This is a genomic window from Kangiella spongicola (assembly GCF_003194565.2).
GTDB classification, from domain to species: domain Bacteria; phylum Pseudomonadota; class Gammaproteobacteria; order Enterobacterales; family Kangiellaceae; genus Kangiella; species Kangiella spongicola.
The window spans coordinates 691,176-806,518 of record NZ_QICH01000001.1; the positions used below are offsets into that span (position 1 = coordinate 691,176).

Below are 115,343 nucleotides of genomic sequence, written 5' to 3' on the forward strand. Positions count from 1 at the left end.
ATCTCTTTCGACTCGCACTCTATAAAGCAGGTTGAGAACACGAGACTAATTAAAGTTAACTATAGCACCAAACAGTCTATCGGCTATTGCGGCTGTAAATCAGCACTTGCTCAATATCGAGTATTTATCTCCAACCAAGAGTTATCGGCTGGCCTCATTGATTTCAGAGACAATGATAGTCTTAGCCTCACTTTATCTAATACTGACATCTTATTAACTGAAGCTCCTGTTACCGTTAGCTTTGCTTGCGCGCAGCCCCTATAGGTTCGTCATGAAGTTACTTTTATTTATACTGTTAAACTCTGCACTACTGCTTAACGCTGCTTGTGCATCAAACTGTAATTTCGATAACAATTATTTCACTGAGTCCACTTACTCTAAGCAGAGCTTTAAAAGCTCTAGTTGGCTTGAAGAGTCCAAAGAGCTAAAAGCCATCACACAGTCGAATGACTTACTTTCGGTAAAGCATTGGTCCTGCAACCACTTCGGGCTAACGGCTACATTACTGAGCACTTCGGTCAAACCTAGTACTGATTTAGTTGCAAGTAAAGTTTTGGAACTTGGTGGGATTGTGCTCGAAACTAATGATATTACCGCTTTAGATCAGATCATCAGAAGCTCCAAGCTTGTTTTATCAGAACAATCTCATGAGCTTCAGATTCCTAATACTCAACATCAACAGCTCAAGGTTAGCTACCAGTTTATTAACTAAAACCTCCTTATTGAGCTCACAGTTCTCGATAATTAACTCTGACTATATTTCCCCGCGCGCACTTAGCGTGCGGCTATCCATCAAAACTATTTCCCTCGCTTAACTTTGCTATTGTACTCGTTAACAGATAGTTACTTTTATCTAATTGCTCAGGCAGTTTCAATAAAGCTATACTGCATAAAATTATTAGCAAGGGATGCAGATGTCTGAAACTACAACGATTAAACCTATAAAGATCAATCCGACAACGAGCAGTGAGCGCTACCACGCTCTCGATCTGATTCGTGGCATAGCGGTGGCGGGTATTCTCATTATGAATATCTATGCTTTCGCTAATATCTATGCCTATTACGTTAACCCGATGGCCTTAGGCACACCCTCCGATATCGACCTTTATACTTGGGTTATGACGCATATTTTCGCGGATCAAAAATTTTATACGCTTTTCTCAATGCTTTTTGGTGCTGGAATAATGCTAATGGCGCAACGCGCTCAAGCTAATGGCTTGCCTAGCGCCGGCTTGCACTACAGGCGGATGCTGTGGTTACTCGCTATCGGCATCATACATGCCATATTTATTTGGTACGGCGATATTCTGGTCACTTATGCCATTACTGGGCTCTGGGTTTACCTTTTCGCACGAAGCACTGGTGCTTCGACTAAACTTATCGTTGGCGGTATTTTTATCGCTATTATGATTGGCCTTATGAGCTTGCTTGCCCTTTTTGTGGGGGATATGCCTGCAGAAGATTTGTCCGACATGATGGATATGTTTGCTCCCTCAGATGAATTCATTACGCAAGAAACCGCGGTATACACCAGTGATTATGCCTCACAACTTGACCACCGCACCGAGTTCTTTCTGGCTAACCTTCCGATGATGGCGCTATTCTTCGGACTCTTTCGAATCGGCGGCTCGATGTTACTCGGTATGGGGCTTTATCAGCTAGGTATTTTAACAGCTGAACGCAGTCGTTCTTTTTATATCAAATTGATGCTGTTCGGCTTTATCATCGGCTTTGGTATTACCGCCTACGATACTTACGCACTGCTAGAGTCTAATTTCAGCCTTAATACTTCAATGCTGTCGTTTATGTCGCTGAACAGCATGGGCGCTGTTTTCGTCGCTTTGGGTTATATTGCGTTGTTTTGTTTGTGGGTAAAGTCCAACAGATTCATTGCCTTTAGGAAACGCCTCGAAGCGGTTGGTCGCATGGCTTTCACCAACTACATTTCGCAAAGCATTATTTGTACCCTTATTTTTTACAGCCACGGCTTTGGTCTTTTTGGTCAGCTCGATCGCTACCAGTTAATGATCATTGTTGCCATTATTTTTATGGCACAACTACTATGGTCCCCTTGGTGGTTAGCGCGTTTCCAGTTCGGTCCCCTCGAATGGTTGTGGCGTAGCCTCAGTTACGGCCGTAAACAACCTTTTAGGAAAGTTTAATGCAGGATATTGATAGCCCTCTGATTCTCGACGTTCGTCCGCATAATCATTATTTAAGCGGACATCTTCCGGGGGCCGTGCATTTTAATCTTTTAGACGGGCCGGACTTATGGCACGAACTTCCGCCTAAGAACATTCCGCTGCACCTGTGTGTGTTAAAAGAGCAAGCTGAGACTGCGATTCAACTGCTAAACCAACACCGATATGACGTCGTTAAAGTAACGACTCATGAGGAATTGGCTAAGTTGGAACTCAACACGGGCGCTGGTAGCAATCGTTCTTGGCGCGGCAACCCTCTCTTGGAGCATCATGCAGATTTACTCAAGTGCACAATTGATTCTGAGCTAGAGAAACCTCTTGTTCTCGATATCGGCTGTGGCTCTGGTCGCGATAGTGTTTTGTTAGCCCAGCTTGGTTTCCGCGTTATTGCCATTGATAACCAAGCTAAAGCATTAGAGCGGCTCCAAATCTCTGCACAAAACTGGAATGTGGCGGTCACTCCTAAGTTGATGGACTGTAAAAACCAAATGGACGACACCATAGAGTTAATTATTCAGCAACAGCCTGCCCTTATCATGCAAAGTCGTTTTCTGCACAGGCCATTGCTTGATGTCTATAAAGAGTATTTACCCGTTAACAGTAAAGTGGCCATCCATACCTTTCTCGAAGGAGCTGCTGATTTCGGCAGCCCAAAAAATCCGGACTTTTTACTCAAAAACAATGAATTAGCGGAACGCTTCGCAGATTGGTCAGTCCTACTCGATCAAGTACACACACTTGATGACGGACGTCCTCTGTCTTTGTTCGTGGCACAAAAAGTAACGCTTTAAAGCGGTTGACTTGTCGCGCTTAGACCACGATCATAATAGACAGAGGCTATCAATTATGACACTAACAGAGTTTAAATATATTGTTGCAGTAGCGCGCGAACGTCATTTTGGACGTGCGGCTGAAGCATGTTTTGTCAGCCAACCGACACTCAGTGTTGGCGTAAAAAAATTAGAGCAACAGCTTGGTATTGCGATCTTTGAGCGTAGTAAATCTGACGTTCGCACTACGCCACAAGGTGAATTAGTGGTCGAGCAGGCACAGCGTATTCTTGAACAGGTCAGCCAGCTCAAGCAAATCGCTAAGGTTAATTCCGATCAGCTAGATGGCCCACTTAAAATTGGCGCCATTTTTACTATTGGTCCCTATTTATTTCCTTCACTGATTCCACAGTTGCGCGAATTAGCGCCGAAAATGCCACTGCATATTGATGAAGATTATACTCATAACTTGAGAACCAAACTGCGTAATGGCGAAGTAGATGCCATCATCGTAGCCTTACCATTCGTTGAGCCAGAAGTTGAAGTAGTCCCGCTTTATCAAGAAGAGTTCATTGCGCTACTTCCTGAAAAACATCCTTGGGTAAAACGCGAAACTTTAGCTATTTCGGATATTGCCGACGAAGTCATGATTATGCTTGGCGCGGGGCACTGCTTCCGCGATCAAGTGCTAGAAGCTTGTCCGCAATGCCGTGATAACAGCCTTAATCCGCAAAAAGATTGGATCACGGGTAGCTCAATCGAAACCATCAGACAGATGGTGGCGAGTGGTCTAGGTATTAGCGTCATTCCCAAATCGGCCGCCGATTTTCATAACGAAAAACTGGGCTTAGTGACGCGTGAATTTGATCAGCCTAAACCCAGCCGCCAAGTAGCGCTAGCTTACCGCCGAAGCTTCCCGCGTAAAAAGGCGCTAGAGCTTATTAAGCAGGGGCTAAATAATATTGAGGTTCCAGGAACTCGGCTGATTGAATAATGGCTATCTCTAAACTTGCTTCCGACATTAATCTCGCCAAACTGGACTGCACCAGCTTAAAAGGTGTTGGTCCAAAGCTTGCCGAGAAACTTGAACGTATTCATGTTCATAATGTTCTCGACTTATTGCTCCACCTGCCTAATCGCTACGAAGATAGGACGCAAATTAAAACTATCGCCAGTTTACAGGATGGTGATCGAGCCTTAATTAAAGTTCAGGTTGAGATGAGCCAGGTCAAATTTGGCAAGCGCCGTTCATTAGTTTGTCGTGCTAGCGATCAAACCGCCAGTATCGACTTTCGCTTTTTCTACTTTAACAAAAGCCAGCAACAACGCTTAGAAAAAGGTGCTGAGTTTTATGCCTTCGGCGAAGTTCGTCGCTTTGGTTATCAATACTCTATGGTTCACCCTGAATTAACGCCTGTAGATTCTACCAACGCTGCGCCTCTATTAGATAGCTTAACGCCGGTTTATCCGACAACTGATGGTCTACATCAAAACAGCCTGCGCCAGTTAACGCGACAAGCGGTTGAGCTACTGAAAAAGCACCCGATTGATAATCTATTACCACAAGCAGTCCAACAGCAATTTAAGTTGCCTGATATCAATAGCGCGTTATCCTGGATTCATAAGCCACCTAAAGACGCCAAGCCTGAGGCACTTCATAAGTTTAACTCCCCTTCGGCTAAGCAACTGATTTGTGAAGAATTAATCGCCCACCAGCTCAGCATGATTTTGCAACGCAATAAACAGCAGCAACAACTGGCTTTTGCCATGCAGGGCTCAGGTAAATTACAGCGCAAATTATTAGCACAACTCCCCTTTACTCCTACGGCAGCACAAACGCGAGTCAGCGCTGAAATCATTAAAGACTTAAGTTCCGACAAGCCGATGCTTCGATTATTACAGGGCGACGTAGGCGCCGGTAAAACCTTGGTTGCTGCTATGGCGGCGTTACAAGCTATTGAGGCAGGCTACCAAGTCGCGATTATGGCTCCTACTGAAATTCTAGCCGAGCAACATTACCTATCTTTTTCAGCTTGGATGCAAGAACTCGGAATTCACACCACATTTTTGGTGAGTAAGCTTCCTGCGAAAGAAAAGAAAGACGCTTTAGCCCAAATCGCTGAGGGGAAAAGCCAGCTTATTATTGGTACTCATGCCTTGTTCCAAAAAGAGGTTCGGTATCACAATTTAGGTTTCGCCATCATCGATGAACAGCACCGTTTTGGTGTAAACCAGCGATTAGCGCTGAAACAAAAGGCACCGGACGGCTATCAACTTCACCAACTGATGATGACAGCCACGCCAATTCCGCGAACGCTTTCGATGACGGTTTATGCCGATATGGATGTCTCAATTATCGATGAGTTGCCACCTGGACGAACGCCGGTACAAACTGTGGCGCTATCCGATCAAAGGCGCGAGCAAGTTATCCAACGAATTGCCACCGCTTGTCAGCAAGAAAATCGCCAGGTCTATTGGGTCTGTACGCTGATTGATGAGTCGGAAGAGGTGCAATGCCAGGCCGCCGAAACTACCGCTAACCAGCTTTCCGAACAACTACCTAACTTAAAAGTTGGTTTAGTCCACGGGCGCCTAAAAAGCGAGCAAAAACAAATGGTGATGGACAAGTTCAAGCAAAACGAGCTCGATATTTTGGTCGCTACTACCGTGATAGAAGTTGGCGTGGACGTTCCTAATGCTAGCTTAATGATTATCGAAAACCCGGAGCGCTTAGGTTTATCACAACTTCACCAACTGCGTGGGCGTGTCGGTCGTGGCTCCGTAGAAAGTCACTGTGTATTACTGTATCAACAACCTTTATCTAATAATGCCAAAGCTCGGATTCAGGTCATGCGCGATACTAATGATGGCTTTGTGATTGCAGAAGAAGATCTTAAATTGCGTGGCCCGGGGGAATTACTGGGTACGCGTCAAACTGGTGACGTCGGATTACGTTTTGCAGATTTAGTGCGCGACGCCGAGCTTGTTGAAGAGCTTCAACAAATCGCCAAGCAGCTAGCGCATGAGTCACCACAAGTAGCCGAAAAGATTAGTCAACGCTGGCTTGGCTCACGCCAAGAGTTTGCTGACGTTTAGTAACTATCACCTTTAACCATCCTAACTGTTTGCCCCTCTCAATGCCGTAATTGCGAGGGAGTTGCGTGAGCGTGGTAATCTCCGCTAAAAGACTGTGTCATCAAATACTAACTCCAGTCTTGCTTTGCAGACTTCTGGACCTTTGAAATACCGCATCAGGCTGTGCTTTTACAACATACCACTGACTTCTAAAGCACGCTAGTTATGGGATTTACAGCACTTTTATGTTAAAGTTGCGCCTTAATTAAGACATCCATTAACGATGAGGATTCAGGAATGAAAGAGCCTGTTCGCGTTACGGTAACCGGAGCAGCCGGTCAAATTTGTTATTCTTTACTTTTCCGCATTGCCAGCGGTGAAATGCTAGGCAAAGATCAACCAGTTATTTTAAACCTATTAGAAATCACTCCAGCACTAAAAGTCTGCGAAGCGGTAGCTATGGAGCTAAACGACTGCGCATTCCCACTAGTGAAAGACGTGGTTGTAACTGACGATCCGGCAGTTGCTTTCAAAGATTCTAAGATCGGCTTGATGGTTGGCGCTAAGCCTCGCGGCCCAGGCATGGAGCGTAAAGACCTTATCGCTGATAACGGCAAAATTTTCAGTTCACTTGGCAAAGTGATCGATGAAGTTGCTGATAAGAACATCCGCATCTGTGTTGTTGGTAACCCAGCAAACACTAACGCTTATATCTTGGCTGCGAACGCACCAAGCATTAACCAGCGTAACATCACGGCTCTAACACGTCTTGACCATAACCGCGCAATCTATCAGCTAGCTGAAAAGTCTGGTACTGATATTGCAGCTGTTAAGAAAATGACAATCTGGGGTAACCACTCAGTAACTCAGGTTCCAGACATCACTTTCACGCAAATCAACGGCTCAAATGCTGCCGACATGGTTGACGCGACTTGGGCTAAAGAAGAGTTTATCCCAACAGTTGCTAAGCGTGGCGCAGCAGTAATCGCAGCTCGTGGTGCATCTTCAGCAGCATCAGCAGCTAACGCGATTCTTGATCACATGCGTGATTGGGTCCTAGGTTCTGAGTCTGACGATTGGGTTTCTATGGCAGTTCCTTCAGACGGCAGCTATGGCGTCGAAAAAGGTCTTATCTACTCTTACCCAGTAGTTTGCAAAGACGGCGATTATGAAATCGTTCAAGAACTAGAAGTATCTGATTTCATCAAAGGTAAAATGGTTGAATCAGAAACTGAACTTAAAGAAGAACGCGATACAGTAGCAGACTTACTGTAAGTACTTTCTTTTTATTAAAAGCCAGCGTATCGTAAGGTATGCTGGTTTTTTTGTTTAGTACTTTCCCATGATTATTACCCAAACCGAGCGTTTAACCATTCGTTATATAGAAGACAAAGATGCCTCTTTCTTGTTAGATCTTTATAACCAACCAGCTTTTCTAGAGAATATTGGCGATCGTGGCGTTCACGACCTAGGTAGCGCACAAGAATTTATCAAGAGCATTCGACAGCGCTATGAAAAGTTCGGATTCTGGTTGTATCTACTCGAAGAAACCTCTACCGGCCAACCTGTTGGCGTTAATGGTTTACTACAGCGCGACTTCCTCGATTCACCAGATATCGGCTTTGGTATCGACCAAAAGCATTGGCGCAAAGGCTATGCTTATGAATCAAGCCAAGCAATAATCAAGCATGCTCGTGAGTTGAGCCATGAAAAGTTACTCGCCATCACCAGCCCGAAAAACGCAAACTCGATAAATCTGCTCTTAAAACTCGGCTTCGACTTTTCAAAGTGTGACGATTTAGAAGGTCGTGGAGAGCTAGTTAACCTGTATGAAATCAAGCTGTTACAATAATTTCCATTGATTTTATACGGACACACTTACTAACATTTACGCACCGTTTGTTGCGACTTGTTACTACTCTTACACACGTTTCTGGTATTAAATAAAAGTATGACTCTTTTAGAACCAATCCATTAAGGAAAACTTGATGTCACTATTACTAAATATTCTTTGGCTTATCTTTGGCGGCTTTTTCGTTTCGATGGGCTATATCGCAGGTGGTATCGCTTTGTGTTTCACCATTATCGGGATTCCATGGGGTGTACAATGCTTTAAGCTTGCTATCTTTGCCCTATTCCCTTTCGGACAAGATACGCGTATGGCCGAGCGTCCTGCCACTCAGGACTTAATCAACGTCATCTTAAATATTATATGGCTAATCTTTGGCGGGATCTGGATTATGATTAACCACCTGTTTTGGGGTGTGGTGCTGTGTATTACCATTATCGGTATACCTTTCGGCATACAGCACTTTAAAATGGTTAAGATTGCCATTTGGCCATTCGGTAGAGAAATCTACGGCCTCAGAAATGGTGAGCGTTTGTTTTAAAACATACACCTGCTAGCTAGGCAGCTTATTAAGCTGCCTAGCCAATTAATTGTCTTTTCTTTACTACAGCCAATGTTAAGCGCGAAATACAGCTAAGTTTATTATTCGAATCGTACAGCTTAATTTCCCAAACCTGTGACTTACTGCCTGCATGAACCTGCTCGGCACGGCCTCGAACGACACCTGAGCGAACACCTCGCAGATGATTACCGTTTACTTCTTGGCCAACACAAATGTACTTTTCGGGATCAATGGTTAGCATACCACCAATCGAGCCTAGTGTTTCCGCTAGTACAATATTCGCACCGCCGTGGACTAAGCCATAGGGCTGGAACGTTCGGTGATCTGCAGGCATGGTGCCTTCTAAATAATCATCACCAACTTCTGTTACTTCGATCCCTATGTGTTCTAAAAGCGTTCCCTTGCTCCAACTATTTATTTCTTCTAAATCAGGCTCGTTAAACCAAATACTCAAAACTTTCTCCACGTTCGATTAATTTTTTATGTGCCCTTAAAAAAAGTTCTAGCCGCCAACTCGCTGTAACTCCACAAACTGATAGTAATATTTATTCTTTTCATCAGGTTGATGTTTTTCGCGTGAGACTTCTCGCCACTCATGATGCGTCCAGTCAGGGAATCGTGCGTCGCCGTCCACGTCGAGATCAATAAAGGTGAGGTAGAGCTTATCGGCTTGGTCGATCATTTGTCCGTAAATATTAGCGCCGCCGATAATCATTATTTCGTCTTCACTCTTCTCTAATTCAAGAGCTATTTCAAGAGCAGCATCGAGACTGGTCACGACCTCGCAGTGCTCGTTATGGAAGTCTGATCGATAATCAGGATTTCGGCTGATAATAATATTTTTACGGCCAGGCAATACCATGCCAATCGACTCATGGGTTTTGCGCCCCATGATGACTGGCTTGCCTAGAGTAACGGCTTTAAAGTGCTTTAAATCAGCGGGCAGATGCCACGGCATTTGGTTGTCTTTGCCAATGACTCGATCGTTCGCCATGGCGACGATTAAGCTGATAATTGGCTTCTTCTTTTCATCAAGAAACTTCGCCATATTACACCGCCACAGGTGCTTTAATGTGTGGATGGCTTTCGTAACCAACGATTTCAAAGTCTTCGAAGTCGTAATCAAACAATGAGTCAGGCTTACGTTTTATGTTGAGCTTTGGTAAAGGTAAAGGCTCACGCGATAACTGTTCTTTGGCTTGCTCAAAATGATTGCTATATAAATGTGTATCGCCGCCAGTCCAAATAAATTCACCGACGTCTAGGCCAGCTTGCTCCGCCATCATGTGCGTTAATAGCGCATAAGAAGCAATGTTAAACGGCACGCCTAGGAAGATATCTGCACTGCGCTGATAGAGCTGGCACGATAATTTGCCGTTAGCAACGTAAAACTGGAATAACGAATGGCATGGCGGTAGCGCCATTTCGTCGGCAACGCCTGGATTGTAAGCGACCACCATAAGGCGTCGGCTGTTTGGGTTGCTCTTAATTTGTTCAAGAACATTACTGATTTGGTCGATAGTCGTGCCGTCTGGCTTTTTCCAAGAACGCCATTGTTCACCATAGACAGGGCCAAGATCACCATTCTCATCAGCCCATTCGTCCCAAATCTTAACACCGTTGTCTTTTAGATATTTGATATTGGTATCGCCGTTTAGGAACCATAGCAATTCATATATGATCGAGCGTAGATGTAGCTTCTTGGTTGTGACAAGCGGAAAGCCTTGTTGGAGGTCAAATCGCATCTGGTAGCCAAACACGCTACGAGTACCTGTTCCTGTTCTGTCGCCTTTATCTTCGCCATTTTCAAGTACATGGCGCATCATGTCTAAGTATTGTTTCATAAGATCCGCTTCATCATTAATTGTTCACAATGCCAGTCTACAACTCATAAGATCCTGAATCCAGTTCAGGGTGGCAGCCCTTAAATGTTCCCAGCCCTGTCTGCACTAAGCTGTTTGAGGTTTCTTGTAGGCTTTAACCAACAGATACACACCAATCGCAATCATCGGGATGCAAAGAACCTGCCCCATGGTTAGCCAGGATATCACTTTGCCCAAGTGGGCATCTGGTTCACGGAAGAACTCAACGCCGAAACGGAACACTCCGTAACCAATTAAAAATACTGAGAAAACTGCTTTTCTTGGTCTTGGTTTTGCCGAGTAGAACCAGACAATTAAAAATAGAATTAAACCTTCAAAGATCGCCTGGTAAAGCTGAGATGGATGACGCAACAATCCAGCTGGATCTTGCGGAAAGCGTATCGCTAAGAAGTAGTCTGCAGATGCTTCACGCCCCCATAGCTCACCGTTGATAAAATTACCAATTCGACCAAACATCAAGCCTAACGGAACTAGTGGCACCATAAAGTCTGCCACATCGAAAAAGGCCTTTTTGTTTTTACGCGAGAAATACCATCCGGCAGCGAGAACACCGAGTAAGCCGCCATGGAACGACATGCCGCCTTCCCAAATTTTAAAGATATAGAGTGCATCTTTAGCCCAGAATTCGAGTCCATAGAAGAACACATAACCCAATCGACCACCAACAATGACGCCGATAAAACCATAAAACAAAAAGTCGGACACTTGCTCAGGTGTCCAGCCGGAATTTGGCTGTTTCGCTCGATAAGTTCCCAGGCCCCAGGCCGCTAAAAAGCCCAGCAAGTACATAAAGCCATACCAATGCAATGCAACAGGGCCGATTTCAAACATTACTGGGTCAATTCTTGGAAAATCCATAAAAATCTCTTTAACTATTATTTGTCTTTATTGTTAATGGGTTATAGGTGTTCAATGATAATTTTTATTGCAACTATGATCAGCAACACACCAAAAATACGCTTAATCACTTTGGTCGGTAATTTGTGCGCTAAATATGCGCCTACGGGAGCTGTGAGCATCGAGCCAATGGCTATCGCAACCATCGCCGGCCAATAGACAAAACCAACATGGTTTGCTGGTAAGGAGGTCGCGCCCCAACCTGTGACAATATACCCGACTGTAGCGGTCAGTGCCAATGGAAGTCCGCAGGCAGCCGCCGTACCAATGGCCACCACCAGCTTCTCTTTGTGATACAACAAATAGGGAACTACGAGGCTTCCACCGCCGACGCCCACCAGCGACGAAATAGCGCCCATGGTAATGCCTGCGGGTAAACGCTGTTGGCCAACTACTTTCTCACCTTTGGCCTGCGGGTTCGCGCCTGATAACAGCTTAATACCAATAAGTATGGCAAAAATACTGAATACCCACGCGAGCCATTCGGTTGCCATGTATTTGGCGATAATAGTGCCGAGAAAAGCACCTATGGCTATGCCTGGGATTAATACTTTCAGCAATGATGTGCTGACCGAACCACGACGGTAGTGCGAACGCGCAGAAGATATGGCTATAAAGCAAATCGTCGCCATCGAGGTACCCAGCGCGACATGCATAATGTGCTCTTGAGGTACGCCGAGTTGAGGCGCTAGCCAAATCATGGCAGGCACTATGACCATGCCCCCGCCAATGCCCAACAAACCAGCGAGCACGCCGTTAAAAAGTCCTAAGGCAACAAAGGCAATAAGCCAATAAATTAATGAATCCAAAACTTAAACTGTATTTTAGGATGTAGGCAGATTATGGCATAAATCATGTAAAATATCGGTCATAATTTTTATCTCTGCGCTAAAATTGGCTGTTCTTCATAGCCTACGAGTTTGAGCTCTTTATGATTTTTTCTTGCTGGGCTATGATGGTTTCTAATACTCAGCAATTCAGATTATTATGCGCCGATTTAGCGAAGCCTGTGAACGTAATCAGGGTCCCATCTTAGATGTTATTAAACCTTACTTGACACACGCGGAAGAAGTGCTTGAAGTCGGTTCTGGTACAGGGCAGCATGCTGTTTGGTTTGCTGGAGCCATGCCACACCTTACATGGCATACTTCTGACTTGCGTGAAAATCATGGTTCCATAATCGCTTGGCTTGAAGCTAGCGAACTGCCTAATATTCGCAAGCCTCGCACCTTAAACGTTGGCCAACGTATCTGGCCAGTGAGTCAGGTCGATGCGATTTTCACCGCCAACACCTGCCACATCATGTCATGGGATCGTGTTAAAGACTTATTTTCTGGCGCAAACCGAGTCGTTAAGCCTGGTGGCTATCTGTTGATTTATGGCCCGTTTAACGTAAACGGTAACTTTACCTCTGATTCCAATGAGGAGTTCGATAAGTTCCTTAAAGAGCAGGATCCAGAAAGCGGTATTCGTGATTATGAGGATATGAACAGCGCTGCTAGATACAATGGATTTCAGCTCGTCGAGCGTCACGAGATGCCTGCCAACAACATGCTGCTAGCTTATCAGAAGAGTTCAAGCTTTTAACTTCGTGACTACTATCACAAACACCCTACTCTGGTTCGCAAAAAAAGCATAATAATTCTATAATTTATCTAAAATAACTGATAAGGAAGCGTTATGCTGTGTATTTTCGAAGGAATTATTAATAACCCCAAAGTCAAAACTAATCTCATCCCCAACATTGAACATGGAGCGCTAGCGAAAGTAAATGCCTTGGTGCTTCACCGAACATCTGCTGGAACAGCTGATTCAACATTGCACGCATGGAAATCCAAGAAGTCAGGGGCTCATTTCCTGATTGACAAAACAGGGGCTATCCACCAAACCGCATCACTTAAAAAGCAGTGCTGGCATATTGGACTACTTCAATCTAGATGCAGATTAGAAAGTTCATGCTCTACCGAGGATGCAGAATTCATTAAGAAAACACTTCATGGCTCTGGTAGCTGGGGAAGCAAATTTAAAAAAGTTTACCACAACGAAAAAAGAAAAATTATCCTGACCGATACCCTTTAAATAGCGACTCTATCGGTATCGAGCTTGTTGGCGCTTACTTAGGAGGTTCAAGTGACAAAGGCCCTTTTGAAGCATTAAAAGAGCCACAAGGAAAAAGTCTGCTTTGGCTTATCACAGAGCTACTTTCTCACTACAATCTATCGTTTGAAAAAGACATCTACGCCCATGGCAGTATTGCGAGAAAGAAAGTTAATGAAGGTGTCGGCGCTTTTGAATGGTTAAAGGAAAGCTACAATGAAAATTAATCTAATTTTAGGCCTTAGTGTCATATTTATAACAACAAGTTGCTCTAATCAAAAGCAGAGCATCACGGAAGAATACTCTAATATTAAAATTTTGGAGCAAGGACAAAGTCTTGATGACGATGAAGTTATCACGAGCGCATGCAAGGAGTTCACCATGAGCAAAGATTCTGTTAGTAAATTTTTTAGTCAGTCTAAGACTATATCCCAAATCGAGCTTCATAATCAGTACGATATTCTTCCTTGCTACTCCACTGGCACATTAAACTTTAACTCTAAGCTCTATAATTGGCGAATTCGAGTGGGTGGAACAGGCGTATTAAGTACTGATAAAGAAACTATCAATAAAGCCTGCTCTAAAGTAGCATGCTCTAATATCCCCAACCTGCATTAAAAAAAGAGCAGCTGATTAGCTGCTCTCTGACTCTTTATTTGCATTATTAGAACGGTAAGGATGGCGCGGCCTGCGACGACGATTGCCCTGGCGTTGTTGATTACCATTTGAATCGTTACTCGAGTGCTGCTCCGCTTTGCTCTGCTTTGCATGGCGTGTAGGGTTATGTTTCTTCTGTTTCTTTTCAGGCCGATGGCTGGATTTACCCTGCATCTGAAAGCGAAACATTGGTCCCATGAGTTCCGACAATGCCGAACGGTACACGTCTCGTTTAAAATTAACGACGTTCCTTACTGGGTACCAATAGTTAACCCAAATAAACCCATCAAACTCAGGATGGTCAGTCGCTGCAAAATCAATCTTACTTTCGTCACTCACCAGCTGTAACAAGAACCACTTTTGCTTTTGGCCAACACACAGTGGTTGGGAGTTCTGGCGAATCAAACGTTGCGGCAATCGGTACTTGTACCAGTGCTGCGTACTCCCTAGAATACGGACATCATCTTTTTCAAGGCCGACTTCTTCGTATAGTTCTCGGTACATTGTCTGCTCTGCACTTTCGCCCGGGTGCACGCCCCCTTGCGGGAACTGCCACGATGTCTGTCCATAACGGCGTGTCCAGAGTAACTGGCCTTGTTTGTTACAAATGATGATGCCGACGTTGGCCCTAAAGCCGTCTGCGTCGATCATCTATTCATCCAATATCATAAAACTTTGGTATCATTGTTCCACATACGGTAGCTTTCGACAATAACAAATTATGCAGTACGAATCCCCACAAGCCTTACTAGACTATGCTCAGAGCTTCGCCGGCTTCACCTTGGGCGAGCTTTGTGAACGTTATAAGGAGCAAGTTCCGCAACAATTACTGCACAAAAAAGGCTGGGTAGGACAATTTTTAGAGATGATTTTAGGGGCGACTTCTGGCTCTTTGGCCCAACCAGACTTTCCCGAGCTTGGTGTGGAGCTAAAAACACTGCCGATTGATGAACAGGGACGCCCCTTAGAGTCAACCTATGTCAGCGTTGTCCCCTTAATGAATATCCATGGCTTACGCTGGGAAAACTCTGTAGTGCGCCATAAATTATTGCAGGTGCTGTGGATTCCGATCGTAGCCAGTCGCGAGATTCCGATTGAAGATAGACAAATAGCTATGCCCTTCCTGTGGCAACCCACCCCTGAAGAAGAGCAAACTTTTAAGCAGGATTTTGAAGATGTTTTGGATCAGGTTGCTATGGGTAGAATTGAACAATTAGATGCGAGGCTTGGTGACATATTACAAGTTCGCCCCAAAGCCGCAAACTCAAAAGCTCTTACCGACGCTATAGGGCCTGATGGAGCCACTATCAAGACTCTGCCCAGAGGATTTTATCTACGACCGCAGTTTACCAAGCGATGCTTACAGCAGCAGTTTGATTTATTATAACTTTTGACGCGCAACATCGTAAGCTAACTTTCTTTGTAGCCAGACTTTGTATTACTTTTTTACCTTTGTCTAAAAAAAATAACTTAGTTTGAGCCAGCTTGCTAAACTCATATTTCTAGCGACGCTCCTGTCGTGCAATATCAAATGCTAACTTCCTTTGCCTTACTCTTACTCTATTCTGAACATTTAACTCCATATACTCCTTATAATATTCCACAGCTTTATCATTATCCTTCAGCTCAGTATAGACTTCTGCCAACAATGCAGCGGCTTGTTCTAGCCTTTTTTTATCTTCCACATTTTTTGCAATTTGATAGCCGGCTTCAGCAAAGTTTTTAGCTTCTTTCAATTTACCTTTGTTAAGCAGTAACCGTCCATACAGTATTTTAGTTCCAGCTCTTAAAACATCCCAGCCATACTCTTCCACTTTCGGGTGCAACTCTCTAACTATTGCTTCAGCGCTTTCAATCTTGCCAGTTTCAATGCTTAGCTGCATAAGGCTGTAATCGATTGCGTAAGAAGCAAGTAAAATTTCTGCTTTGTCACAATAGCCTTTAGCGGTTAAGAGTCGATTTTCCGCCATCTTATAATTCTTAGTCAACAACTCAATAGCGCCCATCTCATACGACGCAAGACACATGGTTTCAGCATCTTTACTTTCATTGGCAAGGTTTATCGCCCTCCGTCCATACTCTAATGCAAACTCAAACAAGTCGGCATCTTTATATATACCTACCGCACTTATTAATACCTTTGATTTATAGCGGCTATGATTTAACTTCTCAATCAGATTTATTGATCGGTCAACAGCCAAAAAAGCCTTCACGCTTTCGCCTTTATGGTGATAAATTGATGATAACAACATTTGCTTTCTTGCATCATAATCTGGGCTTAACTTATTACTCTCAAGCTGCTCTAAAAGTGCCTGAGCTTTATCCACATCATTCATCATCAAAGTCAGGTGGGCATTCAGTAATCTATGATGCTGCTTTTCTACCTCCGTAAAATTATTTTTGTGCTGCCCGATTAACTCTAATCGCTCACGTGATACCGACAAGTCATTCAGAAGATTTTTTTCTATCTCTATTAATTCTGCTGTGTAATTTTTACTTTCCACTGCGTTCACCCCAGTTACACAGAGCAACATCATCAGTATTATCGCTAGTTTAAACATTGTGAATCCCTGGCTTTCTAACATTGTTTAATTATCCTTCTAAAACAGTACTTTTACAAACCCGTGCCTCTTCGTAGTTTTAAGGCTCTCTGTCTACTCTTATGGCTTCCACTAACTCTTTGTTAATATTCATTTTTCTAGCGGGAGGGACAACCAGTGTAGTATGTAAATTCAGATCTGAGTTTGGCAAGTCCACAAGCTTTACTTTATCCTTTCTGACCGAGTCTAGTGGCAAAAAAGCCGCTTCATATAGTATAAGTTCATGTTCTGGTGGGTACCAATGTAGCAGATATTCCACCAACACTTTTATATTTTTCTTGTGAGTTTTAAATGTTTTTGCCGTTAACTCTCCTGCTAGTGCAACCTGCCATAACAATAGGTAACTCACTACATTTGGTTGATGGCTGTAAAACAGAAACTGAGAAGCCTCGTAACTTTGAACCCCATAGCTTCCTGGATCGATACCTAAGTCTGAATAGAGACAGGCCTCTGCAGAAATTCCCGGCTCCATATAGGCAGAAAAACCTTCTTCTTGAGCCAATCTTATTGAGTTGTGCGGGACACAAGCAAAAACTCCAGCATGCCCATAAAATGCTCCGCAGACAACCTTACCTTTGCGAACCTCTTCCAGTATTCGTTCGCACATTTCGTTGTAAGATTCCATTCTATTCTTACCTTCCGAATAGTAGGGTTGCAAACTAATATGTTCTCGGCTGATACTATCTAACCATCTTTCAGCTATAGGGTGAGGCATTAGCGATAGCACGACATCAGCCTCTTCAACAATTCCTTTAGCTCGAACCGAGATGTGGCCTGCAAGCAACATCCCAGTACTTACGGCAATAAATGACCCTTTTTTTTTATTTGTCATCTTTCATTAGCATAATGATGTTGATACAAACTGCTTTAGCTCCTGTGAGCTTTTCTATTTCTTTTGTTTCTCCGGTCATCACAGCTTTTATTTCATTATCCTCCAAACCAAAGTCCTTCATAACGGCTTCTGGATTTTCGACATAGGATTGGTTCAGTTTTGGATCTTCCGATAGCTTAATGACAAATTCTTCAAACTTCTTTTTAGACATATTTATTCCTTAGTTTCCCTAAATAACGCCTTGTTTCAGGCCAAACTTCATAGTTATACCGTTGCGTAAAATAAAAAGCCAGCTAAAGCTGGCTTTTTATGATTAACTCTCTAACACTCTGAGAGCCTTATTCTGCATAGGTTTCCGTCGCCGGACAGCTACACATAAGGTTACGATCACCAAACACGTCATCAATACGGTTTGTGGTCGGCCAGAACTTGCTTAGTTTTGTTGCTTCAGACGGGAATACCGCTTCTGCAATCGAGTAAGGCTTATCCCAGTCACGTAAATCTGCTTGAGTGTGCGGTGCGTTTGTTAATGGGTTATTGTCTTTATCCCACTCGCCACTCGCGACCTTCTCAACTTCTTTACGGATTCGAATCATGGCATCAATAAAACGATCCAGCTCGTATTTCGATTCACTTTCCGTTGGCTCAATCATGAAAGTACCCGCAACTGGGAAGCTCATGGTTGGTGCATGGAAACCGTAATCCATAAGACGCTTAGCAAAGTCTACTTCGCTAATACCTGTTTCGTTTTTGATCTCACGCAAATCGATAATACATTCGTGAGCCACTTTATCGTTACGCCCAACGTATAACACTGGATAATGCTCAGAAAGCTTATTTTTCAAATAGTTAGCGTTTAATAACGCAACTTCTGTCGAACGACGCAACCCTACTTGACCTAACATTTTAATGTAAGCCCAAGAGATTGGTAGAATCAGACCACTGCCGTAAGGTGCCGCTGAAACAGCGTTATCACGCGCTTCAACACTATGGATCTTGCGGACTGAGTGGCCCGAGACAAACGGCGCCAAGTGTGACTTCACACCGATTGGCCCCATACCAGGACCACCACCACCGTGCGGAATGGCGAAGGTTTTGTGCAAGTTCAAGTGCGACACGTCTGAGCCGATATCCCCTGGACGCGAAATGCCAACCTGTGCGTTCATGTTAGCGCCGTCCATATAAACCTGACCGCCGTTTTCATGAATAATGTCACAGATATCTTTAATTTCTTCCTCATACACGCCGTGCGTAGAAGGATAAGTAACCATTAGTGCGGCTAAGTTGTCTTTCATCTCAACAGCTTTAGCTCGTAAATCCTCGACATCAACGTTACCGTTATCATCACATTTAACGATCACAACTTTCATGCCAGCCATCTGCGCAGACGCTGGGTTAGTACCGTGCGCTGAGCTTGGGATTAGACAGATATTACGGTGACCTTCGCCTTGGCTTTCGTGGTACTTCTTAATAGCAATCAAGCCCGCGTACTCGCCTTGAGCGCCAGAGTTTGGTTGCATTGATACAAAGTCGTAGCCGGTGATTTCTGCTAAATCAGCTTCTAGCTCTTTGATCATTTTAAGGTAACCGTAAGTTTGGTCTTCTGGTGCAAACGGGTGGATGTTTGCAAACTTTGGCCAAGTAATCGGTAACATTTCTGATGTCGCGTTTAGTTTCATGGTGCAAGAGCCGAGTGGAATCATGCCATGAACTAGCGAGAAGTCTTTGCTTTCTAAACGCTTGATATAACGCAACATATCCGTTTCAGAATAATAGTCGTTAAAAGTCGGGTGCGTTAAGAAGTCTGACTCACGGACTAGCTGCTGAGGAATTGAACTTTTCGCTTCGTCATCCAGCGCGAAAATATCTGCTTCCGTACCAGTAATCACTTCAATCAACTGCTCAATATCGGCTTGGTTCTTCGCTTCATCAATGGTGAAGCTGATCAAATCGCCATCGTAACGCAAGTTCACTAGCGCTTCTTTTGCGCGGTCTTGAATCGCTTCGATGTCTGAGGCACGGAAAGTGACGGTATCGAACCAATGGTCATTAACCACTTCTAAGCCTGCATTTACTACCGCAGAAGCCACGATCGACGCATAGCGGTTAATACGGTTAGCAATTGTGGTTAAACCTTTTTTGCCATGGTAAACCGCATAGAAGCTAGCAATGTTTGCTAAAAGAACCTGCGCCGTACAAATATTCGATGTCGCTTTTTCACGGCGGATATGCTGTTCACGAGTCTGCATCGCCATACGCAACGCATTGTTATCTCTAGTATCTTTAGAGACACCGATAATACGGCCAGGTAGCGAACGCTTAAACGATTCGCGCGTACCAAAGAAAGCTGCGTGTGGACCACCGAAGCCCATCGGAACACCGAAACGCTGAGCTGAGCCGAATACTACGTCCGCATCCATTTCGCCTGGTGATTTCAACATCACTAAGCTCATAATGTCAGAGGCAACGCAAGCGATTGCCTTTTTGTCGTGCAATTGTTTGATGATTGGCTCTAGGTCAATCACATCACCATGGACATCGGTGTAAGATAATAAAGCACCGAAAACATCGTGCTCAGCAGCTTCTGAGACAGGACCAATAATTAAGTCCCAACCGTAGTGCTCGGCACGAGTTTTAACCACGTCAATGGTTTGTGGGAAGGTCTTCTCATCAACAAAGAATGTATTCGACTTTTTGTTTTTTGAGGAACGCTTGGCAAGGCCCATAGCTTCTGCCGCTGCGGTCGCTTCGTCTAGTAGCGATGCACTAGCGAGCTCCATACCGGTTAAGTCCATGGTCATTTGTTGGAAATTCAATATAGCTTCCAAGCGACCTTGTGCAATTTCCGGTTGATAAGGCGTATAAGCCGTATACCAAGCAGGGTTTTCAAGCACGTTACGTAAGATAACGGTTGGCGTAACCGTATCGTAATAGCCCATGCCTATGTATGACTTAGCGATAATGTTTTCATCTGCAAGCGACTGTAAATAGTCTAGCGTGTCTTTCTCTGAACGAGACGCTTCTACATTAATCGGCTCTTTAACCTGAATTTTATGAGGTACCGCCTTCTCGACTAATTCGTCCAGCGATGACAACCCCAACTCTCCAAGCATTTCTTGGATCTCATTTTCACGAGGGCCTAAGTGGCGGCGGATAAAATCATCCGACTGCTGTAAATCTTGTAGCTTTATGTTTTGAAAACCTGTTTTATCAGTCATACTGGGCGCGACCTATAAATTTCAATTATGCCGTTTTGCATAAACTGTTTAATCGAAAAAGCCTCGAACATCTCGAGGCCCTTAAAATATCCCGCCAGTTACGACGGGGGATGAGCAGTTTTATCAGCTAACCCATCCTGTAATGAAGCATTAAACTTTATTAAAACTCGTTTCAATTGAGCTTAGGTTCAAGACTTCTTTACTAAACTTTATTGAGTTCAAAGCGAGGTAAATGCGTTGATAACGAGGCGACGTTTACTTAAAACTAAACGAGCTTGGTTATTGGTGCCTTTTACGGCGCTAAGAGGCAATAAGTTATTCGTCAGCAATTTCTTCCGCGTAATCGTCCGCTGACAATAATGAGTCAAGCTCTGATACGTCGGCTAATTGCATTTTGAACATCCAACCATCACCGTAAGGGTCGCTGTTTAGCAACTCAGGCGAGTCTTCAAGTTCTTCGTTAATCTCTGTGATAGTACCTGCTAGCGGTGCATAGATATCTGAAGCGGCTTTCACAGACTCAACAACTGCGATCTCGTCTTCAGCTTCTACTTCAGAGTCCACTTCTGGAACTTCTACAAATACTACGTCGCCAAGCAACTCTTGTGCGTGCTCAGTAATACCCACTGTTACTACACCGTCACCCTCATGGCGGATCCACTCGTGACTCGAAACATATTTTAATTCTGCTGGAATTTGGCTCATTGTCTCTTCCTCTTTAACCCCCGTCGCTTTGCGGGGCACCAAAAATTAGTCGTATTGTATATGAAACTTTGTCCCTGCCCAAGCCTTTCATGGCAACTGTCAGCTTGGTCAGGAATGGTAGGTGTCAGCGTACTCTTTGCTTGAGCACAACTGATACCTAACCTGCAAGGACTGGTTACTATTTAACCGCCTTTAAATCAATGACTTACCTTTTCTTACGAAGCCAGGCTTTACGACTTTCGCCGGAATTTGCTTCTTGCGAACTTGTACTAAAACTTCCTCAGCATCGAGGCTTCGCTGAACACGAGCGATGGCGATGCTCTTACTTGTTGTTGGCGACATAGTGCCAGAGGTCACAACACCAACAACTTCGTCATTCACTAGAACTTCTTGGCCTTCACGCATGATACCTTTGCCGTCTAACACTAAACCGATTAGCTTGTGCGGAATACCCGCTTCTTTTTGTGCTTCCAAAGCTTTGCGGCCAACAAAGTCACGATCTTCAGGTTCCCAAGCAACCGTCCAACCCATGTTAGACTCTAATGGCGTTACACTTTCATCCATGTCGTTGCCATAAAGGTTCATACCTGCTTCTAAACGCAAAGTATCACGTGCGGCTAGACCACAAGGCTTCACGCCTGCTGCAAGTAATTGATTCCATAGTTCAATCGCTTGGTTATCTGGGATCAGAATTTCAAAGCCATCTTCACCTGTATAGCCAGTGCGCGCCACGAATAGATCGCCTGCATAGGCCGCTGTGAATGGCTTAAGGTTTGACACTAACTCTTGATGCTCGTCACTAATTACTGACAATGTCTTTTCAACCGCTTGTGGCCCTTGAACGGCGATAATGGCAAGATCGATACGCTCTTCAACAGATACATTAAACTGCTGTGCAACATTTTCTAACCAAGCAAGATCTTTTTCACGCGTCGATGCGTTAACGATTAAGCGATAGTGTGCATCAGTTAGGTAATATGCGATAAGATCGTCAATAACGCCGCCATCTTCGTTTAACATAGCAGTATATAGCGCTTTACCAGACTCGGTTAGCTTCGCCACATCGTTCGCTAGAACGTACTGTAAGTACGGCTTGGCATCGCTACCTTTAATCTCCACAATGGTCATGTGAGACACATCGAACATCCCCGATGCTTCACGCACCGCAGTGTGCTCATCAATCTGCGAACCATAATTCAGCGGCATATCCCAGCCACCAAAATCAACAATGCGAGCTTCAGCATCAACGTGTGCTTGGTATAAAGGTGTTTTACTGCCCATAACGATAGCGTTCCTTAAACAATTCAACAAAAATAATGTTGCCCGATTATACAGGGTTCTAGAGACAAAAGAAGCCAGTTTGGGCGAGTCTGACCAGTGAAATTTTTAGGTGGTTAATTAACCTATTTAAAAGCTGTTACATTTCTAGGATTGAATCAGGAGGTTACGTTTCTTATACTCAACACATCACGGATATGGCGCAAATAGTTTGCCCATTAATAAGACACTGTTTTGACACTTTAAAGGATCTATTCCATGCCTAATTTTGTAAAACCCATTGGCAAAGAGCTGCTTTTTATTCTAGCCGTCATTATTTCCGCAGCACTCGCTAATTTGGTAGGTATTCCGGTACTGAGCTTGGGCTTCTTATCTTTGCTTATTTTTATTGGCGTATACAGCGCTAAGAAATATGAAAGAGCCAAGTCTACAACTATATCTCACTCTTCTTAATCAGCAGGAATACCGGAATAATACCGACTGCGACAAGCATAATGGCTGGTAAGGCGGTGGTTTCCCATTGCCCTTCGGAGCTGAGTTCATAGATTCTAATCGCCAAGGTGTCCCAGCCGTAAGTTCTTAAGATCAAGGTCGCAGGTAATTCTTTCATCACTTCGACGAAGACTAAAAGTAAGGCCGTTAAGACGCCGGGACGAAGTAGCGGAATATACACGCGGAAGAGTCGCTCGCGCTTTCCTGCTCCTAAGATTCCGGCGGTTTCAACAATACTCGACTTGATCTGTCCCATCGAGCTAGATAATGGGCCAAATCCTATTCTCAAGAAGCGAATAACATAAGCGAGCATTAAGGCGAATAGCCCCGTCGCTAACCATTGGCTTTGCTCGTTCACAATATCGGCAATCCAACTATCGATCACATTCAACACCATCATAATACCGACCGCCAGTACAGTCCCTGGAATGGCGTAACCTAATTGTGAGAACTCAGACATAACACCGCGTGTTTTTGTCTGCTTTTGTCTTTGTGACCAGACCATTACGCCAGCAACCACTAGCGTCAACACGGCCGCCATTATAGCCAAGGTAACGGTATTTAAGAGTAATTCGATAGTGCCTTCGGTGTGTTGCTCGAAACTGCTAATCGCCCATACCAACAGCTGTATCACTGGCAGAACAAAGCCTAGCGCAAAGACTGACCAAGCCCCAATTTGTGCAAGAAGCCCCCAAAGCCCACTTAGTTCTTGTCGATATTGCTTCAAAGCCGCGCCCGATTGCTCGTAGCGGCCTTTGCCTCGCCCCCACTTCTCTGCCATTACCGCTAGACTGACAAACAATAACAGTAAGCAAGCTAACTGTGCCGCAGTGTTGTGGCTATAGAAACCATACCAAGACTTATAGACTGCGGTGGTAAAGGTATTATAGTTAAAAATACTGACCGCACCGAAATCGGCTAGAGTTTCCATCAAAACAAGCGCTAAGCCTGCAACCCACGCAGGTCGCGTCAAAGGCAGCACTAGGCGCCAAAAGGCTGCAATCTTGCCGTAACCCAAGGTTCTCGCGCTTTCATAACTAGAGCGCCCTTTGCGCTGGAGTGCACTACGCATCAATAAATAGACATAAGGGTATAGCGTTAGCGTAAACACTAGTGCCACGCCAAACGGATTGCGCATATCGGGTAGCCAACCTATCCCCAAGCCCATCGAGAACAACAGTTTTTGCAAAGGCCCGCCGAAGTCTGTAAAACCGAGCAATACAAAGGCGAGAATATAGGGCGGTATCGCCAGCGGCAGCATCAAGCCCCACTGCAAAATGTTTCGCCCTCTAAAATCGTACATAACGATCAGCCAAGCTAAGCCAACACCTAGCAAAAAGCTGCCACTTCCGACTAATAGAATTAAGACAATGGTATTGCTGAAGAGCTCAGGAAGTTCGGTCTGCCATAAATGCGACCATAAGTCTGCTTCAACATTTGCCCAAGAGGCGACTAATGGAATCAGCGGTAAAACGCATATAACAAAAACAAGAAAGAGCAGTATGGCAGGTAGCCAACCGCTGAAACGCTGACGCCAGCGATTGCCGCTGGCGTCTTGATTACGAGATGATGCTAAGTTATTGGATTGCAATATTGCTATCTTTTACTTATAGCCCGCTCGGTCCATGACCTTAACCGCTTGTGGTTGCAGCTCGCCAGCTTTCGATAAATTCATTTCATCAGCTTTAAAACTACCCCAAGCTTCTACTTCTGGGACAGGCTTAATGGTTGGGTTTGCTGGATATTCCATATTGTGTCCAGCATACATTTGTTGCGCTTCAGCGCTTGAGAGCCATTCTATCAGCTTTGTCGCATTTTCGACATTAGAAGAATGCTTAGTGATACCCGCGCCTGAGATGTTGACGTGTACGCCACTTGTTTCTTGGTTTGGCCAAAATAGCGCTAATGGGATCTCAGGGTTTTCTTTCTCTAAGCGTCCAAAGTAGTAAGTATTTACAATACCCACATCACAGGCGCCAGCTTCGATCGCATTCATCACTTTTGTATCATTCGAGAAAGGATCTGTCGCTAAATTACCAACCCAGCCTTCGACAACTTGCTGTGCTTTTTCTTCGCCATAGCGCGCTACCAACATTGCCACTAGCGATTGGTTATAGACTTTTTTAGAGGTTCTTAAGCATAAGCGCCCTTTCCATTGCTCATCACCTAACGCTTCATAAGTGCTCAGTTCTTCTGGCTTCACGCGATCTTTGCTGTAGACAATAGTGCGCGCTCGTACGGTTAGACCAAACCACTCATTATTTGGATCTTGTAAGCTATCAGGGATGTTTTGCTCTAAAACGTCAGAGTTAATTGGCTGTAAAACACCTTGTTCAGTCGCTTGCCACAAGTTACCAGCGTCAACCGTCATCAAAATATCTGCAGGCGTGCGCTCGCCTTCTGCCTTGAGTCGACTAATTAACGGCGCAGCTCCATCGGTAATGTAGGCTACCGGAATACCGGTTTCTTTGGTGAATTGCTCGAAGAACGGCTTAATTAAATGCTCTTTGCGCGAAGAGTAAACAACGATTTCTTGTTGTGTCGCTTCTTTTTTTGCCACTGTTGACGCTTGTTGCTCTGGTTGTTTCGCCTGCTCTTTTTCCACAGTTTGCTCAGAATCGCCACAGGCGCTTAAGGCTAAGGCCACCGCAGACGCGACTAACCATGTATTGATCGTTTTCATTATTTAAATCCTAGGATTGACCTATAGATGTGCAATACATGAATGATAATTATTACCATTTGTAATTTCAAGTAGAGTTTTATGACAATAAGGATTATTTTCAGAAGTCGCTAAAGCCCCATCGCTTTTTGGATCAGCTTTTGCTTTAGTAACGGGTGTTTATCGGTCAAAGCAAGGCCATAACTTCGCGCCATTTGGATTAGCGGAACCTCTTGCTCGAATAAGCGCTTAAAGCCCTGCATCGCCAACTGCATCGCTTTTATTTCTGACTTTCTGGCCCGTTCGAAAGGTCGTAAACAGCGCTGCAAACCAATATCCGCACCTTTTTGCAAAGAATTTTTGATCGCTGTTGCGAGCTCGACAGCATCACTAAATCCTAGATTTACGCCCTGTCCCGCTAGCGGATGAATAGTGTGTGCGGCATCGCCAATCAACGCCAAGCGATGCGCAACCATGGTTTCTGCGCTACGTTCAATCAGTGGAAAAGCCACGGGTTTAGTGGCTAAGCTGACTTCACCAAGGGTCGACTCAAATGCTTGGCTAAGACGCGCTGCAAATGCTTCATGCCCTAAGGCTAAAAGCTCATCAGCATAGTCCTCATCCACCGACCAAACGATGGAACAATAATGCGCATCGGCTAAAGGCAAAAAGGCTAAAGGGCCATGGTGGTCAAAGCGCTGCCAAGCCGTTTGCTGGTGTGGTTTTTCTGTTTTAACCGCGCAAACAATAGCTTTATGCCCATACGGCTTTTGCTCTTGTCCGACACCACTCGCTTTGCGTAGCCATGAAAAAGCACCATCGGCGGCGACTAATAAGCGTGCTGTAACTTGTCGGCCTGATTCGAGTTCGAGTTTGGCATAATCCTGCTGATAATCCACGCTTACACACCGCTCTGGGCACAACCAACCCAGCTGACGCTCGCGCTCAATGGCCTGGAAAAGGCTACGGCGCAAAACACGGTTCTCGACAATGTGGCCAAGATTCTGCTGCGCAATTAAACTTGCATCAAACTCAATCTTGCCTCGACTCGACTCTCCATCCCACACGAACATCCGTTGATAAGGTGCTTTTTCATGTTGGCCGATAAAATCCCAAGCATTAATTTGCTTAAAGAGTCTTTCGCTGGCTCGCGTAATAGCACTCACTCTTTGCCCGATGGAATCTTCTGGCCAATCGCTTTCGACCGCTTTCGGATCAATCACGGCAACCTTGATATTCTGCTCTAAGAGTAAGCCTGCCAAAGACAAGCCAACCATACCACCACCGACAATGATGACCTCATAGTCCACGTTTACTGTGCTGTTATTCGAAGCAGGCATTGATCTCTTCCTGGATTTTTTCTGGATTCTTTAAAAGATACGCCAGAAGCTTAGGCATCGGCAGCTGTTGAATGCCTTCAATTCCTAAGTGTTTACGATAGCTCTGGATATTGTCCACCAACTCAGTGGTTTTCTGCTGCACACTCGCCGAGTCGAACTCAAACTCCTGCTCCGGCATAATGCTCACCGCCAATTCCGCGCCCAATTCGTCACCTAAGCGCTCGGCAACACCCTGCCATGCCAGAAACTCAAGCTCGAGTCGCTCTTTATTTTTACGGTTTAACTCAGTCTTCTCTTGCTGATCCAAGTCGCTAATCTCGTGCATTAAATTTGCGGTTTTACACATAATTAAGGCTGTATATCCGTCTGCAATAGCACGATTACAGTAGGGCTGGGCTTTCTGTAAACTTTCTTTATCGCCTTTTAAATACAAACGGTAGGCTAAGCGTACATTCGCCATCGAGTCGCCCGCTTCTGCCATATCTTCTAAATCTTCTAGCGCGTAATAATCGTAATCCGAGCGTTTCTTTACGTCCAAACTACCGCGTGAATACTCAGTTTCAAAATAACCACGTGTATTGGCCCAAGCCTTAACCTCAGCTATAAAAGCAGTGGATTCATAACTATTACCTGAGGGATACCAATCATTATATTGATTGGCAAGCTGACACACTTTTTTGTCATCAGCGTCGTCTTTTTTGGCGACTTTTTCTTTTGGCTCCGTCTCTTTATCTTTAACAGGCTGAGTCACTGATAGTTCGCTAGTAGCGGGTTCTTTATCCTTTTTGGTTAAACTCACCTTCTGCTCGCTGGTGATCTCAGGCGTAAGCTCTGCCGGCGTATCGTTCTCGGACCACAAGCTAACTGCTAGGTAGAATAGTCCCACAACACAAAGCGCCAAGCCGATAATGATTTTATTCGTCATTAGCCGCTAACTCACTGTTTTTAAAGCCAAAGCCCATCGCTTGTTGGGCAAAAATAGATTTCGCGCTTGGCACAATATCCATAGCTTTTAATAATAGATTTCTGGTTAATGATAATGGTGCCCAATCGTTGCTAAAGAGACGCGCCAGGCTTTCCGTGACCCACAGGGTTTGCTCACGATCTGACTGTCGCAAGCTTTGATACTGGTTAAGCACATGGAAATCGCCGTAATCCTCAGCGCCTGACAACAGTTCAGACAATACCGATATATCGCGCAGACCTAAGTTAAAGCCTTGTCCCGCTATCGGATGTAAAGACTGTGCAGCATTGCCAACCAATACACAGCGCCCGCGGACTAAGGTTTCCGCCTTGCTTTGCACTAGTGGAAAGCTTTGTCTTTTACCCACTTTGGTTATTCGTCCAAGACGCGCGCCAAAGGCATGCTCCAATTCCTTAGCGAACTCGTTCTCCGGCATCGACACATAATGCTCAGCCTGATGCTGTGGCTTCGACCAAACCAGAGCCATTCGCTGGCGACTGAGCGGCAATAAAGCCAAGGGGCCGTCGGCTGTAAATCGCTCAAACGCTTGATTGCGGTGAGGTAGCTGGGTGCTAAGATTGCACACCACAGCGGCAGTCTCAAAATCACGTTGCTCACTGTCTATGTGCAATTTTTGACGCAACGGCGAGCGCGCACCATCGGCTAGCACCACCAGTTGCGTTTCAACGGTCTCAGCCTGACCATCAATCTCAACAGTCAGTTCGGCACCATCATGACTCTGCGAGAGCTCTAATACTTTGGCCGGCGCTACATAATCAATATATTCGGCTTGTTTGGAAAAAGCCTGATGTAACACTTTGCCCAGTTGCCAATTCTCAATTACCGCACCTAATTGCTCGACATCACACTCTTCGGCAGCGAGTCGGGCAAAGCCAATATGCCCTTGCTCAGAGACATGGATTGTCTTGATTGCTTCGCTGACACGCGCGATTTCTTCTGCGATGCCTAGATTGGCTAAAATATTAAGCGATGCTTTAGAAAGCGCCACGGTTCTGTCGTCAAAGCTTGGTTGCGACTGCTCGCTTAGGGCAAAAGCTTCAAACACGACACAAGCTATGCCTCGCTTAGCAAGCGCCAGAGCTAAGCTGGCGCCAGCCATACCACCGCCGACAATCGCTACTGGGTAAGAATCCTTCATGCTTGTCATCTTATGCTTTCGCCATCAGCGCCTCTATGTCTTGGCGTGTTTTAGGCACATCCTTCGACAAAATATCGTAGCCCTTACTGGTTACCAACACATCGTCTTCGATACGAATACCAATGCCGCGCCACTTTTTGGCAATGTTATGACCATTAACGCGCGTCATGTCTTCAGGGATATAAAGCGCAGGCTCCACCGTCAACACCATACCCGGCTCCAACACGCGCGGTGCACCGTGTAGGTGGTAATCGCCGACATCATGCACATCGAGCCCAAGCCAATGTCCTGTCTTATGCATATAAAACTCACGGTAAACACCGCGTTTTATTAAATCTTTTGGCTCACCTTTTAGGATCTTTAAATCGACCAACCCTTGGGTTAGAACTTCTACCGCTTTATTGTGGATATGATCCCAGTGATTACCCGGTTTGACCATTTCTATCGTCGCCAACTGCGCCGCAAGCACCACATCATACAGCGCCGCTTGTGCTTCGCTATATTTGCCATTAACCGGAATGGTGCGACTGATATCGGCCGCATAGTGTTCAAACTCACCACCGGCATCGATCAGCAGTAACTCGCCATCCTTCATCTCGTCGGCATTTTCAATGTAGTGCAGTATATTCGCATTATCGCCAGAAGCGATGATCGATGGGTATGCCGGATAGCGGCAGCCACCCTTAGCGAAGTGATAGTGCAACACCGCTTCCATCTCGCGCTCTGTCTTGCCAGGCGCACAGGCTAACATTAATTCTTTATGCGCTTTTGCCGAGGTTTTAGCAGCATGGCGCAAACGCTGAATTTCTGCAGATGACTTAACCAACCTCATGTCATGCAAGTGATGACCAATATCAATCAGCTCACCCGGCGAGGCGGTTCGTTTGGCCGGCGAGGTCATTAACTCGCTACGCCACTCCATAACCTTATGATCAAACTCCGAATTAGCGCCAAGCGCAAAGTAAATTCGTTCACGCCCTTCCATAAGTCCTGGCAAAATGTCATCAATATCATCGATCGGAAACGCATCATCAGCACCTAGCTCATTAATAGCGCCTTCTTGCCCTAACCGACGGCCATGCCAGCGTTCTTGAGTTTTGTCTTTTTCCCGATTAAAGAGGATAAACTCTGCTTGCTTGCGACCTGGAATCAGCACCATCACTGCGTCCGGTTCATTAAAGCCGGTTAAGTACCAGAAGTTATTGTCCTGACGGAACGGATAGTTGACGTCGTGGCTGCGCACCTTTTCTTCGGCGGCCGGCAATATAGCGATGGAGTTTGGCCCCATCCACTGCATTAATTTTTTACGTCGAGCGGCAAAGTTAATGGCTTTCATAGAGACTTGTTTTCAATGCTCCAGTTTTAATGAACCTGTTTTTGTTCTGATTTTACGGTGGCTTCGGGCTGATTCGCTTGAAACAATATCAGTCCTGACATTTTGATGTGCTCGCATACGGTCATAAATGCCTTTTCCATTTCGTTATCCTCGGAGTCCACGCCCTCGAAGTCGATTCTCGCGATTTCACTGATGTCCTGTAGCGCTTCTTTAGCTTCGCCTTCAAGCTCCTTAGCGTTAGTGTTTTTCACTAAACCATAGCCAGTTAAATAGCCCTGGCACCAATCACCAATGGCTGAAGCGCGTTGTTCTAATGGATAGTCGTCTTCCGGGCGAATCAGGTCGATGGAGAAAGAGTCGGCCTGATAGTCTTTCTGACTGAAGGCGATTAGTTGTTCTAATCCTTCAAGAGCTGGCTCCGGCAGTGGCTCTCCTGAGGCTAAAAACTCGCTCATGTGCTGCTTCCAACGCTCAGTTTCCACCACAAATCCACGACCTAACAAACCGTGTATCATTCCTGCTAATTGGGACGGCGTTAAGTCTGGGAAAAAATCCTGGCACAACTCGCTTACTTGGGTGTAATTCATAATAGCTATTTACGGTAAATTCGTTCAATTTTGGCATTAGTGTAACGTTTGTTCGCCCTAAAACCCAGTTTCTGTGCGAAAGTTAGCGCAGAAGTCGCCAACCGGTTATCGTTGCCATTGATTATTGATTGACCAGCCCCATACAGAACCTTATAGTATACTTTAACAAAATTAGGTAACTTGCTATGAAAGATAGTCAATTTGAACAATTAGAACAGAAAATTGACGCCTTATTGGCGCGTTTTCATACGATTGATAATGAAAATAAGCAATTACGCCAGCAGATCAGTGAACTAAGAATCGAAAAAGATCGATTACACAGTCGTAATGAATCGGCTCGTAAGCAAATCGACGTTATGATCTCACGTTTGAAATCAATCTAAACGCACCAGGCATAATAATTATATTAACAGCAAGTTAAATAAACTTTGACGGTGGAATCCTGTGATACTTCTATCATAGGAGAATTGATAGTAGAGAATGGCTAACAAGATGGCTAAATCAAATGCAACTCCAGTGAATATCACGATATTGGGGAAAGAATTTCAAGTTGCGAGTCCCGAAGACGAGCATCAAACACTGTTGCAGGCAGCGAACTTCCTTGATAAAAGAATGCGTGAAATTCGCTCCGCAGGTAAAGTTCTTGGCTTAGAGCGTATTGCCGTTATGGCCGCTTTAAACCTCAGCTATGAGCTTTTGAACAAACCGAGCACAGATACTGATTCCAACGCTGAATTTGAGCAACGCATAGAACTACTGAACGAAAAAATTGACGATGCGCTCAAACAAAGCGAGCAAATAGGGCTGACGGACAACCCTTGATTTTGTTATACTGGCTTTGCCTGGGCTGTTCGTCAGTAGTGACCGTCCTCGAGCCGATAATTGTTATTTAGGGATTCCTCAATGTAGGTGTTGTGCAAGTCCGCTTAGACCGGAAAGCCTGATCTTACACATGGTTTCCCCCCTTGAAACTCCGGGTTTCAGGGCTATTACCTACAACGGCAGTCTGGGTTTTTATGAATAACCTCATACTACAAAAAACGTACATTAGAACTAGAATAAAGCATGAGCGTCAAAATCTAACCTCTCCTTTTATGCAGCGTGCTGCGATTGCGATCCTAGGCCATATTTCACAAGCTAAACTCATCGAAAATCACCAACATATTGCTTTTTACCTGCCTATCGGTGGGGAAGTTAGTTGTATGCCTATTATTGAGTACGCCCTGTCGCAAGGAAAAAACTGTTACATTCCAAAGATTAACACCACAAAAGCTCGCACTATGGACTTTTTGCCTTATACAGGTCAGGATTCGGTTAAAAAAGGTGCTTATGGTATTTATGAGCCGGTTGGTGATGCTACTGAAGCGGTAGCTCCGTCGAAGCTTTCGCTAGTATTTATGCCTTTAGTCGCCTTCGACAGCAAAGGCAATCGTCTCGGCATGGGTGGCGGTTATTACGATACTTTCTTTGCTAATCTCAGCAAAAAGAAACGCCCCGAGCTAGTTGGGTTAGCCTATAACTTCCAAAAAGTCCCTGAAATTCCTACAGAAAAGTGGGATTTAGCGATGGATGCTGTGGTCACACCCAATCATTTCCTTCGTTTTAGCGACTAATTGTTCGCTTGATGGGATCGCTTTGGCCGAGCCCTACACTTTGTTTTGTCATAAGTATATACTTGCATCATCGACAACCCAACACAGTTAAATTATGGCCTATTGGTTAATGAAGTCTGAGCCAGATGTATTTGGCATCGAGCATTTAAAAGCGCTACCGAATAAAACCGATCACTGGGATGGCGTGCGTAATTATCAGGCGCGCAATATGATGCGCGATGAAATGAAAGTCGGTGATCAAGTCTTCTTCTATCACTCTAACTGCAAACCACCAGCCATCGTCGGCATCATGGAGGTGACAAGAGAAGGTTATGTTGACCATACCGCTTTTGATCCCGATGAGAAATATTATGATCCTAAAAGTAACCCCGATAAACCACGTTGGTACATGGTGGATGTTAAGCACGTCCGTGATTTAAAACGTGAAATCCCACTCGACGAACTCAAGACCTACCCAGAATTGTCTGATATGCGCTTAGTGCAGAAAGGTAATCGCTTGTCGATTATGCCAGTAGCAAAAGATGAGTGGGACTTTATTTTAAGCATTGAGGACGATAAGGCATGACACAAGACGAACTAAAAGCATTAGTCGGTAAAGCGGCTGTCGAATATGTCGAAGAAGGCAGTATTGTTGGCGTTGGAACTGGCTCAACGGTCAATTACTTCATTGACGAGCTGGCAACCATAAAACATAAAATCCAAGGCGCGGTTTCAAGCTCTGAAGCATCGACTGAGCGTCTAAAGTCACATGGGATCGAAGTTTTCGAGCTTAATGACGTCGATAGAATCCCTGTGTACGTTGATGGTGCTGACGAGTCGAATCACCTATTACAGCTAGTCAAAGGTGGTGGCGGCGCTTTAACCCGCGAAAAAATTATTGCAGCGGTCGCAGATAAGTTCATTTGTATTGCTGACGAATCGAAATTGGTTCCTCGTCTTGGCGAATTTCCGATCCCAATTGAAGTGATCCCAATGGCGCGTAGCTATGTCGCACGAGAAGTTGTAAAACTTGGCGGTGATCCTGTCTACCGTACTGGCTTCACTACCGACAATGGCAATGTTATTCTTGACGTGCATGGCTTTGAAATTAATGAGCCGATAAAACTGGAAAGACTGCTAAATAATATCGTCGGTGTGGTCACGAACGGACTTTTTGCTGAGCGCGCTGCGGATGTATTATTACTCGGTAAACAAGACTCTGTTGAGACACTAACTCGCTAGAACTTATACCGTCATACACGTTAGCTTGACACAGGCGTATGCACCAAGAGATAAAGCCCCGTAGGAAACTAGAGTTCTGCGGGACTTATTTTTAGACTAACTATGAATACTGTACTTATCCATCAGGCTATATAAAGTTGGACGAGTCAGCCCCAGCAATTTAGCGGCCTGTGAAATATTTCCGTCTGCCAACACTATTGCTCGTTGTATCGCGCGAGTTTCAGCGGCTTCTCTGACTTGTCGTAAATTCAGAGGCATTTCACGCAACTGCGCCTCTTCGAGCTGCAAGTCCTCTGCGGTAATTTGCGTGCCTTCCGACATAACCACCGCACTTTTAATTTTATTTTCTAGCTCTCGAACATTGCCTGGCCAAGAATAGGCTTCCATCGCTTGTACAGCGTCTTTAGTGAAACTACGGATATTTCGACCAAACTGCTTATTAAATTTACTCAGCATGGTACGAGCTATCAGCACCACGTCTCCATCTCGCTCTGCCAAAGGTGGTATTTGGATATTGATCTCGTTAAGTTTATAAAACAAATCTTCTCGAAATTTTCCTTCGCTGACATATTGCTCCAAATCACCATTAGCCGAACAGATAAGCCTTAAATTAATTGGTAACGCTTCACGACTACCAACACGCTCAACCCTCCCATCATTCAAAGCACGCATTAGCTTAGTCTGTAGGGACATTGTCATCATTTCGACTTCATCAAGATAAAGCGTGCCATCATTAGCTTCTTCAATCTTCCCTTTGCTACTGGCGCCTTCCTCTGAAAACCCTGAGGCTTCGTAGCCGAATAGCTCTGTTTCTAACAAATTTTCCGGAATAGCAGCGCAATTTAAATAAACAAAAGAGCCTTCGCTTCGTTTACTTAGACTGTGCACGGCGCGCCCTAACACTTCCTTACCAGTACCACTGTCGCCTTCAAGCATAACGTTAAGATCCGTTGGTGCGACTTTCTCAATTTTCTGGCAAGCGGCTAACATCTTGGGCGACGTCGCTACAATGCCATGAAAACGCATATTTTCGTTGCGCCTATAGATTCGGCTTTCTTCTTCTAAGTTCGCAAGTTCAAAGGCACGATTAATAATCAGTTTTAGTTCATCAGGCAAGATCGGCTTGTGATAATAATCATAAGCACCCAACTCGATCGCTTTCATCGCAACTTCACGCTCATCGTTACCCGTGACAACAATGACCTTAGAAGAAGGTGATAGATTGAGTATTTCACTAAGTAACTCTAGGCCTGCACTGGCGTTTGCAGGATCCGGCGGTAGGCCCAAATCAAGAGTGACCACTTTAGGTTGGAAACGGCGAAGCTCAGCGAGCGCAGAATCTTTTCCTTCAGCAAGTACTACATGATATTCATCGAGCGACCACTTTAGTTGCTTCTGCAAGCCTTTATCATCTTCTATGACTAATAATTCTGGTTTACTCTGTGCCATTATGTCCTTCCTTCTCTCCATTAGGAGAATCTAAAATCGCGATACAATGCGTGCCCTGATTCAATTCGCTATGGATTATTAAATCACCACCGAAGCTTTGTAGCAAATACCGGCACTGATAGACTCCGATGCCAATCCCTGCATTGCCCTTAGTCGTGGCGAATGGCTTGAATAACTGTTTACGCATGAAGTCACTATCCATACCGGTGCCCTTATCATAGATATGCCAGTGAACTTGATTGTTTTTAAGCTCGACATGGTGCGTCACCAAACTATCTTTATCGCTAGCTTCAAGGCCATTTTGGTGCAGGTGTTGGATCACATTGAGCAACGCATCTTTTTCGGCGATGACTTTTACCTTTGGAATGCTTCCAGTCCAATTCAACCTATCTGCAGTTTTTCTAAAATTAGCAACAACATCCTCTAAATCACAAACCTTTTTGAGGTCCGATGTAGAGCGACCACGCTTTAACTGGTTAAGCATTTTGTTCAAGCGTTGTGTCGCACTGGTAACCGTTTCAAAAGTATCATCAATAAACTCTGGATTGTCTCGATAGCGCTCAGCATTATGCGTAATCAGCTCTAATTGTGCAGTGACGTTTTTAATGTCGTGCACCACGAAGGCCGATAGTCGATTAAAAGCATCAAAATGCTGTTGTTCGTAAATTTGGGTCGTTGCTTCGAACATCGCCAGATAACTCGCCATTTGTAGACCAGCAGCTTTTAACAAGTCATGGTCTTCCCAGTTCAAAATAGGCTTACTAAAACTCGCTGCAAGGCCGACGATTCCGATCAGTTCATCGTTGCGTCGTAAAGGGATAAATATACGGTGGTTATCAAACAAAGGATCGCTCAAGTCGAGCTCTAAGCCGCGATACATATCTGGGTTTTTCTGGTATTCATGGACATCTATCACCCAGTTGGTCTCGTCAATAAAGCGACTCAAACTTTCAGGTAATTGATAACTCATGTCCTTCGAAAGGGGCAGCTCCCAGTGGTCGACATAGCCAAAACTACCATTACGTAGGCTCCATAATTTACCCGCTGGGCTATCAATAATGTTGGCAATGGCTTTTATCGATAATTGGTAGTAATTGCCTGTGACATTGGCTTCATCAAGCGCCCGGTTAAACCGTATCCAACTTTCTCGATAGTCATATTTATAAGCGGAGAACAATTTGCGATAGAGTATCTTGAGCTGTCCAAAAAAACGTTTTTTATATGCCAGTAATACAAAGCCAACACCCGCCGTTAATAAAAATGCTAATGCCAGCTCCGCATTTTTAGTGACCATGCCAATTAAGATATAACCGACTACAGCTATCCAGCAGTAAATGGCAAATATATTCAGGCCACTTTCTGGGCGGTATCGCGGTAATGACTCATTTAACTGAAAGCGGCTATGCTCTATCCCTTGTAGGTGCACTATGGCAAAACTAATGGCAAGCGAAGTGACTATCGATCGGGCAATATCAAGCACCTCGGGACTTCGCGTCTCATCCAACATGAAAAGCAACATGCAAAAGAGATCCCAGACCAATATAAAGCCTATCGAGCCGGCCAAGGTTGCGATTTCTTTACGGTAAGTTTCCGAGAACTGATTGCCTGCAAGCTCCACTAAATGCAACAATAGAAGTAAAACTAGCCCTGCAAAGCCTGGGTTAATCAAACTTCCTAGCTCTTCTGGTCCGTACATTTGATAGGCGAGCCACAACCCCAGTACGGCACACACACCGACATTAAGCCACAGATGCAGCCGGGCAAACTTCCACATAAAAAGTGCTAAGGTAGTAAAGAAACCAAACAGTCGAACCCACTCAAGCATCCAAAAAGGAAGCTGTAACTGCTCTTCAAATAGTTTGGCAGCACTCCAGAAGGCTAGCGAGAAAGCGATGACCAATAAAGGCCAGAATAAGGCAATACGTCGCCAGCGAACTAGCGTAAGAATTAAAAGATAGACGGCCAGAATAATACTGGCAATAAAACCTGCCATGGCAAATTGCTTGTTAGAATGAGTCTTTGTTATAAAAGAAATAGGCCTAAAGATCCACTCTTAGGCCTTAAAAATCAAGTAATTAGTTAGCTTTGAGGTGTTCTAGACTAGATGGCGGTTGCTGCTTGGTGAATCTCAACAAACTCTGTTAGCGACTCAACGGATTCAAATACTTCACCGGATAACTCATCATCCGGAATTTCAATCCCAAAATCTTCTTCAATTTGCATTAAGATCGACACAATCGCCATTGAATCGAATTCTGGTAGGTTACCAATAAGCTGAGTATCGGCCGAGAGCTCTCCCTCCGATAGCGATAGCGTATCGCTTAATAACTCGATCATTTTATTGATATTTACTTCGTATGCCATCAGGCATTCTCCTCAAGTAAAGGCATTTAGCACCACAAACATAGCCTTTACGGCCTCAATGGCGGCAAATTGTAGCAAAAACAACCCACGCACACACCTTTTTTGTCGCTCTATCTGAATAAAATAAATAAACACTTTCTATCGTTTTTGTCTTTTGATTAAATGAACTCATCAGACCTATCAATACTTAACTAGAGACACCTCAGAGACCTGTTATGTCAGCCCATACGTCATTTAACAAACAAGATTTGAAAGTATTATTGCTAGAAGGGGTTCATCCCGTGGCCGAAGATATCTTCCGCCAGGATGGATATGAGAATGTGACTTACCATAAAACGGCTTTATCCGAATCCGAACTCCTTGAAGCCATTAATGATTACCACTTTATCGGGATTCGCTCACGAACTCAACTGAGCGACAAGGTGCTTTCATCAGCGAAGAAATTGGTCGGCGTCGGTTGTTTCTGTATCGGTACCAACCAAGTCGATCTGGTGGCTGCGCAAAACCGTGGTATCCCTGTTTTCAATGCCCCTTACTCTAATACTCGCAGCGTCGCCGAACTTGTTTTAGGCGAAATGATTATGCTGTTACGCGGTATTCCAGCGAAAAATGCTGCTGCGCATCGCGGTGAGTGGCTAAAAACAGCCGCCTTATCTAATGAAGCTCGTGGCAAGACCCTTGGTATTATTGGTTATGGACATATCGGCACCCAGCTGGGTATTCTTGCCGAAGGCATTGGCATGAAAGTGCGTTTTTTTGATATCGAGAATAAGTTGACTCTGGGTAATGCAGAGCAAGTCACTGAGCTTAATGAATTGCTCGCTCATTCCGATGTGGTTAGTTTACACGTTCCTGAAACTGAACAAACTAAAGGCATGATGGGGCAAAGCCAGATCGCACAAATGAAACCTAATAGCATTCTTATCAATGCTTCGCGTGGTACTGTGGTGGATATCGATGCCCTCGCCAATGCTTTAGAAAACAAACATTTAGCAGGTGCTGCAATTGATGTTTTCCCCACCGAACCCAAATCTAACAGCGAAGAGTTTCAATCGCCACTGCGTGCCTTTGATAATGTCATCTTAACGCCGCATATCGGCGGTAGCACACAGGAAGCCCAAGAAAACATTGCCATTGAAGTTGCCGACAAACTGATAAAATACAGTAACAATGGCTCAACGATGTCGGCGGTAAATTTCCCACAGGTTTCATTACCCGAACATGATAAACGCCATCGTATTTTGCATATTCATAAGAATAGACCAGGCGTTTTGATGCAAATTAACCAAATATTGTCTGATAACGACGTCAATATTTCAGGCCAGTACCTACAAACTCAAGGCGAGCTTGGGTATGTAGTCACCGATATTGAACAGGGCTCTAGCCAAACTGCGCTAGAGAAAATGCGGGATATCGAGGGGACTATTCGAGCACGTGTTCTTTATTAGATAAGCATTAGACTTTTAGCCGCTACCAGATTCGGTGGCGGTTAATCCCCTAGTTTAATTGGTAATACACTGTGTCCGTGACACCTGTAATACGCTCATCATTAGCCAACAACTGTCTCAGCACCACTTCTTCATTTTCGCTGTATTCATGGCATTGCTGATTAGCATCCAACCAACTGACAGGCCGCTGTACCAAGGCGTAACCCTGTAACTCCGTGTAAGCCAAGGTATTATCCTCGAGTTTTAGCACTAATCCTGCGAGCGCATTTGCATATGTAGCTCCATTACAGCCAGGCTCTATGTAATAACGTTTAAGGTGACTCTGTGCCAATCTTCCTTGGGGGGTGACCGTAAAAAGATAACCATAAGCACTTTTAGCGGTTAATCGACTGCCTTCACTTTCTATGCCGACTAATTTACCGACCATTCCCTGCTCGCTGTAGATCCCTTCGTTTTCACTAGCTGCAGTACTGACATTATTACCTACATGCTCTGTCAGAAGCTTTGCTACGCTTTCCGATTGCTTTTCAATCTTATCGCTTAAACGCCTTTCGCCTTCACCGCTTTCAGCGGTTAGCTGAGCGATTTTCTGATACAAACCTTGTTGCTCAGCAGTCAGCTCTGAGGTTTTATAAAGTAACCAGACAATTCCGGAGGTCAGCACCATTAATAGCACGATAAAAATAGAACTGATTAAGCGGTATTGTTTAAATGAGGTTTTGAATAGCTGCTTGAGATAATCCGTCTGGCCTTTCACTTCCTGCAAGACTTGCTGTTGCTTATCACTTTTTGCGATTTCATCCAGCATCCGCTTGCCATAGTGAATCGTATCGCGGCGCAAGTCGTCGGTAGCTTTACGGACTTTGTTCGATAGCTGCGGAGAGAATTCGTTTTCGAGGAATGATTCCAACCATACTCTGAGCTTTTCATCGGATGTTGGCTGTAAAATGTCCTCACGCACTTCTTCAGCAGAAGCTTGCCCTGAGATTGCTCCCCATAGATTCAGCTTAATCAGTGCTTCTTCTACTTCTTCAGCGGATAATTCTTTTGGTAATACGCCCTCGGCACCCAATTCCTTTGCTTCACGGTAATATTCCTCGCCACTTCTAGCAGTAAACATCATTATCGGAATATCTTTTGATCGCGAGTCTTCCTTGATTTCTTTGATGGTTTCAAAGCCGTCCTTGCCGGGCATGGCTTGATCCATAAAGATAACGTCTACGGAATGACGCGCTAAGTATTCTAAAGCCGCATCACCTGACTTGGCATGAATACCTTCAATATTATAATTGGACAGAATTTTAGCCAGGACCATAAAGGCAGTCCTGGAGTCATCCACGATTAACGCTCTTTTAGTCATATCTACCCCCATAGATACTGTTCCTAAGTACTTCTTCTTAGTACTGCTCCTAAAATACGGCTCCTTCTCTAGCGCGAAGTAAGATACCAGTTGTTTGAATTTTGTTCTTAGATATTTCTACAGTATATGGTGTGGGTCACGTAAAAAGTGCGGTTATCGTTATTTTATTTATGTTTTTTTAGGTTTATTAATCAAGTAGCCATAAAAAAAGCCAGCAATAAGCTGGCTTTCATAGTAACAGAAGCGATTATTTCACGCGAGGGTCTAGTTTTCCCGCTTTATAATCCGCCGCCATTTGCTCCATGTTAATTGGAGTAATCTTAGAAGCGTTACCAGCTGTGCCGAATGCTTCGTAACGTGCTTTACAGATAGCCTGCATTGCGTCTTGTGCTACTTTGTTGTATTTACGTGGGTCAAATTCTTTAGGGTTATGCTTTAAGAATTTACGAACCGCACCAGTCGCAGCCAAGCGTAAGTCTGTATCAATGTTCACTTTACGTACACCGTGCTTGATACCTTCTTGAATTTCTTCAACCGGTACACCGTAAGTTTCGCCTAGGTCACCGCCATACTCATTGATAACTTTTAGCCAATCTTGTGGTACTGACGACGAGCCATGCATTACTAGGTGTGTATCTGGAATACGCTCGTGGATTTCCTTAATGCGCTTAATCGATAATACATCGCCTGTTGGTGGACGTGTAAACTTGTAAGCGCCGTGTGAAGTACCAATAGCGATTGCTAACGCGTCAACACCTGTGTCTTTTACAAACTGAGCGGCTTCTTCTGGGTCAGTTAATAATTGATCCATACTTAAAACGCCTTCTGCGCCAGAGCCGTCTTCTTCGCCAGCCATACCTGTTTCAAGTGAGCCTAAGCAACCTAATTCACCTTCAACCGAAACACCACAAGCGTGCGCCATATCAACCGTTAGCTTAGTTACACGAGCGTTGTACTCGTAGCTTGCCGGTGTTTTCATGTCTTCTTCAAGCGAGCCATCCATCATCACTGATGAGAAGCCAAGTTGAATCGACTGCTGACATACTGCTGGTGAAGAACCATGATCTTGGTGCATACAAACAGGAATGTGTGGGAATTCTTCGATGGCCGCTAAAATTAAGTGGCGCAAGAAGTTTGAACCAGCATACTTACGCGCGCCAGCTGACGCTTGAACGATAACAGGGCTGTCTGTTTCATCTGCTGCCTGCATCACTGCACGCATCTGTTCTAGGTTGTTGACGTTAAATGCCGGAATACCGTAGCCATGCTCTGCAGCGTGGTCCAGTAGTTGGCGCATTGTAATTAGTGCCATCTTGTTATCCTCTTAAACTGTTTGTCTGTTTAATATTTAAATGCTGTGTTTTACTGTTAGTCGCTTCTCGTGACAGAGTCTTACTTCGCTCTTTCTTCAAGAATCGCGACAGCAGGTAGCTCTTTACCTTCTAAAAATTCTAGGAAAGCACCGCCACCTGTCGAAATATATGAAACCTTATCTTTAATGCCGTATTTATCAACCGCCGCTAGTGTATCGCCACCACCTGCAATTGAAAAAGCGTCGCTCTCTGCGATTGCTTTTGAGATAGCTTCTGTTCCTGCGCCAAACTGATCGAACTCGAACACTCCAACGGGACCATTCCAAACGATAGTTTTCGCTTCTTTCAATACTTCTGCTAAGTGCTGTGCCGATTTTGGGCCGATGTCAAATATCATATCATCGCTAGCAACTTCATCGACTGACTTGGTTTCAGCAGCAGCATCTTCTGCAAATTCTTTACCCGTCACTACATCGACTGGCACCGGAATTTCACCACCTTTAGCTTTAGCTTGCTCAATCAGTCGCTTAGCCTCAGGAATTAAATCGTTTTCACACAACGATTTGCCTACCGGCTTATCAGTCGCAGCGATAAAGGTATTAGCGATACCACCACCAACTATCAGCTGATCGACTACGGTCGATAGAGATTCTAAAACCGTTAGCTTGGTAGAGACCTTAGAACCGCCAACAATCGCCACCATTGGACGTGCTGGGTTATCTAGCGCTTTGCCTAATGCTTCGAGTTCGCCTGCTAATAATGGACCTGCGCACGCCACCGGTGCAAATTTGGCAACGCCGTGAGTCGAGGCTTGTGCACGGTGCGCCGTACCGAAAGCGTCATTAACGAATACATCGCATAAATCAGCGTACATTTTCGATAAACGCTCATCGTTTGCCTTTTCGCCAACGTTACAACGCACGTTTTCGAAGACCACCACTTCCCCCTGCTCAACCTCAACACCTTCAAGGTATTCGCTGACTAAACGAACCGGAACATCTAACAGCTCGTTTAAGTAATCAGCTATCAACGCCATCGAGTCTTTTTCCGTCAAAACACCTTCGGTTGGACGACCGCGGTGTGACATCACCATGACTTTAGCGCCTTTTTCTAGGGCTAATTTAATGGTCGGTAAAGACGCTTGGATACGCACGTCACTGGTGATCTTGCCATCTTTCACAGGTACGTTTAGATCTTCACGAATAAGAACGCGCTTACCTTCTAGATCTAAATCGGACATTCTCAAAACATTCATGTTTTAGAACCTATATTCTTTAATCTTTATCGTTTATTTAAACGTGTCTTTAAAGTACAAAAAGACTTTCCGAAAAAAGTCTTTTGTTTTAATCCAGCATCGTCTTACATTCTCAGTGTTTAAGAGATAGTTACTTGGAAGACGAGGCTTGGCTGATTTTAGAATGCGTAGCGTACATTAGTACGTGAGCATCGAGAAAATCAGCCGTAACGAAGTATTACGAGTAACTAGCCTTAAACACTCATCATCTTGATAGCGACATCAAGCATACGGTTACTGAAACCCCACTCATTATCATACCAAGTAACCACTTTAACTAAGTTACCGTCCATAACACGAGTTTGACCTGCGTCGAAAGTAGAAGACGCTGGGCTGTGGTTAAAGTCGATAGATACTAGTGGCTCATCGTTGTAGTCAAGCACATGACCGTCTGCTGCTTTCTGTACGATTTCGTTAATTTCTTCAGCCGTTGTATCGCGACCTGCAGTAAACGTTAAGTCTACGCAAGAAACGTTGATCGTTGGTACGCGCATGGCGAAACCGTCCATCTTGCCGTTAAGTTCTGGTAGTACTAAACCAACCGCTTTAGCTGCACCTGTTTTTGTTGGGATAATGCTTTGAGCTGCGGCTCGCGCACGACGTAAGTCTGAGTGCTGGTTATCGATTAGCTTTTGGTCGTTGGTGTAAGCGTGGATAGTGTTTACGAGACCAGACTTAATACCTACTGTGTCGTTTAAGACTTTCGCTAATGGCGCTAAACAGTTTGTGGTGCACGAAGCATTTGATACAACGCGGTGCTCTGGCTTTAAGATGTCGTCGTTTACGCCGAATACTACCGTTGCGTCAACGTCAGCAGCGCCTGGAGCTGAGATCAATACTTTCTTAGCGCCACCTTTGAAGTGTTTAGATGCGCCGGCTTGGTCTTTAAATACGCCTGTACATTCGAATACAACGTCTACGTCTTGGTCGCCCCAAGGAATAAGCTCTGGGTTACGCTCAGCGTATAACTTAATTTTATCGCCATTAACGATTAAGTGATCGCCGTCCGTTGAAACGTCTGCGTTGAAACGACCATGAGTCGTGTCGTACTTAGTTAAGTGTTTAGTGGTTTCAGCTGGGTGCGAAGAGTTGATGGCAACAACTTCGATACGGTCACGGTAGCCGTGCTCATAAATTGCGCGTAACGCTGTGCGACCGATACGGCCATAACCATTAATTGCTACTTTAACTGTCATTTTCTTCTCCAAAATTTCGATTCTTTGGCTTTATTGTTCATCATTCTAAGCAGGTCAGCTCCACAGCAAAAAGCCCGTGGGTGCTTCCCGACTCAAGACGATTAATCCAATAAGCCACCTTCGTCTAACATGTCTTCAGCTACAGCAACAACGTTCTCAACTGTAAAACCGAAATGCTCAAATAAATCTCCTGCCGGCGCTGACTCACCAAAGCTTGTCATGCCAACGATCTGACCTTCTAGGCCTACGTACTTGTACCAGTAGTCTGCAATTGCCGCCTCGATAGCGATACGAGCAGGAACATCTGCTGGTAACACGCTTTCTTTATAAGCCGCGTCTTGCGCGTCGAAAGTATCGGTCGATGGCATTGAAACCACACGAACCTGCTTACCTTTAGCGCTTAACTTGTCAGCCACTTCTACCGCTAAACCAACTTCTGAGCCGGTTGCGATCAAAATTAATTCTGGGCTTTCTTTGCTGTCTTTTAAGACATACGCACCTTTGGCGATGTTCGCTAATTGCTCTGCATCACGCTCTTGGTGCGGCAAACCTTGTCGACTCAAGCTTAGAGCCGTAGGTCCGTCGCGACGTTCGATAGCCGCTTTCCAGGCAACTGCAGTTTCGACCGCATCACACGGACGCCACACAGAGCAGTTTGGCGTAGTACGCATGTTCGCCAACTGTTCGATCGGCTGGTGCGTCGGGCCATCTTCACCAAGACCAATAGAATCGTGAGTGAAGACATAAATGGCTTGTTGCTTCATTAGAGCGGCCATGCGCACGGCGTTGCGCGCATATTCCATGAAGATTAAGAAAGTACCGCCGTATGGCAATAAACCACCGTGTAGCGCCATACCATTCATGATGGCGCACATACCAAACTCACGTACACCGTAATAGAGGTAGTTGCCGCTAGCGTCTTTCGCCGTGATGCCTTTTGACTGCTCATTGATGGTTAGGTTTGATCCGGCCAAGTCCGCTGAACCGCCTAACAACTCTGGCAATAGTGGTGCATAGGCGTTTAACGCCATTTGTGACGCTTTACGGCTAGCTACCGTTGGGCCTTCTTCTTGCAACTGCTTGATATATTTATCAGCTTCTTCCGCAAAGTTATTCGGTAAACGCTTATCCAAGCGACGCTTAAGTTCGTCGGCAAGTTCTGGGTGTGCTTCGCGGTAGGCGATGAACTTTTGATCCCAGTCACTTTCTAGCTTTTGACCTGCTTCACGCTTGTCCCATGCTTTGGCGATATCTTGTGGGATTTCAAAAGGCGCGTGTGGCCAGTTCAATTCTTTGCGTGCTAACTCGATTTCATCGTCACCTAGCGGCGCGCCGTGACAAGACTCTTTACCTTGCTTATTTGGTGAGCCGAAACCGATAACGGTGCGACAACAGATTAAAGTCGGGCGCTCGCTATCAGCTTTTGCTTCTTCGATAGCTTTCTTGACCGCTTCTGGATCATGGCCATCAACGTCTGAAATCACCTGCCAGCCATAAGATTCGAAGCGCTTCGGCGTATCATCAGAGAACCAGCCGTCAACTTCACCATCAATCGAAATACCGTTGTCATCCCAGAAAGCGACTAGCTTCCCAAGACCCAAAGTACCTGCTAGCGAACATACCTCATGAGAAATACCTTCCATCATGCAGCCATCACCCATGAATACATAGGTAAAGTGATCGACAATATCGTGGCCTGGGCGGTTAAATTGTGCCGCTAGCGTTTTTTCTGCGATAGCGAAACCGACCGCGTTAGCGATGCCTTGACCTAATGGGCCTGTCGTAGTTTCAACGCCTGGTGTATAGCCATACTCAGGGTGTCCTGGCGTTTTCGAGTGTAGCTGCCTGAAATTCTTAATATCTTCGATGCTAACATCGTAGCCTGTAAGGTGTAACAAAGAATACACCAGCATTGAGCCATGGCCGTTCGACATCACGAAACGGTCGCGGTTGACCCAGTCAGGGTTGCTTGGATTGTGGTTTAAGAAGTCGCTCCAAAGAACTTGAGCGATATCAGCCATCCCCATTGGGGCGCCAGGGTGACCCGACTTGGCTTTTTGAACAGCATCCATACTAAGGGCGCGGATGGCGTTTGCTAATTGAAAACGACTCGGCGTGTCATTACCAGAAGTGGGCATCGAATCTCCTAAATAGATATGAGTAAGGCCAGCAATTTTTAGGGCGCTTATTGTCTCAAACCGCGCTCAGCCAATCAAATGAATTGGGCGTTTTTTATCCAAATTAACGGTTTTTTGGCTACGTTTACCTCAGAAAGTTGTTTTTTAGCCCATTCTAAGTGGCTTACTCTTCGCCCATATCTTCGATTATCGCGTCTAAAGTATAATTTGGATCGGTCAATATCGCTTCCATTTCCCAGGGTGGTACTGGTTTGCTAAAAATATAGCCTTGGATTTCTTCGCACTTCATATCTCTCAGGGCTTTAACCTGATAAGGCGTTTCAACACCTTCAGCCACCACTTTAATACCCAAGTTGTGCGCTAGGGTCACGATCGAGGCCACCAATTTTTTATCACGCTCCGAATCCTCTAAGTCCCAAATAAAGGCACGATCGATTTTTAAAGTGTCGATAGGAAAATCTTTAAGGTTTCCGAGCGAGGAGTAACCCACTCCAAAATCATCCAGTGCAAGACTACTGCCCATTTCTTTTAGCGTCTGCATTTGCTGTATCGAGTGCGCTAAATCCTGCATCACCATGCCTTCAGTGATCTCAAACTCCAAATCCGTCGCCTCAATTTTGGCGATATGTAATGCCGTTTTAACCGTTTCCCATAAGTTTTCATGATAAAACTGGACGGCCGAAAGATTTACCGCGATCTTGCCATCATAAATACCACGATTTTTCCAATCTCTTAATTGTAGGCAACTCTTTTCAATAACCTTCTGGCTGATGGCAATAATGTAGCCCGCTTCTTCCGCTAGGGGTATAAACTCGCCTGGCATAACTAGGCCTCGGTTTGGATTACGCCAACGTACCAAGGCTTCCATGCTAGTGACCCGCCCCGTTTCTAGGCTAACTTTAGGCTGATAAAAGACCACAAACTCATCCTTTTCAATGGCTTGGCGCAATTCGCTCTCAAGGTTAATTCTTAGTTGTGCCTGTTCATTCATCTGGCGAGTATAGAATTGGTAGGTATTCTTGCCTTTCTTTTTAGCGTAATACATCGCCATATCCGCATTTTTTAGCAACTCTTCCGCACTATCACCGTTTTCTGGATACATCACGATACCAATACTTGGCGAGACTAAGACTTCCGCGCTTGGTAACGATAATGGCTTTGCGAAATAATCCAATATGGCCTGTGCGTATTTAGCAGGCTGACTCCAGGTGTCTACATCGGCAAGTACCACGGTGAACTCATCGCCACCAAGTCGAGCTACAATGCCATGATTTTCTGCGGTTATTTCCAGCAGTGCTTTCGCCACACGGGTTAGCAACTCGTCGCCCACACCATGACCTAGCGAGTCATTAATGCGCTTAAAGTTATCTAAGTCGATAAACAATAAAGCATGCTGATCGGCTTCCCCTGAAAGTGCTAACACTTCCTCAAAACGCTGTTTAAAGCTGTTGCGGTTACGTAAGCCAGTGAGCTGATCGACTGTCGCCAAACGGCGCAATTCCTTCTCTGCTTTTTTGCGGAACGTAATGTCTGAGAAAACACCTACATAGTTGATGATATTGCCATCATTGTCTCTAACCACGTCAATATTGATCTCAATCGGATAGACTTGGCCATCTTTGCGCGTCGCCTCTAATTCACCACTCCAGCGCCCCTCAGAGCCCAATGCTTCTTTTAACTCATCGATGAAATTATCAGCGGTGTTGACAACTGCCGACTCACGAATCTTGCGCCCAATAACTTCTTCCGGCTCAAAGCCAGTGATTTTAGTATAAGCCTTGTTGACCACAATATAGTTGTAATCTTCATCCAAAATCCAAACGGCGTCTGAAATATTATCGAATGACTTTACAACCATACTAAGCTGTTGCTCAGTATCTTTCAGATCGCTAATATTTTTTAAAGTACCCGCCATTCGAAGCGGCTTTTTGTTTTCATCTCGTGCCACAACCTTGCCGCGGTCTAACACCCAAATCCAACCACCGCGTTCATTGCTAATGCGGTAAGTACTTTCAAAGTGTAGTGACTTACCTTCTAGGTGCGCGTTAAGCGCCTGCTTTACATAGGGTAAGTCATTAGGGTGTATGTTTGAGTTAATCTCTGAATAACCACTCCGTATACCATCTCTCGGGAAATCATAAGGCCACTCATTCGACAGGTGTAGAGCACCAGTTTTCACCTGCCAATCCCATAATTCATCGCCACTGCCCCACAGCGATAACTTCAAACGCTCTTCACTCTCAGCTAATTGTTGAGCAGCAGATTGTCGCTCTCTTAAACGAGCCCAAACGAGGTAAGAAAAGGCCAAAATAATTAGGCCTAAAATAAAGCCATAAAACGTATAAGCCAACGGTGATAGTAGAGCCAACGTTTTAACTTCAACTTCAATGCCCGCAGGCTCATCACTCCAAATTCCATCTTTATTGGCTGCGTAAACCTTAAAGTTATAATCGCCTGGCTTTAGGTTGGTATAGGTAACACGGCGACTTTGTGCATCCGTCTCAGTCCAATTTTCGTCGTAGCCGTCCAACTTATAGCGAAAACGGTTACTCCAAGGATCAATATAATTAAAGGCTGAAAAATCAAAACTCACCGCAGTATCTTCGGGATATATCGTGACCTTGTTTGCGATATGGGGCGGCTTTTCTAATCGTTTACGCTTCTCACCCTCAACTTCTATAGATTTATTGTTTACCAGAATATCCGTTATCACCGGCAGTGGTGGCTTTTCGTCTCTGGTGTAATCTTTTGGATCGAAGTGAATCAGTCCATTCATACCACCGAGCAATAAATTACCAAAACGATCTTTACCCGTTGCACCGGTATTAAACTCGATGATGGGTTGATCTTCGGTTTGAATAAACTGGCTCATGCGAAAGTCACTCGGCTCTATGCGGTATAAGCCGTTGCCAGTTCCTGCCCAGATAATTCCCGAGTCATCAAGCATCAATGAGTAAACTGTTTCGTGCAAGTTACTGATCTGGCTATTCAACAAGGTATGCTTCTGGGTAATTAAGTCCACCACCACTAGGCCATGACCAAAGGTGCCGATCCAGATTCTTGAGTTTTGATCTTGATTCAGGCTAAATACAACGTCTTGCGCTTCTTCAGGGAGATCGCTAAATAAGTTTTCCAGCGAGACAAAGGCTTCATTCTTTTTGCTAAAACGATAGACCCCACTATCAGATCCGATCCATAGATAATCTTTATTTTTGCGGTCTTCAAGTAAAGTATTGATTCTGTTATCACGGTGATAATCCACATCAATTAGTCGATACTTTCTCACCGAGTTATCGTTACTCAATCGCCACAAGCCTTTCTTAGTGCCTAACCACAGGTAGCTCCCATCATGGTACGCGGTTAAGAAGTAATCCTGTGGGTCGCTACTCTCGTAGACTAGCTTGAAGCTGTAGGTTAACTCATCAAATATCCAAACGGACTGGCTAGACACCAGATAACTTTGACCAGCACCGATGCTAATTAATTTGTTAATGCTCTTGCCCTTCAATCTTTCGGGCAGAGTAACATCGACAACCTTTGCACCATCATTGGTGCGTTTTAGAACAGTAAAGCCACCGGTCGCGCCACCAACAATCAAATGGTCGTAGCTGGTTGCCAAGACCGAATAAACAATTTCAGAGTTGAGTTTCCCAGCCTCGCTATCTCTACTGTTGTAATAATGAAACTTAATCGCATGAGGATTAATTTTATTAAGGTATGCGGATGAGCCAATCCATAGAATATTACTGCTGTCTTGGAATAGGCTGTTAATACGATTGTTACCAACAGAGCCTGGTTCGCCGTGAATATGGTGATCAATGACTCGACCACCTTTCACAGCATAAAGCCCCTTATTCTCCGTTCCAATCCAGAGTCTATTCTCAGTATCAAAATAGATTTTATTTAATCGATATTCGCCTGCTTCTAAACCAAGGCTTTGCAAATTTACTTTAGTAAAACTACGATCAACATGATCATATTGCATTAAACCGAACTCAGAAGATATAAACCACAATTTGCCACTGGGGCCTTCAACCATTGACTCTGCACTGCCTAAATTGTTGTCTTGTGGATTTTTGATAATTTCGAAGTAGCCCAGAGCTTCGCTGTAGAGCGCTAAGTCTCCACGTGTCGTCATTAGCCAAGCGCGCTGCCTGCTATCGACTAAGATGTCTGAAACCTCATTCAGCGCCGCGGGGATTCTGCGGCTTTGCATTATAGGAATGGTACGAAAACCGTTTATGCTCGGGTCATAATATGAAGGGCCACTATAAGTACCGATCCAGACGCCGCCATTATCGTCAGTGGCTATGCTTGATACATAATTATCAGCAATTGAGAAAGGTTCTTGTGCATTATGATAAAAGTTGATGATGCTACCGGTGTCTTGTTGTAATAGTGCCAGTCCATTCTCGGTGGCTATCCACAAGTCTCCATTTTTATCAATTTCAAGATCTTTGATTCGCGTACTAGGGAGTTCGCTGTTTTGTTTGTTGTATACTTTAACGCTGTAGCCATCAAAGCGATTGAGCCCATCCTGGGTACCAATCCATAGGAAGCCGAACTTATCTTCAACAATAGAGGTCACTGTGCTTTGCGATAATTGGCCTTGCAGCAACCCTGTTTCTGAAACTTGTGCCCGCGACACAGTTCCAACGGTGCATACAGCTAGTAGGCACCAGAGTATTATCGACAAAAAACTCACAGGTTTTATGGACATTTAATTCCTTATAGGTAGTCGACTACCGTTTATTCTAGAGCTTAGTTTCAACTAAATAGCTATAAAAATCAAAACTTGAAGCCTTAATTTGTCATGCTAGATATATTATCATCAAAGCTATCACTTATAACATCGAGTTACTTATGAAAAAAGTTGCAGTGGTTTTATCCGGATCGGGTGTTTTTGATGGCGCTGAAATTCATGAAAGCGTACTGACACTTTTAGCACTCGAGAATCGTGGTCTTGAGTACCAATGTTTCGCACCTAATATCGAACAAATGCACGTCATCAACCACCTAACAGGCGAGGTCGCTGAAGGTGAAACGCGCAATGTTCTGGTCGAGTCCGCGCGCATCGCTCGTGGCAACATTAAAGACTTAGCCGAAGCTAATGCTGATGATTTTGATGCGGCTATCCTGCCAGGCGGCTTTGGCGCGGCTAAAAATCTTTCAGACTTTGCAGTTAAAGGCAGCGATTGCACGGTAAACCCAGAGCTTGTCAGTTTTATCAAAGCTTTTGCTAAAGATAAAAAGCCGGTTGGATTCATGTGTATCGCGCCAGCTATGTTGCCGCATATTTACGGTCAAGGCACTCAACTCACTATCGGCACTGATGAAGATACCGCTAAAGCCATCGAGGCGATGGGCGCCGTTCACCAAGCTTGTCCGGTTGGAGACATAGTGGTTGATGAAGCGAATCAACTGGTGACAACGCCAGCTTATATGCTTGCTTCGAGCGTTTCCGAAGCGGCAAAAGGCATTAATAAGCTGGTCGATAAAATCGCAAGCATGCTTAAATAAGCTGCTTGTTACTTTTCTTGTAAAAAACGTTTCAAGTTTGCAAGGTCGCTAATAGCTGGGAAACATTGGCGTTGGCGACAGCAATAAGCCCGTAAAGTCTGCTCCTCGCCTGGCTTTGCGGGAAATTTTGTTTCAATCTCCGCATCATTAGCGCCATGCTCAATCGCAAAAACCCAGCGGTTTGGATTTAACCCAGTGGTTAAATACTCTTGCCATTGCGGAAGCTCATAGCCTTCCCCGCGAATAACCCACAACTCTATTCCCTGTTGCCATACCTCTAATAAACGTACTGCTGACGCATATTGCACAGGCGCGTTCACCGCTTCTGCTCGAGCCTTGATGAGACTTTTCTCCACAAACTCCAACCACTCCATATTGCCAGTGAGTTCTGCCACAACCCAAAGCGCCTCAAGCGCCTGAATCGAGCTGCTGGGCATAACATCATCACTCCAACTCTTATGGCGGGTGATTACTTTTTGGTGGTGGTTTGCCGTAAAATAGAAGCCACCCTCTTCCTGATCGGCAAACTCTTGCCACAAAGTGTCACAAATTTGCTTGAGCCAACTCCAGTCGACCTGAGTAAATCTGTCCGAAAGCGCCAACAACAAGCCCTTAGCCAAATAACCATAGTCATCAAGAAATGCTTCTTGGTAAGCTTTGCCGTCTTTATAACAGGCGTATAACTGCTTATTCTTCCACACCTGATGGCGCATAAAGCTTTTACAACCGTTAATCAGCTCATCGCTAACCGCTTTACTTCCGGCTCGTTTCGCTTCGAGCAACCCCTGCAATGTTAATGCGTTCCAGCTGGTCAACAGTTTGTCGTCGCGGAACGGCAACGGCCGTTTATCACGCACCAGCTTTAGCTGTTGTCGCGCCGACTCTAATAGTATGGGCGCTTGTTTCTCATGGACTTTTAGCTTTTTTGCGACCTCTCGCCAATCTTCCCGTGCAACCAAGTGCCACTGGCCTTCAAAATTCGCCTTTTTCTTCAGACCATAATAATGTGTGGCAATGACTCGCTCAGGCTCAGCTAAAAATTTAAACTGTTTTGGCTGCCAACTGTAGTAAGCCCCTTCGACACTTTTACCCGACTCATTCTCACTGTCAGCATCTAACGCTGAATAAAAACCGCCTTCTGGCGCTAACATTTGCTCTTTGAGCCAGTTAATAGTCAGGTCGACCGCTTGCATCAGTTGACCCTCGGCAAAATAATGCCCAGTCGCCGCCACCAAGCTCAGTAACTGCCCATTGTCGTACAGCATTTTTTCAAAGTGCGGAATATCCCAGCGCTCATCGACGCAGTAGCGAAAAAACCCGCCTGCTAAATGGTCGAATAAGCCAAAATGACAAAAGCCCTTGGCGGTATTGAGCACTGCCAGCTTTAACTCCTCAGCTTGCTTATCGGTCAGCGCCTGACTGCCTAGGAGCGATAGACTGGCGCCCCAGATAGCTGGCTGTGGAAACTTTGGCGCTCCTTCCATTCCGCCATAACGCTTATCGTGATGTTGCAACACACTGTTTACAAACTCTGGCGCCAAGCTTTCGGTGCTCTCTCCTTGTGAACTTCTAGTTCCAGTGGCAACGGTTTGTAGAGCATGGCTCAAACGGTCGTTTTGCTCTGTAATTTCTTCTCGCTTTTGTTGAAAGATGCGGCTGATGTTTTGCAATAGCTCGGTAAATGCAGGCAGACCGAACTTTGGCTTTTTAGGAAAGTAGGTGCCGCTAAAGAACGGTACTAATGTTTTTGGATCTAAAATAGTGGTGAGAGGCCACCCGCCTGCTTGACGATTAAGAAGCTGATGCGCCAACTGATAAGTCTTGTCCAAGTCAGGACGCTCCTCGCGATCCAATTTAATGTTTATAAAGTGTTCATTCATCACTTTAGCCACATCGTCGTCCTCAAAGGATTCATGCGCCATCACATGGCACCAATGGCATGAGGAATAGCCCACAGACAATAAAATTGGTTTATCGAGCTCCTTAGCTAAAGCCAAGATCTCATCGCTCCATTCTTGCCAATGCACGGGATTATCTTTGTGCTGAAGTAAATATGGGCTGCTCGCCTGTGCCAATTTGTTGTGCATACCATTCTCAATCATGTGACTACCTATCTGTCGCTTATATCTGGGCAAATTAAAATCAAAACGCGCTTGAATCTTGCCAAAGCTGAACCCACAGTATACAGTGATTTCAAGCCATTCGATGCCTGTGTGATCTTAATCATTTAAGCCCTTGGAACGGTTCAAAACCGCCCTATTACAACTTTGATATCACACACGCCTAGATAGCCTGAGCCACTGCACTGCTTGATTAACAAGCATGGCATTTTTTCTAATGATTGCAACCGACACAACTAGAATTTAACACTATGACGCTATCTTTTTTGCCACTGATTCATTGGATTGCCCTTGGCTGGTTTATAACTTGCTGGATTGGCTACACCTATTTTGCACGTTATAAGCAAAGGAACTGCTCAACTATTGCCAATCAGTTAGAAGCGAATCGTATCGAATGGTTACAGCGCATGATTAAGCGCGAAATGCGCATGGCGGACATCAGTAGCATCGGAATCTTGTCACGCAACGTGACTTTTTTTGCTTCCACGACCATTTTCATCATTGCTGGTCTGCTAACCGTCTTGGGCTCGACCGAGCAGGTGATTCCTCTGGTCGAAGCATTACCTTGGATTGAGGTGGATTCGCGAGCATCGTGGGAGCTAAAAATTATTATTTTAGTTATCACTTTCGCCTATGCATTTTTCAAATTCACCTGGTCGATGCGCCAGTATAACTTTGTCACAGTGCTTTTCGGCGCCGCACCTGACTCCAACGACACACAACAAGACCGTGATATTTTTATAAAACATACAAATTGGCTGATGGGGCGCGCATCGCACTCCTTCAACTTTGGCCTTCGAGCTTATAGCTTTGCCTTGGCTACACTGGGCTGGTTCTTTAACCCTATCGTGTTTATGTTAGCTTCGGCTCTAGTCGTTTGGGTGCTTTATCGTCGCGAGTTTCGTTCTGCGACCTTGGCGGCTCTTTATAATGCGAGCCACCACAGCAATGAGAAGAAAATTGATGAATACGGTTTATAACGCTTTGAGGTAATTGATAACTTCAGAGAATTTCTTAACGGTCATGGTGCTACGCGCATCTGTGGCGTATTGGCCCTTGACCACGACTGTTGGCACGTACTGAATACCATAGTGCTTTGCTAGCGCTTCGGCTTGGTCAATGCGCTGATATAACACGCGATCTTCCAATAATTCGATAACGTCTTCTTTATCAAATCCAAGTTCGATGATAGCGGCGAATAAAGCCTTTTGATCGGTAGGATCTAACGTTTTATCTTCTACTTGTTGTTTCAGCTGATTCCAAGCTTGTGCATCACCACCGAGAATCTCGATTGCATAAAACGCCTTAGCCGCTGGGCGCCAGTTTTGGCGCGCAATTAAAGGCACTACTTCAAATCCCTCAAGGTCTGCTTCTAATTCTTTCTCGATCTTTCGACACGAATCGCAGCCGAGCCAAGTAAAATACAGGTTGTCATCAGTTGCCACCGCAACCTCATCAACCTTCTTTATTTTCCAATAGTCCTTACCCTCTTTAAATTCGGCGAGGCCGCTGTGACTCATCGCTAACAAGCCTAGCGTGGCGATAATTGAAGCTAATTTAGACATAGAACCTTATCCTGTGACCTTTTCTAACAGTATATACGTTTATTAAAGGTAATAAAAAAGACGACCTAAAGTCGTCTTTTTACCTTGAACCTAATGTTTGTTGCAAGCGTTTAACGCTAACCGATTAATGCAAACCTAATAGGAAGTGAGCTACCGCTTCGATTTGTTGATCCGACATGCGGATTGCGATATCGCGCATAATACCGTTAGCATCGTTGCTACGCTCGCCATGCGAGAATGCTTTTAATTGCTTAATCGTATACTCTGGGTGTTGGCCAGATAGTGCAGGATAACCCGCTGTGTTTAAACCGCTACCTGTGGCGCCGTGACAAGCACTACATGCTGGGACTTTACGCTCGGCATCACCTTGGAAGTAGATTTTTTTACCTAATTCCAAAAATTCTTTTTTTACCGCACCCATTTGCGTTTCTTGTGACGCAAAGTATGCTGAAAGATCAGCAACATCTTCATCGCTTAAGTTACTAACCATTGGAGCCATTGAGGCGTCATAACGACCTTGGCTTTGATCTTTGGCACCCGCTTGGAAGTCTTTAATTTGCTTCTCTAAGTACTTCTCACTCTGTCCGGCTAGTTTTGGCCACATTGGGTTGCCACTATTACCGTCTTTCCCGTGACATGCTGCACAGGTATTGGCCAGTTCAGCACCCTTTGCCACGTCTCCGGCAAAACTTGGGGTACTCCACGCTACAAAAAATAAAGCAAAAATAGCTAACTTTCTCATTAGGTTACCTACTAAAATATAAAATCTATACGCGATGCCGTCACCGCCAATAAAATAAAATCGAAAAGCTCGGTGAATTATAGGGAACTAACCGTTAAAATGCCAATACCCTAAGGCAAAAAATCCATATTTATGCACTATCAAAAAGCCAAATACCTGCTTGGCGCGGCTAAAATCGACCAGCTCCCGCCTGACGAGGGGATTGAAGTTGCCTTTGCAGGTCGCTCAAATGCTGGTAAATCCAGCGCGTTAAATACCTTAACACAACAAAAAAGCCTAGCTCGCACCAGTAAAACGCCTGGTCGAACTCAGCTGATTAATGTTTTCACCCTAGACGATAACGCGCGGCTGATTGACTTACCCGGTTACGGTTACGCCAAGGTTTCTGAAAGCACCAAACAAATGTGGCAACAGGAGCTCTCGCGTTATCTCCAAGAACGTCAATGTCTGCGCGGTCTGGTACTACTGATGGATATGCGACACTTCCTAAAAGAAACGGATCAGCAGATGCTCAGCTGGGCCTATGATGTGGGCTTACCTGTTCACTGCTTACTCAGTAAGTCAGACAAATTGAAACAAGGCGCTAAGGCCAAAGCATTAGCCCAGTGTAAGAAGCAACTCAAAGAATTGCACCCTGAAGCTACTGTCCAAGCATTCTCTTCACTGAAAAAACAAGGACTTGACCAGCTTTTAGCTAAGATGGATGCGTGGTACTCTGATCCAGTAGAGAGTGATCCAGTAGAGAGTGATCCAATAGAAACGACTCCCTTAGAGTCGGATTCAGAGTCGGATTACGCTGAGTCTCCGGATACTGTTTCACAGAGCAAATCAGGCACAGAGGAGTAGGCACATGGTAAAACATTTATTTAACATACTTCTGTTGGTTGCCATCAGCTTCAGCAGCCTGGCTGCCTTTGCCGCTGAACAAAGCCAACAGAAAAATGAACAAAAGCCTGAAAAGACCAGTAATTACCAGCCTTTGATCGAACGTTATATACTCGATGAATTAAGGGCGGTCAGGCAAGACCAACTCATATTGCGCGCTGACATGGAAGAAAAGGTGGCACACGCTAAACTGGATGCCTCCGACCGTATTATTCGTTATACGTCAGATACTTTAAACAATATGTTTATTATTATTACCACAGCAGCATCAATACTGGTCTTGATGGGCTGGCGTTCGATGCGAGATGTTAAAAGTAAGCTTAACGAGGTGGTCGAAACAAAGATTAATGAATTGACCCAAGAGTACGAAGATAGACTGGCTGAGCTAGAAGGTAAGTTGCGTAAACGTTCGCAAGAAATCATTGATGCCCAAGAAGATATATCGAAATCCAACGAGCTGCACTCGATCTGGATGCGCGCTGGACTTGAAAATAATCTTCACCAGAAGATTAAGCTTTATGATGAAATTCTCGCCATAAACCCAACGGATATCGAAGCCCTGATCTATAAAGCAGATGCGGCTTACGAGCTGGGGGATTACGAATGGGCCTTTAGCCTTGCTAACCGCGCCATCGACCAAGATGAAGATTATGGCCTCGCCTACTGGCAACGAGCCTGCGCTAACGCCGCCAACGGCGCTACTCAGGAAGCCATCAGCGATATCAAAATTGCTATAGAAAAAGCCCCTAAACTAGCCGACGAACTTGAACGCGAAGCAGCTTTTGAAGAACTTCATAAACTCGAAGAATTTGAAGCACTTAAGCCGCAAATATAATAAGCTAAGGGCTGTTAAAGTAGCCCTACTTTCTTCAATCCTTCGACTAGTCTATCCTTGTTTCCTTCTTGCGGCCAACCTGTAAATCGAAATATTAATTCTCTATTCAAATAAAAATAGAAGGCTGGAGTCCCCCAATAATCGATTTCACTCCAGTCATCATTTGAGTATGCATAAACATAAGGTAGTTTTTCCTCGTTTAGATTAGCTTCAGCCACCTTATCTACATACATTCTCCTGCTATTTGGTATTAACCATAAAGATTTATCGTCCATAACGTCATAGATGTTTTTATTTTTCCTAATAAAGCTTCTTGCATTTTGAGAAAAGTGACATAAAGGATGGCTGACTACTACAACATAGCCTCCTTTAGGCAAAACTATAGAATCAATCATAAGTCTATTACTATAATCTGCAATACTTAATGCCCTCTTCTTATTTAGTTTGTTCGTACTGTCTATAAACTGTAGTCCACTAAACTTAATTTGGGGGAACTTTTTAACTAATACCTCTCTATCTTTAAACATACGTGATTGGATTAAGATACCTTCTAAAGTTAACAACTTAGCCTTATTGGTTTCAACTCCCTCTCTCTTAACTTGCTCTAGAACAATATTATTTAACACTTTAGCTAGCTCTTTAGTTCCCTTATAGAAATGAATAGTATCTATATTCAAATAATATTTACTTAACTGTAGATTGCTATACTTGGGTAGTTCTTCATTAGATAAAGAGTCTCTTAAACATTTATTAAAATAATCTTCCAGAGCTTCTGAAACCCTTACTTTCATTTCTTTTTGAGGAAGTACGGCATTCTTTTTTCTTACACTCTCGATAATATTTTCAATATCGCTTTCAACCTTATCCAAGCTGCTCAACGAGCTATCTCTACAATCTATCTCATAAGCTAAGGCTGTATTAAAAAATGATAAGCTAAAGATAAAAGTGATTATTAATTTCATATAATTTATTAGCTATAGCTGCGATGAACTCATCGCAGCTTATACACTATATATTTATTCTAACAATTACTCGTACAGGCTTTATTTTTACTTGATTCACAGGAGCCTCTTTGGAAGCAATAGTAATCCAATAAAAAATCTCCATCTCCTGGTGTATTCGGCCCTTTACCAAACATAATTATTTTATCTGACTCTGACTCAATCCTTGCCTTTTTTAAGGAAGGTGTAACATGTTGTTGTCCAATCAAGCTTAGTATTTTGTATATCTCTGTAGCAGTCAACTCTAATTCTAAATCCCGATAATCAAAACCTCCCACTCCATTTTCTGTAAAAATAACACTCTCTACAAATCTCTTTTTCGCATCAAGGCTTAACGCATCAAGCGGTGAACGTCTCTGCGCTATAGCTTCCAATGCGTCAAAAGTCTTTGCTGGAGCCAGTTCCCATGCCAACTCTTTAGGCCCTTTATTGTTCAAGTTGTCTTTATCAGCAGCCAGAGATAAATTAGCCAATAATCCCAAAAGCACAGCTATCAATGATGATATAACCACCTTTTCATTAAGTATTACTCCTTCTCTTTAGTAAAACAGTATCAATAGCTTAGTTTTATACATCAATAATTAAATCTCCTCAAATAAATATTTCTGGAATATCCGAGATATGCGCAGTCATTAACGTTTAATGCATAACTGCATTTTGACAGGCATAAAAAAAGGGGTGGTCTGAGGGAACATAGAACCACCCCAAATGTGCAATTCGGCTTGGGGAGGCCAAATCGCAAGTCCCGCTGTAAGGAGGGAGTCGCGGGGAGCACTTCATTGTGCTCAGTTAAATAGACTCCCTTTACGGTAGTTTGTTTCAATAGATTTGTAAGGTTATGTAAAGATCGCAAGAAAGTGTGAAGTTAAGCGGTGTTAGCGACAAAAACCTGCGCCATATCACACTTTAGGTGATAAATAGCGCAAGTTTATTGATTATGATTTTCTGAACTAGTGCGCTTCATCCCAGTTATCGCCGACCCCAACTTCTGCGATTAATGGCACAGACAATTCGGCGACACTTTCCATCAGCTCAGGGATTTTCTTTTGAGCCAGCTCTAAATACTGCTCTTCGACCTCAAACACCAGTTCATCATGAACCTGCATGATCATTGTGATGCCCGGCTGGTCTTGTAGCCATTTGTCCACTTCTAACATCGCGAGCTTGATAATATCTGCAGCACTGCCTTGCATTGGCGCATTAATCGCTGTTCTTTCGGCCGCTTTGCGGCGCATACCGTTCTTTGAGTGAATCTCAGGCAAGTACAGACGACGGCCATAAAGTGTTTCAACATAGCCTTTTTCCGCTGCCTTCTCACGGGTATTGTCCATGTAAGCCTCAACCCCCGGATAACGCGCAAAATAGGTGTTGATGTAATCTTGGGCAGTGTTCCTATCGGCTTCAATCTGCTTGGCAAGACCAAACGCTGACATACCGTAGATTAAGCCGAAGTTAATGGCCTTTGCGTTGCGACGCTGGGTATCGGTAACCTCATCAAGCTCAACGCCAAAGACTTCCGAGGCGGTTGCTGAGTGTACATCCAAGCCTTCTTCAAAAGCTTTAAGCAAGCCTTTGTCCTGTGACAAGTGGGCCATAATTCGCAACTCAATTTGTGAGTAATCCGCCGCTAGAATTTTACAACCTTCAGACGCTATAAAAGCGGTTCGAATACTACGGCCTTCCGCGGATTTGATAGGAATATTTTGTAAGTTCGGTTCAGTCGATGATAAACGCCCTGTGGCGGCAATTGCCTGATGATAAGAGGTGTGCAAACGCTTTGTTTCGGGGTTGATCATCTTCGGCAACTTGTCGGTATAAGTTGATTTCAACTTACTCAAGCTGCGGTTTTCTAAAATTAATTTTGGCAATGGATAATCAAGTGCTAATTCCTGTAACACTTCTTCTGCGGTCGATGGTTGTCCTTTCGGGGTTTTCTTAATAATGGGTAACTCTAACTCTTCGAATAGAATTGCTTGTAACTGCTTCGGCGAGCCGAGATTAAATTCTTTGCCTGCTAACTCATAGGCTTTTGCTTCAATCTCTTTAAGACGCTGCTCAAAGACACGGCTTTTTTCTAATAACAGCGCACCATCCACCAACACACCGTTTCGTTCAACTTTTGATAATACCTTCACTAATGGCATTTCAATATGCTGAAAAACTTGTGCCGGCCCTTCTTCTTTTTGCAGTTCGCCCCACAGCTTTTGGTGAAGCTTCATGGTGATATCTGCGTCTTCGGCGGCATACGGCGAGGCTTTTTCTAGTTCGATTTGATCAAAGGTTAGTTGGTTCTTGCCCTTGCCAGCGATCTCTTCAAACTTAATCGTAGGGTGATTGAGATGCTTTAAGGATAAGGTGTCCATATCATGGCGACTGGCTACCGAGTTTAAGCAATAAGACTCCAGCATGGTATCAAACTCGATTCCGCCAAGCGTAATGCCATAACGTGCTAACACGCTCATGTCGTACTTTAGATTTTGTCCGACTTTTTTAATCTCGTCGCTTTCAAGTAACGGCTTCATCTGCTTTAAGACGTCGTCTCGGTCTAGCTGCTTAGGCACGCCCATGTAGCTGTGTGCTACTGGCAAATAAGCCGCTTCACCATTGTCTAGCGCAAACGACATCCCAACCAATTCAGCTTCCATGTAATTCAAGCTGGTGGTTTCAGTGTCAAAGGCAAAAAGCTCTGATTTTTCAAGTTTTTTCAACCACTTATCTAACTCGGATTGTTCTAAAATCGTTTCGTATTTACTGCGATCAATAGGGGTTTCACCGCTATCTTCATCGCCTTCTAGCTCTTCACCACCTTCTTTTAGGACTTCGGTTAACCAGCGTCGAAACTCCATCTTGCCGTATAGTTCTTTTAACTCTGCAAGGTCAGGCTCTTTAAGCGTTAATTCTTTTGGCAAGAAGTCTAAGTCACAATCCAGTTTAATAGTCGCTAGCTCGTAGGATAGCGGCAGTTGATCGAGCGCCTCGCGTAAATTTTCACCAATCTTGCCACCAATCTTATCGGCGTTTTCAATCACGCCCTGCATTGAGCCGTATTCATTGAGCCACTTCACGGCTGTTTTTGGCCCACATTTATTCACGCCAGGGATGTTATCCACTTTGTCGCCAACAAGTGCTAAGAAATCAATGATCTGATCAGGCTTAACGCCAAACTTCTCAATTACCCGATCATAGTCAGTAATTGGGTTGTTCTTATCCATGGTGTTAATCAATGTCACATTGTCGCTGACCAACTGTGCCATGTCTTTATCGCCAGTCGATATCAAAGTTTCGCGACCTTCTGCACATGCCTGTTTAGCCAAAGTGCCAATAACATCATCAGCTTCGACACCATCCACAACTAACAATGGCAAGCCCATGGCTTCTACGATCTTATGGATCGGCTCAATTTGTTGACGCAGGTCTTCCGGCATCGGTGGGCGGTTAGCTTTATACTCTGGGTATAAATCGTTACGGAAAGTTTTACCTTTAGCATCAAACACCACCGCCATATGTGTCGGCTGATACTCATTGATTAAGCTCTTCAGCATATTGATCACGCCAAATACCGCCCCCGTCATCATGCCCTCGGAGTTTGTCATGCGCTGTAACTGCGGTACATGATAAGCACGGAATAGATAGGAAGAGCCGTCAACTAATATGAAAGGTGTTTGTTTTTCAGACATTGGAATATAAGGTTTTGAAGATTGGTTTAAGTGTAACGTAAGTTGCCCAACAATCCTATATACAAACGATTGCTCATGTCTAAAGCTACAAAAAAGCCCAGCGTTAACTGAGCTTCTATGTTTGCGCTCTACTTACTATTTCTTCTATCTATTGCTTCTGTAATATTCTCGGTTGGCCGCGTTGTGTGATTGTCAGATGTCTTTTTTCGACATCAAACTCAATAACAATATCGGCTAGTGTAAATTTAAACTTGTTGTGTGATATTGGCGTTAATGGGAAGGCTGATTGGCCGGTAGCTTGCGCGTATAACTGACCGTTTTTGATCATAATTTCGATATCTAAGGGAAAGTTATCCGCTTGGTAGGTGCCAACGTATTGCTTTAAGGTCTTTTCAGGCACATTAATCGACTTTTCTTTCTCAGCGTTTGTCACTTTAATAAAGACATCGGCTCGGCCGCCCTGTTTAATTTCGAACATGTCACTGTCGCGATCGAAGCGAATCTCAATCCCTGCTTGTACAAACTCAAAATTATTTTCATCCAACGCGGATAAAGGGAAGCCACCTTGGCCTGTCGCCTGCGCATACAACTGCTTATCGACTAAAGTGATGGTAATGTCTAGCGGGTGTGTCTCGCTCTTATAGTGCCCTTGAAGTGGTTCTAATAGCTCAGGCGCTAAATCAACTACCTTGCCAAACTCTGGAACTGGAACTTCTTTTCCGAAATAGGCATCCAACAATGCTTCATAAACTTTGCGAATATCGTAGTTTAGGCCATTCGTCAGCACTACCACGCTAATACCGGCTTCAGGATAATAGGCCAAATGAGAAACAAAGGCTTCGATGCCACCATTATGCCAATATCCCTGAAGTTCTTTCTCGCCATGCTTATATTTTGTGCCGAAAATGCCTTGGCCATAACCACTCTCCAGCTCTAACATTCTGTCTAAGCTGGATTTCTTAAGTAGCTTTCCCTCAAACAAGCCGCGAATAAATATATCTAAGTCACGAGTCGTCGAAACAATCGCTCCAGCCGAATATGCCACCGACATATCCCATTCTGGCACCTGCTGCCACTTTTTATCTTGTATTTGATAAGAATAAACTTCAGCATTGTCCGTGTTGATACTTTCGCCAAGCAAGGTATTTGTCATGCCTAATGGCTGGTAAATACGTTCCGCCAGTAATTCGGCATAAGACTTATCGGTTACGCGCTCTAGGATATAGCCTAGTAGTAAGTAGTTACTATTACTGTAAGCAGCTTTTTCTCCTGGTTCAAAGTCTGCATCAAAGCTTTCGATTTTTTTGACCAAAACCGCTTTTTCTTGATGCGTCTGATAATAAGTCATAAAGTCAGGTTCATCGGTATAGTTATGAATCCCTGAGTGGTGATTCAGCATATGTCCGATGGTGATTTTTTCGGCATTCGCTACATTGGGGTAAAAGGTTGCTAGCTTTGTCTCTAAACTCAGTTTGCCCTCTTCTACTAATTGTAAAACCAAAGTCGCGGTAAAGGTTTTTGTGATTGAGCCGACTTTATACTTGAGCTGATCTCTCGAAATGGCCACAGTGTCGTCGCTCGGTACTAACGCTCGATGATAAATTTCCTTGCCATCTTGATATAGGGCGATGCTTCCCAAAAGCCTGTCGTGCTCCGCTAGCGCTCCAAAGTAAGGATCTAAAGCTGTCGCCATACGTTGCTTAGCTACATCCGCATTCTCCACAATTTCTATGCTTTTTGTACTAGTAGCTTTCGTTGTAGCTCCTGCGATAGCCGCCGCGCCTGTGGTGACCAAAGTACACAGCAGCGCTAATCGTGCGGCACCCATGATTCCTGTTCTATAGTTTTTCATGCCTAACCTCATGCTCAGTGGTTTTATTCAAGAGTCCAATTTTCTATCAAGGATTTATCATATACAGTGCCTGGCAAAAATCCTAATATTCTAATATTGTGATTTGTAACGAGATCTGTCGCGAAGCAAACTGTCTGCGTCATAAAAATGGATCTTCAACCTAAATTCCAGTATCTTTCTAGGTGTCTTAATTTATTGGCATCTGTTTACTTTTTCCACAGGCAGTCAGATTCTGTGGATAACTTTGTGAAGAAGTTTTGGTTAAAATGATATAAGCCCGATGAAATAGACGTTTTTTGCTTTGGGGAGCAAATAATCAGTATAAAATCCTTTTATAACAATAGCTTAAAAGACCAACTAAAAGCTACACTTTAGAATATAGCGCTTAAGCGTTATAACTTTGCTGTGGATAAGTTGAATTAAACGCTTTGTTATGACACAACAAAAGAACGATAAATGCTAAAAGCAACCACGTTAAAACTTCAGACTTTTTTAGACTCAGTTACCGAATGGACTGGTAAGATTATATCTTGGCTGACGCTTTTTATGGTCTTAACCGTTACTTTAGTACTTATTCTTCGTAACTGGTTCGATTTGAGCGCGATAGCTCTTCAAGAATCGGTAAACTATATGCATGCCTGCGTCTTTATGTTGGGGGCCGCTTTCGCCTTAAAACATAATGACCATGTTCGTGTTGACGTTTTCTACCAACACTTTTCACCGAAAAAGAAAGCCATTGTTAATATCCTTGGTTTCTTCTTTTTACTGCTTCCGGTCTGTCTATTTATCTTTATTTACTGCAAAGATTATGTGCTCTTCAGCTGGGCGCTTGTCGAAGGCTCGAACCAACCCGGTGGCATTCCTTTGATGTATCTTCTTAAGTCACTTCTTCTGGCGATGCCCGTTGCACTAATCATCCAAGGGGTTTCCGATACTTTAAAATGCAGTGCATTCTTGCTTGGTTGGCTCGACACGCCAGAATTCTTACGAACCGAAGAATTAGCGGAGACACACCATGCTTGAGTTGATGCCGTTATTTCTTTTCCTTGCCGTCTGTGGCGTTTTGCTATGGGGCTACCCCGTTGCCTTTTCACTCGCCGGAACCTCTTTAATTTTCGTCAGCGTTGGCGCCTTAAGCGGAGTTATCGAGCCTGTTCAGCTTAACTTTATGGCCGGCCGTCTGTTTAAAATTATGGATCGCACGACACTCATTGCTGTGCCACTGTTTATTTTTATGGGCTTAATGCTTGAGCGTACTAAGATTGCGGAAGATCTTCTAGAATCCATGGCGACCCTATTCGGTAAGCTGCGCGGTGGTATGGGCTTCGCCGTTACAATCGTTGGTATGCTTCTAGCCGCTAGCACCGGTATCGTTGGTGCGACCGTCGTCACGATGGGACTTTTATCACTGCCCGCCATGTTAAAGCGTGGTTATAAGCCAGAATTGTCTACCGGCGTCATCTGTGCATCCGGCACTTTAGGGCAGATCATTCCACCATCAATTGTTTTGGTATTATTAGGCGATGTGTTAGCCAACGCCATGACCGAAGCCAAAGGCCAAGGCTTAGAAACTGAGCAAGTGGCTTCCATTGGCGATCTCTTTATGGGCGCTGTCATTCCTGGGATGTTATTGGTAGTCGGTTATATGCTTTATATCGCCTTTGTTGCTTGGCGTCGCCCTAACGATGCACCAGCCATGGAGATTGATGATAAAGATCTAAAACACGCAATTTGGTTGGCGCTTAAAAGCTTATCGCTACCACTGATTCTAATTGTCGCGGTCTTAGGCTCCATTCTTTATGGCATCGCCACACCGACAGAAGCCGCCGCAATCGGTGCCTTTGGTGCCATTATACTCGCTATTTTACGCAAGCAGTTCACACTAGCGCGCCTTATCGACGTAATGCAATCCACGGTTAAAACCACCAGTATGGTTTTCCTGATTCTTATCGGCGCTTCTATATTTTCGTTAGTTTTCCGTATGTACGGTGGCGACGAGATGATTCGTCATTTCTTTACCGATCTACCAGGCGGCCTATTTACCGCCTTGTTGATTGTGATGGTCGTAATGTTCTTGCTAGGTTTCATTCTCGACTTTATCGAAATCACCTTCGTCATAGTGCCTATTATTGGCCCAGTATTGCTGCTGATGGGCGCAGATCCCATCTGGCTTGGCGTGCTAATAGCGATTAACTTACAAACTTCTTTTTTAACACCGCCTTTTGGCTTTGCTCTATTTTATTTACGCGGCGTGGCACCAAAAGAGATACAGACCGCACAAATTTACCGCGGCGTTATTCCATTTATTGGAATACAAGTTATTGTTCTAGCCCTAATCGCATTCTGGCCCCAGCTCTCAACCTGGCTGCCATCGGCAGTAGGCTAACATAGGATTTTTGTATGAGCTCAAACCCAATAGGTATTTTCGATTCTGGCGTAGGTGGTTTATCGGTTTATCAAGCCATTCGCAAACACTTGCCTAATGAAAATATTATTTATTTTGCAGACTCGGCCTACGCTCCCTATGGCAACCTTTCTAAGCAAAAACTACACGAGCGCTGTCAGCATATTGCTAACTTCTTCTTGAAGCACAAGGCAAAAGCGATGGTTATTGCCTGTAACACAGCCACCGCTATGATGGCGGACTGGCTTCGTGCTGAGTATGACCTGCCCATCATAGCGCTTGAACCTGCGATAAAACCTGCAGTCTCCGTTACGCGCACAGGCCACATTGGTGTTTTCGCTACCGAAAATACGTTGAACAGCAGTCGCTATCAAAAACTGGTCGCTCAATTTGCTCGCGATAAATCGATTCACCAAGTCGCTTGCCATGGCTTTGTCGAACAAATTGAAAAAGGGGATCTTGATGGCCCAGAAACCACAAAGTTAGTTAAGCAATATTTAGAGCCACTTCTCGAGTTCAAAGTCGATACATTAGTATTAGGCTGTACGCACTATCCTTTCTTAGAGAAAACCATCAAAAAAATCGCTGGCACAGCCCCGCTAAAGCTGCTCGATACAGCGGATGCGGTATCATTACAGTTAACACGAGTACTCGCTGTCAATGCGTTATTTAATAATCTACCACACGAACAGGACTATTTTTTCTCAAGCGACAACCCCAAGAACGCAACACCTGTGTTCACAAAATTACTCAGTAAAAAAGTGATCGTCAGCTCGGCATAGCACCAAAACATTAAAATCATATCAGATATCTTTAGGATATGTGATACTGTTCTCATTCTAGTAAAGATAATATCTCTTTGATTAACAGCACTACTGAGTCTGGGTAAAATACCTCGGTTAAGTGGTTGAATAATTGAGGGATGTTTTGCAACAACAAACATGGATAAGCCGTTGCCTCGTGGCTCAATTAGATCCCGAAGGCATTATCAAAAATTACACCATTCAAGTTGCCTGTAACGCTAGCGACGAAGTCGACCTTCACCGCCAAATCCGCGCTTATCTGCAGAATAATAATTTCACACTTAAATCCATTGAATACACAAGGTTAATCCAAGAGCATCTTGATCGAATGGACTATTACGATCAGGTCAGTATCAATTTAAGCGCAGAAGCTGCACGACATGGTTATGCATTGGGGCAACTTGAGCCAATAAAAGAGCAATCAAGTTCCATCAATGCCGAAGGGCCTAGTTATCTAAACATCCAGTCACAGCCGATGGAGTTTTCTATCAATCCAGAAAAGCCGTCGTGGCAACAGCCCTGGATCGATCCGAACTTAAAACAAACTCTTTTTAAAAGTGATACTAAGACTTATTTGTTACTCGATGCCACTAGTCGAGGCATTATCAGCAAAACGTTCGATCTCGATGATTACAATGACATCGACAAATGCTCCTTATATTCAGGACAGCTGGCAGAAGATTTAAAACAACAAGCACCTTACCTGCTCGATGTTACGCTCAGCGAAGAACAGCTTATGGACGACAGTTCCGTACCCAAGTTCCACCGCGACTTCTTCTCTAAATACTGGGGGAAAAATACTGGTATTTTTATTCACAGCTCAGAGCCCCTCGACAAACTGAACTTTCATCTTAAAAAATTCACCAAAGTCCAAGATGAAACGGGCAAATGGTTCTTTTTCAGATTTTTTGACCCAAGAATCATGGCGCATTATCTAGAATCCATTCAGCGCTGGCCGCAGCGTATCGCTAAATGGTATGGCGCACAAAAAGACTCACAACTCATACAAAGCTTTATTTGTGAACACATGGCGGGCAACGAATACAAAGTTTTCCAGCTAAAGCCAAACCATAACTTAAATCACTCGGGCAACATATCTTTAACCAGTGTCGAGTTTGAATTTTTCAAAGATTATCAATGGCAACAAAACAAAAAGTTAGTCGAGATAGAGTTACGACAAGACTTTCCAAACGAAACAGCCAACTTCACCAACGACGATATCAATGACTGGTTAGAATCGGCAGCTAAAAAAGGATACACCACTCCTCGCTCCCTTTACGACTACGCTTACTCAACTTTGATGGCTACTACCTATGGTTTTGATTTATCAGAGGTTGAGCAATTTTTATCAGAACAAACGACTAGTCATTTAGAAAAATCAAAATTACTTTATCAAAGCACTAAAGACGCTGTAGAGCGCTATGCTTCAGGAAGCAACACATAAGGATTTAACAATGCCACGCGAAAACTTATCCGCAACACAAAATGCAAACGACCCAGTCGCTCCATGTGACAGAAATATTATTCCAATATTTCCAGTGAGATTTGCCTTCAAGCCTGAAGTCTTGATGGAAATAGCCAATAACTACAGAAATACTAGCGCTGAAGATGATATGCATAATGAAAAAGATTATTGTCTTCGCCGAATTAGACAAGGTTTTGTCTATATTTTTGTACCTAACTGTGTAGAAGATAAAGATTCTTGTAGTGATCATAAAAAAGGGTATTGGTTAGTATTCCGCTATTACACTAGCTCCGAAGATCAAAACTCCAATGAAATTAGAAGCGATACTGAAACGCTAGGTAGCGGACAGTACACATTTCAAATGTATAATTGGGTTGACGGTCACGCTGCTGGCAAGTGGGAACTCGATAGTTCTAGAATTTACCCCTATGCTTTTGTACCAAATACTACGACACAGATCGAAATTGGTTACAGTGAATTTCGTTGGCCGTCCTACTTTTTTGAAGAAGCAGAGCGAAATCCCTCTTTTCGTGAAAATATACTTACACCCGTTGATCTCAGCGCAGAACAAACTAACTTCTCAGCGCCGATGCGTGATTTAGATAAGCATGTCGAAGAATTCAAACCTAACTTACTAGACAAGATTTCTGACTACCTGATATCACAAACTGGCATAGCTCCAGAGGATAAAAAAACGGTAGCCTTCTGTGAACGAAGTAAAACTATTGGTCGAATCATCGCCCTTCACGATCCAATGGGCCGCATTCTTGATATCAGCAATTTAGCAAAGAGCGTCAATAATACTCAGTTAAAGTTTGCTTCTGATTATCAGTACCCATTAACAATTGCCCAATGTGTTGCGAATGTTAAAGACTCCATTGATGAAAGCTGGAACACAATAAAGGGCTGGTTTAGTAACGACCCCATTGAGTCAGATACATGGCAAAATTTCTTAGATGCGAATGACAAAATCACATCAATGAAAGAGAACTTAATAAAAATACATAAAGGTACTTTTTCGCATCAACTTAACTATTCAATGATACATCAACTGCAAGCTTTGGCAGAAAATGGATTTGGTAGAAGCGAAGAAGAGGACATAAAAAACATCACATTCCTCACCAACATCATGACTCAGTTTGCTCTCGATTTGAGCACCTCCAAAGAGGGATCAGATTATATCCTAGATACGCTAAATGGCGAAGCAAACACTCAAGTAACTAGCATTTATAATTTGTTACTTAGTAAATGGAACGCGGTTATCTCAACAGTCCATAAAGGAATAACTTCAGGTATGGATCATGCTTTAAGTGCCATGGAAGCGTTCGATTATCTTCTTCAGGAGAGCGCTACTGCCTTTTCACGCTCAATGGTACAATACAACAATACTTTAATACAAAATACTACACTAGGTGTATATGGTTTTAAAACATTAAACCATCAACCTCTATCCCTTGAAGATGTTGTTAGTACATTTGATGGTGAGACACCCACTATCAATAAGAAAACAGGCTCAGTCTCAACCAATAGAATTGTGGTAATCGCTGGTAGCACTAGATTAGCAAGCCCACAGCTTAATGCCCAGCAAGTCTATACTTTACACGTACAAACCGATGCTGAGATTACTCCAGCCGCTGGTTTTCAAAATAAAGCCTATGCTCAAGAAAAATTTAGAATCGGCGGAGCTGGCCTAGCGCTATTCTTAAACTCTGTGACTATTGCAGACCTTTACCATCAAAAAAATAACCCTTCAAAATCCAAAACACAATTTGGCAGAATTGCTGATAATTTTTGGGCTAATATTACTATAGCTTATACCTCCGCCGTTACTGACACCTACCAAGCAGGTAGGGCCATTTCACAGGGAGGTTACGCTAGCTCATCGGGCAGGGCTTTAGGACAAAAGCTATTTGATAAACTATCCAAAAATGCATTATTCAAAACACAATCCGCTGTTCTCCCTAAGTTTTCTCAAAAAGCGATTGCTGTAGCCGACTTTGGCTCGAAATGGTTGGGTAGATTAGCAGGTGGAGCTGGTGTTTTCCTAAGCTTACTCCAAACCGCAGATGGTATAAAAAGTCGCAATTACTCGAAAGCTTGGGGTAACAGTCTAATAGCTTTAGGATCCGCTTTGTTTTTATATACAGGCCTAACTGGCTGGGGAGCTGTCGTTGCGGTCGTTCTTATTCTCGCAGGCATTGCCATAGAGTATTTCGGTGGGCTAAATGATATCGAAGACTGGGCAAAACACAGTTTCTGGGGCTCGTCCCACGATTATTGGGGCACTCGTAGGCTCAATATAAGAGAGCGATTACTTCTTGGCCAAGCAATTTCACGCCCCGACCATAAAGATTTTAAAACAATAAAATCCTATTTTGATGAAGAGATTAAATCCTATACAAAGCTTTTTGATAAGTTCGCTGTACTTAAACCTGAAAGCACTCAACCAACTTTTTTCCAATTAAAACTACCAAACCTAGACCCCACAAAAGGCAAGGCTATATTAAAGGTTGATATTGAAATTGAATACTGGCTAGAGTCCTCTTACATTTTTGACAACAATATAACACTAAGTAGGTTCAACTATGAACTTAACTATCAGGATAAAACAGCAATGATAGATTTTGGTGATTTTTTACCTCAAGGGCCCGGTTACATTAAAGAGATTATTATAAATGCCACTTACAAACAACCATGGCAATTACTCATGGAAGTAGATGACTACGTACTCTACGAGTATAAAGCACCCACTACAATAATCCGCGACAAGTTTGATATACAAAGAGGCTTACCAAGCACAGTAGTACACATGCCTCAATGGAGAATATAATGTCACCAAATATTAAAAAATTAACTCGCTGCTTAATTCCGCGTAGTAATGCAATAGATCTTAAAGAGTTTAAGATTCTATTTTATAGATCGAATCACATATTGTTAGGTACAACTATTTTAGCTGCTCTTATGTATTTATTAATCTCAGACTCTGAGTTTGTTAAGTTTATTTACGACTCTGTTAATTATAGAGGCCAACTATACGAACAGTATCTTTCTACAAAAGAAAGTATTAATTCCCTCCATGGCAAAGGTACTTTCAATACAAGTTTTGAGAAATTTTTGGATGACATGAAGGGTACTTATATTCATGATCTAGTAACATTGATCATTATGTGTTTTGTGATTCTTATTCCTTGGTTGCTCTATCTTTTCTGGCCCCAGCGTTGTCCAGTCCGTGTCGATAAAGAGCGTCAACTTATTTATACCTGGCGCTGGGGCAAATTATATGCATCTCGTTTCGATGCCTTAAACCCTGAAAAGAAAGAGACTGCCCACTTTCTTGAAATACGAGGTGGTTGGGGACCATTAGTTATATCTCTATATCCAGCAGGCTCAAACAAAGCTAAACGCGTTTCAATTGGTTCTTATATTCCAAAATTTAACTATCAAAATCATCAGTTGTTAGACTTTATAAGAAACTACCTCAGTGGGTTCGCCACTATTCCTAGTGACTTCAAGCCAGAACGAGGTTTCCTCGAAAAAACGTTAGTTAAGAACAGAAGCTTTCCTGAAGACACAAAACTGAACAAAGCCATAGACCATTGGTTAGCCAAAGAGTCTAAATAAGTGAACAATGATAAATAGTGGTAAAGAGCTAAATCGCTGCTTGTTCCCGAGTAGAAACTCAGTAGATATAAAATCTTTTAGAATTTTGTTTTTTCGTTCTAATCATATTTTGCTTGGGTTAGTAGTTCTTGCTGCTCTCTCATATAGCTACTTTGCTGACAGTGAGTTTAACTCATATATACATACAACAGTCAACTACGAAGCATCTATCCGTTCGGCATATAACTTTTATGAAAGCTCTATCAAGGCTAGAGGAGGTACCTACGAGCAGTTTTTTGAGGAGCAATTATATCAGGATATTACACTGATTTTATTGCTATTTCTCTGCTCTTCTTGCTTCTACTCCTTCCTTGGCTCCTCTACTTTTTCTGGCCGCAGAGATGCCCTGTCAGAGTCTGTCCACTTCCCCTAAACTGAGACAGATTTAATTAGAGTTTTCTGCGATAGTAATAGCAGGAGACGACTATGAAAAAATCACGATTCACAGAAACGCAGATCATTGCAATCCTGAAAGAAGCCGATGCCGGCATGAAGGTCGAGGATATCTGCCGAAAACACGGTATTAGTAATGCCACCTATTACAACTGGAAATCCAAGTATGGAGGTATGGAAGCGTCCGATATCAAGCGTATTAAAGAGCTCGAGGAAGAAAACGCGAAGCTGAAAAAGCTGTTCGCCGACGTCAGTCTTGAGAACCATGCGATGAAGGAATTATTCGCAAAAAAGGGTTGGTGACAGCAGATAAAAAAGACTGCGCTAAAACGTTAGTTGACGCAGGCCTGAGCATTGTAAAAGCATGTATTCTAACGGATTTGAGCCATTCTAGCTTTTATCGGGTTGAGCGTGACTGGCGTAAAGCTGATGCTGCTGTCATTGATGCCATTAATGCGGTTTTAGAAAAATCGCCCCAAGCAGGCTTCTGGAAGTGTGCTGGGCGAATTAAATTTAAAGGGTATCCGTTTAATCACAAGCGTATTTATCGCGTGTATTGCCGAATGGGATTGAACTTAAAGCGCCGCGTGAAACGGGTACTGCCAAAACGTCAAGCCCAGCCGCTGAAAGTGGTTGACCAACCTAATCATCAATGGGCGCTAGATTTTATGCACGACACCCTTTATTGCGGTAAGCGTTACCGAACATTGAATGTGTTGGACGAAGGCACACGGGAATGCCTGGCGATTGAAGTGGATACATCGTTGCCAGCAGAGCGTGTTGTTCGTGCGTTAGAACAGTTAAAGACAGAACGAGGGCTACCGATGCAACTTCGTGTTGATAATGGCCCCGAACTCATATCAGCTCGCCTGACAGACTGGTGCGAAGAGCATGGTATTAAACTGGTTTATATCCAACCAGGAAAGCCACAACAAAACGGCTTCGTCGAACGATTTAATGGCTCGTTCCGACGAGAGTTCCTGAACGCTTATTTGTTTGAATCACTGAGCCAAGTTCGTGAAATGGCTTGGTTCTGGCGGTTGGATTATAACGATGAACGAACCCATGAAGTCTTGGCAATTTACCGCCGACGGCTTACCGGGAAAAACTGGAGAACTCTAGTTTAGAACTGTGTCATTAATGGGGAAGTGGACAAAGCCAGAACGAGGTTTCCTCGAAAAAACGTTAGTTAAGGACAGAGGTTTTCCTGAAGACAAAAAACTGAATGTAGCTATCGAGAAATGGCTAGAACAAGAAAAGGCCATCAAGTGATGGCCTTTCAGATCAGATTCTATAAATAAGTGTTTATTTATTCTCAGGAATCTTAGCGACTAAACGAAGCGATGTAGAAAGCTCTTCTAGTTGTAACCAAGGTTTTAACCATGCTTTTGCATGATACGCACCTGGATTACCCGGAACTTCTTCGACTTCTACACGTGCTTCAGCTAATGGATAGCGAGCACGGGATTCTTGCCCTGCGTCTTCATCAGCGTTGACGTAGTTTAAGATCCAACGGTTAAGCCATGCTTCACAATCTTCTGGTTCCATGAAAGAACCAATTTTGTCTCGTGCCATTACTTTAAGGTAATGGGCAAATCGTGATGTCGCCATGATGTATGGTAGGCGTGACGAGATTTCTGCGTTTGCGTTAGCGTCAGGTCGATCATATTTCTTCGGCTTTTGCGTTGTGTTAGAGCCAAAGAATACCGCATAGTCTGTGTTTTTGTAGTGACAAAGTGGTAAGAAGCCAAGCTTGCTTAATTCTGCTTCACGACGGTCGGTGATACCTACCTCTGTTGGACATTGCATATCCAAGTCGCCATCGTCACTTAAGAAGTTATGCATTGGTAATGAGTCAACTTTACCACCACCTTCTGCACCGCGAATCGCTGTACACCAGCCGTATTCAGTAAATGCTTGAGTTAGCTTTGAGCCCAATACATACGATGCGTTCATCCAGCAATAATCATCGTTTTTCGCACTTTGCGCCACTTTAGTTTCTGGATCAACAGTTAGCTCTTCATAAGCAAATTCGTCAATCGGTCGCGTTGCTTCGCCATAAGGCAAGCGAGCTAATACACGCGGCGCTGTTAGAGTTACGAAACGCGAATCTTCCGATTCACGGAATCCTCTCCAACGAGCGTACTCTAGTGAGTCAAAGACTTTCTCAAGATCACGAGGTTTAGAAAGCTCAGTCCAATCATTAAAGCCGAATAACTTTGGCGACGAGGCCGAAATAAATGGTGCAAATGCAGCCGCTGCAGCGTTCGACATCAACTCTAGTGTCTCGATATCTTCTGGGTGATTAGTGAACTCATAGTCACCAATTAAGGCACCATAAGGCTCACCACCCGCCGTACCAAATTCGTTTTCATAAATCTTTTTGAACAATTGACTTTGATCGAACTCAACAGCTTTACTTAAATCTTTAAATAATTCACGTTTGCTGATGTTTAATACTTTTAGCTTCATCGAAACTGAAGTATCAGTATTATCGATTAAATACTGCAAACCACGCCACGAGCCTTCTAACTTCTGGAATTTCTCATGACGCATAATTTCAGACAACTGCGATGATAAGGCTTCATCAATTGCTTTAATTGCTTCACGGAATGTTACTGTTAGGTTTTTATTCCAGGTCACTGTGCCTTTCATTGCTTCATGCGTTAAAGTTCGAAGTAACTCTTCCGCGCGGCTTGATTCAGTCTGCTTTGTTGCTGCAATAGCTTGGCCTAACAAACCTTCTGCTTCAGTAACTGCAACTTCTTGATTCTCTACTTGTTTAGCTTCAGACATCGTTACTCTCCTTTATCATCACCAGCAACTTCTAGAGCTTTTGCTAGTTCATCCAGGTTGTCAGTGTTTTGTAGCACTTTTTCCATGATGCCTTCCAACTCTTCTGAGCGATCAATCTTAGTCATAAGGTCACGCAGCTGATTACGTGTATCCATTAACTTTTTCAATGGTTCAACCTGATCTACAATCGCCGCAGGCTCAAAGTCATCCATAGAATTAAACTCTAGGTTAACAGCCATTTCAGAGCCATCATTCTCCAAAGTGTTTTTAACTTTTAAGTTTAGGCCTGGCGCCATGTTGCGCATAACTTCATTGATATTGTCTTTATCAATTTGCACAAAACGCCTATCTTTTAAGGGTTTTAAAGGCTTTGTTGAATCCCCGGTGAAGTCACCCATGACTCCAACCACGAACGGCAGTTCTTTTTCCAACACAGCTCCATCTGTCTCCACATCATAAGTAATGTGGACTCTTGGTTTACGCACTCTTTTCAGTCTATCGTGTATACTAGCCATTTCTTATCCTCCATAGCCTATTAAAATAAAATTCTAGTCCTCGATTTCCATCGGAATACCGGATAATTTAAAGTAGTTCTCTCTTGCGTCAGTGTCTGGAATTAACTTTTGCAGTAATTCTGGTAAAGGTAACTGACTCCATTGAACCGTTTGATTAATCATGTATGACACTGGCGAGTGGGGCTCTGTTTTTCTAAAAAACATAGCGATTTCTTCCAGCTGTTTTAATGCCTGCTGTCTATCCAGTATCGCCCTATCAGTATGTGTTTTTTCCTTAGGCTCTGCTGCCTCATCACTCTCTTCAGCAACAACATCTTCCACTTCCATCTCAGCAATTTTATCTTTTGCCAAATGATTAATTGCATCACCGCACTCCTCCAATGCATTTTTAATATTTGATGTTGGTTGAGGAAGTTCATCTGTCACACTATCTAGAGCTTCGACAAAAGCTCGATAATTTTCTTTTGCACTCTCTAACTCAATGCTTAATTCTTGGTAATAGTCTGCTTTTGTCGCTTGTACCGAGCGGGTTATGTCGTCCAAGGTTACAGCACCGGAAGCCAATCTTTTTTGGCGTTTCTCTGGGTCATCAATACGCTCTATTTGTAATGCCTGCTCGTATTGCCAAAACACATAGTTATCTTCGTGCGATGTGTGGGTTATCGGAATTGACTTCAAAGGCATAATTAATGACCCATTGCCGTCGTATCCGTTTAGTCCACTAATTGGTGATACTCGAGTTAATAATCCATCTTCATCTTCTTGTGGATATAAACCCTTGTCCCAAAATTGATTTATTAACTCGGTCGCTAAAACATAGCCTTTATTAAAGCCTGAAAAGCCTTCTATTCGTGTTATCGCTTCAATGAGCCAAGCGGTCACTTCTAGATCTTTAGTTTTTGTTTTTAAAGCTTCTATCGCCAGCTCAGCAAGGGTTATCCAGCCTTCTGGAATATCATCAAAGTTATCCGGATCGACCAGTGCTTGTCGCTCTTCTTTTCTTGCTGTGTTGCGACAATCACGCAACTTGTAATAGATAGATTCAACACTTGCGTCGAGTCTTAAATCTTCACCACAGAGGTTGTCTTCTGATATTGGGTTTAGTAACTCATTAACTTCAAACATACGCTTTCCTATAGTGCATCTGTGGCTTTTAATGACTGCGCCGGAATGGTGTAATCATCTGCCTCACATTCATCATCAATCTTCACTGAGATTGCAGTGATGTTATCTTTTGCGCCACGAATTAAAGCCGAATGTATCAATGCCTTATTGATATCAACCACATTTTCAGTGGTGAAGAATTGTTGAATTTCTTTATCCGTTAATTCTTTGTTTAAACCGTCACTACATAATAGGAAAATATCTCCTGCTTTTAACTCCCCATCGAGTCTCTCTAAATTGAGGTCTTGCGACGCGCCGATAGCGCGAGTAATCACGTTCGCCAAAGGGTGACTTTCAGCTTCATCTTCCGGAATAGCCCCTGAATCAATTAACTCATTAACGTGACTGTGATCTCTGGTTACTTGCTTGAGTAAACCATTTTGGTACAAATAAGCTCGACTATCTCCAGCCCATAAAATACTATAGCGCCCTTCGTAACAGACCATGACTACAACGGTTGAACCAACCATCGACTTTTTACCAAATTTAGAAAAAGCCATTTGACGTAGTTTTTGATTGGTAATGCTTAATGCATCAATAATTTCTTGGATAAACTCCTCGTTTGTTCCTCTACGCTCGATCACAGATAGCGCATCCACGACCATGGTAGAGGCAATATCACCCGCACTGTGGCCGCCCATTCCGTCAGCAACTACCCAGAGTCCCAATTCTGGGCGTTCTATATAGTTATCCTCATTAATTTCACGCACCGTTCCGACATGAGTCGTGCCACTAGATATCCATGAAAATTCATTCTGCTGCAAAAGTTTCTTCCTCTTCTTTATTATTTCTTTCTTGCCAGCCCCAATGTTCCCACTTACCGTCTAACATTGCGCTATAGCCGTCTACAGGTGGTAATCCACTACAATAGATTACGGAACGATTCACGGCTTCCGAGCCCTCTGTCCACCACACACCCTCAATGGTCGTTGACGCTTCATCTTCATACCTCAGGCTCATAAAGTTCCCAGGCTGTTGCCACAGATATCGCATAGTAGCGCTATCTAATTCTTCATCTGAATCAGACAGACGCTGTAACAACTCAGAGACTGGTGGCTGCTCTTCTAATAGTGGAAAGCCTGCACGATTTAATCCCTTAAAAAAATCGATACTATGATCGCTTCCGTCTAAGGTGCTCATCGCCATTTCTTCGAGCTCTTCGAAGCTTTTACAATACAAGTCTCCACCACACAGCTTGCCATCCTCAAAAACTTCAAGCATAAACAAAGGATAGTATCTACCGACTTTATCGATGCTGGGCATCATAAAACCTACGATGTCTTTATTCATTTTTCGGTTTCGGATGACAAAACGCCAAATTGGGCTAGTTAAATAAAACTTTAGCCAATCATCCCCGATCTGTTGCTGGCTGATACCAAATGCTGACTGCAACCATGTATCAAGATATTCCTGCACTTGATAATCTAGGTTTCTTGAAACAAAGTCGCCTTTCGCCCTAATCTTGCCAAAACAAGCGATTTTCCCTATTTCATTCTTGTCTATAAGTTGCTCGGACAACGGAAGCCCTCCAACACCGACTTATAAAATGGGTTTTTCACACTGTTTGCCTGTAACTCAAGGATTGAACTAAAGTCACCTCTTTTGAATTCGACAAAGAATTTATCGTACGAGATGGTTTCTCTGACTTCGCCCTTATCAAGTAGCCTAAACAAGCTCCAGAAACCCTTACCTTGAATTACTTCATTTTTAAATCCGCTAGCAGGTGTAAATGTCACTGTTGCTAAACCGCTACTATCGGGACCAGGCCAGCGCATCGGATACTGCCTTGCAGGGCCGTGACGATAAGAAAGCACCTGTCCTTCCATCTCTAAGAAAAATTGTTTTACATTGACGCTTAAGCTTGTCGGTTTTAGAGAAAATTTAATGCTTGGCTCATTGCTACCTTTTGCAAAAAATGTTTCTCGGATCTTTTTAGCATTTTCAAATTGTCTTAATGTACTTCTGCTGATACCAATATCTCTGTGCAACTTCCAGGGACTGCTCGATGTATCCACAAAGACTTTTAAATGTTGGTTAAAGAAAGTATCCATTCTGCCCTGATAGCCAAAGAATGAACTAAAGTCATCTAACGTTATTTCTTTACTGCTCGACTTATCGACAGGGTAGCGTCCTTGGATAGCTCTTCGGCACTCAGGCAGAATTTCACTGCGCCAAGTATCGTTTAAGTAGCTATAAGTACCACTTGTTGTTAAGGTTTTTCCGCTAGATTCTATCTTCGTTAGCCAGCTATTCATTGGTTTTGGAGTCGAACGAGATTCCATACCAATATTGTTTATAACTGTCGCAGCCTCTGGACTACTCGTTGCTTGATAGGTTTTCTCCGCCTTATTGTTCGCATTACTGATCGACTCTAGGAATGCCTGTAGACTCTTCATCGAATCCAGCGTGGTATCCAAACGTGTCGGTTGCCCGTCATCTTGGCCGGCGAAGTCAATAATGTCCTTAAATGCTCTATCAACCACTTTCTCTGGATTCTCTTCCTGTGAATACGCATCCATATTTTTCGGCATCATGCGGTTAATGCGCGATACACGGTTACCTACTCGAGTCTGGCTTAGTCCATCTGGTGCGTTATCCGCCATATTTGCGACGTCTTGTATGCCACTTTTTTCCTGCTTAGAAAGCATCACGTTGTCGCGAACCGCCTCAAAGATTCTTTTAATTGGCGAATTAACACCGGTTAAATCTTCAAGCATAAGCGCACCTTGCGCCGGCGTTGAGAACTCTCTTACCTCAATATCATTAATCAAGTTTCTCCACATATAGATGTAGTCTTGGAAGTACTTATTTTGTACCTCTAATCGCAACTTAGTAATTTGCTGATCATCCATAGTGGTGATTTGTTGATCCGGTAGCACCCAAGACTCTTCGGCTAATAACTTGGTAATTTTTTCACTTTCGGATTTAAATACCCCATGATAGCCAGCATAGGTGAATAGTCCTGGAATACCTTCGTCCAGAGCTTTGCCGCTCTTACGATAAAAATATTGCTGCATATTTAGAGGAATGTTGTTGCTAAGCTGGAAACTCGGCATTGCATCACGGTATTCTTCTTTAAGTCGCGCATAAGCACGATCTACTAAAGAAACACTACTTAGTTTGTCTTGGGCATAATCTACTAACTTCACATCGCGTTTAGGGAATGGGATCCTTAGCTCAAGATAACTAACCAAATGCTCTAACATTTGTGAGCGGAACTGTGCATTTAAGTCTCCGCGATGCTCACGATTTAAGTAGAGTCCGAAGTAGTTTTGTATATCTTCATACTCCATATGTTCTGGCTCATAGAACATTAAATAGAGTCTTAGCATTTCATAAAGGTAGTCTGTATTTTCGGTGGCATTCGCCAACTCTCCTTCAATACTACCTTGCAAGAATGGGCCAAAGAAACCTCTTAGTGCTTTTTGGTATGCTTCTCTAGCTTGACCTCCAAACTTATGACCTTGGTACAATCCAAAACGCATTGCCAATGGTGCTTCATTAATTGGAGCATAACCTTCAGGGAACTTACGTAGTACATTCAATCCATCGTTTAATTCAAGAACGTTCGAGTCCGTTTTAAGGCCACCTTCCGTGACAGTGTCATACTCCTCAACCAGGTGCGCTGTATGCTCGATTAGATCTTGGTTTTTATAATAACTATTTATCCATAAATAGCTCACCACCAAAGAAGCCAACAAACATGCTGCGTAACCAACATAGCGGATCATTTGCTGCTTCTTTTCGTACTTTATATTGGTACCGACTAACTCAGACTCTCTAAAGATAAGCTTGGTAAACACATTCTTAATAAAATAGCCTTTACCAGAGTTATCGCCACCTTTGTTGCTCTTCAATTTAAAGCCGAAATTTTTTGAAAGGCTGCTAGAAATTCTGTCTATTGGTGATCCTTCTTGCGTCGCACTCACTAAATACACGCCACGCAACACGAAAGGTTCTTCATATCGGTTTTGTAGGAACGCTTCCTTCAAAAAGTCATCGATACCTTTTTGCGCCATGCGTAATTGTCTTGGGAAGTTAAATATTAATGCTTTGCGCTCAGGATCGCGCTCTTGCTTTAAACGCTTTAGTACCCTAGCTTCTACTTCTTTGATTAATTCCACAAAACTGCGGTTGAAGTCTGCAATGGCGCCGTTTTCGTTATAGTTATCGTTAATATCGAAGGTGAAACCTAGAACTTGTTCCCTTTCTTCTTTACTAAGATCGTCAAATGTTTCTTCAAAGCCTGCCAGCAAATCAGCTTTTGTGAGCATCACATACACTGGCACATTTACACCCAAGTGGACTTTGAGTTCTTGTATTCTTTGACGGATCGCTTGCGCGTGATCGTTTCGCTCAGTCTGAGTCTGACCCGCGATTTCAGCCAAGCTAATGGCCAAAATTGCACCATTAACTGGACGCATTGGACGGGTGTCTTTTAATAAGTTTAAGAACCCATGCCAAGCACGACTATCCACTTCTTCATAACTGTCTTGGGTGGTATATCTGCCAGCGGTATCCAACAGTACTGCCTCATTAGTAAACCACCAGTCACAGTTTCTCGTACCGCCGACACCTTTGACCGGCTCACCACCCATTGCATCTTTTAGCGGTAAGCGAACTCCAGAATTCATGATAGTAGTCGTTTTACCTGCACCAGGCGGGCCAATCATGACAAACCACGGTAGTTGGTAGATGTTCTTGCCGTTTAACTGGTTTTTCTGAAGTATGCTTAGCGCCTGCTTCATACGATCTTGTAATACCGCAACTTCTTCTTTTGACAGCTTTTCGTGCTCATCTTCTTCAAGTGGCTGCTCAACCATACTTTCAACCAATTTTTGGTTATTTTTATTGGCTTTGGTTTTCTGGAAGAAGTTATATAAGGCCCAAAGTAAGGTGATAGCAAATAGTGTTGCTAAGCGAGCAACCTCACTTTCTAGTGGCTTATATTCCGCAATTGAAATTAGCGGACCACCAAACCAGATCAAAGCAACGATAGCTGTTATCACTAGTACTGCTATTACCCACTTATTAGTAAAAAATGCTTTTAACGCTTTTAGTACTTTTCGCATGCCGCTTCCCTTATATCCCGCTTACTGTCTGAGCAGTATTCGATGGTTGTCCATACTTTGGCTTATTCGCTTGATTTTGAATTGTTCTATTTTGATCTTGTTCGAGCGATAACGTGATTTCTACACGACGATTTTTTGCCCTGTTTTCCTCGCTATCATTTTTAAACATAGGCTCTGCATCACCGCGACCTTCTGATGTCATGCGTGTTGCTAGTCGCTCGTTACCACTTAAATAGCGCACAACAGAGTTCGCTCTGGCTAGTGATAGCTCCCAGTTAGAGTGATATCTTGCCGTAAATATTTTTTGATCATCGCTATGACCAATCACTTGGATTTTGCCAGGTACAGTGGTAAGAACCTGTCCTACTTTCTCCAGCAATGGCATATAGGATTCATTCAAGTTTGCGCTACCTGAGTCAAACATTTGGCCGTTAAGGATGACAATGCTTACTCGGTCTACCTTCTCCACAACCATAAGTTTGTTCATCTCAATCTCGGTCGACAATAACTGTCGCAACTGATTGGCGTAATCCACAAACATCTTGCTATTTTCTGATTCCACCTGTGTTTCAGGGATCAAAGTAGCAAATCGCGTATATACAGGATCCGCCTGCTGACTGAGCTTGTAACTTAAAGTCATATACAGACCTAATAAGCCAGCCGAAAGCACCAGCACCATCATCCACACCGGTATCTTTTTACTGTTATTAATAATTTCGGGAACATTAGAGCGCCAATTTGGTGATAGCTCTCGGCTTAGTTCGCCCTTCAATCTCGATAATTCGCGGTACAGACGATCTTTATATTCATCCAATTGTTTATAGCCATTTGGATCGACTCGGTATTTCCCTTCAAAACCTAGCTCCAAACAAATGTACATAAACTCTAGTAGATGCTTATTCTTGGCAGGGTTAGCCATGCGCGAATCGAGGATGGCGAAAAACTGCTCACCACCCCACGTTTGCTTGTAGAAGATGCTAAGTAAGCTTTTTGTACTCCACATGCTGTTAGTGCCCCAAGGAGTATTCAAAACGGCTTCATCAATTACCGTACACAAGCAGTATCTCGCATCTGAAATATCGTCCATTTCGATGTCTGCTTTTCTCAGCTGATTTTCAAACTCACGCATCTGGTTTAAGCACTGCTTGTGCAACAAATCCACATTATTCACCACTGCGGTATTTCTTAACTCAACAGCCAAAGCAATTAACGTAGTGGCAGCATCAACAATCGGGTTAGTACCGATACCTGATACGGTAAAGGAGCCACCCGTACTCGCTCTATTCAGCTCAGGTACTAAAGTTTCATCTTCGGATGGTGGTTTAGTAACGGCTCTTTGTATTCCACCCGGTCGTGGAATTACGATTGTTTTGTCATCATCAAATGCTTGCGTCATGGTATGTCCTTATTATTTCCTTACCGCCCAAAACTCGAGTTCAAGTTCAGGGAAGTCTCCTGAGACATGGAATGCGAATCCGCCTGATGCTCCCAAGCTTTTCCAGTGCGGGCTGTTTGCATCTAATTGAAAGTATAAAAAGTCACGTTTTATTGGAATTTCTCTTGGCGCCACCGGTAAGCTGGTTATGCTTATTCCCGGTAATTGGTTATTGACCAAGTTACGAATATTCTCGACCGTACCTATTTTAGTCTGTTTAGGGAATTGAGCTCTTAAATCATCCACCTGCAGATCGGCTTTTACTGCAAGTACAAAAATTGCCTGATCAAACAACTTACGATCGTGCACCGTTGCCACTTTAATGCCGTAGCGACGCTCTTCGATAGTTATCGGGCTTGCGGCTTCTTCAATGACTGCACTTAAATAATCCTTTAGCACCGTTTTGATAATCTTAAACGACTGACTCAGATCATCGTGACGATATATTAGATTAGCGCTACCACGCCGGCTTGGTGAATAATATGTGGCTAACTCACCCTCGAATTGAACCAATAAACGGTACAATAATTCAGGATGCAAAAACGGCAAGGATATATAGTGTTTAAACAATCCCTCGTAACGGTTAAACAGTTGTAACAATAAGAAGTTTTGTATACTGTTCGAGCCACCCTGACTCACATTCACAACACGCTCAGACAGTGTTGTGGCGCGCACCGAAAGAGTCGATATCAGTTGCTTCACTGCAGATAAAAGGTGGTTACTTGCCTTAATATCAATAAGTGGTGGTATAAAGGTTTCATCCAATATCAAAGAGCCATTGCTCGTGCTCTCTTTTATTTTAGCAATGGGTAAACGAACATTGCCGTCATCATTGGTATCATCGCCTTCTAATAACAGCTTCACATTTAAGCTTGCGAGTTCCACAGATTCCGATGAACGATCACCTTCATTGTAGTCCATAAGCTCAATATCAAAACGATGATAGCGGTAGTTGTTTTGGCTATCTAATCGTTTGTTCACTAGGGCTTTATTGTTTTGCACACTTGGAACGGCAAGAAATATCCGCTTATCGGCTAAGTTTTTTTGCTCGCTCAAGTCCAAAATTGGTGGCACAGGATCGTTCTGTGGCAAGTTAAAGACTGTGCCATCCGCCAGCACCCCTCTTGCCTCAGCTAGTGAAACCTGCCCCATTAGCAAAGCATCAGGTTCGATTACTAAACGACGAAAACCCCATTGAAAAGGGTTTGTCATCGAAACACGTTGATTCAACGTATTTTCAAAATATCGTTCCTGCTGCTGAAAATGGTGGGGTGATAAGAATATTCCTTCAGCCCATACAACCCTGTTATCCATTGACCACCTACAATTCCTTTTCTGTCACTTCGATTGTCACACCGTCAAGAGTGAAAGTTACACTATGTTCATCGCCTGGATTAACTTTTGCCACGGCGCGCCATTTAGCAATTTCAATATCTCTAAACGCAGCGACGATACCTATATATTGTGTTGCAGGATTAGTCACCAATGATTGGTGAATCTCGTGCCCAGGGTTTAATTGATATTCTTTTTGCTCAACAATCGCTTTTTTCACATCTTTATCTGTTGCGTCATAGATGGAGAAAAAGTCTTTTGTTTCAAACGCAAGCTTATCGTTTAGTTGATAAACTTTTATCACTAATGGAGATGCACGGCCCGATGGGTCAGGGTTTACCTGCTTTCCAACCTCAATATTCAGTTGCACCTCTGCTCCATTTTCACCACCAAAAAATGAACAGCCAACCATCGCTAGCGCCATTCCTGCTACAAATATAGTTTTTAATAGTTGTTTCATTTTTTCCTCGAATTAATAATTTAACTTGCGCCTAACTTTTTAAGCTGTGCCTCGTAAGCAGCAGCAAACTCTTCGGAGAAGGTTTTTTCAGAACCTTGTCCTAATTCTTTTTCTGACTCTTGATGTAATGCTACAAACATATCCCACAGCTTTGCTTTTTTCGTTGCAGGTAATACTTTGTGCAGCGCTGAGTCGCTTTGATTTGCCTTTGAAATTTCCTCAGGGTTTAACGTATCCAATAAGCCCTGGATAGCCCCTTGGGTTCCAGCCATTAACGCTAACTCGTGCGAGCTCATATCTTTAAAACAGCTTTCAATAGCTTGGAACCAAGGCAGGAAGCCTGGAACTTGTCGCAAAAACAGGTTGCGTATCGCTTCATCGACATTGATCGAGAATTTAAGCGGATTATTCTCCTGAGTTCGGATAGTTGTTTGTAATACCCTGAACTCGCTCTTCATGTCTGAGCGCGCTCTTAAAATATCCAGCATCCCTTGTAATGAGAAACGTAGTGCACCGCCCATGGCCTCGAACAAAGCAGGTGAAACATCACGTGGTAAATCTTCTTCACGTAAGCCCGCAGCATTCAAAAATGATGTTAGAAATTGCTTCGCCTGTTCATCGCTAATGCTATCGAAACTAGAATTTGTTGCTGCGATCGGAGCTGGAGCAGCTGGTGCTTGAGGCTGCATAGGAGCCTCTTGTCTATAGTGCTGCTGTGGTGCTGGCGCGGGTGCTGACGTAGGTGTCGATGGTGCTACTGGCGGTGGCGATGGTGGCACTGGCGTGCTCGCTGCTTGTTCGAATCCTTGCGCCTGTTGGCTAACCGGTTGCGCTGGTGCTGCTTGTGCCTGCTCCTGAACCCGCTGCTGCACTGGCTGCTCAGAAGCTGGCGATACTCTTGGTGGCACAGATTGTTCTAGCGTTTCCTTCGGCATGGCTGTTTCAGCTGCTTCACTCTGTTGAGTAGCATCCCAATCCTCAGGAATCTGTGCCATTGGTGGGGCAAAGTTTTCTGCAAACGGATCTTGGCTAACAGCTTCAAAGTGTGACTGCTGTGAGGCAATTTGATCAATACTGTTCGTTGGGATTGGCTCTGAGCTGGCTGCTGGAGCTGGTGTCGCATAAGCCTGAGAGCCTGCAGGCACGGGCTGCGGCGCCACTGACTGCGCTTCAACCGCGACTTCAATTTCGTAATCGCCAAGCTGTAGATAATCACCATCAGCGAGCGATTGGCTATTACCTTTACCTAGTGGCTGCACTGAGCGATTAACGAATAAACCATTAGTTGAATTATCGGTGATATAATACTGACCGGATTGATAGCTTATATAAGCATGCACACTCGATATAACCTTATCAGGATCGGGCAATACCCAATCTGATTTAGCAGAACGTCCAATGCTACCGCCCTGCTCACCGAAGATCTGCTCAACCACTTGCCCAGGAGTTAACCGATGGTAACTGGTAACCTTTAATTTCAAAATGCTCATCCAGGAATCCCTAATATCTGCTTTTTATCTTGTTAGCCAAACTTCCAATAAGAACTATTGTTTTTCTAATTAGTCCACATTTCTAGTATTTATTTAAGAATATCTAAATAATCATGGATATAATGACGGCCAGTCACTTGATGATCACATGATTTTGCTTGGTGTATCTATGATCCAAAGGGCTAGCAAGGGTTAAACACTAGCCAATTTGCTAAAAAAACGACCAATTTCCATTTCCAGGCACAAATAATAATATTTAATGAGCAATAATCAAGCTATCATTTCAAATAATGTGAACATTTATTCAAGATAAACAAATAATTGATGATTTTCTTTACTTAATGTAAATTATTAGGCCGATTTGGAGGCCGCTGATCAAAATTTGAGGAAATAATGAGCGATCAAAATAATAACGAGGAACTAAAAACACCTTCAGGGGAAGCACAGGAACGTGACATTCAACACGATCAGCAAAGTACAACTGAAGATGTAGCCACAACAAACGATGATTCTGCAAGCATGGATTCAACGGTCGCAGCCAAGTATATAAAAGCTCCGACCCCTGAAGTTGAAGATGATGACGATAAAACCGTGGTACAAAATATCAGTAACCGCTCCAATACTGCCCAAACCCAGCACATGAACCTGAAAATTGGTGATACGCTTTCCCAGCGCTATAAGCTGGTGGAAAGTTTGGGCTCTGGCGGCATGAGCGAAGTTTACAAGGCAAAGGACCTGTTCGCAGAGAATGCTGGGGATAAGTCGCCGTATGTTGCGGTTAAGGTATTGAGTAATGAATTTGCCGATCACCCTGATGCCGTGACTATTATGCAGCGCGAGGCTAAAAAAACGCGCGAGCTTTCACACCCTAATATCGTCCAAGTCTATGATTTTGTTTTCGAAAAACACTTATGCTACATCGTTATGGAGCTTTTGGAGGGTGAGTCTTTAGATAAGCTAATTAAGCGTAGCCGTCCCAACGGCCTACCAAAATCAGGCGTCCTAAAAGTTATACAGCAAATGAGTTCGGCGCTAACTTTTGCCCACTCCAAAGGGGTTTTACACAGCGATTTAAAACCTAGCAATATCTTCATCACGCAAAAACAAGACGTTAAGATTTTCGATTTTGGCGTTGCTCGCGCTTTAAAACAACAAATTGATGAGTACGCCGTACAAACCCACAGCGACGAGCCCGAATTTGATGTTGGGGGTTTTACGCCAGCTTATGCCAGCCCTAACATGCTGACCAATCAGCCGATTGATGTTCGTGACGATGTTTATGGATTGGCTTGTATTACCTATGAAATGCTGACCAGTAAACATCCTTACGATAGAACGCCTGCCGATAAAGCTCTGGCTAAACAGATGCAACCTAAGAAATGCAGAAAATTGTCGCTATTTGCATGGAAAGGTTTAAAGCGTGGGTTGGCTTTGAAACACAATGAGCGTTCGGTCAATGTGGACAGCTTTTATCAGGGGTTAATTAAAAATCACACAAGAACGATTGCCATCGCCGCCAGTATTTTGGCCTTAAGCTTTGTTGCTTATAAAGTCTGGAGCAGCGATCAGCAACGTATCTCTCAACTAAAGTCTGAGCTCACCGCTCTGCATAATGAACAGTCAAAGCTTAATGCTGTTTTAGCGACTAAACCTAGCGAGATCGAAACCGCGCTTAATAACCTAAGTACTTTAACTGAAGATCACAGAGCCAGTGCTTTAAATCAGCTTCGTCAGCCTATTTATGAGCATTTTGCTGAGAAAATTGATAAGGCTTTAAAGAGTAGCAAAGGTAAATATCCTAATTATCCAGCGGCTTTAGCCATTTTTGATCAGGCGGAGCCCTACTTAGCGGATTCAGAAAAGCTAAGCAGTTATGAAAACCAAATTCTTTCCAACCGTAACCAGCTATTGAACAGTTTAGAGTTAAAATATAACTCTTTACTCGAGCTTCAGGATTATGCCGAGAAGGATAATGGCAGCGATATTTTCACTTTACAGGCGGAGATGAAGCAAATTGCCCCTAACTACCAGCCACAAATCAGTCCTCAAGCAACGCAACTCTTTATTACGTCTTTAAGCGAAGCTATGAGTTCGAATAATTTTGTTGAATTACAGAAATATCAACAAGTTGGCGATAAAATTTTTGCTCATGACCAGCAATTCCAAGAGCTTAAAGCACAAAGCTTACAGTACCTTTCAGCGGCCGATAAGTTAGGCACTTATCAAAAAGAGCTGGCGAATAACCCTGACACGGCTTTCCCGTATGATGCAGCGAAAATATTCTACAGCAGCACCTTCGATGGTTTTAGCGACAAAATCGCTGCTGCGAACTCGGTGAAATCGCTGGATGCCATTGGCGAAGAAATGAAACCATTAGCCGACTCGTTACCTGCGGACTTTGAGCTACTGACTGAAACACAAGCCCAACTTGGCAATGCCTACATCAAAATGGCAGACACCTTAAATAATCAACGTCGTTATCGACAAGGCGCTAGGAGCTTAAAGAAAGGGCGTGAAATTTTAAATCAACTTGAAGGTGCTAATTCCTAGTTACCCCTTACTTGAGAGTGTTCTTGAGAGTGTTGGCGCTCTTAGATACACCCCGTAGTTTTCCCCTCCAGGAAGAGTTAGGGCTGGTAAAATAGTCCTAACTCTTTTTTATTTAGCGCCGTGATTGGTAATAACTTAACTCAGAAACACGGTGCCACTCTTTGGCCTGCTCCTTGAACTCTACGAACGACTTTAGAATTCGTTGATCGAGCTCAGTTTCGGCTTGCTCTTGAAGCATTTCTTCTGAGATTGACTCCAATTCTTTTAACACTTCTTTTGGTAATTCTCGAAGTTCCACTCCATGCTTATTGATAAGGGTTTGTAAGGCTTCGTTATTTTTCGCCGTAAAGTCAGCTAACAAGTCAGCATTCGCCGTGCGACAGGCTGTCGTCACTATTTGCTGTAAATCCTTTGGCAGTGCTTCATACGCTTTCTTATTAATCAAAGCTTCGAGCGTGGTGCCGGGTTCGTGCCAGCCCGGGTAATAGTAGTACTTTGCGGCTTTAAATAAACCAAAAGCTAGGTCGTTATAAGGGCCCACCCATTCAGCAGCATCGATAGCGCCGGTTTCTAATGAGGTAAAAACTTCACTGCCTGGCATTAAAACGGGGATTCCGCCTGCACGGCGCCAAACCTCACCACCAAGACCTGGAATCCGCATTTTCATACCTTTCAGATCATCCAACGAGTTAATTTCTTTATTAAACCAACCCGCCATCTGCACCCCGGTATTACCACAAGGTTCTGGGATCAGCCCCAATGGCTCGTATAATTCTCGCCACAATTCTAAGCCCCCACCATGCAACAACCAGCCGTTCATTTCCTGTGCATTGAGGCCAAAAGGCACTGCCGCAAAAAATGGCGTCATTGGTAATTTACCCTTCCAATAATAGGAAGCCCCGTGTCCAATCTGGGCTGCACCACTGGCCACAGATTCAAACACTTGCAAGGCAGGAACTAGCTCTCCTGAGCCATAGACTTTGACTTCCATGCGGCCACCGCTAAGCTCATTAATCAGCTTTGCTAAATATTCCGCACCTTCGCCTAAACCGGCAAAATTTTTCGGCCATGTGGTGATCATGGTCCACTTTATAACCTTACCCTCCCACTTTTCGACGGGCGTTACGGCTTCTTTTTTATCTCCCCCCGTGCACGCGGATAACCCCGCTACCGCGGCCCCAGCTCCAAGTGCACCGATAAACTTTCTTCTTTTCATTCAGATAACCCATTGATTAAGCTTGTTTTATTTATGCCATTTTTATTATGGTCGATTACACGCTTGTTGTACTCGGCATAAACCCTGTTAAAAAGACTGGCAACAATTTACCCAGTATAATAGGCTATGGCAACTTTGATTATAAAAAGATCGACTAGGGGGTATTAATGTCGAGTTTTATTAATATTTACGAACAAGCGCTCGATCCTGACTTTTGTAACCGCTGTATAGAAAAGTTCGAGAACAGTCCTCACCAGCGTCTCGGTGAAACCGGCCACGGTGTTGATAAAATAAAAAAGAACAGTATCGACATTACCGTGACTCAGTATCCTGACGAGTGGCAAGAAGAAATGCAGCATATTCAACACGCGGTTTTGCGCGGTATGATCCATTATGTTCGCCAATATCCTTTCTTGCTGGCGGGCGCCGTGTCTTTGATGTTCCAAAACCAAGATGGGGAAATGGAGCAGTTAAGTTACGTTGACGTTGAGAAGATGGATGACCAAAGTTTGGCTCAGTTTATTCAAGCTGTTTACCGTCTTGGCCCAGTCAATATGCAGAAATACAACAAAGGCGAAGGCGGGTATTTCCACTGGCATTCAGAGCACTATCCGCACCCCAAGGATCCGAATCAAGACTCATTACACCGAACTTTATTATGGATGTTTTATTTAAATGACGTCGAAGAAGGCGGTGAAACCGAGTTTTTCTATCAGCAAGTCAAGAGTAAGCCGAAGCAAGGCTCTTTAGTTATTGCGCCTGCTGCGTTCACCCATACGCACCGTGGTTTAAAGCCAGAATCGAATGATAAATACATTTTCACCAGCTGGGTACAATATCAGCGTGCAGATCAACTATATGGACAGCCAGAGCAACCGCAACAATAGTCAACGACATCTAAAAAAGCCCCTGAACAGGGGCTTTTAGTTTAGGTCATGATTTGTGTTTATGGATTACTGACGACATCTTCGGAACAGTTTACCGTCGAACCTGTTTCGCACACTTTATAGATGTAGCTGCTTCTGCGGCTCACACGCTCAGAGTAAGAACCATCATTTGCCGTCGAAGTTCTTAGCTGCCCGTTTCGGTAAATATCCACATTCGAACCATTAGCACCGTCCCAGTTCAGCACAGCATAAAAGCCCCACCAAGCTCTACTGACGCTCAAATTTATCGTCGATGGCTCAGCCTCTGTCACTGTGACCGTCTGAGTGCTGGTATCACTCGCGCCATCGTTATCGGTTACGGTTAAGGTTACCGTGTAGCTACCTGCGCTAGGGAATGTATAGTTCGCATTTGCTCCTGTGGCGCCAAAAGACCAATCATAACTCGTAATAGTGCCGTCGCTATCTGAGCTTGCTGTGGCATCAAACGCACAGTCCAGATTGTTACAGCTGACACTAAAGCTTGCTGTTGGTGGCTGATTCTGCGGAGCTTCGGTCACCGTAATCGACTGCGATACACTGTCACTGGCACCATCATCATCAGTGACCGTTAATGTCACCGTGTAAGTTCCCGCACTAGCATAACTATGACTAGCGGTAACTCCGCTCGCGCCAAACGACCAGTTGTAACTATTAATAGTCCCATCAGGATCGGTGCTCGCAGTAGCATCGAAGCTACAATCTAGGTTACTGCAGCTGTAACTAAAGTCTGCAACTGGTGGCTGATTCACTGGCGGGTTACCGCTATCGACCGCAGCCACTGCCGCCGCCGCATCAAGCATGCCCGCACCACAATTGCTGGTACTGCAACTCGAACTTGCTGGGAACGCCTTTGCAGAGTCCTTAATAGCTTGCTCGACTTCATCGGGCGTAAGATTTGAGTTTACTGCAAACATTAATGCTGCTACACCGGCAACATGTGGCGCCGCCATTGATGTGCCCGCATAGTAAGCATAAATATCATTGGCAGGGATCGTTGTGCCATCATTTAGAGTCGAAGCCACGCCGTCCTGGCCACCTTCACCACCCGGTGCCGCGACGTCAATTAAAGCCCCATAATTCGAGTAGCTTGCACGGTCGGCCTGCTTATTGGTAGCAGCTACCGAAATCACGCCGTTACAGTTACCCGGAGTAAAGCCGGAGACATCTGAGTTTGAGTTACCCGCCGCTACCACGACTACCGAGCCGTTACTGCGAGCCGTGTTAATTGCGTTTTGTGTGGTTGTTTGACACGAACCCGAGCCACCGAGACTGAGGTTTAGAACCTTTGCCGGGTGCGCGTTGGCCGGCACTCCTGACACATTGCCTCCCGAGGCCCAGACCATACCATCAGCTATATCGGACGTATAACCACCACATTTACCAAGCACCCTGACAGGAACAACTTTTGCATCATGAGCAATCCCCGCAACGCCAATACTGTTGTTTGTCACTGCGGCCACAGTTCCTGCGACATGGGTGCCATGCCAACTGGAATCTCTGCTGTCGAAATTAAACCCACAATCAAAGGTTCCATACCAGTCGCCAGGATCGCTAGCATCATTGTCTCGACCGTCACCATCGTTGGCGGTATCCACATCATTAATGAAATCATAGCCCCCAACAATATTTGCGGCTAAATCTTCATGCGGTAAATAACCCGTATCAATCACCGCAACCCTAACTCCAGCGCCCGTCGATAAGTCCCATGCGGCTTCTAAGTTAATACCTGAAACTGGATCGTGATAGTGCCATTGGGAGGAGTAATATTGGTCATTAGCAGTAGCGGCTGGATGTAAAATTCTATCGATTTCTACATATTCAATATCTGGATCCGACTCTAGCCTCTTAATTATAGCGTTGAGTCTTTCTTGGCTATGTTTCTTAGATAATCGAACAATTTGCGAATGGTTAAAGGCAAATCGTTTATGTGTCATTTGCAACGATGTTTTAGCACTGATATTGGCCATAGCCATGACCGACGCTTTATCGGCTCTATCAACATCATCTTTATATTTAATGATCAGCTGATCACTATCAGCGTAAACGCTAGCGGTTATCGCCAAGCTTAATGCCACAGCGATCGTGCTCAATTTTTTGTTCATAAGAATCCCCTGTCTAGTCCATTAACAAATGGCTCGTGACAAAAGTGGCAGCAGATTCTTAAGGTAGGCGCCACTTGTGTGACGAACCTATCTTTTATAGCAATTGTTCAATATTTAAACAAATCAGGCAGTCATTACTGTGAACTAATGATAATTCACCGTTAATAGTGTTAGCTAAACTTTACACTTTTGTGGTGCTACCCAATCAACAACCATGAAAAAGGCCGCCGAAGCGACCTTTAAATTGATACAGCGAATATTTAGCCAAGGCCATTGTATAAACTCTGGCTGAGTCATATCGCTGAATATTAACAACAAATCTTTTTAGTTAGTTGGCTCCAGTTTGGCATAGGCCAACATCAGCTTCTTTAGCCCCTCTTTTTCAAAATTCACCTGAACTGAGGCCTGGGGCCCATCCCCTTCATAATTGATAATAATTCCCTTGCCAAACTTAGGGTGCTGCACCAATTGCCCAAGATAAAATCCTTCGGGGCCTTTGCGCTTGATCGGCGATTGCTTTTGGAAAACGGGACGTTGCACTTGCGTGTTAAGGCGAACTTCAGTCATCAATTCCGCAGGAATTTCATTAATAAATCGTGACACCGAAGGATAGGTTTCGCGGCCCCACATGCGGCGCTTTTCCGCATAAGTCAGATAAAGCTGTTTCATTGCGCGGGTGATTCCGACATAAGCCAAACGGCGTTCTTCTTCGAGGCCACCTGGTTCATCGAGCGACATTTGATGCGGAAATAGCTTTTCTTCCATGCCCGCAATAAACACTAGTGGGAACTCTAAACCCTTGGCAGAGTGCAAGGTCATCATCTGCACCGCTTCTTGATACTCGTCTGCCTGGGTATCGCCCGCCTCCAAAGACGCGTGGGCAATAAACGCTGTAAGCGGCGTCATGTCAGGAGTTTCTTCTGGAATAACCTCATCAGGATCAAACTCACGAGTAGCGTTCACTAGCTCTTGTAAGTTTTCCTTACGCGCCTGTGCTTTCTCGCCTTTTTCCTTATTAATTTTATCCATCAAGCCAGAATGCTCGATTACCACCTCAGTCTGCTCCCACAAATCGAGTTCTTGGGTGCTCGAATCGAGTTCATTGATCAGGTGCAAAAATCCTGCCATGGCAGTTCGCGCACGTGGCGGTAATAATTGCTCAACCACCATTTTACTGGCCGCCTGCCATAATGAGGTTTCATCAGCACGAGCTTGTGCACGAATAAGATCCACCGACTTTTCACCAAGACCACGAGCCGGCGTATTGACCACTCGCTCAAACGAGGCATCATCGTCACGATTGGTCATGAGGCGTAAATAAGCCAGTGTATCCTTAATTTCCGCACGTTCGAAGAAGCGCAAGCCGCCATAAATACGATAAGGGATGTTACGATTAAGCATCGCATCTTCGAGAATCCGCGACTGAGCGTTGCTTCGATAAAGGATGGCAATATCGTTATAACTGTTGCCCTGCTGCACCCAGTCTTCGACTCTCGCCGCAATAAAGCGTGCTTCTTCCTGTTCGTTAAAGGCTGAGTAGACCGTGATCGGCTCGCCTTCGTTACCTTCCGTCCATAGGTTCTTGCCCATTCGTTCGCTATTAAAGGCAATGACGGCGTTAGCCGCTTTCAAGATAGTGCTGGTAGAGCGGTAATTTTGCTCCAAACGCGAAATTTTGCAGTCAGGAAAATCATCCTCAAACTGTTGAATATTCTCGATTTTTGCCCCACGCCAGCCATAAATCGATTGATCGTCATCGCCAACAATCGTGATTCGATTACCGTCATGACACAAAAGACGGATCCAAGCGTACTGTATAGCGTTAGTATCTTGGAACTCGTCGACCAGAATATGCTTAAAGCGATCACGATAATGCTCTAACAAATGCGGATTATTCGCCCACAACTCATAAGCCCGTAGCAGTAATTCGTTAAAATCCACTAACCCTGCGGTTTTACAAGCTTCTTCATAGGCGTAATAGACTTTGACCATGGTGCTGACGAAAAAATCGCCATGATGTTGAATATTACCAGGGCGTAGTCCGTCGTCCTTTTTGCCGTTAATAAACCACTGTGCTTGCTTCGGCGGCCATTCGTTATCATCAAGGTTGAGCTCTTTCATCACTCGCTTGATGACTCGTAACTGATCTTGCGAATCTAAGATCTGGAAGCCTTCGGGCAAGCCAGCATCGCGATAGTGAGCACGTAACAGGCGATGTGCAATGCTGTGGAAAGTACCAATCCACATACCTCGCGCCGGCATCGCTAACATATCCTCGACACGCCCCAGCATTTCTTTAGCGGCCTTATTGGTAAAAGTCACCGCCAAAATCGAGTGCTCAGAGAGCTGTTCGACCTTAACCAGCCAAGCAATGCGGTGAACCAAGACCCGAGTTTTACCCGAGCCAGCGCCGGCCAACACCAGTAGCGCCTTGTTTGGCGCGGTTACTGCTTCAGTTTGTGCATCGTTTAACGATTCGATTATGCTAGAGGCATCCATATAAGCTATGCTTACCCAAAATAAATTGATGGCCTATTGTATGAAAAATACGAACGTTTTATTACCCCTATTCTCGGTTTTCCTGCTTTTATCCGGCTGCATGGGGATGGTGCCCGATGTTGATCAGGAGAAACTGGTCGAAGATGCTTATTCATTACAACGACTTAGCGTTTTACAGCATGCCATCAAGGACCCCATCATTGGTTTTAAAGCGGGCTTAACGAGCGAGGCGGCCCAAGATGCTTTTAATGTTGATGAACCGCTTGTCGGCGCTTTATTCGCCAGTGGTTTTAGTCGTAATCGCAGTGCTTATGTTTTAGGCAACTACCATGACCTGAGAATGGAGGTAGAACTGGGCTTTCTCTTAAACCAAGCCATCACTAAGCCCATCACCAAAGAAGAGCTTCCCCAATACATTCGAGCTGTAGTGCCTATCGTCGAACTGCCGCACTTCCGCTTTACGCGAAATGACCAGATGACCGCATTAACGTTAATCACCAGTAACGTTGCTTCCAATCAGTTTATTATGGGCAATACCATGCCCTACGACTCAGAGCAGATTGATCAGATTAAAGCGACCTTAACTAAAAATGGCGTCACCATAAACCAAGGTAAAGCCACAGATGCCATGGGTAGCCAAAAAGATACTTTAGTGTGGATGATTAATAAATTATTAGAAGTCGGCTATACCATCGACAAGGATCACTTGCTGATTACCGGCGCCCTTGGCACAATGTTGCCTGCGGAAAAAGGCCAGTACGAGGCTTACTTTGGTACTGATCAGATGAAGTCTTACGAACAGTATTTGGTTTCTTTTTCAATCCGCTAAAAGTTTCACTCGCTTTTAAATCAATTATTTATTCGCCATATTAAGCGACTCAATCAATTCAGGAGCAATCATGCGCGCAGTATTTCTCGACGCCGACACACTGGGCAACTGGCAAGGTAAATCAAACCAACCCTTGGCTGATCTTACGCCTTTAGCCAATTGCTTTGAGCAATTTGATGCGTACAGTCTGACCACACCAGAAGAGGTTATTGAACGCAGTAAAGATGCTGACGTTATCATTACCAATAAAGTCGTGCTTAATGCTGACACCTTGAAGCAACTGCCGAACCTTAAAGCAATTCAATTAGCGGCTACCGGCATGAATAATATTGATTTAGATGCTGCAAAAAGGCTTGGCATTCAGTGTTTTAACGTTGCTGACTATTCGACATTCGCGGTAGCACAGTTGACCCTGCAGTTTATGCTGAATTTTGCTACTCGCGCTTGTGAACATTACCAGCTCACGGCGCAAGGCGCGTGGCAGAAAAGCCGTATGTTCACGCTGACTGACTTCCCGATTATGGAGCTTGAAGGTAAAACTTTAGCGTTAATTGGCTATGGCAATATCGGCAAAAAAGTTGAACAATTAGCGACAGCCTTTGGTATGAATGTTGTGGTTGCGAATATTCCTGGTCGTCCTATGCGCGACAACCAAATCACCATGGACGAAGCTCTTCCGCAGGCAGACTTTGTTTCGCTGCATTGCCCGCTAACGGAAGAAACTAAAGACTTGTTGAACAAAGACTTTTTTCACAAAATGAAGTCTACGGCTTATGTTATTAATACTGCTCGCGGTCCTGTGATTAACGAGCAAAACTTAGCCACAGCTTTAAAAGAGAAAGTGATCGCAGGCGCTGGCTTAGATGTTCTTTCCGTTGAGCCACCAAGCCCAAATAACCCATTACTTGCTGCCGATGTGCCAAACCTTGCTATCACTCCCCATATCGCCTGGGCTAGCCATGAAGCCAAACAACGATTGATTCAGGGCATGGCGGATAATATGAAAGGTTTTGTGGCAGATAACTAAACTTAAGCACTCGCTATAGAGCAGTTACATGATTCTTTAACTGCTCTATATCATTGACGTCGATATGCAAGTGCTGGCAATCGGCGTTGATACTGCTTTGTATATCGGTGTCATGATTATCGCCCACATGGAGTAATTCCTGCGGTTCAATATTTTTTAGTGCGCACACTTTGTGTAGCATTTCAGCCGAAGGTTTAGCGCGACCATCAACACCCGCAATAAAGTGTTTTTCGAAATAGTCCATTAGCCCAAGCCAATATAAATTCGAGTTGCCATTACTGACGGCAAATAAGCTGTACTTTTGCTTGAGTGTTTCTAGCAATTGATAGGTCACTTGTGGAATTTGTATTTGATTGCGCCAGTAGTAAAAAACGGCGAAGGCTTGGTTCACTAAATTTAGGTCGCCTGCTGTTTCGAGTAGCATATGTTCAATAACAGCCTTGCGTAATGTTGTCATGTTATCAAAGTGCGGAATATCTTGCGCAATAAATTGCTCAGATACACGGTGCATACTCTCGATCGTATAATGCTCTTTAAATGGCGGGTGCTTACGACCTAGAAACTGGTAAAGCTCATGTTCGCACTTTTCTATAACCCCTGAGTTATCCCACAAGGTATCATCGAGATCAAAACTAATGGCTTTTACCTTATCCCACGTTACCGCAGAGATTTTTTCTTTAATGCTTTGTGACATGATATTTAATTAATCTTTTTTCTTGGGTGATGTATTTTTATCAGTAGGACTCTTGCGTGCTCTAGGATGCGCCGCATCATAGGTTTTTGCAAGGTGCTGAAAATCCAAGTGGGTATAAATTTGTGTCGTTGCAATACTGGCATGACCTAATAATTCTTGTACTGCGCGCAAATCGCTCGAAGACTCTAAAACATGAGTGGCACAAGAATGACGTAGTTTATGCGGATGCAACACATCGGTTAAACCTTGGCGCTTACCCCAGTAATTTAATCGCTGTTGAATCGAACGGTTGCCTAGCCGTTGCCCTCGACTACTTAGGAATAATGCTTGCTCGCTTGTGTCTTTTACAAACGCCACTCTATTTTTGATCCACTTTTTCAGCAGCTTTTCCGCAGCATTACCAAACGGCACTTCGCGAACTTTTCTGCCCTTTCCTAAAACTCGTAAACTTTGATCGTTAAAGCTGATAGAGTTTAAGTCCATCGACGATAATTCGGACAATCGAATTCCTGCGGAATATAAAAGCTCAATCATCGCTTTATCTCGAATCTCGATTGGCTCGTCTTCCGGTAAGCTGTCGATAAAATGATTTAAGCTATCGACATCAATATTTTTCGGTAAGCGTTTTGGCTTTTTAGGGCCTCTAAGACCAATCGCAGGGTTGGTCTTTATAATTTTCTGCGCCACTAAATAATCGAGAAACCCTCTGAGCGACGATAATTTTAAAGAGATAGTGGAAGGCGAAGCACCATTGCGATGATGGTGCGCCATCCATAGCCGAATATCCTGGCTAGTGACTTGTGGCCAACTTGAAATCTTGTCGTGTACGTACTCAAGGAAGTCGACTATCTGACGTTTATAATTACTAACGGTATGCTCTGAGTATTGCTTTTGATGTAGCAATCTGTCGCAATACTGCTCAACCGTTTTTAGCATATTTTTGCCTATATCACTTCACTAAGCAGGCGTGGAAAATATCACCGATAAAGCGCAAAAATAAGGTTCCCATATCTGCTGTAAATAAGCCCACATCTTCGCTACCTAGTGCGATAAGCCCGACTTCTGCACCATCGCCTAGCGGAATTAATGCATAGGATTGTAGGTTATCCTCGACTTTAAATAACTGTGAGATGCTTTCTGTCACGCGCCCACAAATCGGATCGTTTTGAATAAACTGAATATCGGTCAGCTTTCTCAGGGTGTCGACATCCGAGACATTCACACCCTCTAGATTTTCTGGGTTATTGCATAACCACACCTGGCAGTCATTAATGTCAAAATACTTTATTAACTGCTCTTTAAGGTAATCCACTATTTGTTGCTTGGTCTGTAGCTCAACCATTCTTACAGCTATTTCAGAGCACTTTACAAGCAACTCACTATTATCTTGCGCGTTAATCACCATTTCATTCAAGCGTTGTTGCAAGGTCTCTGTTCTATCGCGCAAGTTCAAAATTTGACGCTCAACCAGTGACACCGAACCATACACTTTATGATTGATTTTTAATTCTTCTAATAATTGTGGGTGGCGCTCAAAGAACTCAGGGTTTTTCTCCAAGTATGAAGCAATTTTCCCCTCAACCCTTACTAAATCTTCAGCGGCTCTACTCATTCTCTCTTCTCATCGTTTGATTGATTTAATTAGCAATTTTAAATATCAATTTGCCCTTCAAACACTACCTTCGCCGAACCAGTCATATAAACGTTTCGTCCCTTGCCTGCCCAGCGTATCCATAAATTCCCCCCTGGCAGACCGACCTTAACTTTCTCATCCAATAAATTTTGTAAGCGTCCAGCAACTACAGCCGCACACGCCCCTGTGCCGCAGGCTAACGTTTCTCCAACGCCCCGCTCAAACACTCTTAGCTTTATCTCGCTCGTATCCACCACCTGCATAAACCCAACATTAGCTTGTGCTGGGAAATAACTATGCTGGCTTAATATCGGCCCCACCTTTTGTACTGGCGCAGTCACAATATCATTAACTTGTAGCACACAGTGTGGATTACCCATCGAAACCGCACCGATTTTATAGCGAATACCCTCTGCGTCGATCATGTAGGTATCAGCCTGCTCGGCAAATCTCAGCGGCACTTTCTCTGGTTCAAACCGTGGCTTACCCATATTGATGGTCACTAAGCCGTTGTCTTCAAACACAGTGCTCATAGTCGCGGTATTGGTAGAAAGTCTCAATTCCCGCTTCCAGGTCAACCCTTTCTGCCTTACATACTTCGCAACCGCTCTGGCACCGTTACCGCAATGGCCCGCTTCGCTACCGTCAGCGTTAAAAATTCTGAAGTGAAAGTCGGCCTCTGGGTGCTGTGGCGCCTCAATCATTAAAAGCTGATCGAATCCCACACCGAAATTTCGGTGAGCTAACTGGCTGATTTGCGCCTGATTTAAATATACAGGCTGCGAAATCGCGTCCACCACCATGAAATCATTCCCAATCCCTTGCATCTTAGTAAAAGGGACTATCATTGGCTCACCTCATCACGCGCCTTATCAGCAGTATCTTCTTGTTCCTCTTGCTTTTTTTCAGGCTCATTATCCGGCAAGAACAAAGGTCCTTTTTGACCGCAAGCAGCCAAAAACATCACGGCCATAGCCGTCAGGCTGAGCTGCCGTATACGTTTCATTGTCATCATTAACATTTTCTTGGAAAATAAGTCTTATCTTGCAATAGCTTGGTTTTGACTGCAAGCACGATTGCATTCAACAACACATCTGGCACAATATCCGTCCACTATTGAAGTAAAATGGTACCCGATAATGGCTACGCTAACAGAATCTGAATTTAACGACAAAATGGATCAAACGATTATCGCCATTGAAGAAGCTTTGGACGAGCTCGACGAGCTGGACATTGATTACGAAACTAGCGGTGGCATTTTGACCATAACCCTCGAAAACGGCAGTAAAGTGATTATTAACCGTCAGACCCCACTTAAACAGCTCTGGTTAGCTGCCAAAGACGGCGGTTATCATCTTGATTGGGTTGAAGGACAGTGGCAAACCGATAAAGACCAAGAGGCGCTAGAGCCTTTACTGAATCGCGTACTTTCACAGCAATCCGGTGAAACCGTAGAGCTTTCGCTCAATTTTTAACTTTTTACAGCCCGCATAAATACTTTTAGGAATCTCCATGAGCGAAACTACTTCTCAAACACAATCAGAACTATTACCGTGCGTAACCGTCAACCCTAGCGCAGAGCACAAAGCGACCGTTATTTGGCTACATGGCCTTGGTGCCGATGGGCATGACTTTGAGCCGATTGTGCCTGAATTAAAGCTGCCGGCCGAATTAGGCATAAAATTTATTTTTCCTCATGCACCAGTTATGCCAGTTACTATCAATGGCGGCTATGAGATGCGCGCTTGGTACGATATTCGTGATACGGATTTGGCTAACCGCGAAGACAAAGACGGTGTGCGTCTGTCAGCCTCACTCATTGAAAAGTTTATCGACACTGAAATTGTCGCAGGGATTCCAAGCGACAAAATTATTCTGGCAGGTTTTTCGCAAGGCGGTGCGATCGCATTGCATTTAGCCACCCGTACTCAACATAAATTAGCTGGAATCGTCGCTCTTTCTACTTACCTGACGATGCCAGAAGAGCTTGCTAGCGAAAAGTCATCAGCTAACTTAGACACCCCTATTTTCATGGCTCACGGCTCACAAGACCCTGTAGTACCCATGCAACGCGGTCAATTCAGTGCTAAAACCTTGCAAGACAACGGCTTTAAAGTCAGCTGGCAGGACTATCCAATGGCACATGCCGTGTGTTTAGAAGAAATTCAAGCTTTGGGTAGCTATTTACAGACACAGCTTTAAGCAATACCACTTTGGCAATACTTTTTTTCGCAATACTGTAGTGGATGCTTTTCAGCGTCCACTACACTTAAATCTGACAAGACTCTAAATACTCACTCCTCTCAATATTTACTTATAAACAATTAAGAAAAAGGTTATTGAAAGGTCACTGAAATGCTCTTACAATAAAATAATTCTAAGGAAAATCTCAAATTCAAGGAGTGAGTGCCGTGGACAAAATATCTATTCCAGATGAAGCCCTTTTTTACATTTCTGAACGTACTTTACCTATCAATGCTGTCATCGATTTCATTTATGAAAATCCATCACAGCAAACAATCGATCACTTTAAAAACATCAACTTACATCTAAAAAATGGCCAGGTTAAGCCTGGACAGATGGTCATAATTACCCCTCCTGATGCCTCTTACTGTCATCAATGGGAAAACGTTATGATGGAGGCCGCAGCTTATACTGATCAGCAGCTTTCGCAAATGTCCGCAGCTGAAAAAGTAAACCTCGCAAGACATTACGATTTAATACAGTATTCCACCGAGTACGTAGGCGCTGGTTACGGTTTAACTGCAACCTTTTATGAACAAAAGAAGAAACATGTCGAAAGGGTTCTAAAAGAAATTGAACGTCTGTATAAGAATACTTTACGAACTAACAATGGAAAATTAGCCACAAAGAGCTTTTTCCAACAGCGACAAGCTCTCTTTAGAAAGCTAGACTACGCAATTAATGGCATGTTAGAAAGAAGAATGTTTAGTCGAAATGTACCAATATCGCAACTAAAAAACACCATGGGCATTAGTAGCAAGGCCATCATGCATCAATGGAAACATCAACCAGGAGCAACTAACCTCGACGGTTTTAAGTCTAACTATAAAAAGCTCACCACCGCTAGTAAATCCTTCACTCGCCTAGGTTATTTATCCATTGGTTTGGATATAGGTTACAGTGCAGCTGCTATACATGAAGCTTGTACCGTAGACAATTCCGCTGACTTTTGCCGATTAACTACCTATTCTCAAACGGGTAGAGCCGCGGGTAGCATTGCTGGAGGGGGCTTTGGAGGATGGGCGACCTCTTATGTTACATGTAATCTTGTATTTGGACTGGAATCAGCGGGAACAAGTTTATTATGGTGCACTATTGTTGCAAGTGTCGCAGGCGGATATGCTGGTAGCCAATTAGGCTCTCACATAGGACAATCTTCAGGTGAAGCAATTTATGAGTATTCAAGGTAATGTATCAATTATTAATTAATTTATATCAATCAGCCCCCATAATCTTACTTTCATTATTCGGTATGCTGGTTATTTTCTTGTTGATTATTAATGCTATCTACTTCTACTTTAGGTATCAAAAATCTATGGAGAAAGAGTTGCTAGGGGATGATTATAGTTCAGGAGGATTTTTATATGATTCTACACGGCTAATGATGTATGGGCACTATATCCTATTTCCCAAGCGTGCAAAGAAAGCAGGCGTGTATGAGTTCTTTAAGAATATTCCTTTTAAAGTAAAGACTCACTTACTTATTCATTGGTTTGGCCTGATCATTGGCGGTATATGCTTCTTTGTACCAGCCACCATAACCTACTTTCAATGAGAGCCCGACAACTCTATTATTTATGCTCAATAAACTTATCACCGCGTTTTTGGATGAGCCATTCATGCTTATGGGCTTTTTCGGAGCATTAATTATAATTGTTTGGCTATTACACGCCCTCTATTTCTATCTAAAATACCAGAAAAATATGGAAAAAGAGCTGATGGGGGATGAGTATTATTCTGGCGGCTTTTTATATGACGGTATGAGGGTTATGATGTATGGTCACTATATTCTATTTCCCGCTCGGGCAAAAAAAGTCGGTGTGCATGATTTCTTCTCGACACTTTCCCCGAAACTAAAGAGGCATCTGTTATTTCATTGGTTTGGTCTGATTATTGGCGGTATATGTTTCTTTGTGCCAGCATTTATTTATCGTTAGTGACATTCTCTTGCTAAACAGGCACTGTTATGACTTAGACTTGTAACTAGGCCCTTAGATTAAACGCCCAAGCAAATGATTAACTTGTAATGAATACGTCCTATATGAGCAATTTATCTTCTGCCCTTTTAGAGCAGCCAAAATACCTATTCTTCTTTCTCGGATGCTTGCTAGTTTTTGTTGGAATTTTTCACGCTGTTTACTTTTATGTCAGATACCAGCGAAAGCTAGATAAGCAATTTATGCGAGATAATTATTACTCTGGCGGCTTTCTCTTTGATGTATCACGGTTATCAAACTATGCCATGTTCATCCTTTTCCCAGGTCGTACTAAAGATAAAAAGACTCAATCATTCTTCAAAAACTTAGAGCCTAAAATAAAAACTCACCTGCTATTTCATTACTTTGTAATGTTTATAGGAGTAATTTCTTTATTTACTCCTATCGTTTTAACTTATTTTTAGTATTCTGAAGTGTAGAATAATTAAACTATGCATTTAACCCTGCAACAGTTGTTAATATTTATAGGCTCTATAGGTATTATACTGCTTATTTTTTGGCTACTTCATGCACTCTATTTCTTTCTCAAATATCAAAAAGGAATGGAGAAGGAACTCATGGGAGATGACTATTATTCTGGCGGTTTTTTGTATGACGGCATGAGGGTTATGCTGTATGGGCATTATATCCTATTTCCCAAGCGGGCACGAAGAGCCGGTGTACATGATTTTTTCTCAGATCTTGAGCCCAGAATAAAAAGACACTTGTTAATCCATTGGTTTGGTTTAGTAATAGGTGGGCTCATTGCCTTTATTCCGGCAATACTATTGTACTTTCAATGAGAGCCCGACAAATCAATTATTTATGGTTAATGATGTATAAGTTTGGATATAGCTTATCAAAGCTTACATACGGTCTGTATTGAAGAAACATAGGAGCTAAGGAGTTTTTAACTAATGCCTTTTAATGCAACTGACAGAACACTAGGACAAAAAAGCATCTGGCAAGTTTATCGTAAACTATGCTGGGAAGCTGAGCTATTCAATGAAGTCCCTGACTATATAACAACAAGTATCGAATACCAATCAAGCCTTTATGCACATGACTCCAAAATTTACTGCTCTATTAATTGCGCTTCAACAAGTTTGTCTTTAGTTGACTGGCTTTTCCACACACTATCTGAATGCGAGGAGTCTAAAAATATAGCACTTAAATCATTTACAGATAGTAATCTAAGTAATGATAAGGACTTCCTATTCGACCTCAGAAAAAAGTATCCTGTAATTAACCTTTCCCATCAAATCTGCAATGCAAATAAACATTATTATCTTAGGAAGAACTCTATTGACGAAAATGTTCGAGTAATGGTTGGTGATATCATTGAGTTAAATGAAGATGGTAGTCAAAATATTAGGCCTGCAATCAATGTTTCTCAAACAAGTAACTCAGTTGTTCAATACAACTGTCCAATTAATGAATTTATTCTCGATTTGGTAAACTTTTGGGGCGTAACGTTAGATAGCCTCAAAATACCTGATAAAAACATTTTTTTCTCAGGTTAACAATCAAGCCATAGAGGCGTAAATTCCATTACGGCTTAGATACCAGCGCGTGAACTGCTCTTGGGGGATTGCTGGTGAGATGTAGTGTCCTTGTGCCATGTCGCAGCCTGTGTTTTGTAAATACTCAAATACGGCTGCTGTTTCTACACCTTCAGCAATAGTTTTTATGCCCATCTTTTTAGCCAAGGTTACGGCGGCGTCCACAATATAGGCAGCACCTTTATCATCAGGTAATCGTTTGATAAAAGTTTGGTCTATCTTTATCAAGGATGCAGGCAGACGATGCAAGTATTGCAGGGAGGAGTAGCCTGTCCCAAAGTCGTCAATTGAAATTGAAAAATTTGCGTTAGCTAATTTCGTTAGCTGCTCAATGGTTTCTTCCATATCCATAACTAATGAGCCTTCGGTCAATTCCAGCTCTATCCACTGACCATCAATTGCAAATTTCTCTAGCATCGCTATAACTCGGTCGGTAAACTTTGGGTATAACAAATTTCGCGTAGAAATGTTTACCGCTACCGGAATCAAAATCCCTTGATTTTTCCACTTTAAATGCTGGTTAATCGCTTCTTCTAGGGCAAACTCTGTAATCCCTTGGATTAAAGTACTTTGCTCAGCACGCGGAATAAATGAACCCGGAGCTATCATCCCTTTTTCAGGGTGCTTCCACCTTAAGAGCGCCTCTACGCTACAAATTTGCCCGGTCACCAGATCGATCTTAGGTTGGTAATGTAAACCTACCTGCCCTGTTTCCAAACCTTTTTGCAACTGACCAAGAATTGAGATACTTCTTTCCGTGCGACTCACTACTTCTGGGTTATAGGCTTTGATATCTTGTGCCAACTCTTGGACTAGCGCTAGCGCAGCTTCCGCTTGATGCAGATAAACTTCAGGAGATTGCTTGCCATCGCCAAAACACACATAACCTGCTCTTGTTTCAACATGAACCGATATTTGGTTATAAATTACGGCTTCTTGTAATAATACTCCGAGGTTGTTTAAAAACTTTGTATTTTCTTCTTCGCCTTTATTGAGAATAATGGCGACTTCCGCTGAGTCGGTATGAAAAATATCATCGCCACCGTTTAATGCCAATCGCCTAGCAACTTGTTTAGTTGCATGCTCGATAACATTAAAGCCGAATGCAGATTTTAATTCTAATGTATTATCTATGGCGATAATTGCCAGCGTTGTGGCACTAGTCATTTCATTACGCTCTTTTAAATCTTTTATAGCCTCAAAAAGAGCATTTCGGTTAGGCAGTCCTGTTGACGGATTGTGTTGGGATAACCATTTAAAGTGTGAGAGGTAGCGCGCTACACTACTACTAATATAACCACTGCCACCACCTATTAGGACAAAAAAGCCTGCTCGATATAACCAATTTTCAGCAGGTTGCATTTCATTAGTAACCACATTAATCGGCATGTGTGGCCCTAATGCTAGCCCTGCGATTAAGCCCATAAGTAGGCCACCTTTTAGACCAAAGAAAGTGCCGGCAAGTAGGATGGGGATGTACATGAGTTGCGAGTAGACATATTTAACCCCACCCGTCATATAGACGAGAATACTTACTAGCGCAACCATGACTAGTAATGTAGGGATTAGCGAGCGTTGTATTATTTTTTTATGTCGCTCTACCCAGTCGAAGACTTTTGAGGTCTCCATAAAACCTCCAGTTCCATACGTGCAGTCACCTTCAGCTAGATTAGACTGTCACAATATCCATACTAAAAGCATCAAGGATTCATTACAAGCTATTGTTTTTAAAGTAAACCTTATGCCTTAGAATTTTAATTTAATTTCAAACACTTATTATGTTTATCTAGATTTTTAAATCCTTTTCAGACACTATTAGCAAGATGAAGAATAATTATTCACAAGAAAACAGTAGCCACTCTATTCCAGACTTTTGTCAGGCGTCGACGGTGTACCTTACCGTTATTGCGAGTATTTTACTGGCGTTACTGTTAAGCCTTGTCAGCCCTGAGTGGCACACCAGCTTCTGGTATAACTTAAGTTTGTACTCGTTGTTTGTGCTTTGGGTCTCGCTGACGAGCCTTGGTACTCTCTGCCTATTGCGCCGTTATATGCCTGTTCGATATTCGCTCAAGCTCTCCTTAAAGCGTTTTTCGGCGCTGGCTATCAGTATTATCTTATTCATTACTCTTAGCTTTAGCTTGCTCATTAGTCACTATCTTAGCCAAGAACCCTCACTGTGGTTTTTATTACGAAATCTTGTGATTGCGTTTATTGTGAGTGGTGTTTTGTTTCGATATTTGTATTTGCGTGAAGAAAGTCTGCGTCGCATCCGCTCCGAAGCCGAAGCCCGCGTACAAGCACTTCAGTCCAGAATCCGCCCTCATTTTTTGTTTAACAGTTTGAATACCCTAGCCAATTTGGCGGCAGTCGATCCAGAAAAAACTGAACAGATGATTTTAGACATGGCTGATATTTTTCGAGCCAGCATGAAGCGCTCCGATGTTTTGATCCCTTTTTCTGAAGAGCAGGAGTTATGTAATCAATACTTAGGACTTGAGTCGCAACGTCTGGGCGATAGGTTAAGTATTGAGTGGCAGGTAAGTCATGTGCCGAAAAGTTTATTGGTACCACCGCTTTTGATCCAACCACTGCTTGAAAACGCGGTATATCACGGCATTCAAAAACACCCGCAAGGTGGCACCGTTGTGATCAAGGGTGTTAGTTATCAAAAGTACATCCAGATTGAAATTACTAACCCACTACCGCCTGTCGATGCAGAACATCACAGTGGTAACTCAATGGCGCTCGCTAATATTCGGCAAAGACTTGATGTACTCTATGGAAATAAAGCTCAACTCACGTATCATCAAGCGCAAGATAAGTTTTACTGCATTTTAAAAATTCCAAAGCAGTTCTAAGGGTTTCAGTATTTTCAAATACTAGTATTAAGATTTTCGGGGATATGAAACGGCATTATGAAGACCATTATTGTTGACGACGAACAACCTGCGCGCGAACGTATTCGTCGGTTGTTAAATCATTACAACAGTATCCATATTGCGGCTGAGGCTACCAATGGCCAAGAGGCTCTCAATCTTATTCGTGAGCACAACCCCCATCTGATCTTCCTCGACATATCCATGCCGGTAATGAATGGTGTTGAGTTAGCAAAAATCCTCAGCCAGGAATTTCCCCAACTTAAAATCATCTTCACGACGGCTTATGATCAGTATGCACTGCAAGCTTTTGATGTGAATGCCACCGATTATCTGCTCAAACCTATTCGTAAAGAACGGCTTCATAAAGCGCTTTCTAAGCTGATGCCTACGGAGGTAGAACAAGAACACATCACAATCCGCGAACGTGACGTAGTGAAAAAGGTTTTACTCAAAGATATTCTCTTTTTACACTCCGATCAGAAGTACGTGGAGATTCATTTAGCGCAGCAAACTTTATTAGCGAGCGAAAGCTTAAAAGAGCTCGAGAATCGCTTCCCACACCTGTTTTTACGAATTCATCGCTCGACACTGGTTAACCGCCAACACTTCTACGGCATAGAGCAAGACGATAGCCGCTGTCTAGCGTTACTGCGTGACTGCGAGACAAAACCCATCATCAGTCGTCGCCACCAAGCTGACGCTCGTCAGTTTTTGCAGTCATCCAACGACTAAAGTTGCTTAAATTAGGCTAACCTGCGGTTATTTATGATAAACTTGCAGCAAATTTCAGTAGCTTTTATTGAGTCCTAAGCGACAAACTTCCGTCTATGAGCATTACAACCATTCGTATCGCCACGCGTCAAAGCCCTTTAGCCCTATGGCAAGCAGAATATATTCAGCAGCGTCTCGAGAGCATTCACCCAGATTTAACTGTTGAATTAGTTCCTATGACCACTAAAGGCGACAGAATCTTAGGGACGCCTTTAAGCAAAATTGGTGGCAAAGGCCTTTTTGTCAAAGAGCTTGAGCAAGCCATGTTAGAAGACAGGGCTGATATCGCAGTGCACTCGATGAAGGACGTGCCGTACAAGTTCCCACAAGGCCTTGAGCTTAAAGTTATCTGCGAGCGCGAAGATTCTAGCGATGCTTTTGTATCGAATAACTATCACAACCTAGATGAGCTACCAGTTGGCGCTACTGTAGGGACATCGAGCCTACGTCGCAAAATGCAGATTCTCGCTTTGCGCCCTGACTTACACATTACAGATCTTCGCGGTAACGTTGGCACGCGTCTTTCTAAGCTCGACATGGGGCAATATGACGCCATCATCCTAGCTTCTGCTGGGTTGATACGCCTAAAGCTTGGTGATCGCATTGCCAGTCGTTTTGAGCCAGAGCAAATTCTTCCAGCTCCAGGGCAAGGCGCAGTAGGTATCGAAGCTCGTACTGACAGTCCAGAGCTTGATGCCTTATTGGCACCGCTTCAAGACGAAGAAACCGCTTATCGTGTAAAAGCCGAGCGTATTATTACGCAAACACTACAAGCTAGCTGCTCAGTTCCGATCGCAGCTTACTCCACCATTACAGACGGCACTTTGTCGCTACGCGCATTAGTCGGCGGTATCGACAACCAGATGATTGAAGCATCTGCCGAAGGTCCAGCGGAAACCGCTGAAACCATTGGCACAACTGTCGCCGATTCGTTACTCGCACAGGGCGCGAAAGAAATGATTATGGCTCTTGGTACAGAGTCATAATTGAAAGAGTTGATCTTGTGAATACTGAGCCTAAGGTTATTGTTACTCGTCCTTCGCCTTATGGTGAGCAGTTGTGCGATCTTCTTGCGCAACACAGTATCGACAGCGACCACTGCCCACTTATCCACTTTTTAGCGGATCTGTCCTTTAACACCGATGAGCGGTTGGAGCTTCTTCAGCAAAATCACACCTGGATTTTCGTCAGCCGCCAAGCAGTGAACTTTTGCTTCGAAGGTTTTAGTGCCGAGCAAAAAGCAAGCATCGTTAAACTCGCACAAAGCAAAGCAATTATCACAGTGGGCGACGCCACCGCAGATTCACTGGCGCAGCTTGGCATCAAAGGGTTAATACCACCGACTCCAAATAGCGAGGGTATGATTCATCTGCTTGAGAAATACCAACTCAAAGAAAAGCCGACGTTACTCATACGAGGCGGCCAAGGGCGTAAACTTCTGCAAAATTATTTTAACAACGGCCAGCTTAACATCATGCCCGTTTATCAGCGCCAACCGACCGAGCAACCTTTACCTACACTATCAAGCCAAACTGCTATCGTCATAACCAGCGGTCAGCTACTAGAGCTCGCCGCATCTCAAGTCGCGCCTGAGAAAAGAGGGACTAGCGCTATTATTGCAGGTAGTCAGAGGATCAGCGAGCTAGCCCAACAGATGGGTTTTACAACTTGCTATACTGCCAAGGACGCTTCAAACCAGGAACTGGTAAAAAGTTGCCTGTTATGGCGAAATCACGTTACTTAACAACACATTGTTGAATAATGTATAGTTTATAAAGCATCCGAATTCATAACTAGAGAAAAGAACCGATGAGCAACAAGGATAATACTAGCGAACCAAACGATCCTCGCCAAGAGGATGCAACTGACCAAGGCAATGATAAAGCGATCAGTAGCCAGACTGATTCAGATGTCGACCAAATTGCCGCCGATTCAGCTTTTGATGATATCCCACACTCGGAGCATACCGACTCCAATCAGTCAGGCGATAGTTCGTCAGAGCCCAGCTCATCACAACCCAATAAGGCTTCCAAGAAAGCTGCTACTAAACCGATTAAATGGTTTATCTTAATCATCCTTTTAGCAGCTATTGGCTACGCCATCTTTTTTGGCTGGCAAAAATGGAAAAATTACCAAACTAGTCTTGATAAAGCTGATCGTATCGAAAACATTGAACAAAATGTTTCTCAGCAACAGTCGCGCTTTAAAGCACAGCTGTCTGAGCAGAACCAAAAGCTTGAGCAGCTAACGTCCCGTCTTGAAGACAATCAGCGCTATGTTGAGCAGTTGCAAGATGAACTGCGAACAACACAGCGTAAATTCCAAACCGTCACTTCAGAAAAACAACAAGACTGGCTATTTAATGAAGCAGAGTACCTAATCCGTGAAGCCTCTTATAAGCTCAACTTTACTGATGACGCGGCTTCTATTATCGCATTATTGCAAGCCGCCGATAATCAATTAGCCGGCCTTAATGACGGCTCTTTAACAGAGCTTCGTCAAGCCATAAGCCAGGATATTAACGCCGTGCGCGGTAGTGGTAATCTCGATATCGAAGGTATCGCCATTGCGATTGAAACTTTAAAGGACAATTTAGCCCAGCTTGAATTAGCCAGTGTCCAACTTGAAAACAAAGAGAATTCCGTTGAGGAAGTACAGTCAGAAACCGATCTTTCGAGCTGGCAACATTTTAAAAACTCCATGTCTAAAGCGGCCAGTAAATACTACACGGTTCACCAGTTCGATGAATCGACTCAACCCTTTATCAGCCCGCAAAAAGATCGTTTATTACGCGAAAACATCTTACTTAACCTGCAAACAGCGCAGCTGGCAGCATTGCAAAACAATCAGGCGCTGTTTGAGTCTAACTTAACCAACGTTAAACAATGGGTCGAGCAATACTTCAAGCAAAAGCCTGCTTCGACACAAGCATTTCTCGAACAAGTTTCGGAGTTACTCAACAGTAGTGTCGAGTTAGATTTACCGCAGTCCTTACAGTCTTACACTTTAATTCGTGAGATTTCGCAAAGTAAGGTAGATGCCTGGTTAGAGTCACCGTCTACTACCAAAGAAGTGCAAGAGGACGTGGCGCCTGACACTCAACCAGACAATGAACCAGACAATGAACCAGACAATGAACCAGACGAGACAGCAGAGGAGCCATCAGCATGAAGCTAAAATGGATCATCTTAATCGCTCTCTTCGGCGGCTTGATCTTGGGCCCTTTAATTAGCAATGTCCCAGGCTCCACCTACATATTGCTAGACCAAACTGCTATCGAGTTTAAGAATAATTTCGCCATTGCCTTAGTCCTTTTGTCGCTCGTTGGGGTGTGGCTATTGTGGATTCTCATTCGCTACTTACTAAAAACCAGCAATCTCACAGTAGGCTGGTTTGGCGATAGAAACTTACGTAAAGCGCGCCAGCAGACTATTGATGGCATGATCGCGCTTGCCGAAGGTCATTGGAAAACTGCCGAAAACTTATTAGTGAAAGGCGCAAAGTTCCGTGATACTAAGTTAATTAACTACCTTGCGGCGGCACGAGCGGCACAAGAGCAAGACGATCATAAAAGTCGCGACGAGTATTTACAAGCGGCGGCAAAGGCTCAGCCTGACGCACACATTGCTATTGGCTTAACCCAAGCCCAACTTAAAATTCGTCATCGACAGTACGAGCAGGCTCTTGCTACGCTAAATCATTTGCGTGAGCTTTCGCCACACCACCCTTATGTACTCAAGCTTTTGCATCAACTTTACACCAAGCTCGGTGATTGGGAACGAATTATTGAATTGCTGCCTAAGCTTCATAAAAACCGAGTCTATAGCGCCGAACGAGTCGCTGATATCGAGGTTATTGCTTGGGCCGAATTATTGAGCTTGATTGCTAAGCGTGACGGTTTAACTGCTGTTAATGAACAATGGTTAAAACTCTCGAAGAACGTTCGTAAACGTCCTGAAGCACAATTGGCTTATGCTGAAATTCTTGCCGAGCAGCACCAATACGATCAGCTAGAACTGCACATCAAAGACTCAATGAAACAGCAGTGGCAAGAACGATTGGCGCAGCTGTACGGCATGATCGAAAGCCAAGAGCCTTCGCGCACATTAGCCACCGCCGAAACCTGGTTAAAGCAAAAACCGAATAATGCCGTATTGCTGACAACGCTCGGCAAACTGTCTTTACGCGCTCAGCTATGGGGCAAGGCCAAGAAATACCTTGAGCAAAGTATTGAGCAACAAGCTACAGCCGAGGCCTACTATTACTTAGGGCAAGCTTATAAAGAGCTTGGTCACCCGATCCAGGCGCAGGAAGTTTTTTATACAGGACTGGCGAATGAAGTGAGTCCACAAAAGAAGCATGAAGTTATTGAAGATTTAAGCGAAGAGTAGCGAAAAATAGCAATCAGTCTTACTCTATAATCATTAAGGGCGGTATCAGACCGCCCTTTTTTTATGGTTAGTAATTATATGATTCATTATCTATATAACTTTCTACCCAATTTAAACCACTTTATCGGTAGGGATTTTCGGCTTCGGCTCTAACTTTTGGTATTTAAGGAATAAGCCTAAGCCTATCACAATGACAATGATCCCAATGGTAGACACCAGATTCGGCAACTCAGAGCCCAGCAATAAATAACCACCAATGATTGCAAACAATACCTCTGATGCTTGCGTAGCGTCC

Annotated in this window: 103 protein-coding genes, 1 other RNA gene and 2 pseudogenes (2 of these 106 cut by a window edge); 51 read left to right on the plus strand and 55 right to left on the minus strand. The window is 43.8% G+C overall.

Annotated features, from left to right (window positions below; translation table 11 throughout):
• From DL796_RS03075 to DL796_RS03115, 9 genes are all read left to right on the plus strand, one after another.
• Window positions 1-264 carry the 3' portion of a DUF2195 family protein gene (locus DL796_RS03075; RefSeq protein ID WP_110199868.1) on the plus strand. It extends 135 nt beyond the left edge of the window, so only the last 264 of its 399 coding nucleotides appear in the window; its start codon lies off the left edge, out of view; the stop codon is at window positions 262-264.
• A gap of 7 nt (window positions 265-271) precedes the next feature.
• Window positions 272-712 carry a hypothetical protein gene (locus tag DL796_RS03080; protein ID WP_110199870.1) on the plus strand — a complete coding sequence of 147 codons (441 nt, stop codon included), beginning with the start codon at window positions 272-274 and terminating at the stop codon, window positions 710-712.
• Window positions 713-914: 202 nt separating this feature from the next.
• A complete protein-coding gene (locus tag DL796_RS03085; protein ID WP_110199872.1) occupies window positions 915-2,162 on the plus strand; it encodes a DUF418 domain-containing protein in 1,248 nt (415 codons plus the stop codon).
• A complete protein-coding gene (locus tag DL796_RS03090; protein WP_110200704.1) occupies window positions 2,162-2,992 on the plus strand; it encodes a methyltransferase domain-containing protein in 831 nt (276 codons plus the stop codon). Before DL796_RS03085 ends, DL796_RS03090 begins: the two co-directional genes overlap by 1 nt.
• Before the next feature lie 55 nt (window positions 2,993-3,047).
• On the plus strand, window positions 3,048-3,965 hold the full coding sequence (locus DL796_RS03095; protein WP_110199874.1) for a hydrogen peroxide-inducible genes activator: 918 nt from the start codon (window positions 3,048-3,050) through the stop codon (window positions 3,963-3,965).
• On the plus strand, window positions 3,965-6,067 hold the full coding sequence (recG, locus tag DL796_RS03100) for an ATP-dependent DNA helicase RecG (protein ID WP_110199876.1): 2,103 nt from the start codon (window positions 3,965-3,967) through the stop codon (window positions 6,065-6,067). The genes DL796_RS03095 and recG overlap by 1 nt, the downstream gene beginning before the upstream one ends.
• 276 nt (window positions 6,068-6,343) lie before the next feature.
• Window positions 6,344-7,321, plus strand: a complete 978-nt coding sequence (locus DL796_RS03105) for a malate dehydrogenase (RefSeq protein ID WP_110199878.1) — start codon at window positions 6,344-6,346, stop codon at window positions 7,319-7,321.
• Window positions 7,322-7,388: 67 nt separating this feature from the next.
• The gene (locus DL796_RS03110; RefSeq protein ID WP_110199880.1) at window positions 7,389-7,898 is read left to right on the plus strand and encodes a GNAT family N-acetyltransferase; all 510 of its coding nucleotides are present in this window, start codon (window positions 7,389-7,391) and stop codon (window positions 7,896-7,898) included.
• Window positions 7,899-8,034: 136 nt separating this feature from the next.
• Entirely contained in the window at window positions 8,035-8,436 is a 402-nt protein-coding gene (locus DL796_RS03115; protein ID WP_110199882.1) for a YccF domain-containing protein, read from the plus strand.
• Between the two features lie 37 nt (window positions 8,437-8,473).
• On the opposite strand, the gene DL796_RS03120 is transcribed toward DL796_RS03115, so the two are convergent.
• From DL796_RS03120 to DL796_RS03140, 5 genes are all read right to left on the minus strand, one after another.
• On the minus strand, window positions 8,474-8,911 hold the full coding sequence (locus DL796_RS03120) for a hotdog fold thioesterase (RefSeq protein ID WP_110199883.1): 438 nt from the start codon (window positions 8,909-8,911) through the stop codon (window positions 8,474-8,476).
• A 48-nt stretch (window positions 8,912-8,959) separates the two neighbouring features.
• Window positions 8,960-9,505 (minus strand): type 3 dihydrofolate reductase, encoded by a 546-nt coding sequence (folA, locus tag DL796_RS03125; RefSeq protein WP_110199885.1) that lies wholly within the window; start codon window positions 9,503-9,505, stop codon window positions 8,960-8,962.
• 1 nt (window position 9,506) lies between these two features.
• Window positions 9,507-10,301: a thymidylate synthase gene (locus tag DL796_RS03130; protein WP_110199887.1), complete on the minus strand. Its 795-nt coding sequence runs from the start codon at window positions 10,299-10,301 to the stop codon at window positions 9,507-9,509.
• A gap of 105 nt (window positions 10,302-10,406) precedes the next feature.
• Window positions 10,407-11,198 (minus strand): prolipoprotein diacylglyceryl transferase, encoded by a 792-nt coding sequence (lgt, locus tag DL796_RS03135; protein WP_110199889.1) that lies wholly within the window; start codon window positions 11,196-11,198, stop codon window positions 10,407-10,409.
• Between the two features lie 41 nt (window positions 11,199-11,239).
• Window positions 11,240-12,046, minus strand: a complete 807-nt coding sequence (locus tag DL796_RS03140; RefSeq protein ID WP_110199891.1) for a sulfite exporter TauE/SafE family protein — start codon at window positions 12,044-12,046, stop codon at window positions 11,240-11,242.
• 178 nt (window positions 12,047-12,224) lie between these two features.
• On the opposite strand from DL796_RS03140, the gene DL796_RS03145 reads away from it, so the two are divergent.
• From DL796_RS03145 to DL796_RS03160, 4 genes are all read left to right on the plus strand, one after another.
• Complete coding sequence (locus tag DL796_RS03145; protein WP_110199893.1) at window positions 12,225-12,824, plus strand: DUF938 domain-containing protein; 600 nt, start codon at window positions 12,225-12,227, stop codon at window positions 12,822-12,824.
• Between the two features lie 93 nt (window positions 12,825-12,917).
• Complete coding sequence (locus DL796_RS03150) at window positions 12,918-13,316, plus strand: N-acetylmuramoyl-L-alanine amidase (protein ID WP_196597944.1); 399 nt, start codon at window positions 12,918-12,920, stop codon at window positions 13,314-13,316.
• Window positions 13,317-13,333: 17 nt separating this feature from the next.
• The gene (locus DL796_RS11825; RefSeq protein WP_227592987.1) at window positions 13,334-13,561 is read left to right on the plus strand and encodes a peptidoglycan recognition protein family protein; all 228 of its coding nucleotides are present in this window, start codon (window positions 13,334-13,336) and stop codon (window positions 13,559-13,561) included.
• Window positions 13,551-13,952: a hypothetical protein gene (locus DL796_RS03160; protein ID WP_110199895.1), complete on the plus strand. Its 402-nt coding sequence runs from the start codon at window positions 13,551-13,553 to the stop codon at window positions 13,950-13,952. Before DL796_RS11825 ends, DL796_RS03160 begins: the two co-directional genes overlap by 11 nt.
• Window positions 13,953-14,165: 213 nt before the next feature.
• Here DL796_RS03160 and rppH read toward each other — a convergent pair.
• Window positions 14,166-14,642, minus strand: a pseudogene (gene rppH, locus DL796_RS03165) (RNA pyrophosphohydrolase); the annotation flags it as partial.
• Window positions 14,643-14,712: 70 nt separating this feature from the next.
• Between rppH and mutH the strand changes: the two are divergent.
• The gene (gene mutH, locus DL796_RS03170; protein WP_110199899.1) at window positions 14,713-15,378 is read left to right on the plus strand and encodes a DNA mismatch repair endonuclease MutH; all 666 of its coding nucleotides are present in this window, start codon (window positions 14,713-14,715) and stop codon (window positions 15,376-15,378) included.
• 115 nt (window positions 15,379-15,493) lie between these two features.
• Here mutH and DL796_RS03175 read toward each other — a convergent pair whose 3' ends face one another.
• From DL796_RS03175 to gcvT, 6 genes are all read right to left on the minus strand, one after another.
• The gene (locus DL796_RS03175; RefSeq protein WP_110199901.1) at window positions 15,494-16,576 is read right to left on the minus strand and encodes a tetratricopeptide repeat protein; all 1,083 of its coding nucleotides are present in this window, start codon (window positions 16,574-16,576) and stop codon (window positions 15,494-15,496) included.
• Between the two features lie 55 nt (window positions 16,577-16,631).
• On the minus strand, window positions 16,632-17,423 hold the full coding sequence (locus tag DL796_RS03180) for an SAM-dependent methyltransferase (RefSeq protein ID WP_110199903.1): 792 nt from the start codon (window positions 17,421-17,423) through the stop codon (window positions 16,632-16,634).
• Window positions 17,413-17,634, minus strand: coding sequence for a hypothetical protein (locus DL796_RS03185; RefSeq protein WP_110199905.1), 222 nt, complete (start codon window positions 17,632-17,634; stop codon window positions 17,413-17,415). The genes DL796_RS03180 and DL796_RS03185 overlap by 11 nt, the downstream gene beginning before the upstream one ends.
• A 127-nt stretch (window positions 17,635-17,761) precedes the next feature.
• Complete coding sequence (gcvP, locus tag DL796_RS03190; RefSeq protein ID WP_110199907.1) at window positions 17,762-20,641, minus strand: aminomethyl-transferring glycine dehydrogenase; 2,880 nt, start codon at window positions 20,639-20,641, stop codon at window positions 17,762-17,764.
• A 315-nt stretch (window positions 20,642-20,956) separates the two neighbouring features.
• Complete coding sequence (gene gcvH / locus DL796_RS03195) at window positions 20,957-21,346, minus strand: glycine cleavage system protein GcvH (protein WP_110199909.1); 390 nt, start codon at window positions 21,344-21,346, stop codon at window positions 20,957-20,959.
• A 192-nt stretch (window positions 21,347-21,538) separates the two neighbouring features.
• A complete protein-coding gene (gene gcvT / locus DL796_RS03200; RefSeq protein WP_110199911.1) occupies window positions 21,539-22,627 on the minus strand; it encodes a glycine cleavage system aminomethyltransferase GcvT in 1,089 nt (362 codons plus the stop codon).
• A gap of 255 nt (window positions 22,628-22,882) precedes the next feature.
• On the opposite strand from gcvT, the gene DL796_RS03205 reads away from it, so the two are divergent.
• Entirely contained in the window at window positions 22,883-23,077 is a 195-nt protein-coding gene (locus DL796_RS03205) for a hypothetical protein (RefSeq protein WP_110199913.1), read from the plus strand.
• Here the strand turns inward: DL796_RS03205 and DL796_RS03210 are convergent.
• From DL796_RS03210 to DL796_RS03240, 7 genes are all read right to left on the minus strand, one after another.
• Complete coding sequence (locus DL796_RS03210) at window positions 23,058-24,707, minus strand: ABC transporter permease (protein ID WP_227592947.1); 1,650 nt, start codon at window positions 24,705-24,707, stop codon at window positions 23,058-23,060. The genes DL796_RS03205 and DL796_RS03210 overlap by 20 nt on opposite strands.
• A gap of 12 nt (window positions 24,708-24,719) precedes the next feature.
• A complete protein-coding gene (locus tag DL796_RS03215) occupies window positions 24,720-25,799 on the minus strand; it encodes a Fe(3+) ABC transporter substrate-binding protein (RefSeq protein ID WP_110199915.1) in 1,080 nt (359 codons plus the stop codon).
• Between the two features lie 110 nt (window positions 25,800-25,909).
• Window positions 25,910-27,118 carry a UbiH/UbiF/VisC/COQ6 family ubiquinone biosynthesis hydroxylase gene (locus DL796_RS03220; RefSeq protein ID WP_110199917.1) on the minus strand — a complete coding sequence of 403 codons (1,209 nt, stop codon included), beginning with the start codon at window positions 27,116-27,118 and terminating at the stop codon, window positions 25,910-25,912.
• Window positions 27,102-28,043: a hypothetical protein gene (locus DL796_RS03225; RefSeq protein ID WP_110199919.1), complete on the minus strand. Its 942-nt coding sequence runs from the start codon at window positions 28,041-28,043 to the stop codon at window positions 27,102-27,104. The genes DL796_RS03220 and DL796_RS03225 overlap by 17 nt, the downstream gene beginning before the upstream one ends.
• Entirely contained in the window at window positions 28,033-29,250 is a 1,218-nt protein-coding gene (ubiH, locus tag DL796_RS03230; protein ID WP_227592948.1) for a 2-octaprenyl-6-methoxyphenyl hydroxylase, read from the minus strand. The genes DL796_RS03225 and ubiH overlap by 11 nt, the downstream gene beginning before the upstream one ends.
• 1 nt (window position 29,251) lies before the next feature.
• A complete protein-coding gene (gene pepP / locus DL796_RS03235) occupies window positions 29,252-30,577 on the minus strand; it encodes a Xaa-Pro aminopeptidase (RefSeq protein ID WP_110199920.1) in 1,326 nt (441 codons plus the stop codon).
• A gap of 26 nt (window positions 30,578-30,603) precedes the next feature.
• The gene (locus DL796_RS03240; protein WP_110199922.1) at window positions 30,604-31,164 is read right to left on the minus strand and encodes a UPF0149 family protein; all 561 of its coding nucleotides are present in this window, start codon (window positions 31,162-31,164) and stop codon (window positions 30,604-30,606) included.
• 185 nt (window positions 31,165-31,349) lie between these two features.
• On the opposite strand from DL796_RS03240, the gene zapB reads away from it, so the two are divergent.
• The 6 genes from zapB (at window position 31,350) to rpiA (ending at window position 33,998) form a co-directional block, all read left to right on the plus strand.
• Window positions 31,350-31,547 carry a cell division protein ZapB gene (zapB, locus tag DL796_RS03245; protein ID WP_110199924.1) on the plus strand — a complete coding sequence of 66 codons (198 nt, stop codon included), beginning with the start codon at window positions 31,350-31,352 and terminating at the stop codon, window positions 31,545-31,547.
• A 97-nt stretch (window positions 31,548-31,644) separates the two neighbouring features.
• A complete protein-coding gene (locus DL796_RS03250) occupies window positions 31,645-31,986 on the plus strand; it encodes a cell division protein ZapA (RefSeq protein ID WP_227592950.1) in 342 nt (113 codons plus the stop codon).
• A gap of 14 nt (window positions 31,987-32,000) precedes the next feature.
• Window positions 32,001-32,181: non-coding RNA, 6S RNA (gene ssrS, locus DL796_RS03255), on the plus strand.
• Window positions 32,181-32,777, plus strand: a complete 597-nt coding sequence (locus DL796_RS03260; RefSeq protein WP_110199926.1) for a 5-formyltetrahydrofolate cyclo-ligase — start codon at window positions 32,181-32,183, stop codon at window positions 32,775-32,777. Before ssrS ends, DL796_RS03260 begins: the two co-directional genes overlap by 1 nt.
• Window positions 32,778-32,871: 94 nt before the next feature.
• The gene (locus DL796_RS03265; protein WP_110199928.1) at window positions 32,872-33,342 is read left to right on the plus strand and encodes an EVE domain-containing protein; all 471 of its coding nucleotides are present in this window, start codon (window positions 32,872-32,874) and stop codon (window positions 33,340-33,342) included.
• Window positions 33,339-33,998 carry a ribose-5-phosphate isomerase RpiA gene (rpiA, locus tag DL796_RS03270; RefSeq protein ID WP_110199930.1) on the plus strand — a complete coding sequence of 220 codons (660 nt, stop codon included), beginning with the start codon at window positions 33,339-33,341 and terminating at the stop codon, window positions 33,996-33,998. Before DL796_RS03265 ends, rpiA begins: the two co-directional genes overlap by 4 nt.
• 96 nt (window positions 33,999-34,094) lie before the next feature.
• Here the strand turns inward: rpiA and prsR are convergent, their stop codons facing one another.
• The 3 genes from prsR to DL796_RS03285 all read right to left on the minus strand — a co-directional run bounded on the left by prsR (window position 34,095) and on the right by DL796_RS03285 (window position 37,811).
• Window positions 34,095-35,447, minus strand: coding sequence for a PEP-CTERM-box response regulator transcription factor (prsR, locus tag DL796_RS03275; RefSeq protein ID WP_110199932.1), 1,353 nt, complete (start codon window positions 35,445-35,447; stop codon window positions 34,095-34,097).
• Window positions 35,434-37,440, minus strand: coding sequence for an XrtA/PEP-CTERM system histidine kinase PrsK (prsK, locus tag DL796_RS03280; protein WP_110199934.1), 2,007 nt, complete (start codon window positions 37,438-37,440; stop codon window positions 35,434-35,436). The genes prsR and prsK overlap by 14 nt, the downstream gene beginning before the upstream one ends.
• 107 nt (window positions 37,441-37,547) lie before the next feature.
• Complete coding sequence (locus DL796_RS03285) at window positions 37,548-37,811, minus strand: acyl carrier protein (RefSeq protein ID WP_110199936.1); 264 nt, start codon at window positions 37,809-37,811, stop codon at window positions 37,548-37,550.
• Window positions 37,812-38,026: 215 nt separating this feature from the next.
• Here DL796_RS03285 and serA point away from each other — a divergent pair, with 215 nt between their 5' ends.
• Window positions 38,027-39,259, plus strand: coding sequence for a phosphoglycerate dehydrogenase (gene serA, locus DL796_RS03290; protein ID WP_110199938.1), 1,233 nt, complete (start codon window positions 38,027-38,029; stop codon window positions 39,257-39,259).
• A 49-nt stretch (window positions 39,260-39,308) separates the two neighbouring features.
• On the opposite strand, the gene DL796_RS03295 is transcribed toward serA, so the two are convergent.
• The 6 genes from DL796_RS03295 to DL796_RS03320 form a co-directional block, all read right to left on the minus strand.
• Entirely contained in the window at window positions 39,309-40,619 is a 1,311-nt protein-coding gene (locus tag DL796_RS03295) for a response regulator (RefSeq protein ID WP_170114203.1), read from the minus strand.
• A 247-nt stretch (window positions 40,620-40,866) separates the two neighbouring features.
• On the minus strand, window positions 40,867-41,931 hold the full coding sequence (gene fba, locus DL796_RS03300; RefSeq protein WP_110199942.1) for a class II fructose-bisphosphate aldolase: 1,065 nt from the start codon (window positions 41,929-41,931) through the stop codon (window positions 40,867-40,869).
• Between the two features lie 80 nt (window positions 41,932-42,011).
• Entirely contained in the window at window positions 42,012-43,187 is a 1,176-nt protein-coding gene (locus tag DL796_RS03305; protein ID WP_110199944.1) for a phosphoglycerate kinase, read from the minus strand.
• Between the two features lie 233 nt (window positions 43,188-43,420).
• Window positions 43,421-44,422 (minus strand): type I glyceraldehyde-3-phosphate dehydrogenase, encoded by a 1,002-nt coding sequence (gene gap, locus DL796_RS03310; protein ID WP_110199946.1) that lies wholly within the window; start codon window positions 44,420-44,422, stop codon window positions 43,421-43,423.
• A gap of 101 nt (window positions 44,423-44,523) precedes the next feature.
• The gene (gene tkt, locus DL796_RS03315; RefSeq protein WP_110199948.1) at window positions 44,524-46,560 is read right to left on the minus strand and encodes a transketolase; all 2,037 of its coding nucleotides are present in this window, start codon (window positions 46,558-46,560) and stop codon (window positions 44,524-44,526) included.
• Between the two features lie 163 nt (window positions 46,561-46,723).
• The gene (locus tag DL796_RS03320; protein ID WP_110199950.1) at window positions 46,724-51,280 is read right to left on the minus strand and encodes an EAL domain-containing protein; all 4,557 of its coding nucleotides are present in this window, start codon (window positions 51,278-51,280) and stop codon (window positions 46,724-46,726) included.
• 143 nt (window positions 51,281-51,423) lie between these two features.
• Between DL796_RS03320 and elbB the strand changes: the two genes are divergently transcribed.
• On the plus strand, window positions 51,424-52,080 hold the full coding sequence (elbB, locus tag DL796_RS03325) for an isoprenoid biosynthesis glyoxalase ElbB (protein WP_110199952.1): 657 nt from the start codon (window positions 51,424-51,426) through the stop codon (window positions 52,078-52,080).
• An 8-nt stretch (window positions 52,081-52,088) separates the two neighbouring features.
• Here the strand turns inward: elbB and DL796_RS03330 are convergent, their stop codons facing one another.
• Entirely contained in the window at window positions 52,089-54,182 is a 2,094-nt protein-coding gene (locus DL796_RS03330; protein ID WP_110199954.1) for a thioredoxin domain-containing protein, read from the minus strand.
• A 269-nt stretch (window positions 54,183-54,451) separates the two neighbouring features.
• Here DL796_RS03330 and DL796_RS03335 point away from each other — a divergent pair, with 269 nt between their 5' ends.
• Window positions 54,452-55,180 carry a DUF599 domain-containing protein gene (locus tag DL796_RS03335; protein WP_110199956.1) on the plus strand — a complete coding sequence of 243 codons (729 nt, stop codon included), beginning with the start codon at window positions 54,452-54,454 and terminating at the stop codon, window positions 55,178-55,180.
• Here DL796_RS03335 and DL796_RS03340 read toward each other — a convergent pair.
• Together DL796_RS03340 and DL796_RS03345 are read right to left on the minus strand one after the other, a co-directional pair.
• Window positions 55,175-55,765, minus strand: a complete 591-nt coding sequence (locus DL796_RS03340) for a DsbA family protein (RefSeq protein ID WP_110199958.1) — start codon at window positions 55,763-55,765, stop codon at window positions 55,175-55,177. The two genes, DL796_RS03335 and DL796_RS03340, sit on opposite strands and share 6 nt — an antisense overlap.
• A 124-nt stretch (window positions 55,766-55,889) precedes the next feature.
• Window positions 55,890-56,507, minus strand: coding sequence for a c-type cytochrome (locus DL796_RS03345; RefSeq protein ID WP_110199960.1), 618 nt, complete (start codon window positions 56,505-56,507; stop codon window positions 55,890-55,892).
• Between the two features lie 132 nt (window positions 56,508-56,639).
• On the opposite strand from DL796_RS03345, the gene yihA reads away from it, so the two are divergent.
• Both yihA and DL796_RS03355 read left to right on the plus strand, forming a co-directional pair.
• Entirely contained in the window at window positions 56,640-57,353 is a 714-nt protein-coding gene (gene yihA, locus DL796_RS03350) for a ribosome biogenesis GTP-binding protein YihA/YsxC (RefSeq protein ID WP_110199962.1), read from the plus strand.
• A gap of 4 nt (window positions 57,354-57,357) precedes the next feature.
• A complete protein-coding gene (locus DL796_RS03355; protein ID WP_170114204.1) occupies window positions 57,358-58,227 on the plus strand; it encodes a TPR end-of-group domain-containing protein in 870 nt (289 codons plus the stop codon).
• A 14-nt stretch (window positions 58,228-58,241) separates the two neighbouring features.
• On the opposite strand, the gene DL796_RS03360 is transcribed toward DL796_RS03355, so the two are convergent.
• The 4 genes from DL796_RS03360 to DL796_RS03375 all read right to left on the minus strand — a co-directional run bounded on the left by DL796_RS03360 (window position 58,242) and on the right by DL796_RS03375 (window position 64,757).
• The gene (locus DL796_RS03360; RefSeq protein ID WP_110199964.1) at window positions 58,242-59,189 is read right to left on the minus strand and encodes a hypothetical protein; all 948 of its coding nucleotides are present in this window, start codon (window positions 59,187-59,189) and stop codon (window positions 58,242-58,244) included.
• A gap of 59 nt (window positions 59,190-59,248) precedes the next feature.
• Window positions 59,249-59,740 carry a hypothetical protein gene (locus DL796_RS03365; RefSeq protein ID WP_196597945.1) on the minus strand — a complete coding sequence of 164 codons (492 nt, stop codon included), beginning with the start codon at window positions 59,738-59,740 and terminating at the stop codon, window positions 59,249-59,251.
• 438 nt (window positions 59,741-60,178) lie between these two features.
• Window positions 60,179-62,905 (minus strand): DNA polymerase I, encoded by a 2,727-nt coding sequence (gene polA / locus DL796_RS03370; protein WP_110199968.1) that lies wholly within the window; start codon window positions 62,903-62,905, stop codon window positions 60,179-60,181.
• 148 nt (window positions 62,906-63,053) lie between these two features.
• The gene (locus DL796_RS03375; RefSeq protein WP_170114205.1) at window positions 63,054-64,757 is read right to left on the minus strand and encodes a serine hydrolase domain-containing protein; all 1,704 of its coding nucleotides are present in this window, start codon (window positions 64,755-64,757) and stop codon (window positions 63,054-63,056) included.
• 456 nt (window positions 64,758-65,213) lie between these two features.
• Here DL796_RS03375 and DL796_RS03380 point away from each other — a divergent pair, with 456 nt between their 5' ends.
• The 8 genes and pseudogenes from DL796_RS03380 to DL796_RS11755 all read left to right on the plus strand — a co-directional run bounded on the left by DL796_RS03380 (window position 65,214) and on the right by DL796_RS11755 (window position 74,754).
• Window positions 65,214-65,780 (plus strand): TRAP transporter small permease subunit, encoded by a 567-nt coding sequence (locus tag DL796_RS03380; protein ID WP_110199972.1) that lies wholly within the window; start codon window positions 65,214-65,216, stop codon window positions 65,778-65,780.
• Window positions 65,773-67,143: a TRAP transporter large permease gene (locus DL796_RS03385; RefSeq protein WP_110199974.1), complete on the plus strand. Its 1,371-nt coding sequence runs from the start codon at window positions 65,773-65,775 to the stop codon at window positions 67,141-67,143. Before DL796_RS03380 ends, DL796_RS03385 begins: the two co-directional genes overlap by 8 nt.
• A 14-nt stretch (window positions 67,144-67,157) precedes the next feature.
• Window positions 67,158-67,943 carry a glutamate racemase gene (gene murI, locus DL796_RS03390; protein WP_110199976.1) on the plus strand — a complete coding sequence of 262 codons (786 nt, stop codon included), beginning with the start codon at window positions 67,158-67,160 and terminating at the stop codon, window positions 67,941-67,943.
• A gap of 145 nt (window positions 67,944-68,088) precedes the next feature.
• Complete coding sequence (locus tag DL796_RS03395) at window positions 68,089-69,408, plus strand: DUF4123 domain-containing protein (protein ID WP_146205066.1); 1,320 nt, start codon at window positions 68,089-68,091, stop codon at window positions 69,406-69,408.
• Window positions 69,409-69,418: 10 nt separating this feature from the next.
• Window positions 69,419-72,259 (plus strand): toxin VasX, encoded by a 2,841-nt coding sequence (locus DL796_RS03400; RefSeq protein ID WP_110199980.1) that lies wholly within the window; start codon window positions 69,419-69,421, stop codon window positions 72,257-72,259.
• The gene (locus tag DL796_RS03405) at window positions 72,259-73,050 is read left to right on the plus strand and encodes a hypothetical protein (RefSeq protein ID WP_110199982.1); all 792 of its coding nucleotides are present in this window, start codon (window positions 72,259-72,261) and stop codon (window positions 73,048-73,050) included. Before DL796_RS03400 ends, DL796_RS03405 begins: the two co-directional genes overlap by 1 nt.
• A 465-nt stretch (window positions 73,051-73,515) precedes the next feature.
• Window positions 73,516-74,623: pseudogene (locus tag DL796_RS03410) on the plus strand (IS3 family transposase).
• Window positions 74,623-74,754: a hypothetical protein gene (locus DL796_RS11755; protein WP_265090345.1), complete on the plus strand. Its 132-nt coding sequence runs from the start codon at window positions 74,623-74,625 to the stop codon at window positions 74,752-74,754. The pseudogene DL796_RS03410 and the gene DL796_RS11755 overlap by 1 nt, the downstream one beginning before the upstream one ends.
• A 33-nt stretch (window positions 74,755-74,787) precedes the next feature.
• Here the strand turns inward: DL796_RS11755 and tssC are convergent, their stop codons facing one another.
• From tssC to tagH, 10 genes are read right to left on the minus strand one after another with little or no spacing between them, the layout of a single operon-like run.
• Window positions 74,788-76,278, minus strand: coding sequence for a type VI secretion system contractile sheath large subunit (gene tssC / locus DL796_RS03415; RefSeq protein ID WP_110199984.1), 1,491 nt, complete (start codon window positions 76,276-76,278; stop codon window positions 74,788-74,790).
• A 2-nt stretch (window positions 76,279-76,280) separates the two neighbouring features.
• A complete protein-coding gene (gene tssB, locus DL796_RS03420; RefSeq protein ID WP_110199986.1) occupies window positions 76,281-76,793 on the minus strand; it encodes a type VI secretion system contractile sheath small subunit in 513 nt (170 codons plus the stop codon).
• 33 nt (window positions 76,794-76,826) lie between these two features.
• Window positions 76,827-77,918, minus strand: a complete 1,092-nt coding sequence (gene tssA, locus DL796_RS03425; protein ID WP_110199988.1) for a type VI secretion system protein TssA — start codon at window positions 77,916-77,918, stop codon at window positions 76,827-76,829.
• Window positions 77,919-77,926: 8 nt separating this feature from the next.
• Entirely contained in the window at window positions 77,927-78,721 is a 795-nt protein-coding gene (locus DL796_RS03430) for a PP2C family protein-serine/threonine phosphatase (RefSeq protein WP_110199990.1), read from the minus strand.
• Window positions 78,708-79,475 (minus strand): type VI secretion system-associated protein TagF, encoded by a 768-nt coding sequence (tagF, locus tag DL796_RS03435; RefSeq protein ID WP_110199992.1) that lies wholly within the window; start codon window positions 79,473-79,475, stop codon window positions 78,708-78,710. Before tagF ends, DL796_RS03430 begins: the two co-directional genes overlap by 14 nt.
• Window positions 79,457-83,029 carry a type VI secretion system membrane subunit TssM gene (tssM, locus tag DL796_RS03440; RefSeq protein ID WP_110199994.1) on the minus strand — a complete coding sequence of 1,191 codons (3,573 nt, stop codon included), beginning with the start codon at window positions 83,027-83,029 and terminating at the stop codon, window positions 79,457-79,459. Before tssM ends, tagF begins: the two co-directional genes overlap by 19 nt.
• A gap of 10 nt (window positions 83,030-83,039) precedes the next feature.
• On the minus strand, window positions 83,040-84,425 hold the full coding sequence (gene icmH / locus DL796_RS03445; protein WP_110199996.1) for a type IVB secretion system protein IcmH/DotU: 1,386 nt from the start codon (window positions 84,423-84,425) through the stop codon (window positions 83,040-83,042).
• A gap of 12 nt (window positions 84,426-84,437) precedes the next feature.
• Window positions 84,438-85,778: a type VI secretion system baseplate subunit TssK gene (gene tssK, locus DL796_RS03450; RefSeq protein ID WP_110199998.1), complete on the minus strand. Its 1,341-nt coding sequence runs from the start codon at window positions 85,776-85,778 to the stop codon at window positions 84,438-84,440.
• Between the two features lie 7 nt (window positions 85,779-85,785).
• Window positions 85,786-86,256 (minus strand): type VI secretion system lipoprotein TssJ, encoded by a 471-nt coding sequence (gene tssJ / locus DL796_RS03455; protein WP_110200000.1) that lies wholly within the window; start codon window positions 86,254-86,256, stop codon window positions 85,786-85,788.
• Window positions 86,257-86,276: 20 nt separating this feature from the next.
• Window positions 86,277-87,746 carry a type VI secretion system-associated FHA domain protein TagH gene (gene tagH / locus DL796_RS03460; RefSeq protein WP_110200002.1) on the minus strand — a complete coding sequence of 490 codons (1,470 nt, stop codon included), beginning with the start codon at window positions 87,744-87,746 and terminating at the stop codon, window positions 86,277-86,279.
• A 393-nt stretch (window positions 87,747-88,139) separates the two neighbouring features.
• On the opposite strand from tagH, the gene DL796_RS03465 reads away from it, so the two are divergent.
• Entirely contained in the window at window positions 88,140-90,296 is a 2,157-nt protein-coding gene (locus tag DL796_RS03465; protein ID WP_110200004.1) for a serine/threonine-protein kinase, read from the plus strand.
• Window positions 90,297-90,408: 112 nt separating this feature from the next.
• Here the strand turns inward: DL796_RS03465 and DL796_RS03470 are convergent, their stop codons facing one another.
• Window positions 90,409-91,512, minus strand: coding sequence for a TRAP transporter substrate-binding protein (locus tag DL796_RS03470; protein WP_110200006.1), 1,104 nt, complete (start codon window positions 91,510-91,512; stop codon window positions 90,409-90,411).
• A gap of 167 nt (window positions 91,513-91,679) precedes the next feature.
• On the opposite strand from DL796_RS03470, the gene DL796_RS03475 reads away from it, so the two are divergent.
• Entirely contained in the window at window positions 91,680-92,399 is a 720-nt protein-coding gene (locus tag DL796_RS03475; protein ID WP_110200008.1) for a 2OG-Fe(II) oxygenase, read from the plus strand.
• Between the two features lie 59 nt (window positions 92,400-92,458).
• Here the strand turns inward: DL796_RS03475 and DL796_RS03480 are convergent, their stop codons facing one another.
• The gene (locus DL796_RS03480) at window positions 92,459-94,540 is read right to left on the minus strand and encodes a S8 family serine peptidase (RefSeq protein WP_110200010.1); all 2,082 of its coding nucleotides are present in this window, start codon (window positions 94,538-94,540) and stop codon (window positions 92,459-92,461) included.
• 324 nt (window positions 94,541-94,864) lie between these two features.
• Entirely contained in the window at window positions 94,865-97,039 is a 2,175-nt protein-coding gene (uvrD, locus tag DL796_RS03485) for a DNA helicase II (RefSeq protein WP_110200012.1), read from the minus strand.
• Between the two features lie 40 nt (window positions 97,040-97,079).
• Between uvrD and DL796_RS03490 the strand changes: the two genes are divergently transcribed.
• Together DL796_RS03490 and DL796_RS03495 are read left to right on the plus strand one after the other, a co-directional pair.
• On the plus strand, window positions 97,080-97,868 hold the full coding sequence (locus tag DL796_RS03490) for a 2-keto-4-pentenoate hydratase (protein WP_146205067.1): 789 nt from the start codon (window positions 97,080-97,082) through the stop codon (window positions 97,866-97,868).
• A gap of 70 nt (window positions 97,869-97,938) precedes the next feature.
• Window positions 97,939-98,895: a D-2-hydroxyacid dehydrogenase gene (locus DL796_RS03495; RefSeq protein WP_110200016.1), complete on the plus strand. Its 957-nt coding sequence runs from the start codon at window positions 97,939-97,941 to the stop codon at window positions 98,893-98,895.
• 13 nt (window positions 98,896-98,908) lie between these two features.
• Here the strand turns inward: DL796_RS03495 and DL796_RS03500 are convergent, their stop codons facing one another.
• From DL796_RS03500 to lptM, 5 genes are read right to left on the minus strand one after another with little or no spacing between them, the layout of a single operon-like run.
• Entirely contained in the window at window positions 98,909-99,589 is a 681-nt protein-coding gene (locus DL796_RS03500) for an HAD-IA family hydrolase (protein ID WP_227592951.1), read from the minus strand.
• 9 nt (window positions 99,590-99,598) lie between these two features.
• On the minus strand, window positions 99,599-100,525 hold the full coding sequence (gene xerC / locus DL796_RS03505; RefSeq protein ID WP_110200018.1) for a tyrosine recombinase XerC: 927 nt from the start codon (window positions 100,523-100,525) through the stop codon (window positions 99,599-99,601).
• A 13-nt stretch (window positions 100,526-100,538) separates the two neighbouring features.
• A complete protein-coding gene (locus tag DL796_RS03510; protein WP_110200020.1) occupies window positions 100,539-101,201 on the minus strand; it encodes a DUF484 family protein in 663 nt (220 codons plus the stop codon).
• A gap of 38 nt (window positions 101,202-101,239) precedes the next feature.
• Complete coding sequence (gene dapF / locus DL796_RS03515; protein WP_110200022.1) at window positions 101,240-102,070, minus strand: diaminopimelate epimerase; 831 nt, start codon at window positions 102,068-102,070, stop codon at window positions 101,240-101,242.
• Window positions 102,067-102,228 carry an LPS translocon maturation chaperone LptM gene (gene lptM, locus DL796_RS03520; RefSeq protein ID WP_110200710.1) on the minus strand — a complete coding sequence of 54 codons (162 nt, stop codon included), beginning with the start codon at window positions 102,226-102,228 and terminating at the stop codon, window positions 102,067-102,069. The genes dapF and lptM overlap by 4 nt, the downstream gene beginning before the upstream one ends.
• A 133-nt stretch (window positions 102,229-102,361) precedes the next feature.
• Here lptM and cyaY point away from each other — a divergent pair, with 133 nt between their 5' ends.
• The 7 genes from cyaY (at window position 102,362) to DL796_RS03555 (ending at window position 106,965) form a co-directional block, all read left to right on the plus strand.
• A complete protein-coding gene (gene cyaY / locus DL796_RS03525) occupies window positions 102,362-102,697 on the plus strand; it encodes an iron donor protein CyaY (protein ID WP_110200024.1) in 336 nt (111 codons plus the stop codon).
• 37 nt (window positions 102,698-102,734) lie between these two features.
• Entirely contained in the window at window positions 102,735-103,424 is a 690-nt protein-coding gene (locus DL796_RS03530; RefSeq protein WP_110200026.1) for an alpha/beta hydrolase, read from the plus strand.
• A gap of 209 nt (window positions 103,425-103,633) precedes the next feature.
• On the plus strand, window positions 103,634-104,656 hold the full coding sequence (locus tag DL796_RS03535; RefSeq protein ID WP_110200027.1) for a hypothetical protein: 1,023 nt from the start codon (window positions 103,634-103,636) through the stop codon (window positions 104,654-104,656).
• Complete coding sequence (locus DL796_RS03540) at window positions 104,656-105,021, plus strand: hypothetical protein (protein WP_110200029.1); 366 nt, start codon at window positions 104,656-104,658, stop codon at window positions 105,019-105,021. Before DL796_RS03535 ends, DL796_RS03540 begins: the two co-directional genes overlap by 1 nt.
• A gap of 22 nt (window positions 105,022-105,043) precedes the next feature.
• Complete coding sequence (locus DL796_RS03545) at window positions 105,044-105,403, plus strand: hypothetical protein (RefSeq protein WP_110200031.1); 360 nt, start codon at window positions 105,044-105,046, stop codon at window positions 105,401-105,403.
• Window positions 105,404-105,507: 104 nt separating this feature from the next.
• On the plus strand, window positions 105,508-105,867 hold the full coding sequence (locus DL796_RS03550; protein WP_110200033.1) for a hypothetical protein: 360 nt from the start codon (window positions 105,508-105,510) through the stop codon (window positions 105,865-105,867).
• Window positions 105,868-106,359: 492 nt separating this feature from the next.
• Window positions 106,360-106,965: a hypothetical protein gene (locus tag DL796_RS03555; protein ID WP_110200037.1), complete on the plus strand. Its 606-nt coding sequence runs from the start codon at window positions 106,360-106,362 to the stop codon at window positions 106,963-106,965.
• A gap of 3 nt (window positions 106,966-106,968) precedes the next feature.
• Here the strand turns inward: DL796_RS03555 and DL796_RS03560 are convergent, their stop codons facing one another.
• Complete coding sequence (locus tag DL796_RS03560) at window positions 106,969-108,633, minus strand: putative bifunctional diguanylate cyclase/phosphodiesterase (RefSeq protein WP_110200039.1); 1,665 nt, start codon at window positions 108,631-108,633, stop codon at window positions 106,969-106,971.
• A 194-nt stretch (window positions 108,634-108,827) separates the two neighbouring features.
• On the opposite strand from DL796_RS03560, the gene DL796_RS03565 reads away from it, so the two are divergent.
• The 6 genes from DL796_RS03565 (at window position 108,828) to DL796_RS03590 (ending at window position 115,048) form a co-directional block, all read left to right on the plus strand.
• Complete coding sequence (locus DL796_RS03565) at window positions 108,828-109,865, plus strand: sensor histidine kinase (RefSeq protein WP_110200041.1); 1,038 nt, start codon at window positions 108,828-108,830, stop codon at window positions 109,863-109,865.
• A gap of 57 nt (window positions 109,866-109,922) precedes the next feature.
• Window positions 109,923-110,618, plus strand: coding sequence for a LytR/AlgR family response regulator transcription factor (locus DL796_RS03570; protein WP_227592953.1), 696 nt, complete (start codon window positions 109,923-109,925; stop codon window positions 110,616-110,618).
• 95 nt (window positions 110,619-110,713) lie between these two features.
• Window positions 110,714-111,643, plus strand: a complete 930-nt coding sequence (hemC, locus tag DL796_RS03575) for a hydroxymethylbilane synthase (protein ID WP_110200045.1) — start codon at window positions 110,714-110,716, stop codon at window positions 111,641-111,643.
• Window positions 111,644-111,660: 17 nt separating this feature from the next.
• Window positions 111,661-112,401 carry a uroporphyrinogen-III synthase gene (locus tag DL796_RS03580; RefSeq protein ID WP_170114206.1) on the plus strand — a complete coding sequence of 247 codons (741 nt, stop codon included), beginning with the start codon at window positions 111,661-111,663 and terminating at the stop codon, window positions 112,399-112,401.
• A 65-nt stretch (window positions 112,402-112,466) separates the two neighbouring features.
• Window positions 112,467-113,828, plus strand: a complete 1,362-nt coding sequence (locus DL796_RS03585; protein ID WP_110200049.1) for a uroporphyrinogen-III C-methyltransferase — start codon at window positions 112,467-112,469, stop codon at window positions 113,826-113,828.
• Window positions 113,825-115,048, plus strand: a complete 1,224-nt coding sequence (locus tag DL796_RS03590; RefSeq protein ID WP_110200051.1) for a heme biosynthesis HemY N-terminal domain-containing protein — start codon at window positions 113,825-113,827, stop codon at window positions 115,046-115,048. Before DL796_RS03585 ends, DL796_RS03590 begins: the two co-directional genes overlap by 4 nt.
• A gap of 111 nt (window positions 115,049-115,159) precedes the next feature.
• On the opposite strand, the gene DL796_RS03595 is transcribed toward DL796_RS03590, so the two are convergent.
• Window positions 115,160-115,343: the 3' portion of a multidrug resistance efflux transporter family protein gene (locus tag DL796_RS03595; RefSeq protein WP_110200053.1), read on the minus strand. It continues 788 nt past the right edge of the window; 184 of the gene's 972 nt are visible here — the last part of the coding sequence; its start codon lies off the right edge, out of view — the gene reads right to left on this strand; its stop codon occupies window positions 115,160-115,162.

What these genes read in the sequence shown, in the direction of transcription:
- DL796_RS03080 (WP_110199870.1), top strand. Translation starts at nt 272, where the DNA reads ATGAAGTTACTTTTATTTATACTGTTAAACTCTGCACTACTGCTTAAC.
- DL796_RS03085 (WP_110199872.1), top strand. Translation starts at nt 915, where the DNA reads ATGTCTGAAACTACAACGATTAAACCTATAAAGATCAATCCGACAACG.
- DL796_RS03090 (WP_110200704.1), top strand. Translation starts at nt 2,162, where the DNA reads ATGCAGGATATTGATAGCCCTCTGATTCTCGACGTTCGTCCGCATAAT.
- DL796_RS03095 (WP_110199874.1), top strand. Translation starts at nt 3,048, where the DNA reads ATGACACTAACAGAGTTTAAATATATTGTTGCAGTAGCGCGCGAACGT.
- recG (WP_110199876.1), top strand. Translation starts at nt 3,965, where the DNA reads ATGGCTATCTCTAAACTTGCTTCCGACATTAATCTCGCCAAACTGGAC.
- DL796_RS03105 (WP_110199878.1), top strand. Translation starts at nt 6,344, where the DNA reads ATGAAAGAGCCTGTTCGCGTTACGGTAACCGGAGCAGCCGGTCAAATT.
- DL796_RS03110 (WP_110199880.1), top strand. Translation starts at nt 7,389, where the DNA reads ATGATTATTACCCAAACCGAGCGTTTAACCATTCGTTATATAGAAGAC.
- DL796_RS03115 (WP_110199882.1), top strand. Translation starts at nt 8,035, where the DNA reads ATGTCACTATTACTAAATATTCTTTGGCTTATCTTTGGCGGCTTTTTC.
- folA (WP_110199885.1), bottom strand. Translation starts at nt 9,505, where the DNA reads ATGGCGAAGTTTCTTGATGAAAAGAAGAAGCCAATTATCAGCTTAATC.
- DL796_RS03130 (WP_110199887.1), bottom strand. Translation starts at nt 10,301, where the DNA reads ATGAAACAATACTTAGACATGATGCGCCATGTACTTGAAAATGGCGAA.
- lgt (WP_110199889.1), bottom strand. Translation starts at nt 11,198, where the DNA reads ATGGATTTTCCAAGAATTGACCCAGTAATGTTTGAAATCGGCCCTGTT.
- DL796_RS03145 (WP_110199893.1), top strand. Translation starts at nt 12,225, where the DNA reads ATGCGCCGATTTAGCGAAGCCTGTGAACGTAATCAGGGTCCCATCTTA.
- DL796_RS03150 (WP_196597944.1), top strand. Translation starts at nt 12,918, where the DNA reads ATGCTGTGTATTTTCGAAGGAATTATTAATAACCCCAAAGTCAAAACT.
- DL796_RS03160 (WP_110199895.1), top strand. Translation starts at nt 13,551, where the DNA reads ATGAAAATTAATCTAATTTTAGGCCTTAGTGTCATATTTATAACAACA.
- mutH (WP_110199899.1), top strand. Translation starts at nt 14,713, where the DNA reads ATGCAGTACGAATCCCCACAAGCCTTACTAGACTATGCTCAGAGCTTC.
- DL796_RS03175 (WP_110199901.1), bottom strand. Translation starts at nt 16,576, where the DNA reads ATGTTAGAAAGCCAGGGATTCACAATGTTTAAACTAGCGATAATACTG.
- DL796_RS03180 (WP_110199903.1), bottom strand. Translation starts at nt 17,423, where the DNA reads ATGACAAATAAAAAAAAAGGGTCATTTATTGCCGTAAGTACTGGGATG.
- DL796_RS03185 (WP_110199905.1), bottom strand. Translation starts at nt 17,634, where the DNA reads ATGTCTAAAAAGAAGTTTGAAGAATTTGTCATTAAGCTATCGGAAGAT.
- gcvP (WP_110199907.1), bottom strand. Translation starts at nt 20,641, where the DNA reads ATGACTGATAAAACAGGTTTTCAAAACATAAAGCTACAAGATTTACAG.
- gcvH (WP_110199909.1), bottom strand. Translation starts at nt 21,346, where the DNA reads ATGAGCCAAATTCCAGCAGAATTAAAATATGTTTCGAGTCACGAGTGG.
- gcvT (WP_110199911.1), bottom strand. Translation starts at nt 22,627, where the DNA reads ATGGGCAGTAAAACACCTTTATACCAAGCACACGTTGATGCTGAAGCT.
- DL796_RS03205 (WP_110199913.1), top strand. Translation starts at nt 22,883, where the DNA reads ATGCCTAATTTTGTAAAACCCATTGGCAAAGAGCTGCTTTTTATTCTA.
- DL796_RS03215 (WP_110199915.1), bottom strand. Translation starts at nt 25,799, where the DNA reads ATGAAAACGATCAATACATGGTTAGTCGCGTCTGCGGTGGCCTTAGCC.
- DL796_RS03220 (WP_110199917.1), bottom strand. Translation starts at nt 27,118, where the DNA reads ATGCCTGCTTCGAATAACAGCACAGTAAACGTGGACTATGAGGTCATC.
- DL796_RS03225 (WP_110199919.1), bottom strand. Translation starts at nt 28,043, where the DNA reads ATGACGAATAAAATCATTATCGGCTTGGCGCTTTGTGTTGTGGGACTA.
- ubiH (WP_227592948.1), bottom strand. Translation starts at nt 29,250, where the DNA reads ATGACAAGCATGAAGGATTCTTACCCAGTAGCGATTGTCGGCGGTGGT.
- pepP (WP_110199920.1), bottom strand. Translation starts at nt 30,577, where the DNA reads ATGAAAGCCATTAACTTTGCCGCTCGACGTAAAAAATTAATGCAGTGG.
- DL796_RS03240 (WP_110199922.1), bottom strand. Translation starts at nt 31,164, where the DNA reads ATGAATTACACCCAAGTAAGCGAGTTGTGCCAGGATTTTTTCCCAGAC.
- zapB (WP_110199924.1), top strand. Translation starts at nt 31,350, where the DNA reads ATGAAAGATAGTCAATTTGAACAATTAGAACAGAAAATTGACGCCTTA.
- DL796_RS03250 (WP_227592950.1), top strand. Translation starts at nt 31,645, where the DNA reads ATGGCTAACAAGATGGCTAAATCAAATGCAACTCCAGTGAATATCACG.
- DL796_RS03260 (WP_110199926.1), top strand. Translation starts at nt 32,181, where the DNA reads ATGAATAACCTCATACTACAAAAAACGTACATTAGAACTAGAATAAAG.
- DL796_RS03265 (WP_110199928.1), top strand. Translation starts at nt 32,872, where the DNA reads ATGGCCTATTGGTTAATGAAGTCTGAGCCAGATGTATTTGGCATCGAG.
- rpiA (WP_110199930.1), top strand. Translation starts at nt 33,339, where the DNA reads ATGACACAAGACGAACTAAAAGCATTAGTCGGTAAAGCGGCTGTCGAA.
- prsR (WP_110199932.1), bottom strand. Translation starts at nt 35,447, where the DNA reads ATGGCACAGAGTAAACCAGAATTATTAGTCATAGAAGATGATAAAGGC.
- prsK (WP_110199934.1), bottom strand. Translation starts at nt 37,440, where the DNA reads ATGGCAGGTTTTATTGCCAGTATTATTCTGGCCGTCTATCTTTTAATT.
- DL796_RS03285 (WP_110199936.1), bottom strand. Translation starts at nt 37,811, where the DNA reads ATGGCATACGAAGTAAATATCAATAAAATGATCGAGTTATTAAGCGAT.
- serA (WP_110199938.1), top strand. Translation starts at nt 38,027, where the DNA reads ATGTCAGCCCATACGTCATTTAACAAACAAGATTTGAAAGTATTATTG.
- DL796_RS03295 (WP_170114203.1), bottom strand. Translation starts at nt 40,619, where the DNA reads ATGACTAAAAGAGCGTTAATCGTGGATGACTCCAGGACTGCCTTTATG.
- fba (WP_110199942.1), bottom strand. Translation starts at nt 41,931, where the DNA reads ATGGCACTAATTACAATGCGCCAACTACTGGACCACGCTGCAGAGCAT.
- DL796_RS03305 (WP_110199944.1), bottom strand. Translation starts at nt 43,187, where the DNA reads ATGAATGTTTTGAGAATGTCCGATTTAGATCTAGAAGGTAAGCGCGTT.
- gap (WP_110199946.1), bottom strand. Translation starts at nt 44,422, where the DNA reads ATGACAGTTAAAGTAGCAATTAATGGTTATGGCCGTATCGGTCGCACA.
- tkt (WP_110199948.1), bottom strand. Translation starts at nt 46,560, where the DNA reads ATGCCCACTTCTGGTAATGACACGCCGAGTCGTTTTCAATTAGCAAAC.
- DL796_RS03320 (WP_110199950.1), bottom strand. Translation starts at nt 51,280, where the DNA reads ATGTCCATAAAACCTGTGAGTTTTTTGTCGATAATACTCTGGTGCCTA.
- elbB (WP_110199952.1), top strand. Translation starts at nt 51,424, where the DNA reads ATGAAAAAAGTTGCAGTGGTTTTATCCGGATCGGGTGTTTTTGATGGC.
- DL796_RS03330 (WP_110199954.1), bottom strand. Translation starts at nt 54,182, where the DNA reads ATGATTGAGAATGGTATGCACAACAAATTGGCACAGGCGAGCAGCCCA.
- DL796_RS03335 (WP_110199956.1), top strand. Translation starts at nt 54,452, where the DNA reads ATGACGCTATCTTTTTTGCCACTGATTCATTGGATTGCCCTTGGCTGG.
- DL796_RS03340 (WP_110199958.1), bottom strand. Translation starts at nt 55,765, where the DNA reads ATGTCTAAATTAGCTTCAATTATCGCCACGCTAGGCTTGTTAGCGATG.
- DL796_RS03345 (WP_110199960.1), bottom strand. Translation starts at nt 56,507, where the DNA reads ATGAGAAAGTTAGCTATTTTTGCTTTATTTTTTGTAGCGTGGAGTACC.
- yihA (WP_110199962.1), top strand. Translation starts at nt 56,640, where the DNA reads ATGCACTATCAAAAAGCCAAATACCTGCTTGGCGCGGCTAAAATCGAC.
- DL796_RS03355 (WP_170114204.1), top strand. Translation starts at nt 57,358, where the DNA reads ATGGTAAAACATTTATTTAACATACTTCTGTTGGTTGCCATCAGCTTC.
- DL796_RS03360 (WP_110199964.1), bottom strand. Translation starts at nt 59,189, where the DNA reads ATGAAATTAATAATCACTTTTATCTTTAGCTTATCATTTTTTAATACA.
- polA (WP_110199968.1), bottom strand. Translation starts at nt 62,905, where the DNA reads ATGTCTGAAAAACAAACACCTTTCATATTAGTTGACGGCTCTTCCTAT.
- DL796_RS03375 (WP_170114205.1), bottom strand. Translation starts at nt 64,757, where the DNA reads ATGAAAAACTATAGAACAGGAATCATGGGTGCCGCACGATTAGCGCTG.
- DL796_RS03380 (WP_110199972.1), top strand. Translation starts at nt 65,214, where the DNA reads ATGCTAAAAGCAACCACGTTAAAACTTCAGACTTTTTTAGACTCAGTT.
- DL796_RS03385 (WP_110199974.1), top strand. Translation starts at nt 65,773, where the DNA reads ATGCTTGAGTTGATGCCGTTATTTCTTTTCCTTGCCGTCTGTGGCGTT.
- murI (WP_110199976.1), top strand. Translation starts at nt 67,158, where the DNA reads ATGAGCTCAAACCCAATAGGTATTTTCGATTCTGGCGTAGGTGGTTTA.
- DL796_RS03400 (WP_110199980.1), top strand. Translation starts at nt 69,419, where the DNA reads ATGCCACGCGAAAACTTATCCGCAACACAAAATGCAAACGACCCAGTC.
- DL796_RS03405 (WP_110199982.1), top strand. Translation starts at nt 72,259, where the DNA reads ATGTCACCAAATATTAAAAAATTAACTCGCTGCTTAATTCCGCGTAGT.
- DL796_RS11755 (WP_265090345.1), top strand. Translation starts at nt 74,623, where the DNA reads ATGGGGAAGTGGACAAAGCCAGAACGAGGTTTCCTCGAAAAAACGTTA.
- tssC (WP_110199984.1), bottom strand. Translation starts at nt 76,278, where the DNA reads ATGTCTGAAGCTAAACAAGTAGAGAATCAAGAAGTTGCAGTTACTGAA.
- tssB (WP_110199986.1), bottom strand. Translation starts at nt 76,793, where the DNA reads ATGGCTAGTATACACGATAGACTGAAAAGAGTGCGTAAACCAAGAGTC.
- tssA (WP_110199988.1), bottom strand. Translation starts at nt 77,918, where the DNA reads ATGTTTGAAGTTAATGAGTTACTAAACCCAATATCAGAAGACAACCTC.
- tssM (WP_110199994.1), bottom strand. Translation starts at nt 83,029, where the DNA reads ATGCGAAAAGTACTAAAAGCGTTAAAAGCATTTTTTACTAATAAGTGG.
- icmH (WP_110199996.1), bottom strand. Translation starts at nt 84,425, where the DNA reads ATGACGCAAGCATTTGATGATGACAAAACAATCGTAATTCCACGACCG.
- tssK (WP_110199998.1), bottom strand. Translation starts at nt 85,778, where the DNA reads ATGGATAACAGGGTTGTATGGGCTGAAGGAATATTCTTATCACCCCAC.
- tssJ (WP_110200000.1), bottom strand. Translation starts at nt 86,256, where the DNA reads ATGAAACAACTATTAAAAACTATATTTGTAGCAGGAATGGCGCTAGCG.
- tagH (WP_110200002.1), bottom strand. Translation starts at nt 87,746, where the DNA reads ATGAGCATTTTGAAATTAAAGGTTACCAGTTACCATCGGTTAACTCCT.
- DL796_RS03465 (WP_110200004.1), top strand. Translation starts at nt 88,140, where the DNA reads ATGAGCGATCAAAATAATAACGAGGAACTAAAAACACCTTCAGGGGAA.
- DL796_RS03470 (WP_110200006.1), bottom strand. Translation starts at nt 91,512, where the DNA reads ATGAAAAGAAGAAAGTTTATCGGTGCACTTGGAGCTGGGGCCGCGGTA.
- DL796_RS03475 (WP_110200008.1), top strand. Translation starts at nt 91,680, where the DNA reads ATGTCGAGTTTTATTAATATTTACGAACAAGCGCTCGATCCTGACTTT.
- DL796_RS03480 (WP_110200010.1), bottom strand. Translation starts at nt 94,540, where the DNA reads ATGAACAAAAAATTGAGCACGATCGCTGTGGCATTAAGCTTGGCGATA.
- uvrD (WP_110200012.1), bottom strand. Translation starts at nt 97,039, where the DNA reads ATGGATGCCTCTAGCATAATCGAATCGTTAAACGATGCACAAACTGAA.
- DL796_RS03490 (WP_146205067.1), top strand. Translation starts at nt 97,080, where the DNA reads ATGAAAAATACGAACGTTTTATTACCCCTATTCTCGGTTTTCCTGCTT.
- DL796_RS03495 (WP_110200016.1), top strand. Translation starts at nt 97,939, where the DNA reads ATGCGCGCAGTATTTCTCGACGCCGACACACTGGGCAACTGGCAAGGT.
- DL796_RS03500 (WP_227592951.1), bottom strand. Translation starts at nt 99,589, where the DNA reads ATGTCACAAAGCATTAAAGAAAAAATCTCTGCGGTAACGTGGGATAAG.
- xerC (WP_110200018.1), bottom strand. Translation starts at nt 100,525, where the DNA reads ATGCTAAAAACGGTTGAGCAGTATTGCGACAGATTGCTACATCAAAAG.
- DL796_RS03510 (WP_110200020.1), bottom strand. Translation starts at nt 101,201, where the DNA reads ATGAGTAGAGCCGCTGAAGATTTAGTAAGGGTTGAGGGGAAAATTGCT.
- dapF (WP_110200022.1), bottom strand. Translation starts at nt 102,070, where the DNA reads ATGATAGTCCCTTTTACTAAGATGCAAGGGATTGGGAATGATTTCATG.
- lptM (WP_110200710.1), bottom strand. Translation starts at nt 102,228, where the DNA reads ATGAAACGTATACGGCAGCTCAGCCTGACGGCTATGGCCGTGATGTTT.
- cyaY (WP_110200024.1), top strand. Translation starts at nt 102,362, where the DNA reads ATGGCTACGCTAACAGAATCTGAATTTAACGACAAAATGGATCAAACG.
- DL796_RS03530 (WP_110200026.1), top strand. Translation starts at nt 102,735, where the DNA reads ATGAGCGAAACTACTTCTCAAACACAATCAGAACTATTACCGTGCGTA.
- DL796_RS03540 (WP_110200029.1), top strand. Translation starts at nt 104,656, where the DNA reads ATGTATCAATTATTAATTAATTTATATCAATCAGCCCCCATAATCTTA.
- DL796_RS03545 (WP_110200031.1), top strand. Translation starts at nt 105,044, where the DNA reads ATGCTCAATAAACTTATCACCGCGTTTTTGGATGAGCCATTCATGCTT.
- DL796_RS03550 (WP_110200033.1), top strand. Translation starts at nt 105,508, where the DNA reads ATGAGCAATTTATCTTCTGCCCTTTTAGAGCAGCCAAAATACCTATTC.
- DL796_RS03555 (WP_110200037.1), top strand. Translation starts at nt 106,360, where the DNA reads ATGCCTTTTAATGCAACTGACAGAACACTAGGACAAAAAAGCATCTGG.
- DL796_RS03560 (WP_110200039.1), bottom strand. Translation starts at nt 108,633, where the DNA reads ATGGAGACCTCAAAAGTCTTCGACTGGGTAGAGCGACATAAAAAAATA.
- DL796_RS03565 (WP_110200041.1), top strand. Translation starts at nt 108,828, where the DNA reads ATGAAGAATAATTATTCACAAGAAAACAGTAGCCACTCTATTCCAGAC.
- DL796_RS03570 (WP_227592953.1), top strand. Translation starts at nt 109,923, where the DNA reads ATGAAGACCATTATTGTTGACGACGAACAACCTGCGCGCGAACGTATT.
- hemC (WP_110200045.1), top strand. Translation starts at nt 110,714, where the DNA reads ATGAGCATTACAACCATTCGTATCGCCACGCGTCAAAGCCCTTTAGCC.
- DL796_RS03585 (WP_110200049.1), top strand. Translation starts at nt 112,467, where the DNA reads ATGAGCAACAAGGATAATACTAGCGAACCAAACGATCCTCGCCAAGAG.
- DL796_RS03590 (WP_110200051.1), top strand. Translation starts at nt 113,825, where the DNA reads ATGAAGCTAAAATGGATCATCTTAATCGCTCTCTTCGGCGGCTTGATC.